This window comes from Leifsonia stereocauli (assembly GCF_038432415.1).
Classification (GTDB): domain Bacteria; phylum Actinomycetota; class Actinomycetes; order Actinomycetales; family Microbacteriaceae; genus Orlajensenia; species Orlajensenia stereocauli.
The window spans coordinates 221,519-336,364 of sequence record NZ_JBCAUN010000002.1 but is presented as its reverse complement, the minus strand read 5'-3'; the positions used below and the strand labels follow the sequence as shown (position 1 = coordinate 336,364).

Annotated in this window: 103 protein-coding genes, 3 tRNA genes and 1 pseudogene (2 of these 107 only partly in view); 55 read left to right on the top strand and 52 right to left on the bottom strand. The window is 67.4% G+C overall.

The features are described 5' to 3' along the window. Positions 1–38: the 3' portion of a hypothetical protein gene (locus AADV74_RS10495; RefSeq protein WP_342113779.1), read on the top strand. 127 nt of this gene lie to the left of the window's left edge; only the last 38 of its 165 coding nucleotides appear in the window; its start codon lies beyond the left edge, outside the window; it ends in the stop codon at positions 36–38. A gap of 42 nt (positions 39–80) precedes the next feature. Here the strand turns inward: AADV74_RS10495 and AADV74_RS10490 are convergent, their stop codons facing one another. Further along, a complete protein-coding gene (locus tag AADV74_RS10490; protein WP_342113777.1) occupies positions 81–1,913 on the bottom strand; it encodes a glycoside hydrolase family 2 protein in 1,833 nt (610 codons plus the stop codon). A 55-nt stretch (positions 1,914–1,968) separates the two neighbouring features. After that, on the bottom strand, positions 1,969–2,982 hold the full coding sequence (locus AADV74_RS10485; protein WP_342113775.1) for a LacI family DNA-binding transcriptional regulator: 1,014 nt from the start codon (positions 2,980–2,982) through the stop codon (positions 1,969–1,971). A gap of 205 nt (positions 2,983–3,187) precedes the next feature. Here AADV74_RS10485 and AADV74_RS10480 point away from each other — a divergent pair, with 205 nt between their 5' ends. The 6 genes from AADV74_RS10480 to AADV74_RS10455 all read left to right on the top strand — a co-directional run bounded on the left by AADV74_RS10480 (position 3,188) and on the right by AADV74_RS10455 (position 9,010). Continuing rightward, positions 3,188–4,495 carry an ABC transporter substrate-binding protein gene (locus AADV74_RS10480; protein WP_342113773.1) on the top strand — a complete coding sequence of 436 codons (1,308 nt, stop codon included), beginning with the start codon at positions 3,188–3,190 and terminating at the stop codon, positions 4,493–4,495. Continuing rightward, the gene (locus tag AADV74_RS10475; protein WP_342113772.1) at positions 4,488–5,465 is read left to right on the top strand and encodes a carbohydrate ABC transporter permease; all 978 of its coding nucleotides are present in this window, start codon (positions 4,488–4,490) and stop codon (positions 5,463–5,465) included. Before AADV74_RS10480 ends, AADV74_RS10475 begins: the two co-directional genes overlap by 8 nt. After that, the gene (locus AADV74_RS10470; RefSeq protein ID WP_342113770.1) at positions 5,462–6,358 is read left to right on the top strand and encodes a carbohydrate ABC transporter permease; all 897 of its coding nucleotides are present in this window, start codon (positions 5,462–5,464) and stop codon (positions 6,356–6,358) included. Before AADV74_RS10475 ends, AADV74_RS10470 begins: the two co-directional genes overlap by 4 nt. Next, positions 6,355–7,383 (top strand): glycoside hydrolase family 43 protein, encoded by a 1,029-nt coding sequence (locus tag AADV74_RS10465; protein ID WP_342113769.1) that lies wholly within the window; start codon positions 6,355–6,357, stop codon positions 7,381–7,383. Before AADV74_RS10470 ends, AADV74_RS10465 begins: the two co-directional genes overlap by 4 nt. A 57-nt stretch (positions 7,384–7,440) precedes the next feature. Next, positions 7,441–8,313: a carbohydrate kinase family protein gene (locus AADV74_RS10460; protein WP_342113767.1), complete on the top strand. Its 873-nt coding sequence runs from the start codon at positions 7,441–7,443 to the stop codon at positions 8,311–8,313. Positions 8,314–8,452: 139 nt separating this feature from the next. Continuing rightward, positions 8,453–9,010: an NADPH-dependent FMN reductase gene (locus AADV74_RS10455; protein WP_342113765.1), complete on the top strand. Its 558-nt coding sequence runs from the start codon at positions 8,453–8,455 to the stop codon at positions 9,008–9,010. 54 nt (positions 9,011–9,064) lie between these two features. Here the strand turns inward: AADV74_RS10455 and AADV74_RS10450 are convergent, their stop codons facing one another. From AADV74_RS10450 to AADV74_RS10430, 5 genes are all read right to left on the bottom strand, one after another. Further along, positions 9,065–10,708, bottom strand: a complete 1,644-nt coding sequence (locus tag AADV74_RS10450; RefSeq protein ID WP_342113763.1) for a molybdopterin-dependent oxidoreductase — start codon at positions 10,706–10,708, stop codon at positions 9,065–9,067. A 236-nt stretch (positions 10,709–10,944) separates the two neighbouring features. Further along, the gene (locus tag AADV74_RS10445) at positions 10,945–11,964 is read right to left on the bottom strand and encodes a PHP domain-containing protein (protein WP_342113761.1); all 1,020 of its coding nucleotides are present in this window, start codon (positions 11,962–11,964) and stop codon (positions 10,945–10,947) included. 206 nt (positions 11,965–12,170) lie between these two features. Next, positions 12,171–12,581, bottom strand: a complete 411-nt coding sequence (locus tag AADV74_RS10440) for an arsenate reductase ArsC (protein ID WP_342113760.1) — start codon at positions 12,579–12,581, stop codon at positions 12,171–12,173. 89 nt (positions 12,582–12,670) lie between these two features. After that, complete coding sequence (locus AADV74_RS10435; RefSeq protein WP_342113759.1) at positions 12,671–13,564, bottom strand: metalloregulator ArsR/SmtB family transcription factor; 894 nt, start codon at positions 13,562–13,564, stop codon at positions 12,671–12,673. A gap of 26 nt (positions 13,565–13,590) precedes the next feature. Further along, positions 13,591–14,904, bottom strand: a complete 1,314-nt coding sequence (locus AADV74_RS10430) for an FAD-dependent oxidoreductase (RefSeq protein WP_342113756.1) — start codon at positions 14,902–14,904, stop codon at positions 13,591–13,593. Between the two features lie 95 nt (positions 14,905–14,999). On the opposite strand from AADV74_RS10430, the gene AADV74_RS10425 reads away from it, so the two are divergent. The 3 genes from AADV74_RS10425 (at position 15,000) to AADV74_RS10415 (ending at position 17,018) form a co-directional block, all read left to right on the top strand. After that, a complete protein-coding gene (locus tag AADV74_RS10425) occupies positions 15,000–15,350 on the top strand; it encodes an ArsR/SmtB family transcription factor (protein WP_342113754.1) in 351 nt (116 codons plus the stop codon). Beyond that, a complete protein-coding gene (locus AADV74_RS10420; RefSeq protein ID WP_342113752.1) occupies positions 15,347–16,072 on the top strand; it encodes an MIP/aquaporin family protein in 726 nt (241 codons plus the stop codon). Before AADV74_RS10425 ends, AADV74_RS10420 begins: the two co-directional genes overlap by 4 nt. Before the next feature lie 79 nt (positions 16,073–16,151). Then, complete coding sequence (locus AADV74_RS10415) at positions 16,152–17,018, top strand: J domain-containing protein (protein ID WP_342113750.1); 867 nt, start codon at positions 16,152–16,154, stop codon at positions 17,016–17,018. On the opposite strand, the gene AADV74_RS10410 is transcribed toward AADV74_RS10415, so the two are convergent. Next, positions 17,015–19,669 (bottom strand): phosphoenolpyruvate carboxylase, encoded by a 2,655-nt coding sequence (locus tag AADV74_RS10410; protein ID WP_425287287.1) that lies wholly within the window; start codon positions 19,667–19,669, stop codon positions 17,015–17,017. The genes AADV74_RS10415 and AADV74_RS10410 overlap by 4 nt on opposite strands. Before the next feature lie 204 nt (positions 19,670–19,873). Here AADV74_RS10410 and AADV74_RS10405 point away from each other — a divergent pair, with 204 nt between their 5' ends. Then, the gene (locus AADV74_RS10405) at positions 19,874–22,453 is read left to right on the top strand and encodes a transglycosylase domain-containing protein (RefSeq protein ID WP_342113748.1); all 2,580 of its coding nucleotides are present in this window, start codon (positions 19,874–19,876) and stop codon (positions 22,451–22,453) included. Between the two features lie 129 nt (positions 22,454–22,582). On the opposite strand, the gene AADV74_RS10400 is transcribed toward AADV74_RS10405, so the two are convergent. From AADV74_RS10400 to AADV74_RS10385, 4 genes are read right to left on the bottom strand one after another with little or no spacing between them, the layout of a single operon-like run. Beyond that, on the bottom strand, positions 22,583–22,906 hold the full coding sequence (locus AADV74_RS10400; protein WP_342113747.1) for an L-rhamnose mutarotase: 324 nt from the start codon (positions 22,904–22,906) through the stop codon (positions 22,583–22,585). Continuing rightward, positions 22,903–23,670, bottom strand: coding sequence for an SDR family NAD(P)-dependent oxidoreductase (locus tag AADV74_RS10395; RefSeq protein ID WP_342113746.1), 768 nt, complete (start codon positions 23,668–23,670; stop codon positions 22,903–22,905). The genes AADV74_RS10400 and AADV74_RS10395 overlap by 4 nt, the downstream gene beginning before the upstream one ends. After that, positions 23,667–24,512 carry a fumarylacetoacetate hydrolase family protein gene (locus AADV74_RS10390; RefSeq protein ID WP_342115141.1) on the bottom strand — a complete coding sequence of 282 codons (846 nt, stop codon included), beginning with the start codon at positions 24,510–24,512 and terminating at the stop codon, positions 23,667–23,669. Before AADV74_RS10390 ends, AADV74_RS10395 begins: the two co-directional genes overlap by 4 nt. Before the next feature lie 14 nt (positions 24,513–24,526). After that, complete coding sequence (locus tag AADV74_RS10385; protein ID WP_342113745.1) at positions 24,527–25,465, bottom strand: amidohydrolase family protein; 939 nt, start codon at positions 25,463–25,465, stop codon at positions 24,527–24,529. Positions 25,466–25,533: 68 nt separating this feature from the next. Between AADV74_RS10385 and AADV74_RS10380 the strand changes: the two genes are divergently transcribed. Next, positions 25,534–26,295, top strand: coding sequence for a FadR/GntR family transcriptional regulator (locus AADV74_RS10380; protein WP_342113744.1), 762 nt, complete (start codon positions 25,534–25,536; stop codon positions 26,293–26,295). Between the two features lie 4 nt (positions 26,296–26,299). On the opposite strand, the gene AADV74_RS10375 is transcribed toward AADV74_RS10380, so the two are convergent. Beyond that, a complete protein-coding gene (locus AADV74_RS10375; RefSeq protein WP_342113743.1) occupies positions 26,300–27,244 on the bottom strand; it encodes an aldo/keto reductase in 945 nt (314 codons plus the stop codon). 221 nt (positions 27,245–27,465) lie between these two features. Between AADV74_RS10375 and AADV74_RS10370 the strand changes: the two genes are divergently transcribed. Genes AADV74_RS10370 through AADV74_RS10355 form a run of 4 tightly spaced genes read left to right on the top strand, consistent with a single transcriptional unit; the run spans position 27,466 to position 30,876 of the window. Then, positions 27,466–28,512, top strand: coding sequence for a zinc-dependent alcohol dehydrogenase (locus tag AADV74_RS10370; RefSeq protein WP_342113742.1), 1,047 nt, complete (start codon positions 27,466–27,468; stop codon positions 28,510–28,512). Continuing rightward, positions 28,509–29,267: an SDR family oxidoreductase gene (locus AADV74_RS10365; protein ID WP_342113741.1), complete on the top strand. Its 759-nt coding sequence runs from the start codon at positions 28,509–28,511 to the stop codon at positions 29,265–29,267. Before AADV74_RS10370 ends, AADV74_RS10365 begins: the two co-directional genes overlap by 4 nt. Next, entirely contained in the window at positions 29,264–29,872 is a 609-nt protein-coding gene (gene eda / locus AADV74_RS10360; RefSeq protein WP_342113739.1) for a bifunctional 4-hydroxy-2-oxoglutarate aldolase/2-dehydro-3-deoxy-phosphogluconate aldolase, read from the top strand. The genes AADV74_RS10365 and eda overlap by 4 nt, the downstream gene beginning before the upstream one ends. Next, on the top strand, positions 29,872–30,876 hold the full coding sequence (locus AADV74_RS10355) for a sugar kinase (protein WP_342113737.1): 1,005 nt from the start codon (positions 29,872–29,874) through the stop codon (positions 30,874–30,876). Before eda ends, AADV74_RS10355 begins: the two co-directional genes overlap by 1 nt. A gap of 22 nt (positions 30,877–30,898) precedes the next feature. Here AADV74_RS10355 and AADV74_RS10350 read toward each other — a convergent pair whose 3' ends face one another. Next, positions 30,899–31,276, bottom strand: coding sequence for a DUF4406 domain-containing protein (locus AADV74_RS10350; protein WP_342113735.1), 378 nt, complete (start codon positions 31,274–31,276; stop codon positions 30,899–30,901). A gap of 48 nt (positions 31,277–31,324) precedes the next feature. On the opposite strand from AADV74_RS10350, the gene AADV74_RS10345 reads away from it, so the two are divergent. Continuing rightward, the gene (locus AADV74_RS10345) at positions 31,325–32,080 is read left to right on the top strand and encodes a DeoR/GlpR family DNA-binding transcription regulator (protein WP_342113733.1); all 756 of its coding nucleotides are present in this window, start codon (positions 31,325–31,327) and stop codon (positions 32,078–32,080) included. A 38-nt stretch (positions 32,081–32,118) separates the two neighbouring features. Here the strand turns inward: AADV74_RS10345 and AADV74_RS10340 are convergent, their stop codons facing one another. The 11 genes from AADV74_RS10340 to AADV74_RS10290 form a co-directional block, all read right to left on the bottom strand. Next, positions 32,119–33,648 (bottom strand): aldehyde dehydrogenase (NADP(+)), encoded by a 1,530-nt coding sequence (locus AADV74_RS10340; RefSeq protein WP_342113730.1) that lies wholly within the window; start codon positions 33,646–33,648, stop codon positions 32,119–32,121. Positions 33,649–33,662: 14 nt separating this feature from the next. Further along, positions 33,663–34,865, bottom strand: a complete 1,203-nt coding sequence (locus AADV74_RS10335) for a fumarylacetoacetate hydrolase family protein (protein ID WP_342113728.1) — start codon at positions 34,863–34,865, stop codon at positions 33,663–33,665. A gap of 66 nt (positions 34,866–34,931) precedes the next feature. Then, on the bottom strand, positions 34,932–35,714 hold the full coding sequence (locus tag AADV74_RS10330; protein WP_342113726.1) for an enoyl-CoA hydratase/isomerase family protein: 783 nt from the start codon (positions 35,712–35,714) through the stop codon (positions 34,932–34,934). Further along, positions 35,711–36,949, bottom strand: coding sequence for a type 2 periplasmic-binding domain-containing protein (locus AADV74_RS10325; protein WP_342113724.1), 1,239 nt, complete (start codon positions 36,947–36,949; stop codon positions 35,711–35,713). The genes AADV74_RS10330 and AADV74_RS10325 overlap by 4 nt, the downstream gene beginning before the upstream one ends. Beyond that, complete coding sequence (locus AADV74_RS10320) at positions 36,949–38,247, bottom strand: CaiB/BaiF CoA transferase family protein (protein WP_342113722.1); 1,299 nt, start codon at positions 38,245–38,247, stop codon at positions 36,949–36,951. Before AADV74_RS10320 ends, AADV74_RS10325 begins: the two co-directional genes overlap by 1 nt. Then, the gene (locus AADV74_RS10315) at positions 38,244–39,317 is read right to left on the bottom strand and encodes a Gfo/Idh/MocA family protein (protein ID WP_342113720.1); all 1,074 of its coding nucleotides are present in this window, start codon (positions 39,315–39,317) and stop codon (positions 38,244–38,246) included. The genes AADV74_RS10320 and AADV74_RS10315 overlap by 4 nt, the downstream gene beginning before the upstream one ends. Then, complete coding sequence (locus AADV74_RS10310) at positions 39,314–40,285, bottom strand: MBL fold metallo-hydrolase (protein ID WP_342113718.1); 972 nt, start codon at positions 40,283–40,285, stop codon at positions 39,314–39,316. The genes AADV74_RS10315 and AADV74_RS10310 overlap by 4 nt, the downstream gene beginning before the upstream one ends. 4 nt (positions 40,286–40,289) lie before the next feature. After that, positions 40,290–41,441 carry a mandelate racemase/muconate lactonizing enzyme family protein gene (locus AADV74_RS10305; RefSeq protein WP_342113716.1) on the bottom strand — a complete coding sequence of 384 codons (1,152 nt, stop codon included), beginning with the start codon at positions 41,439–41,441 and terminating at the stop codon, positions 40,290–40,292. Continuing rightward, positions 41,438–42,340 carry a carbohydrate ABC transporter permease gene (locus AADV74_RS10300; RefSeq protein WP_342113714.1) on the bottom strand — a complete coding sequence of 301 codons (903 nt, stop codon included), beginning with the start codon at positions 42,338–42,340 and terminating at the stop codon, positions 41,438–41,440. Before AADV74_RS10300 ends, AADV74_RS10305 begins: the two co-directional genes overlap by 4 nt. Then, positions 42,333–43,277: a carbohydrate ABC transporter permease gene (locus AADV74_RS10295; RefSeq protein WP_342113712.1), complete on the bottom strand. Its 945-nt coding sequence runs from the start codon at positions 43,275–43,277 to the stop codon at positions 42,333–42,335. The genes AADV74_RS10300 and AADV74_RS10295 overlap by 8 nt, the downstream gene beginning before the upstream one ends. Before the next feature lies 1 nt (position 43,278). Continuing rightward, entirely contained in the window at positions 43,279–44,610 is a 1,332-nt protein-coding gene (locus tag AADV74_RS10290; RefSeq protein ID WP_342113711.1) for an ABC transporter substrate-binding protein, read from the bottom strand. Positions 44,611–44,801: 191 nt separating this feature from the next. Here AADV74_RS10290 and AADV74_RS10285 point away from each other — a divergent pair, with 191 nt between their 5' ends. The 3 genes from AADV74_RS10285 to AADV74_RS10275 all read left to right on the top strand — a co-directional run bounded on the left by AADV74_RS10285 (position 44,802) and on the right by AADV74_RS10275 (position 50,465). Continuing rightward, on the top strand, positions 44,802–45,569 hold the full coding sequence (locus AADV74_RS10285; protein WP_342113709.1) for a FadR/GntR family transcriptional regulator: 768 nt from the start codon (positions 44,802–44,804) through the stop codon (positions 45,567–45,569). Between the two features lie 230 nt (positions 45,570–45,799). Next, positions 45,800–48,559: a beta-glucosidase H gene (locus AADV74_RS10280; protein ID WP_342113706.1), complete on the top strand. Its 2,760-nt coding sequence runs from the start codon at positions 45,800–45,802 to the stop codon at positions 48,557–48,559. A 241-nt stretch (positions 48,560–48,800) separates the two neighbouring features. Then, positions 48,801–50,465, top strand: coding sequence for a thiamine pyrophosphate-binding protein (locus AADV74_RS10275; protein WP_342113704.1), 1,665 nt, complete (start codon positions 48,801–48,803; stop codon positions 50,463–50,465). A 33-nt stretch (positions 50,466–50,498) separates the two neighbouring features. On the opposite strand, the gene AADV74_RS10270 is transcribed toward AADV74_RS10275, so the two are convergent. Together AADV74_RS10270 and AADV74_RS10265 are read right to left on the bottom strand one after the other, a co-directional pair. Then, the gene (locus tag AADV74_RS10270) at positions 50,499–52,394 is read right to left on the bottom strand and encodes an FAD-dependent monooxygenase (RefSeq protein WP_342113702.1); all 1,896 of its coding nucleotides are present in this window, start codon (positions 52,392–52,394) and stop codon (positions 50,499–50,501) included. Between the two features lie 24 nt (positions 52,395–52,418). Continuing rightward, entirely contained in the window at positions 52,419–53,798 is a 1,380-nt protein-coding gene (locus AADV74_RS10265; protein ID WP_342113700.1) for an MFS transporter, read from the bottom strand. Between the two features lie 132 nt (positions 53,799–53,930). On the opposite strand from AADV74_RS10265, the gene AADV74_RS10260 reads away from it, so the two are divergent. From AADV74_RS10260 to AADV74_RS10235, 6 genes are read left to right on the top strand one after another with little or no spacing between them, the layout of a single operon-like run. Then, positions 53,931–55,427, top strand: a complete 1,497-nt coding sequence (locus AADV74_RS10260; RefSeq protein ID WP_342113698.1) for a fumarylacetoacetate hydrolase family protein — start codon at positions 53,931–53,933, stop codon at positions 55,425–55,427. Then, positions 55,424–56,107: a GntR family transcriptional regulator gene (locus tag AADV74_RS10255; RefSeq protein WP_342113696.1), complete on the top strand. Its 684-nt coding sequence runs from the start codon at positions 55,424–55,426 to the stop codon at positions 56,105–56,107. The genes AADV74_RS10260 and AADV74_RS10255 overlap by 4 nt, the downstream gene beginning before the upstream one ends. Before the next feature lie 19 nt (positions 56,108–56,126). Beyond that, a complete protein-coding gene (gene hpaE, locus AADV74_RS10250; RefSeq protein ID WP_342113693.1) occupies positions 56,127–57,644 on the top strand; it encodes a 5-carboxymethyl-2-hydroxymuconate semialdehyde dehydrogenase in 1,518 nt (505 codons plus the stop codon). A gap of 56 nt (positions 57,645–57,700) precedes the next feature. Next, positions 57,701–58,867 (top strand): 3,4-dihydroxyphenylacetate 2,3-dioxygenase, encoded by a 1,167-nt coding sequence (gene hpaD / locus AADV74_RS10245; RefSeq protein WP_342113691.1) that lies wholly within the window; start codon positions 57,701–57,703, stop codon positions 58,865–58,867. Between the two features lie 33 nt (positions 58,868–58,900). Continuing rightward, positions 58,901–59,686: an FAA hydrolase family protein gene (locus tag AADV74_RS10240; RefSeq protein ID WP_342113689.1), complete on the top strand. Its 786-nt coding sequence runs from the start codon at positions 58,901–58,903 to the stop codon at positions 59,684–59,686. Then, positions 59,671–60,474 (top strand): HpcH/HpaI aldolase family protein, encoded by an 804-nt coding sequence (locus tag AADV74_RS10235; protein ID WP_342113688.1) that lies wholly within the window; start codon positions 59,671–59,673, stop codon positions 60,472–60,474. The genes AADV74_RS10240 and AADV74_RS10235 overlap by 16 nt, the downstream gene beginning before the upstream one ends. A 106-nt stretch (positions 60,475–60,580) precedes the next feature. Here AADV74_RS10235 and AADV74_RS10230 read toward each other — a convergent pair. Beyond that, positions 60,581–60,667: transfer RNA gene (locus AADV74_RS10230), tRNA-Leu, on the bottom strand. Positions 60,668–61,007: 340 nt separating this feature from the next. Here AADV74_RS10230 and AADV74_RS10225 point away from each other — a divergent pair. The 9 genes from AADV74_RS10225 to pknB all read left to right on the top strand — a co-directional run bounded on the left by AADV74_RS10225 (position 61,008) and on the right by pknB (position 73,322). Then, positions 61,008–61,820 (top strand): HAD family hydrolase, encoded by an 813-nt coding sequence (locus AADV74_RS10225; protein ID WP_342113687.1) that lies wholly within the window; start codon positions 61,008–61,010, stop codon positions 61,818–61,820. Beyond that, positions 61,817–64,327 (top strand): glycoside hydrolase family 65 protein, encoded by a 2,511-nt coding sequence (locus tag AADV74_RS10220; RefSeq protein WP_342113685.1) that lies wholly within the window; start codon positions 61,817–61,819, stop codon positions 64,325–64,327. Before AADV74_RS10225 ends, AADV74_RS10220 begins: the two co-directional genes overlap by 4 nt. A 77-nt stretch (positions 64,328–64,404) precedes the next feature. Beyond that, the gene (locus AADV74_RS10215) at positions 64,405–65,148 is read left to right on the top strand and encodes an FHA domain-containing protein (protein ID WP_342113683.1); all 744 of its coding nucleotides are present in this window, start codon (positions 64,405–64,407) and stop codon (positions 65,146–65,148) included. After that, complete coding sequence (locus AADV74_RS10210) at positions 65,145–65,723, top strand: FHA domain-containing protein FhaB/FipA (protein ID WP_342113681.1); 579 nt, start codon at positions 65,145–65,147, stop codon at positions 65,721–65,723. The genes AADV74_RS10215 and AADV74_RS10210 overlap by 4 nt, the downstream gene beginning before the upstream one ends. Before the next feature lie 5 nt (positions 65,724–65,728). After that, positions 65,729–66,964, top strand: a complete 1,236-nt coding sequence (locus AADV74_RS10205) for a PP2C family protein-serine/threonine phosphatase (RefSeq protein WP_342113680.1) — start codon at positions 65,729–65,731, stop codon at positions 66,962–66,964. A gap of 82 nt (positions 66,965–67,046) precedes the next feature. Next, positions 67,047–68,363, top strand: coding sequence for an FtsW/RodA/SpoVE family cell cycle protein (locus AADV74_RS10200; protein WP_425287304.1), 1,317 nt, complete (start codon positions 67,047–67,049; stop codon positions 68,361–68,363). Beyond that, positions 68,363–69,829, top strand: a complete 1,467-nt coding sequence (locus AADV74_RS10195; protein WP_342113677.1) for a peptidoglycan D,D-transpeptidase FtsI family protein — start codon at positions 68,363–68,365, stop codon at positions 69,827–69,829. Before AADV74_RS10200 ends, AADV74_RS10195 begins: the two co-directional genes overlap by 1 nt. Next, complete coding sequence (locus AADV74_RS10190) at positions 69,826–71,559, top strand: protein kinase domain-containing protein (RefSeq protein ID WP_342113676.1); 1,734 nt, start codon at positions 69,826–69,828, stop codon at positions 71,557–71,559. Before AADV74_RS10195 ends, AADV74_RS10190 begins: the two co-directional genes overlap by 4 nt. Positions 71,560–71,624: 65 nt before the next feature. Then, complete coding sequence (gene pknB, locus AADV74_RS10185) at positions 71,625–73,322, top strand: Stk1 family PASTA domain-containing Ser/Thr kinase (RefSeq protein ID WP_342113675.1); 1,698 nt, start codon at positions 71,625–71,627, stop codon at positions 73,320–73,322. A 121-nt stretch (positions 73,323–73,443) separates the two neighbouring features. Here pknB and AADV74_RS10180 read toward each other — a convergent pair whose 3' ends face one another. From AADV74_RS10180 to AADV74_RS10170, 3 genes are read right to left on the bottom strand one after another with little or no spacing between them, the layout of a single operon-like run. Next, complete coding sequence (locus AADV74_RS10180; protein ID WP_342113673.1) at positions 73,444–74,079, bottom strand: anthranilate synthase component II; 636 nt, start codon at positions 74,077–74,079, stop codon at positions 73,444–73,446. Further along, positions 74,076–74,234: a hypothetical protein gene (locus tag AADV74_RS10175; RefSeq protein WP_342113671.1), complete on the bottom strand. Its 159-nt coding sequence runs from the start codon at positions 74,232–74,234 to the stop codon at positions 74,076–74,078. Before AADV74_RS10175 ends, AADV74_RS10180 begins: the two co-directional genes overlap by 4 nt. 1 nt (position 74,235) lies before the next feature. Continuing rightward, positions 74,236–75,051: a class E sortase gene (locus AADV74_RS10170; protein ID WP_342113669.1), complete on the bottom strand. Its 816-nt coding sequence runs from the start codon at positions 75,049–75,051 to the stop codon at positions 74,236–74,238. A gap of 45 nt (positions 75,052–75,096) precedes the next feature. Between AADV74_RS10170 and AADV74_RS10165 the strand changes: the two genes are divergently transcribed. After that, positions 75,097–75,336, top strand: a complete 240-nt coding sequence (locus AADV74_RS10165) for a cell division protein CrgA (RefSeq protein ID WP_342113668.1) — start codon at positions 75,097–75,099, stop codon at positions 75,334–75,336. Between the two features lie 203 nt (positions 75,337–75,539). Here the strand turns inward: AADV74_RS10165 and AADV74_RS10160 are convergent, their stop codons facing one another. Together AADV74_RS10160 and AADV74_RS10155 are read right to left on the bottom strand one after the other, a co-directional pair. Next, entirely contained in the window at positions 75,540–76,397 is an 858-nt protein-coding gene (locus AADV74_RS10160) for a rhomboid family intramembrane serine protease (RefSeq protein ID WP_342113666.1), read from the bottom strand. 5 nt (positions 76,398–76,402) lie between these two features. Further along, on the bottom strand, positions 76,403–76,942 hold the full coding sequence (locus AADV74_RS10155; protein WP_342113664.1) for a peptidylprolyl isomerase: 540 nt from the start codon (positions 76,940–76,942) through the stop codon (positions 76,403–76,405). 135 nt (positions 76,943–77,077) lie between these two features. On the opposite strand from AADV74_RS10155, the gene AADV74_RS10150 reads away from it, so the two are divergent. After that, on the top strand, positions 77,078–77,608 hold the full coding sequence (locus tag AADV74_RS10150) for a hypothetical protein (RefSeq protein WP_342113662.1): 531 nt from the start codon (positions 77,078–77,080) through the stop codon (positions 77,606–77,608). 55 nt (positions 77,609–77,663) lie between these two features. Here AADV74_RS10150 and AADV74_RS10145 read toward each other — a convergent pair whose 3' ends face one another. The 11 genes from AADV74_RS10145 to dnaA form a co-directional block, all read right to left on the bottom strand. After that, complete coding sequence (locus tag AADV74_RS10145) at positions 77,664–78,116, bottom strand: NUDIX hydrolase (protein ID WP_342113661.1); 453 nt, start codon at positions 78,114–78,116, stop codon at positions 77,664–77,666. Positions 78,117–78,306: 190 nt separating this feature from the next. Next, positions 78,307–78,379 (bottom strand) — tRNA-Ala (locus AADV74_RS10140). A gap of 32 nt (positions 78,380–78,411) precedes the next feature. Next, a tRNA-Ile gene (locus AADV74_RS10135) sits at positions 78,412–78,485 on the bottom strand. A gap of 153 nt (positions 78,486–78,638) precedes the next feature. Next, positions 78,639–79,043 (bottom strand): DUF3566 domain-containing protein, encoded by a 405-nt coding sequence (locus AADV74_RS10130; protein ID WP_055823915.1) that lies wholly within the window; start codon positions 79,041–79,043, stop codon positions 78,639–78,641. After that, complete coding sequence (gene gyrA, locus AADV74_RS10125) at positions 79,036–81,648, bottom strand: DNA gyrase subunit A (RefSeq protein ID WP_425287286.1); 2,613 nt, start codon at positions 81,646–81,648, stop codon at positions 79,036–79,038. Before gyrA ends, AADV74_RS10130 begins: the two co-directional genes overlap by 8 nt. A gap of 64 nt (positions 81,649–81,712) precedes the next feature. Then, positions 81,713–83,692, bottom strand: coding sequence for a DNA topoisomerase (ATP-hydrolyzing) subunit B (gene gyrB, locus AADV74_RS10120; RefSeq protein WP_342113656.1), 1,980 nt, complete (start codon positions 83,690–83,692; stop codon positions 81,713–81,715). A gap of 122 nt (positions 83,693–83,814) precedes the next feature. Next, on the bottom strand, positions 83,815–84,378 hold the full coding sequence (locus AADV74_RS10115) for a DciA family protein (RefSeq protein ID WP_342113654.1): 564 nt from the start codon (positions 84,376–84,378) through the stop codon (positions 83,815–83,817). Further along, entirely contained in the window at positions 84,371–85,549 is a 1,179-nt protein-coding gene (recF, locus tag AADV74_RS10110; protein ID WP_342113652.1) for a DNA replication/repair protein RecF, read from the bottom strand. The genes AADV74_RS10115 and recF overlap by 8 nt, the downstream gene beginning before the upstream one ends. Positions 85,550–85,825: 276 nt before the next feature. Further along, on the bottom strand, positions 85,826–86,713 hold the full coding sequence (gene gnd / locus AADV74_RS10105; protein ID WP_342113651.1) for a phosphogluconate dehydrogenase (NAD(+)-dependent, decarboxylating): 888 nt from the start codon (positions 86,711–86,713) through the stop codon (positions 85,826–85,828). 28 nt (positions 86,714–86,741) lie between these two features. After that, a complete protein-coding gene (gene dnaN / locus AADV74_RS10100; protein WP_342113649.1) occupies positions 86,742–87,890 on the bottom strand; it encodes a DNA polymerase III subunit beta in 1,149 nt (382 codons plus the stop codon). A gap of 466 nt (positions 87,891–88,356) precedes the next feature. Further along, positions 88,357–89,775, bottom strand: a complete 1,419-nt coding sequence (dnaA, locus tag AADV74_RS10095; protein ID WP_055823898.1) for a chromosomal replication initiator protein DnaA — start codon at positions 89,773–89,775, stop codon at positions 88,357–88,359. Positions 89,776–90,162: 387 nt separating this feature from the next. On the opposite strand from dnaA, the gene rpmH reads away from it, so the two are divergent. The 8 genes from rpmH to AADV74_RS10055 all read left to right on the top strand — a co-directional run bounded on the left by rpmH (position 90,163) and on the right by AADV74_RS10055 (position 95,460). Then, positions 90,163–90,300, top strand: a complete 138-nt coding sequence (gene rpmH, locus AADV74_RS10090; protein ID WP_055823896.1) for a 50S ribosomal protein L34 — start codon at positions 90,163–90,165, stop codon at positions 90,298–90,300. Positions 90,301–90,309: 9 nt separating this feature from the next. Beyond that, positions 90,310–90,645 (top strand): ribonuclease P protein component, encoded by a 336-nt coding sequence (rnpA, locus tag AADV74_RS10085; RefSeq protein WP_342113638.1) that lies wholly within the window; start codon positions 90,310–90,312, stop codon positions 90,643–90,645. After that, a complete protein-coding gene (yidD, locus tag AADV74_RS10080; protein WP_342113636.1) occupies positions 90,642–90,953 on the top strand; it encodes a membrane protein insertion efficiency factor YidD in 312 nt (103 codons plus the stop codon). Before rnpA ends, yidD begins: the two co-directional genes overlap by 4 nt. A gap of 8 nt (positions 90,954–90,961) precedes the next feature. Next, on the top strand, positions 90,962–91,948 hold the full coding sequence (yidC, locus tag AADV74_RS10075) for a membrane protein insertase YidC (RefSeq protein WP_342113634.1): 987 nt from the start codon (positions 90,962–90,964) through the stop codon (positions 91,946–91,948). 28 nt (positions 91,949–91,976) lie between these two features. Then, positions 91,977–92,477, top strand: coding sequence for a Jag family protein (locus AADV74_RS10070; RefSeq protein ID WP_342113632.1), 501 nt, complete (start codon positions 91,977–91,979; stop codon positions 92,475–92,477). Between the two features lie 37 nt (positions 92,478–92,514). Continuing rightward, on the top strand, positions 92,515–93,153 hold the full coding sequence (gene rsmG, locus AADV74_RS10065; RefSeq protein ID WP_342113629.1) for a 16S rRNA (guanine(527)-N(7))-methyltransferase RsmG: 639 nt from the start codon (positions 92,515–92,517) through the stop codon (positions 93,151–93,153). 400 nt (positions 93,154–93,553) lie between these two features. Beyond that, positions 93,554–94,510, top strand: coding sequence for a ParA family protein (locus tag AADV74_RS10060; protein ID WP_425287303.1), 957 nt, complete (start codon positions 93,554–93,556; stop codon positions 94,508–94,510). Next, positions 94,510–95,460, top strand: a complete 951-nt coding sequence (locus AADV74_RS10055; protein WP_342113624.1) for a ParB/RepB/Spo0J family partition protein — start codon at positions 94,510–94,512, stop codon at positions 95,458–95,460. Before AADV74_RS10060 ends, AADV74_RS10055 begins: the two co-directional genes overlap by 1 nt. 746 nt (positions 95,461–96,206) lie before the next feature. On the opposite strand, the gene AADV74_RS10050 is transcribed toward AADV74_RS10055, so the two are convergent. The 6 genes from AADV74_RS10050 to AADV74_RS10025 form a co-directional block, all read right to left on the bottom strand. Further along, positions 96,207–97,178 carry a D-alanine--D-alanine ligase family protein gene (locus AADV74_RS10050; protein ID WP_342113623.1) on the bottom strand — a complete coding sequence of 324 codons (972 nt, stop codon included), beginning with the start codon at positions 97,176–97,178 and terminating at the stop codon, positions 96,207–96,209. Between the two features lie 23 nt (positions 97,179–97,201). Beyond that, entirely contained in the window at positions 97,202–98,515 is a 1,314-nt protein-coding gene (locus AADV74_RS10045; protein ID WP_342113622.1) for an aminotransferase-like domain-containing protein, read from the bottom strand. 147 nt (positions 98,516–98,662) lie between these two features. Further along, positions 98,663–98,986: a thioredoxin gene (trxA, locus tag AADV74_RS10040; protein ID WP_055911062.1), complete on the bottom strand. Its 324-nt coding sequence runs from the start codon at positions 98,984–98,986 to the stop codon at positions 98,663–98,665. Between the two features lie 52 nt (positions 98,987–99,038). After that, positions 99,039–100,019, bottom strand: coding sequence for a thioredoxin-disulfide reductase (gene trxB / locus AADV74_RS10035; protein ID WP_342113619.1), 981 nt, complete (start codon positions 100,017–100,019; stop codon positions 99,039–99,041). 125 nt (positions 100,020–100,144) lie between these two features. Next, the gene (gene murJ / locus AADV74_RS10030) at positions 100,145–101,764 is read right to left on the bottom strand and encodes a murein biosynthesis integral membrane protein MurJ (RefSeq protein WP_342113618.1); all 1,620 of its coding nucleotides are present in this window, start codon (positions 101,762–101,764) and stop codon (positions 100,145–100,147) included. Then, complete coding sequence (locus AADV74_RS10025) at positions 101,757–104,207, bottom strand: DUF6049 family protein (RefSeq protein WP_342113617.1); 2,451 nt, start codon at positions 104,205–104,207, stop codon at positions 101,757–101,759. The genes murJ and AADV74_RS10025 overlap by 8 nt, the downstream gene beginning before the upstream one ends. Positions 104,208–104,290: 83 nt before the next feature. Between AADV74_RS10025 and AADV74_RS10020 the strand changes: the two genes are divergently transcribed. The 7 genes and pseudogenes from AADV74_RS10020 (at position 104,291) to dnaB (ending at position 110,215) form a co-directional block, all read left to right on the top strand. After that, positions 104,291–105,724 carry a CCA tRNA nucleotidyltransferase gene (locus AADV74_RS10020; protein ID WP_342113616.1) on the top strand — a complete coding sequence of 478 codons (1,434 nt, stop codon included), beginning with the start codon at positions 104,291–104,293 and terminating at the stop codon, positions 105,722–105,724. 192 nt (positions 105,725–105,916) lie between these two features. Further along, a complete protein-coding gene (locus tag AADV74_RS10015) occupies positions 105,917–106,279 on the top strand; it encodes a hypothetical protein (RefSeq protein WP_342113615.1) in 363 nt (120 codons plus the stop codon). Between the two features lie 274 nt (positions 106,280–106,553). Continuing rightward, positions 106,554–106,901, top strand: a pseudogene (rpsF, locus tag AADV74_RS10010) (30S ribosomal protein S6); the annotation flags it as partial. 131 nt (positions 106,902–107,032) lie between these two features. Next, a complete protein-coding gene (locus AADV74_RS10005; protein WP_055823859.1) occupies positions 107,033–107,536 on the top strand; it encodes a single-stranded DNA-binding protein in 504 nt (167 codons plus the stop codon). A gap of 67 nt (positions 107,537–107,603) precedes the next feature. After that, positions 107,604–107,864 carry a 30S ribosomal protein S18 gene (gene rpsR / locus AADV74_RS10000; RefSeq protein WP_055823856.1) on the top strand — a complete coding sequence of 87 codons (261 nt, stop codon included), beginning with the start codon at positions 107,604–107,606 and terminating at the stop codon, positions 107,862–107,864. An 11-nt stretch (positions 107,865–107,875) separates the two neighbouring features. Then, entirely contained in the window at positions 107,876–108,328 is a 453-nt protein-coding gene (gene rplI / locus AADV74_RS09995) for a 50S ribosomal protein L9 (protein WP_055823853.1), read from the top strand. A 513-nt stretch (positions 108,329–108,841) separates the two neighbouring features. Continuing rightward, complete coding sequence (dnaB, locus tag AADV74_RS09990; RefSeq protein ID WP_342113613.1) at positions 108,842–110,215, top strand: replicative DNA helicase; 1,374 nt, start codon at positions 108,842–108,844, stop codon at positions 110,213–110,215. A gap of 21 nt (positions 110,216–110,236) precedes the next feature. On the opposite strand, the gene AADV74_RS09985 is transcribed toward dnaB, so the two are convergent. After that, entirely contained in the window at positions 110,237–111,514 is a 1,278-nt protein-coding gene (locus AADV74_RS09985) for an NAD(P)/FAD-dependent oxidoreductase (protein WP_342113612.1), read from the bottom strand. 99 nt (positions 111,515–111,613) lie between these two features. On the opposite strand from AADV74_RS09985, the gene AADV74_RS09980 reads away from it, so the two are divergent. Continuing rightward, entirely contained in the window at positions 111,614–112,228 is a 615-nt protein-coding gene (locus AADV74_RS09980; RefSeq protein ID WP_342113611.1) for an HdeD family acid-resistance protein, read from the top strand. Then, positions 112,225–112,581 (top strand): hypothetical protein, encoded by a 357-nt coding sequence (locus tag AADV74_RS09975; protein ID WP_342113609.1) that lies wholly within the window; start codon positions 112,225–112,227, stop codon positions 112,579–112,581. Before AADV74_RS09980 ends, AADV74_RS09975 begins: the two co-directional genes overlap by 4 nt. Before the next feature lie 45 nt (positions 112,582–112,626). Here AADV74_RS09975 and purB read toward each other — a convergent pair whose 3' ends face one another. Further along, complete coding sequence (purB, locus tag AADV74_RS09970; protein WP_342113608.1) at positions 112,627–114,006, bottom strand: adenylosuccinate lyase; 1,380 nt, start codon at positions 114,004–114,006, stop codon at positions 112,627–112,629. A gap of 144 nt (positions 114,007–114,150) precedes the next feature. On the opposite strand from purB, the gene AADV74_RS09965 reads away from it, so the two are divergent. Then, positions 114,151–114,846, top strand: partial view of an aminoglycoside phosphotransferase family protein gene (locus AADV74_RS09965; protein WP_342113606.1) — the 5' portion only. Its footprint extends 237 nt past the window's final position; only the first 696 of its 933 coding nucleotides appear in the window; the start codon lies at positions 114,151–114,153; its stop codon lies off the right edge, out of view.

The following is a 114,846-nucleotide window of genomic DNA, read 5'->3' as shown; positions in this document are numbered from 1 at the left end:
GCGCGAACATCACCGAGAGCGACGGGCCGGTCCTCTAGGCCGCGCCCCAGCGCGGCTCGTCCGCTCCGCGTCCCAACTCTCTACGCACCCGGCCCCGTGATGATCGCGCGGATCTCCTCGACGGGCAGCTTCGGCACGCGATCCGTGCTCAGCAGTCCGTTGGTCTCCTGCAGGGTGTCGGCCAGTTGCGTGTAGCAGAACCCGGCCAGCACCTCGCTCTCGTGGATCGCTCCGAGCAGCGACCCCAGCCGCTGTCGGAAGTCGTCAGGAGAGGTCGCCGCCGTGTAGCCCCACGCGTCGTCCACGCGTTCGACGTCGAAGGAGATGCCGCCGAACTCGGTGAGCATCACGGGCGCGGCGCTGACGTCGCCGCTCAGCACCAGCACGCGTCCCGCCGGGCCGATGCCGTCGACCATCGCTTCGATCGCTGCGCGATCCCTGTAGCGAGTCCGCATCACCTCGGCTGATCCCTCGTAGTCGTGGATGGCGAGGATGTCGGTGTCGACCTGCTCCCACCCGTCGTTCGAGACGACAGGGCGGGTCGGATCGAAGGCCTTCGTCAGCTCGACGAGCGCACGTGCATAGTGCCGCATCCGCGAGTCATGAGCGATGTGCTGAACGCCCCAGCTCTCGTTGAGCGGCACCCACGTGACGATCGACGGATGCGAGTAGTCGCGCTGCATGACCTCGAGCCACTCGCGCACCAGCCGCGAGGCCGAGGTCGGGGTGTACGTGAAGCTCGCCGGCGACTCACCCCAGACGAGAAGACCCAGCCTGTCGGCCCAGAACAGGAACCGGGGGTCCTCGAACTTCTGGTGCATCCTGGTGGCGTTGAATCCCAGATCCTTGATGATCTGGGCCTCGGCACGCAAGGCGTCGGCCGACGGAGCCGCGAGGTTGGAGTCGGGCCAGTAGCCCTGGTTGAGAACTGAGCGAACGTAGTACGGCCGCTCGTTGAGGAGGAAACTGCCACGGGCGACGGTCGCGGTGCGCAGTCCCAGGTAGGAAGCCACCGCGTCGGTCGACTCCTCGGAGGCCAACGTGATCGTGGCATCGATCAGGCGCGGGTGCTCAGGCGACCATAGCAACTCCTCGTACGACTGGCCGTTGGTCTGCGCGGGCAGTGGCACCACGATCTCGAGCTCCGCCCCGGCCGCGCGGGTGGACGCGCGGCCGATGAGCGCGCCCTCGAAGCTCAGCTCGACACCGATGTCCGTATCGGCGGCCGGGGCGACCGAGAGGCCGATGCGCGCGTGCACCTGGGCGGTGACGGGGTCGCTGGACCAGTGCACCCACGTGATCGACACAGGGGGTACCGACTCAAGCCACACGGGCTGCCAGATCCCGGTGGTGCGGTGGTACCAGATGACATGCGGCTGTTCCCGCCAGTCCTGCTTGCCTCGCGGCTGGGCGACATCGACGGGGTCGTCCTCGACCCGCACGACGATGGTGTGCTCCACGCCCGCAGTTCCGGCGTCGGGTCGCAACGCATCGGTGATGTCGAACGAGAACGGCGTGTGGCCGCCCTCGTGGCTGCCGACCTGAGCACCGTCGACCCAGACCCGCGCCCTGTAGTCGACGGCTCCGAAGTGCAGCAGCATCCGTCGGCCGGCAGTGTGTCCGGCCTCGATGAAGTCGGCCTCCGTCACCGTCGAGCGATACCAGACGACGCGGTGGAAGGACGTGTCGTTGATGCCGGATGCCGCGGACTCCGGCGGGAACGGCACCGTGATGGTGCGCTCGAAGGATGCAGCCAGAAACCAGCGCTCGGCGAGGCCGACGTTGTCATCGTCGAATGCGAAGTCCCACTCGCCGCAGAGATCGCTCCAGCTCCGGCGCACGAGCTGCGGCCGCGGGTAGACGCCGTCCTGCTCGCTCGCCGGCGGGAGGAGGGAATGGTCTGCGTTGATCATGCCGACTAGCATGCCTCAGATTTGCAGCGCTGTAAAACACCAATCCCCAACCGGGTCACGACACGGCAGGAGCGCTCTCCCTGAACACGAGGTCGTAGCCGACGAGCTCGTGACGCCCGACACCCGCGAAACCGCCCATGCGCTCGACGAGCAGGCTCACCGCCCGCTCGGCCAGTGCCTCGAGGTCGGGAGCGACTGTCGTGATGCTCGGGAACGTGACCGCGCTCATCTGGATGTTGTCCCAGCCCGTGATCGCGACGTCCTCGGGAACGCGCAGCTGCCGCTCGCGCAACGCGCGCAGGGCCCCGATCGCCGCGAGGTCATCGCGACAGACCAATCCGTCGACGCGCAGCCCCGCATCCAGCGCCTCGCCGACCCCGGCGACTGCGCCGGCAGCCGAGATCGATTCGCTGGCGACCAGCAGTGCGGGGTCGGCGACGAGGCCCGACGACTCCAGTGCGTGCTGGTATCCCATGATGCGTTGAGCGGACGTGGCCGACAGTCCGGACCGCTCGTGGCCCACGAAGCCGATGCGGCGCCGCCCGAGCTTCACGAGGTGCAATGTCGCGTCCCTCGCGGCAGCGACGTTGTCGATCATGACCCTGTCCATGCTGAGGGGGGCCGCCCCCTCCCCCAACGTGACCATCGGGATATCGGTGCGGTGCCGGGCGATCTCGGTCGACGACATCACGCTCGGCTGGAAGATCACGCCGTCGACCATCCCCGCCTCGGAGCTCGCCACGACGGCCCGTTCGCCCTCCAGGGTTGCGTCGGTCTCCTCGAGCAGCACGCGGTAGCCGTGGCGGGCGGCCACACTGGACACCACCCTCGCGAGCTCGGCGAAGTACGGAATGCTGACCGCTGCGAACGCCAGGGCGATGAGGCCGGTCTTCCCCGTGGCCAGGCGGCGGCCCATCATGTTGGGGCGATAGCCGAGCTCGTCGATGGCCGCCTGCACCTTCTGGCGCGTCTTACTGCTCACGTGCTCGTAGTCGTGCACCACATTGGAGACGGTCTTCATCGAGACACCGGCCAGGTCGGCGACATCCTGCAAGCGGATTCCAGCCATCGATTTCCCTCCGGAGCGACCCGCATCCGGCGATCGCCGCGGTCTGGCACGACTCTATCGCCCGACGCACCCACGTCGATCGAAGAAACGCAAGCGCCTTGACATCAAACTTCTAGCGCTGTAAATTTCCCGATGTCGACAGGCGCTTCCGCGTCGGTGACCCGTTCGGCCACAGCCGGGCAGATACTCAAAGGAGAGCAATCGCATGAACAAGCCATGGGCACGGCGCGCGATCGGAGCGGGCATCGCGCTCGCGATCGGCGTCGCACTGACCGGCTGCGGATCGTCGGGCGGCGGGAGCACCTCCGTCTCGGGCGACGGAGAATACACCGGTCCCAAGGTCGACATCTCGTTCTGGAACGGATGGACCGGCGGCGCGGCCCCGGTCCTGGTTCCCAAGCTGATCGAGAAGTTCAACGCCGAGCACGACAACATCGTGGTCAAGAACGTGCCGCAGGAATGGGCGGACATCACCTCGAAGATGCCGCTGGCCATCAAGGCAGGCAAGGGACCTGATGTCGCCGTACTGCACGGAGACGACCTCGCCACCTACGCAGCCCAGAAGCTGCTCCTGCAGAGCGACGACATCGTCGCGAGCCTCGGCTACACGGCCGAGGACTTCCCCAAGGGAGTCTTCGACAAGGGCAACTACAAGGACGCCCAGTATGCCGTGCCGTGGAGCGTGACGCCGCTGGGTCTCTACGTGAACAAGGACGTGGCGGCCAAGGGTGGCGTCACCGAGATCCCCACCGACAAGGCCTCGTACACGGCAGCACTGGAGGCCCTCAAGGGTGCCGGAGTCCAGGGTGAATGGGTGGACGGATACGTGTTCACGGGAACCTTCGAGTTCCAGTCCCTGGTCTGGCAGTTCGGCGGCGAGCTCTACAACGAGGATGTCACCGAGGCGACCTTCAACTCCGAGGCCGGCGTCGAGGCTCTCACCTGGATGACCGACCTCGTCGCCGACGGGTACAGCCCCGCCAACGTCGCCCAGGACGGCAACATCAAGGGACTGCTCGCCGGGCAGACCGCCTACAACTGGAACGGCGTCTGGCAGACCACGAACTCCGCGTTCGAGGGACTGAACTGGGAGGCCGCCCCCGTTCCGCAGATCGGAACGGAGAAGGCCGTGTGGTCGAGTTCCACCCACTGGGTCTTCCCGGCCAACAAGGGCCAGGACGAGAACAAGACCGCGGCGGCTGCCACGTTCGTGAAGTGGATGAACGACAACTCCGCCGGATGGGCGGAGACGGGCGAGCTCCCCGCAGACAACACCGTGCGGGATGACCCGGCCCTGCTTGAGAAGTACCCGAACCTGAAGCCGTTCATGGACCAGCTCGACTACGCCCACTACGAGACCGTCGCCCCCGGCATCTCCGAGGCGAACGCCGAGATCACGACGGCCTTGAACAACGCCCTCACGGGCAAGAAGACTCCGAAGGAGGCTCTGGACGACGGCGCCGACAAGGTGAACCAGATCTTGAAGCAGAACCAGGCGAAGTACGGTGAGTAACCTCATCACCACTGCGGCGGTCGCCCCTCAGCGCGAAGGCGCTGGGGGGCCGGCCCCCGTGCGGGCGAACGGCCGCCCGGCCGCCCGCCGCCGCAAGACGCTCATCGCCTATCTCTTCCTGGCGCCCTTCCTGATCCTGTTCATCGCCTTCGTCGCGGCTCCCGCAGTGTTCGGTCTCTGGATGAGCCTCACCGACTGGAGCCCGTTCCGCGACGTTCAGCACTTCGTGGGGCTGCAGAACTACATCGACCTGTTCGGAGCCGCAGGGTCGGACTTCTGGCGTTCCATGGGCGCCACCGCCATCTTCGTCGTCGGCAGCGTGCCCCTCCTGATCATCGTTCCGCTGCTGGTGGCGATCCTGCTCAACCAGCGCATCCGCGGGTCCGCGACGTTCCGCACCATCTTCTTCGCGCCCTACGTGCTGGGTGTCGCCGTGATCGGCCTCGTCTGGGGATACATCCTCGACACGCAGTCCGGCATCCTCAACCACCTGCTGGGACTGATCGGACTTCCCGACAACCTCCCCTGGACGGTGGACGTCCCCTGGGCCTGGTACTCCCTCATCGGCGTCACCGTGTGGTGGACGATGGGACTGAACACGATCATCTTCCTCGCGGGCCTCAAGGGCATCAACACCGACCTCTACGAGGCCGCGTCCATCGACGGCGCCGGCGCATATCGGAAGTTCGTCAGCGTGACAATGCCGGGACTGCGCCCGGTGATGCTCTTCATCTTCACCACCACGATCCTCGCGTCGGCCAACATGTTCGGGCAGTCCTACCTGCTCACCAAGGGTGGACCGGGCAACGCCACCCGCACGGCCATCATGTACATCGCCGATCAGGGTCTGTCGCAGAACAACATGGCTCCGGCAGCGGCCATGAGCTACGTGCTCTTCGCCTTCCTCGCCATCATCAGCATCATCAACTTCCGGATTCAGCGCGAGCGGACCGAGGAGGGCGTCTCATGACGACAACCACCATCGACCGCACCGATGCAGCCACCCCTCAGCGGCGCCCGACGCCGAAGCGACCCGGTTCCGGCCGCAGGGCGACGGCCCAGGTCGTCTTGTACATCGTGCTCATCCTCCTGGCGCTGGCCATCGTGCTGCCGCTGGTGTGGATGCTCATCACCTCGTTCAAGACCGACGCGGATGCCGTGCGCAACCCGTACACGCTGCCGAGCCCGATCTCGCTCGACGCGTACACGACGCTGGCCAGCGGACAGCAGCCGATCTTCCTCTGGCTCTGGAACAGCTTCCTGGCGGCCACCATCCAGACGGTCCTGATCCTCGTGACGGCCTCCATGGGCGCCTATGCGCTGGCGCGACTCGACTTCGCCGGCAAGAAGGTCGTCTTCGGCGTGATCATCGCCACGCTCCTGGTTCCACCGGTGGTCTTCCTGATCCCCAACTACCTCATCGTGCAGAACCTGGGCTGGCTCGACACCGTGCTGGCCATCACCGTGCCGGGCGCGGCGGGAGCGTTCGGGATCTTCTTCCTCAGGCAGTTCTTCGTAGGCCTGCCCGTGGAGATCGAAGAGGCAGCTCGCATCGACGGAGCCGGTGACTTCCGCATCTTCTTCCAGGTGGTGCTGCCGTTGGCCCGCCCTGCTCTGGCGACGCTGGCCGTGCTGTCGTTCCTGAACAACTGGAACGACTTCCTGTGGCCGGTCTACGTCCTGCTCTCGCCCGAGAACATGACACTGCAGCCGGGCCTCTCGATGCTGCAGGGGGCCTACTCGACGCACTTCGCCATCGTCATGGCCGGCGCCGTGATCGCCTCGGTTCCCGTGCTCATCCTCTTCGGCATCGCACAGAAGCAGATCGTGGAGTCCGTCGCCGGCGCGGCCGTGAAGGGATGAGACGGCACGGAGCGGGCGGCGGCCTCACCGCCCGCTCGAAGCTCGTCGCCGTCGCCGTCGCGGGCTGTGTCGCGATGGGACTCGGCGGCTGCGCGGCATCCGACTCCCCGACGGCACCGGATGCAGCATCCGACGCCACGACCGACGACGCATCGTCGAGCTCCTTCGTGATCGACCAGGACTTCCCCGACCCCGACGTACTCACGACCGACGACGGCTACATCGCCTTCGCCACGAACTCGCCCGGGCTCAACCTGCAGTGGGCGACGTCCACCGACCTCGCGAGCTGGACCGTGTCGACGGATGACGCCCTCCCCGTGCTGCCGTCATGGGCGAGCGCCGGACGCACGTGGGCGCCCGACGTGTCAGCAGCGCCGGGGGGCGGCTATCTCCTGTACTTCACCGCTGAGCACACGGCGACGGGCAAGCAGTGCATCGGCGTGGCCACGAGCGAGGCTCCGACCGGGCCGTACACGCCTCAGGGCACGGAGCCGATCATCTGCCCCTTCGACGACGGCGGAGCCATCGATGCGAGCACATTCACGGATGTCGACGGCTCGCCCTACCTCGTGTGGAAGAACGACGGCAACTGCTGCGGGCTCGACACCTGGCTCCAGTTGTCGACGCTCTCGGCCGACGGGCTCGCCGTCGAGGGTGATCCGGTGCGCCTGATGAAGCAGACGGAGGCCTGGGAGGGAGACCTCGTCGAGGCCCCGACGCTGGTGCGACACGGTGACGCCTACGTGCTGCTGTACTCGGCGAACGACTACGGCGGCGACGACTATGCCATGGGCGTCGCCACGGCTCCGACCATCGCCGGTCCGTACACCAAGCAGCCCGAACCCCTCCTGACGACGGCGTCGAGCAACGACGCCTTCCGCGGGCCCGGTGGCCAGGACATCATCGTCGATGACGACGGCGACACCCTCGTGTTCCACTCGTGGGACGAGAACTACATCTACCGCGGAATGAACACGGCCCCGATCGAGTGGGACGGCGACGTCCCGCGCATCGTGCTCCCCTGAACCGACCGCCCCGCTACTCTCGATATGGCCGGTCGGCGGCCGACATCGGGAGGCAGCATGGTCGAGCACGTCTTCATCTCAGGACCGGCGTCCTGGAACCGCCTGGTCTACCTCGACCACCTGCCCGAGCCCGTTCCGCACATGCAGTTCGCCATCGAGGAGTACGAGACCCTGGGCGGCACCTCGGCCGGCAAGGCGCTCGGGCTCGTCGGGCTCGGCCGCGACGTGGTGCTGCACACCCTCCTCGGCACCGACCCCGACGGCGAGCGCGTGCGTCGTGTGCTCACCGAGAGCGGCATCCGTCTGCTCGCCCCCGAAGCCGACGCCACCGAGCGCCATGTCAACCTCATGACCCGCGCCGGCGAACGCGTCTCGCTCTACCTGTCGTCGCCCACCTCGCCCGGTGCGTCCACCGACGACGAACTGACGACGGCGATGACGGATGCGGCAGCCCTCGTGCTCGACCTCTCGGTGCGCAGCCGCGACCTGCTTCCGGCGGCCAGCGCCACCGGCGTTCCGATCTGGACCGACCTGCACGACTACGACGGCGAGAGCGAGTTCCACCGCCCGTTCCTCGAGGCCGCCGACGCCGTCTTCCTCAATGCCGATCGCCTCCCGGGCGACCCGTGGGATTTCCTCGAGGCGACGGTCATCGCGGGGGCGAGCCTCGCTGTCTGCACTCTGGGAGCGCGAGGCGCGATCGCGGTGTCCGCATCCGGCCAGGGGATCCAGCGCCACGAGGTCGCCGCCGTTCCCGTGGTCGTGCGCGACACGAACGGAGCGGGCGACGCATTCATGTCGGCCGTGCTCGACGCCAGCCTCACCGGAGCCGACGTCGATGCCGCCCTTCGCGCCGGAGCCGCCCACGCCGCCACGGTGCTCACGACGAAGCACCTGCACCCGTCTCTTGATTCCCTGCTCGGAGCTTGACACCGGTGCCCCAGCCGAATCGCCGTGACCCTTGCCGCCGACGAGTCCGACCTGCGGCGACCCGGCCGCGCGGTGATCACCGTGGGGGATGAACGGTGGGCAGGGGCATAGTGTCGAGGCATCCGTTCGAGGGGGATCCATGACCAGACTGATGATCATCGTCGGCAGCGTGCGACCGGGTCGTGTGGGGCTGCCGATCGCCGAATGGGTGCGCGATCAGGCGATCGAGCACGGCGGCTTCGACGTCGACTTCGTCGACCTGCTCGAGCTCGGCCTGCCCTTCATGGACGAACCGAACCACCCGCGGTTGCGGCAGTACACGAAGCAGCACACGATCGCGTGGAGTGAGCGGGTCGACGCAGCGGATGCCTTCCTCCTCGTCACACCGGAGTACAACTACAGCTCCTCCCCGGCACTCAAAAACGCGATCGACTTCCTCAACCAGGAGTGGTGGAGGAAGCCCGTCGGGTTCGTGAGCTACGGCGGGGTGTCGTCAGGCACCCGTGGTGTAGTCGCCCTGCTTCCGGTGCTGGCGAGCCTCGGCATGATCCGTGTCGGCGCGAACGTCGAGCTGACCTTCGGCGGCAGGCAGGTCGTCGACGGCGTGTTCGTCGCGCAGGAGAAGGAGTCGGCGATCATCCGCAAGGAGCTCGATGAGTTGCAGACGCTGGCCGAGGGCCTGGCGCCGCTGCGCTGAGATCCTTTTCGTCATCACTGTCACCTCTTCGCGGCATCTGTCTCGGAGCTCGACCTAGTTCACCCTGATCAGGGTCTTCTGCAGGCCGCTCGAACCATCGGGGGCGATGGGTGCGCGCTTCTCGGCCTGCTGCTTGCCGTTCTTGTCGGTCGCCCGCACCGTGACGTAGTGCGTGCCGGGGGTGGCCTCCCAGTCGACGTACCACTGCACCCAGGTGTCGACGTTGACCGGCACCGAGAGAGTGGCCTTCTGCCAGTCGTTGTCGTCGATCTTCACGTCGACCTGCTCGATGCCCACGGTCTGCGCCCAGGCGACGCCGGCGACCTTGATCGGACCGGCATCGATGGCCTTGTCGAGACGAGGGGTGTCGATGCGCGACGAGAACTTGATCGGAGCCTTCGCGCTGTACCCACGCGGGGTCCAGTAGGCCTCGTCCTTCGCGAAGGTGGTGACCTTGAGTTCGGTCAGCCACTTGGTCGCCGAGACGTAGCCGTAGAGGCCCGGGACGACCATCCGCACGGGGAAGCCGTGCTCGAGCGGGAGCGGCTCGCCGTTCATGCCCACCGCGAGGATCGCGTCGAGGTTCGGGTCGGTGAGCGAGGCGAGCGGTGTGCTGGCCGTGAATCCGTCGATGCTGCGCGAGAGCACCATGTCGGCGCCCGACTTCGGTGCCGCCTTCTTCAGCACATCGCGCACGGGGATGCCCAGCCACTTCGCCGTGCCGAGCAGGTCGCCGCCGACCTCGTTCGAGACGCAGGTGAGCGTGATCGAGTACTCGTTGAGGCCCATGGCCACGAGGTCGTCGAAGCTCAGCTCGATCTTCTCGCCCACCATGCCGTCGATCGTGAGGCGCCACGCGTCCGGATCGATGCTCGGTACCGTGAGCGCAGTGTCGACGCGGTAGAAGTCCGCGTTGCCGGTGTACAGCGGCGAGATGCCGGGGATGTCGAGGTCGGCGCCATCCGGGATCATCACCTTCTCCTGGGCGGCGGGCAGCTTGAGCGCGTTGCGCACGGCGTCGATGGACCCCGTCGTCACGTTCACCACGCGGGCGCCGACGCCCACGATGGCCGCGCCGGCTGCCGTGATGCCGAGCAGGCGGAAGAAGCTGCGGCGGTCGAGCGGGCCCTTCTGGGCGGCGGTCGTCGGGGTTGCGGACGCTGCTCCGGATGCCGGGGGGCTGGTGTCCGCGGTATCCGTCACCGAAACCGCATCGCGGCGCGACGCCACCACGTCGTCGCGCCACGAGCGGAGCCTGGTGATGAGCAGCCAGAGGATGACGGAGCCCACGATGGTGCCGACGACCGGCGGCAGCCAGGCAAGGGCCGTGGCGCCGGCGCGCGTCACGATGGCCGCCGTCGAGAGCACGCCGGCGAGGCCGAGCGCGATGACGCCGAGCGGCGGACGCAGGAACTGCAGCACACCGGCGACGGCGGCGGCGACGGCCACCCCGAAGGCGAGGCCGAGCAACAGGAAGAGCTTGTCGTTGGCGCCGAAGGTCTCGATGGCGAATTCCTTGGCCCAGCGCGGGACGATGTCGATCACGAACGATCCGACGGCCAGGATGGGGCTGCCCTCACGGGCGAAGATGAGCGCGATCAACTCGGCCGAGGCCAGGAAGGCCGCAGCGCTCACGAGTCCGGCGAGCGCGCTCCAGGCCCAGAAACGCTTCCGGGGGTGGCGCTTGTCGTTCGCCATGTCGCTCTCCGCATCCACTCGTCGCGGGAGATGGATCACCCGCTAGTGAGTGTTCGGAGCGGGAGGGCGAACGGATCCCACCCGCTCACTGAGGGCCGAGCGCAGGAGGCCACCCGCTCGCTGAGGGCCGAGCGCAGCGACCGCTCGAAGCGAACCAGGTACACGCGGACCCCACCCGCTTCGACCGCGGACTCCGTCCGGGCCTCAGCGAACGGCTCTCTCGCCGAGTGCCTCTGTCAGCGATCGGTGGGCCGCGCCCACTCCAGCAGCTTCTCAACCGGCCAGGTGTTCACCACGCGCTCCGCCGGAACCCCGGCCTTCTCCGCCCGCGCTGCCCCCAGGTCGAGCAGCCCGAGTTGTCCTGGAGCATGGGCGTCGCTGTCGATGCTGAACAGGCAGCCGATCTCCAGCGCCAGGGCGATCAGCTCATCGGGCGGATCCTGCCGCTCGGGCCGCGAGTTGATCTCCACCGCGACCGAGTTCTCCGCGCACGCCTCGAACACGCGGCGGGCGTCGAACTCGGACTGCGGCCGGGTTCCGCGCGAGCCCTGCACGAGGCGCCCGGTGCAGTGGCCGAGCACGTTCGTGCGCGGGTTCGTGACGCCGCCCAGCATCCGTCTCGTCATGGTGGCGGCATCCGCCCGCAGCTTCGAATGCACCGAGGCGACGACGACGTCGAGCTGGCCGAGCATCTCGGGGGTCTGGTCGAGGGTTCCGTCGACGAGGATGTCGACCTCGATCCCGGTGAGCAGACGGATGCCGCTGCCGTGCACGTCGAGCGCCTCGATGGTCTCGAGCTGCTCGCCGAGCCGCTCGGCCGTGAGCCCTCTGGCCACCTTGAGATTCGGCGAGTGGTCGCTGATCACGAGGTACTCGTGCCCGAGCGCCTCGGCAGCGCGGGCCATCGTCTCGATGCTCGTCGTACCGTCGGACCACTCGGTGTGGCTGTGCAGGTCGCCGCGCAGCTTGGTTCGGAGCGACCCGGCCGGCGCATCCGTCGCCGCATCGCGCTCGCGCAGGTCGGCGAGGTAGTCGGGCACCCGGCCGTCGGCCGCCTGCTCGATGACGGCGTAGGTCGTCGCGCCGATGCCGGGCGTGCGCTTCAGCCGACCGTCGGCCACCTGCGCCGCGACCTCGGCAGCGCCCAGCGGCTCGATGATGCCGGCGGCCTTGCGGAACGCCTTCGACTTGTAGCGCGAGGCGAGCTCTCGCTCGAGCCTGAACGCGATCTCCTCGAGGGCTTCGACGGGGTCCATCCCGCCATCCTCGCCGTCGCAGGGGTCGGAGCGCTACGGGGTTGCGGCGCGCGGCGCCCCTGTGGGCTGCCCCGCCCGCGCACAACTCAGACTGGATCCACACCGCACCGGCGTTTCATCGCACCAGAGCGGCGCGTCGCCCCATCCAGCCTGAAATGTGCGGCGAAGATCCAGCGACGTGTGCTGGGGTCAGGCACGATGTCGGCCTAGACGGTCGCGGGGAGGATCTCGGCGAGGAGGCCTTGGATGCGTGCCTTGATGTCGTCGCGGATGGGACGCACGGCCTCGATGCCCTGGCCGGCCGGGTCGTCCAGCTTCCAGTCCTCGTAGCGCTTGCCGGGGAAGATCGGGCAGGCGTCGCCGCAGCCCATGGTGATGACGACGTCGGAATCTCGCACGGCTTCGGTGGTGAGGATCTTCGGCACGTTGTTCGCGATGTCGATGCCCTCTTCGGCCATCGCCTCGATGGCGATCGGGTTGATCTGGTCCTTCGGCTCGGAGCCGGCGGAGAGGACTTCGACGCGGCCTTCGGAGAGGGCGGTCATGTAGCCGGCGGCCATCTGGGAGCGGCCGGCATTGTGAACGCAGACGAAGAGGACGGAGGGCTTGTCGGCCATGGTGAACTCGCTTTCAGTCGGTCCCTAAAGCATAGACGCATATCTATGGGATAAGTGCCCGGGAAAGGGGAGTTCACGATCCGTTCAGATCACAGCGTCGTCAGGAGCTCCCGGACGTGTACTTCGATCTCGTCGCGGATGCGGCGGACCTGGGGCAGCGGGAGTCCGGCCGGATCGTCGAGTTCCCAGTCGAGGTAGCGCCTGCCGGGATAGATCGGACAGGCATCGCCGCAGCCCATGGTGATGACGACGTCCGCAGCACGGACGACTTCGTCGGTGAGCGGTTTCGGGTACTCGCCATCGAGCGAGACGCCGATCTCATCCAGCGCTGTCGTGACGACCGAGCGAACCACGGCAGCCGGTTCCGAGCCGGCAGTGCGAACCGAGACCTTGTCGCCGGCGAGGTGCCGCAGGATCGCGGACGCGATCTGCGATCGTCCGGCGTTCTGCACGCACACGAACAGGACCTCAGGGATCTCACCAACCGGTCGAGCCTGCGCTCTGGCCAACGCAGAGAGGCGATCGGCAGTGAACTTCGACGTGAGGGACGTGAGGTAGCGGGTGATGTTCGCCCGCTCGGCGAGCAGAGCGTAGCTCTCATGGACGTAGCGCTCTACCGTCTCAGCGCCGAACGTTCCCGCGAACCGCTGCGCGAGGTCGGCGCTGATGCGTCCGAGTACATCAGCATCCAAGTGAGACTCGGCTGGCGTGCGGAGCGCTTCGGACACCTCGTCGACGCGATCAGGATCCACCGAATACCAGACTTGCCGACCGACCGGATTCCGCTGGAGGATGCCGTCATCCGTCAACGCCTTCGCGTGGTGAGAAAGGGTGGGCTGCGAAAGATCCAGTTGCTCGGCAAGCTTCGTCACAGTGGCTCGCCCATCCTCGCTGTTCAGGATCAGCGTGATGATCTTGGCCCGCGTCGGATCCGCCAACAGCCGAAGCGCTGCGGTGGGTGCCGACGCCTGGACATCACTCATAGACCGAAGTCTATGCGATCGCGCATTCAGGAGCAGCAGGAAGACCCGGAGGCGTCATCGGTCGAGCACACGCCGGTGGCAGGCAGGACCAGCTCGACGTTGCTCGCCGCGGCCAGGTCGTCATCCAACCAGGCCGTGATCGAACGCACCTGTTCGTAGCCCGTCGCGAGCAGGAACGTGGGGGCTCGGCCGTAACTCTTCATCCCGGCGATGAAGAAGTCGGGTTCCGGTTGCCTGAGTTCGGCGAAACCGTGGGGTGCGACGGTGCCGCAGCTGTGCAGGTTCGGGTCGATCAGTGGCGCGAGACGGCGTGGAGCCTCGACGATGTCATCGAGCTCCAGCCGGATCTCTCGAAGCATGTCGAGGTTCGGGCGGAATCCCGTCGCGTTGACGACGACGTCGGCATGGATCGCCTCGATGACGCCGGCTCGACTCCCGACGATGTCCACTGCGGCGCCGGATGCCTCGAGGCGGACGATCTCGAACCGGTCGATGCGCTCGATCGCGCCGGAGGCGACGAGCCGCTCGACACGCTGACCCAGAGAGGCTCGACCTGGCAGCTCATCATCAGCCGAACCGGACACCCTCACTGCAGAGCTGTTGCGGATGAGCCAGGACACGGTGGTCCCCGACTCCTCACGGGCGAGCTTCGCCAGATCGATGAGGGTGTTGGCTGCGGAGTGGCCGGCGCCGACGACGACGGTGTGCTTGCCGGCGAACCGTGCTCGTTCAGTTCCGAGCACGTCGGGCAGGGCGTGGCTGACGTGGTCTGAGACCTCTGCGTAGCCGAGCGGGATGAGACCGTTCGAGCCGAGGCTGTTCGGGTTCTCGTAGGTGCCGGAGGCGTCGATGACGGCCCGCACTGTCACCTCAGACAACTCGGCACCCTCGCGCAGACGAAGGACGAACGGGGTCGTCGCGCGCCCGGTCGATCGAGTGCGGTCCATACCCTCGCGAGACACCGATTCGACCGAGACCGAGGTGCGGGTGCGGGAGGCGATCGGTTCGAGGGCTGCCAGCGGTGCGAGATAGTCGTCGATGATGCCGGCCGCGTATGGCGCGACGCCGACCGGAGGCTCCTGCCAACCGGTGGCTGCGAGCAGTCGCCTGGCAGCAGGATCGATCAGGTGCTCCCACGGCGAGAACAGCCGGATGTGTCGCCAGGACCGCATGCTGGACGCGATCGAATCCCCCCGCTCGTAGATGACGAAATCAACGCCTCGTTCAACGAGGTTGGCCGCTGCCGCCAGGCCGATGGGCCCGGCCCCGATGATCGCCACGGGCAGCCCGTCCAGCCTGGAGGAACGGCGAACTGTCGGGGTGAGATCGATCAGGGTCATGACTTCTCCGAGAGTGAAATGTGTATCGATGAATCTCGATATACCGAGTATGGATCCCTATATCGATGAATGTCAATATCCAGTAGGCTGTGGATGTGTCGACACCCACTCTGTTACCGATCACCGACGCTGCTGCATGTTGTGCGCCCCTGACACGGGAGACATTGACCGCCCGTAAGGCCGACGACCTCGCCCGGTCGCTCAAGGCCCTCGCCGACCCCACGCGGCTGCGCCTGATCTCGATCGTGGCGGCATCCGAGGGCGCAGAGGCCTGCGCCTGCGACCTGACCGAGCCTGTGGGACTCAGCCAGCCGACGGTGTCCCACCACTTGAAGGTCCTCGTCGATGCCGGCTTCCTGAGTCGAACGCAGCGTGGCACGTGGGCGTACTTCAAGCTCGTCCCCGGCTCTCTCGACGCCGTCTCCCGCCTCTTGACCAGCGCGTGACGACGGAGGCCGGGCGGCACGTGCGCCCCGTCTTCGGTGAATTCCTGGGCAGCGCACTCCTCACCGCCCTCGTTGTGGGATCCGGGATCGCAGCGAGCACCCTCTCTCCGGACGACGTCGGGCTGCAGCTCCTCGAGAACGCATTCGCGACGGCGCTGGGACTCTTCGCGTTGATCCTGATCTTCGGGCCGGTGAGCGGAGCGCATTTCAACCCTGCTGTCTCCCTCGCCGACTCACTGCTCGGAGATCGGCCGTGGCGTGACGTCGGGTTCTACGTGCCGGCGCAGATTCTCGGGTGCATCACCGGCGCCGTGCTGGCCAACGCCATGTTCGGTGTGCCGACTGGTCTGAGCACGACCGACCGCCTCACGGGGCCCCATTTCCTCGCCGAGATCGTGGCGACGGCCGGGTTGATCCTCGTCATCTTCAGCCTCGCGCGGACCGGTCGCTCCGAGTGGGCACCGGCCGCCGTCGGCACCTACATCGGTGCCGCCTACTTCTTCACGAGCTCGGCGAGTTTCGCGAACCCCGCCATCACCATCGGTCGCATGTTCAGCGATACGTTCGCCGGTATCGCCCCATCGTCGACGCCGGGATACATCCTCGCGCAACTGATCGGCACAGGGCTCGGACTCGCAGCGGTGGCCTCTCTCCATCCGCATCCGCGCAGAGCGAGGCGAGAGGCACCCGTCACCGCATCGGTCCGACACGTCGAGCACTGACTCGAGGCCATCCACCCTGCCGTTCGAGGTGCCGGATGCCGCAGACTGGAGTCGTTCCGGGCGAAGGGAGCGTGGACGAATGGCGAGCACGCAGTACCACGGCGCCATGACTCCCGAGCGGGCGGCGGCGATCCTGGGCGTCTCCCCCACTGCGACCCCGACCGAGATCCGAGCGGCGTACAACGCGCGAGCCCGCCTCGCTCATCCCGACCGCTTCGCCGGTGGCACACCGAAGCAGCAGACGGATGCCGCGGCCCACTTCATCCGCCTGACCGAGGCCTACGAGGTGCTCAGGCTCTACGGATACGGCGGAGGTGGGCCCGGGCCTGCGGCATCCGGAACCTCGTCGGCCACCCGCCCACCGCACGTCGACGACAACCCAGCGCCCCGCACGTCGGGAACCTCCCACCGTGCGCCGGCCTCAGGCGACTACGCAGCGCCCGGTGCAGGCGACGACGGAATCTGGATGACGCGGCCCGACCACGCCATGCGGGAGGCCACGCGGCGGCAGCGGGCAGTCGTGCGGGGTGTCGTGATCGTCGTCGCGGCGCTGGTGGCACTGCTGTTCTCCAGCAACGCCGTGGGCCTCTCCCCCGGCAGCTTCCGCATTCCTCCGCACTCGGACTGGTACCTGCCCGTGATGCTCGTGGCCGAGCTCGTCTGCCTGCTGGCCGTGGCGTCATGCGCGGGCTATGCCGCAACAGGCGTTCCCTGGCTCGGCAGCGTGGGGGTGGCACTGGCGGGAGCGGTGGTGCTCGCGTTCATAGCCTCGGCGATCATCTCCGCGCCGTTCACGTTCAGCACCCTCGTGTTCACGTCGTTCGCGGCATTCGTCACCGCGAGCCCGTTCCTCGCGCTCGTGCTCATCGGCCGGTCGCGTCAGGAGGCACGGGCGCACCCGGCCCGAACCACCGGAGGCACCGGCCACCCCGCCTCCGGCTCCTAGCCGGTGTTCTGCAGGCCGGCGGCGACGCCATTGACCGTGAAGAGCAGCAGCCGCAGCGGTTCGGCTGCGGCATCCGACCCCTCCGCCGATCGCAGGGCACGCAACGCCCGCAGCTGGAGCAGGGAGAGCGCGTCGACGTATGGGCTGCGCAGGCGCACGGCGCGCTGCAGCACCGGGCGGCGCTCCAGCAGCTCGCCGTTTCCACTCGTGCGCAGCACCCACTCGCGGGTGAGAGCCATCTCGTCGAGCACGAGGTCGCGCAGGTCGTCACGGGAGCCCAGTGCGAGATAGCGCTCGGCGAGGCGCACATCCGTCTTCGCCAATGACATCTCGACGTTGTCGATCATCGCGGCGAACAGCGGCCAGCGTGCATAGGCGGCCCGCAGCTCGTCGATGTCGCCCACGGCCTTCAGCGCTGTGCCGAGACCGAACCAGCCGGTGAGGTTGATACGCGCCTGGGTCCACGAGAACACCCACGGAATGGCCCGCAGGTCTTCGAGCGACTCCACCGAGAGTCCGCGGCGGGCCGGACGCGAGCCGAGGGCCAGCAGCCCGATCTCCTCCATGGGGGTGACCTGCGCGAACCACGGCGCGAAGCCGTCGGCCTTCACCAGCTCGAAGAAGCGTGCGCGCGAGGTCTCGTCGAGGCGGCCGGCGAGCGAGCGGAACTCCGCCGCAGCCACCCTGTTGGCCTCCTCGTTCGCCGGGGCAGATGCCAGGAGCGCGGCAGCGGCCATCTGCTCGATGTGACGCTCGGCGATGGACTGGTCTCCGTACTGCGCGAAGATCACCTCGCCCTGCTCGGTGAGCTTGAAGCGTCCGTCGACCGATCCGGGAGGCTGGGCCATCACGGCCTCGTTGGCCGGTCCGCCTCCACGGCCGAGGGCTCCACCGCGCCCGTGGAACAGGGTGAGGACGATGTCGTTCTCGGCGGCCCAGTTCGAGATGCGGGCCTGCGCCGTGTCGAGCGCCAGGGCTGCCGCCACGGGCCCGACGTCTTTCGATGAGTCGGAGTAGCCGAGCATCACCTCGACCTTGCGACCCGTCGCGGCGAGGCGGGCCTGCACGGCCGGAAGCTCGAGCATTCCGTTCAGGATGTCGACCGAGGCCTCGAGGTCGGCGAAGGTCTCGAACAGCGGCACGGCGTCGAGCACCGGGGCGTCGGCCCCGAGGGCGGCATCCGCCAGCTCGTAGACCGTGGCGAGGTCCTGTGCACTCTGGGTGAACGAGACGATGTAGCGGCGCGAGGCGTTCACGCCGTAGGTGTCCTGCAGCTTCTTGATCGTGCGGAAGACGGCGAGCACCTCCTGGCTCATGTCGCCCAGCTCGCCGCCGGCGCGCACCTCGGCGAGAGTCTCGCGGTGCACCTTGGAGTGCTGGCGCACCTCGAGCTCCGCGAGGTGGAACCCGAAGGTCTGCACCTGCCACACCAGCGCCTGCAGCTCTCCGTAGGCGCTGCGGCGAGCGCCGCCGGCACTCAGCGAGCTCTGGATGACGCGCAGCTCGGCGATCAGTTCCTCGGGTCCGCTGTAGGCGAGAGCCTTGTCGCCCGTGCGCGTCGCGGCGATGCGCGACGCCACGACGAGCAGCACGCGGCGATGCGGCTCGTGCGGCGCTCGCGTTCCGATCTGCGATGCCACGGCACCGGCCAGTTCGCTCTGGCGCTCCCACAACGCCTTCAGATCGGCCGATGCCGGGGTGTCGCTGGAGTCGATCGTCAACGTTCGACCGATGCGGGTCGCCGCCCGTTCCAGCCCGAACAGCACGTGCTCGGATGCGATGCGGGCGGCCTCGAGGGTGGTGTCGGCGGTGACGAACGGGTTGCCGTCACGGTCGCCGCCGATCCAGGTTCCGAGGCGCATGAACGCGGGTGCGGCAGCGGGCGCGACCCCGGCGGCATCGGGCTGAAGAGCGTCGTCGAGCATGCGGTAGACCCGAGGGACGACCTCGAACAGCGTCTGGTCGAAGATGCTCATCGCCGTGCGCACCTCGTCGAGCGGCGTTGGACGCGTCGTGCGGATCGGCGAGGTGCGCCACAGGGTGTCGATCTCCTCGAGCATGCGGCGGTGCACCTCGATGGCCGCCGAGCTGTCGGGGCGCACCACGTCGTGGCGGTCGAGCTGCTCCGAGATGCGTCGAATCGCGGATGCCACGGCCCGGCGCCGCGCCTCGGTCGGGTGGGCGGTCAGCACGGGGTGGAAGCGCAGTCCCTGCAGGCGAGCAGCAGCCTCGTCTGCGCCGACCTCGTCGACGAGGCGGGCGAGGGCTCCGGGGAGGGTGTCACTGGCGGCATCCGTCTTCGACGTGTCACGCGAACGCAGCACGCGCACGCGGTGGTGCTCCTCGGCGAGGTTGACGAGGTGGAAGTAGACGGTGAACGCCCGCGCGACCTGCTCGGCGCGGGTGGGCGTGAACGACTCGACGAGCTCCTCCGCCGCCTCGATGGAGACGCGCCCGTCGCCCTCGTAGGCCTCGATCGCGAGACCGCGCAGGCTCTCCACGTCGTGCAGCAGTTCCGGCCCGCCGGCCTCGGTGAGGATGCGGCCGAGCAGGCTGCCGAGGAGGCTCACGTCGGAGCGCAGAGCGTCGGCAACACCGCCTCGCACCACGTCGCGGCCGGGTTCTTCCAGGGGCGTCGAGATGAAGGTCACCCGCCGAGACTACGGCCTTCCCGTGTACGTCATGTTTCGCGTACGTCTTCCGCTGACACCATCGGTTCGGGATGCCACCTGCTCGCTTCTCCGGCCAGCCCCTGTTCGCCCGGGGGATGGTGGGTGGCGACCGGGATCGCGTGGTCATGGCAGCTCGAAGGCGCATCCGATAGGTTCGACCTCGTCGGCAACGTTGGGGGATGTGTGGCTATCACCTTCGGAAACGTCGTGGTCGAACACCACGCGAACACCGCTCGCGCGTCGTCGCGCTCTGCGCGGTTCGGCACCGGTGTCGCCGCCTTCGTCGGATTCATCGCGGTCAGCGCCATCATGGGGTTGCTCGTCGCCGTCGCTCTGGCGCCGGTCGTCGCCGTGACCGGGCTGGCAGCCACGGCGGGCATCAACACCTTCGAGAAGCTTCCGGGCTATCTCGATATCGGACCGCTGCAGCAGAAGACCAATGTCTACGCCATGCAGAACAACGGCCAGCCCTATCTGCTGGCGTCGTTCTACGACCAGGACCGCGAAGAGGTCGGCTGGACCGACATCTCGCAGTTCGCGAAGGATGCCGCCGTCGCCGCGGAGGATCCCCGCTACTACGAGCACGGCGGAATCGACGTGCAGGGTACTGCGCGCGCCATGGTGACGACCTACCTCCTCAAGCGCCAGACGCAGGGAGGATCGAGCATCACCCAGCAGTACGTGAAGAACGTGCAGGTGCAGAAGGCCGTGGCCGAGGCCAAGAACGAGGAGGAGCTCGAAGCCAGCTACGACAAGGCCGTCGAGCAGACCCCCGACCGCAAGATCAAGGAGATGCGCCTCGCCATCGGTCTCGAGAAGAAGTACTCGAAAGACCAGATCCTGCGCGGCTACCTCAACATCGCCCTGTTCGGCGGACAGATCTACGGAATCGAAGCCGCCTCGAACTACTACTTCAACGTCTCCGCGAAGGATCTCAAGCTCGAGCAGGCGGCGACCCTGATCGCCATGGTCAACAACCCCGTCAAGTACCGCATCGACGAGCCCGACAACCCCGAGAACGGCCAGGAGAACGGCTATGCAGCCGCCAAGGAGCGCCGCGACTACATCCTCGGCAAGATGCTGCTCTACAAGAAGATCACCGCTGAAGAGCACGCCGCCGCCGCGGCGACACCGGTGACCCCGGCCATCCATCCATCGAGCACCGGATGCGTCACGGCCGGTGGATCCGCATACTTCTGCGACTTCGTCTACTGGACCATGGTGAACGACCCGGCCTTCGGCGCCACCGAGGAGGACCGCAAGAAGACGGTGAGCCAGGGCGGACTCGACATCTACACCACCATCGACCTCGATCTGCAAGCTGCAGCCGAGAGCGCGATGAACGAGAACGTGCCACGCACCGACCCGCGCTTCGACGTCGGATCCAGCGCAGTGACTGTGCAGCCCGGGTCGGGCAAGGTGCTGGCGATGACGCAGAACAAGGCATTCTCGAACGACCCCGACGTGATCGCGACGAGCACCGACTACAGCGCCATCAATTTCAACACCGACTTCGACTACGGCGGATCGAGCGGTTTCCAGCCCGGCTCGACGTACAAGGTCTTCACGCTGGGAGACTGGATCAGCGAGGGCCACTCGCTGCGCGAGACCTTCGACGGGCGCAAGCGCGCGTTCACCCGTTTCGTCAACACCTGCGACGGCAACTGGAGCGGTCGTTTCGAGCCCAACAACGACGACGCTCGCATCGCCAACAACGCCGTCGACGCCACGGCGTGGTCGGTCAACTCGAGCTTCATGTCGATGGCCTCTCAACTCGACCTGTGCAGGATCAAGGGGGTGGCCGAGGCGTTCGGCGTGCACCGCGCCGATGGCAACCCCCTGCAGATGAATCCATCTGACGTTCTCGGCACGCAGGAGATCGCCCCCATCACGATGGCATCCGCCTTCGCGGGCGTCGCCGCCGGCGGGCTGGTCTGCAAGCCGATCGTCATCGACAGGATCGTCAAGCCCGACGGAACGGAGCTCACTCCCCCGTCGGCCGACTGCAAGCAGTCCGTCGACCCCAAGGTGACCTCGGCCATGGCGTACGCCATGCAGCGCACCTTCGGCTCCGGAGGAACGGCTACTGCATCCAACCCCGGAACCGGCGTCCCTCACATCGGCAAGACCGGTACCACCGACTTCGCCAAGGACACCTGGATGATCGGTGCGAGCACGAAGGCGGCCACCGCCGTCTGGGTCGGCAACGTCACGCGCGACGCGAACCTGCGCACCCTGGACTTCGGCAGCGGCGCGGCCGCCACGGCGCGCCACCGCATCTGGCCGCGCATCATGTTCGTCGCAGACTCGAAGTGGGGCGGCGACGCCTTCCCGGAGCCCGATGCATCCGCATTCCGTCAGGTCTTCTTCGACATCCCCGACCTGCGGGGCACGACGATCGCGGACGCCGAGGCGAAGCTCACCGCGGCCGGCTTCATCTTCGCCGACGGGGGTCCCCAGGATTCCGAGCTCCCGGCGGGCCAGGTCAGCAGCACGAACCCGAGCGGCCAGGCCGGGCGGGGAACCGTCGTCACCGTCTACACCTCGAACGGTTCGTACGTGCTGATGCCGAACGTCGTCGGGCTCGACGAAGGCGCCGCCCGTGGTGCGCTGAGCCAGTTCAGCGTGAAGGTGCGCACGGCCGAGGTCACCGATGGCGGCCAGAACGGGAAGGTCATCGCCAGCGACCCGCCCGCCGGCGCCGGCACCAAGCCCGGCACCACGGTCACGATCACCATCGGCAAGCTGAAGGGGAAGGGATGAGGCTGCCGGAGTGACTCCACGCAGCCGGATGCCGTCGGCCTGGCGGGGTGCCGATGGCTCGGCGGCGGTTCCTGCCCCCGCCCGAGCACCGATCCCCCGCCAGACGGCACCGAACCGTGCCGCGGGACCTCAGTCGAGGTGGAAGACCTCCGGGATGTCCTTCCACCACTCGCCCTCGGCGCGATCGGCGAACGGTCGCTGCAGCGGCTCGCACACGGCCCACCACTCCTGGGTCGCGGGGTCGGCGGCTATCGCCGCCATGTCGGCCTCGAAGTCGTCGCCGACGTACTCCATGTACGAGAACAGCACGTCGCCATGACGGTAGATCGAGTAGTTCGTGACGTTGCTGCGGGTGAGCCTGTCGAGCACCGCGGGCCAGACCGCGGCGTGCAGGCGCTCGTACTCCTCGACATTCTCCGGCGGCATGCCGATGACGGAGGCGAGCCGCCTCACGAGCGCGCCGCCGCGGCCCGCACACGCAGGTGCGTGACGCCGCCATCGACCTCGAGCGCCGTGCCGGTCGTCGAGCCCGAGAGCGGACTGGCAAGGTAGGCGATCGCGGCCGCCACCTCGACGGGCTCCACCATGCGGCCGGTCGCCTGCCTCGCGTCGAGGGCGGCTCGCTCTGCGGCCGGATCGGCGAAGCCCGCCAGCATCCGATCGACGAAGGGGGTCGCGACGGTGCCGGGGCTGACGCAGTTCACACGGATGCCGTCACCGACGTGATCCGTGGCCATCGCGTACGTCAGGGCGAGCACGGCGCCCTTCGACGCGGCATAGAGCGCGCGCTGCGGAAGGCCGTTGAGCGCGGCGATGGAGCACAGGTTCACGATGGCTGCGGCATCCGAAGCCCGCAGGAAGGGCAGGGCGGCGGCGGTCACGCGCGCCATGCCGACCACGTTGATGTCGAGCACGCGGGCCCACTCGGCGTCGTCGTTCTCCTCGACCGTGCCGACGGCGCTGATACCGGCGTTGTTCACGACGATGTCGATGCCGCCGAGCTGATCGGCGATGGCCGCGACGGCCAGGTCGACCGAGTCGCGGTCCGACACGTCGGCGACGAAGCCGCGCAGCGGCTCGGGCAGCCCGTCGATGGCGCGGTCGAGAACGGCCACGCGGGCACCGCGGGCGGCGAGGGTCTGCGCCGTCGCCAGGCCGATACCCGACGCGCCGCCTGTCACCAGCGCGACGAGGCCGTCGAACTCCCCGGCGCTCATGCCTGCACCAGCGTCTGGCGTGCGCTGCCGAGGCCGTCGATCTCGAGCTCGACCACGTCCCCTGCGCGCAGGTACGGGTTGCCCTCGATGCCGAGGGCGACGCCGGCCGGGGTGCCCGTGTTGATGACGTCTCCCGGATGCAGCACCATGAACTGGCTCACGTACCAGATGACGTGCGCCACGGAGAAGAGCATGTTGGCGGTGGTGCCGTCCTGGTGCACCGTGCCGTTCACGCTCAGCCGCAGCCCGAGTGCCTGCGGGTCGTCGACCTGATCGGCCGGGACGAGCTCGGGGCCGAAGGGGTTGAACGTCTCGCAGCTCTTGCCCTTGTCCCACTGGCCGCCGCGCTCGAGCTGGAACTCGCGCTCCGAGACATCGTGCGAGACCGCGTAGCCGGCGACGTGGGCGAGGGCGTCGTCTGGTGAGTCGAGGTAGCGGGCCGTCGTGCCGATCACGACGCCGAGCTCCACCTCCCAGTCGGTCTTCACCGATCCCCGCGGGATCAGCACGTCGTCGAAGGGGCCGACCAGAGTCGTCGCATCCTTCATGAAGATCACGGGCTCGGCGGGGAGGGCGGCTCCGGTCTCCTCGGCGTGGTCACGGTAGTTCAGGCCGATGCAGACGATCTTGCCCGGGCGCGCGATGGGGGCACCGACGCGCAGCTCGGCCGCGGCCTCGAGTTCAGGCAGGCTGTCGAGCGCTGCGCGCAGCCTGTCGATGCCGTCGGACGCGAAGAACGCTCCGTCGAAATCGGCTGCGACGCCTCGCGCGTCGAGGGTGCGGCCGTCGACCCGCACGACGGGGATCTCGTGGCCGGCCTCCCCGAGTCTGGCGAGGCTGATGGGAGTGGTGGTGGTCACGGGGTCTCCTCCTGGAGTTCGGTGGCGGGTTCGGTGGCGGGGTCGGTGGCGGCGCCGTCGGCAGTGGCGTCGGCGGTACCGGAGTCGGAAATGGAGAGGGAGTAGAGGTCGGCGGCGGTGCCGGCGAGGATTCGCGCTCGTGCGCTCTCGTCGAGGTCGGCGAGCAGTTCGGTGATGCCGGTGAACACCCTGGCGTAGCCGCCGGCGATGAGCGAGACCGGCCAGTCGCCGCCGTATAGCAGGCGATCGGGGCCGAACGCCTCGAGGGCGTGATCGAAGATCGGGCGGATGCCGTCGACGGCCCAGTCGGCCGGATCGCCGACGGCGGAGTAGAGCCCCGAGACCTTGCCGAAGACGAGGGGGTTCTCAGCCGCCTGCGCGAGAAGCGATCGCCACGGCTCGTCCTCGGCAGCGCCGATCGGAGGCTTGTTGAGGTGGTCGAGCACCATGCGGAGCCGCGGATGCCGCTCCGAGATCGCGATCACGGCCTGCAGGTGCTCCGGCAGCACGCCCACGACGTCGAACGGCACTCCCGCCTCCTCGAGCAGGCCGAGGGTCGCGTCGACATCGTCGCGCAGCAGCCAGTGCGGGTCGCTGCGGTCGTGGATGAGGTTGCGCACGCCGCAGAACAGCGGCTGAAGCTGCAGTTCGGCGAGACGCTCGGCGGCCCGGTCGGGTTCGTGCAGCGGAACGTAGCCGACGACCCCGAGCACCTGCGGCGAGCGCCGCGCGACCTCGAGCATGTACTCGGTGTCCTCGTCGTTGTCGGCCGACTGCACGAGAACGCTGCCCGCGATCCCGGCCGCGGCGAACGATGGCAGCACCTCCTCCATCGGGATCGAGCGATGCAGGATGCCGGCATCCGGACCCAACCACGCGTACTCGGCCCGGTTCAGGTCCCAGACGTGCTGGTGCGAATCGATGATGACGCTCACTGGCGCTCCCTCCGCAAAGATCTGATGACTGTCGACGCCACGGAGCGACGCCAGCCTAGGATGTGCCCATGGCCACACGCACCGCAGACGGCGAGACGCCGCGTTCGCAGTCGAACGTGGTGATCGACGGCGTCCGCGAGATGCTCACCAGCGGTCGCCTCGTCGCCGGAGCCAGGCTCCCGGTCGAGAAGGACCTGTGCGCCATGCTCGGTGTCTCGCGCGGATCGCTGCGCGAGGGCGTTCGAGCCCTCGTGGTGCTGGGCGTGCTCGAGACCAGGCAGGGCGACGGCACCTACGTCACCGATCTCGGGCCGAGCCAGCTGTTCGAGCCTCTCGGCTTCCTGGCCGACCTGCAGTCGCCCGAGAACAGCGTGCACCTGCTCGGCGTTCGTCGCGTTCTCGAGCCGGAGGCCGCCGCCCACGCCGCCCTGAACATGACCGATGCCGACCTCGAGGCTGCCGGGCGCATCCTGGACCGCGGCGATGCGCTCCTCGCCGACGAGCCGGGCATCGACCTCGAGGCGACCATCGACGTCGACACCGACTTCCACCGCCTCATCGCGCACGCCAGCGGCAACCCGGCGTTCGCGGCCATCATCGAGGCCCTCGTCGGGCGCACGGCCCGGGCCCGCCTCTGGCGTGCCATCCACGAGCACGGAGCCGTGCGCGAGACCCAGCGCGAGCACCGCGCCATCCTCGACGCCCTGATCGCCCGCGATCCGGATCGTGCGCGCATCCGCATGTCGGTGCACGTGCTCGGAGTCGAGGAGTCCACCGCGATGCACTTCGGCGAGACGGATGCCGCGGCGGGCGCGCCCGCCGCGGACTGAGCGCTCAGCCACGACGCACCAGGCCGCGGTCATCGAGCGCCGCCCAGAACTCCTCCGGGATCTCGCGCTCGTAGCGTTCGGCCGTTCCGCGCACCTGCTCCGCCGTGCGCATTCCGACGACGACCGAGACGACGGCCGGATGCCGCAATGGGTAGGCGATCGCAGCCTCGGGCAGGGTGATGCCGAACTCCTCGCAGACATCGGCGATGTCGTTGGCCTTCGCGATCAGCTCGGCTGGAGCCGGGGCGTAGTCGTACAGGGCGTCAGCCGGCGGACGTGGACGCGAGAGCAGCCCCGAGTTGTAGACGGCGGCGGCCACGATCCCGACACCGCGCTCCTCGGCGAGTGGCATCAGATCGTCGAGGGCACCCTGCTCGAGCAGGGTGTATCGGCCGGCCAGCATGATCACGTCGACGTCGTGGCGGCGCACGAACTCGGCCGGCATCGCCGACTGGTTCATGCCGGTGCCGACGGCGCGCACCACTCCCTCCTCGCGCAGCTCGATGAGCGCGGGGATGGCCTCTGCGTGGGCCTCCGCCCCGTGATCGTCGGGGTCGTGCAGGTAGGCGATGTCGATGCGGTCGAGGCCGAGCCGCTCGAGGCTCTCGTGCACGGACCGACGGACGCCGTCGCGGCTCAGGTCCCACTCGCGGCGCATCGTGGCCGGCACGGCGAAGCCGCCGTCGTCCATGGTGTCCTCCGGGTAGCCGCTCGGCACGAGCAGCCGACCGACCTTCGTCGAGAGCACGTACTCGTCCCGCGGGCGAGCGGCCAGGGCGGCGCCGAGACGATGCTCGGAGAGCCCGAGGCCGTAGTGCGGAGCCGTGTCGAAGTACCGGATGCCGGCGTCCCACGCGGCATCGACGGCTGCGCCGGCCTCGGCATCCGTCGTCTCCCGGTAGAGGTTGCCGAGCTGGGCGGCGCCCATCCCCAGTTCGGTGATCGGCATGGCCGACCTCAACGGGCGACTCAACATCGAGGAACCTCCACAGCGGCGGGCAAGGGTGCGTCTAAAGATTAGATCAATTGGTCCCAAAAGACTATTTCTCTGCGATAATCGAGACGTAGTCGCCCAATTGATTGGGTGAATCTCCCGACATCGAGGATGCCGCCGGGCCGGAAGGCACGCTGGGTCTGCTCGATTCATCAGATCACTGCCCAGGAGGCTCAATGTTGACCGCCGCGTACACAGGCGATTCCACGATCACGATCGCGGAGGCGGAGCCGCAGGCGCCGGGGGCAGGGCGGGTGCAGATCAGGGTCTCCTATGTGGGGCTCTGCGGCACCGACCTGCACATCCTGCACGGCAACATGGACGCCAGGGTGCAGATGCCGCTCGTGTTCGGTCACGAGATGAGCGGCACCATCGCGGCCGTCGGAGCCGGCGTCGGCGGCTGGAGCGTCGGAGATGCCGTGACAGTCATGCCCCTGGACTGGGACGGCACCTGCCCGGCCTGCCTCGCCGGCAACCAGCACATCTGCCAGAACCTCGACTTCATCGGAATCGACTCCCCCGGCGCGCTGCAGGCCCTCTGGAACGTGCCGGCCGCCACCCTCGTGGCGCTCCCCGCCGGCATAGCCCTCGACGCCGCGGCCCTCGTGGAACCCGTGGCCGTCGCCGTGCACGACGTGCGCCGCTCGGAGATCGCGCCCGGCGAGAAGGCCGTGGTCATCGGCGGCGGCCCCATCGGCGTGCTCATCGCCACAGTGGCCCGGGCGTTCGGCGCCGACGTCGCCGTGATCGAACTCGACCCCAACCGTCGCGCCCAGATCGAGGCACTCGGCTTCGCCACGGTCGACCCACGCGAGACCGACCAGGTCGCCTGGGTGGAGGAGTGGACGGCCGGAGCCGGCGCCGACGTGGTCTTCGAGGTCTCGGGCGCTGCCGCCGCGGTCCTCGGCGCGACCGCGCTGGCGAAGGTGCGCGGCACCATCGTCGTGGTCGCCATCCACCCGACTCCGCGGGAGATCGACCTGCAGCGCGTGTTCTGGCGGGAGCTGCGCCTGCTCGGTGCGCGCGTGTATCAGCGCACCGACTTCGAGCGTGCTGTCGAGCTCATCGCAGACGGCACCATTCCGAGCGCCGTGCTGATCTCCAAGATCGTGCCCCTCTCCGAGACGCGTGCGGCCTTCGACGACCTGCAGGGCGGCCGGGCCATGAAGGTGCTGGTCGACGTGCAGGAGGGTCAGCCAGACCTAGACGGAGCGACCGCATGAGCGCCCTCTTCGACCTGACCGGCACCACCGCCGTCGTCACAGGAGCCAAGCGCGGCATCGGCTTCGCCATGGCGTCGGCGCTGGCCGAGGCCGGGGCCGACATCATCGGCGTGAGCGCCACCATCGAGGCGCAGGGCAGCGCCATCGGCGCCGTCGTCGAGTCGCACGGGCGCAGTTTCGAGGCGCGCACTGTCGACTTCGCCGATCGCGACGCAGTTCTCGCCCTGGGTGACGAACTGCGCGGGCGCACGATCGACATCCTGGTGAACAACGCCGGCACCATCGAGCGGGCGCCCGCGGCTGAGCATCCGCTCGCCCTGTGGGATCGGGTTCTCGAGGTGAACCTGTCGAGCCAGTTCGTTCTGACCCAGGCAGTGGCCAACGGCATGCTCGAGCGCGGTCGCGGCAAGATCATCTTCACCGCGAGCCTGCTGAGCTTCCAGGGCGGCATCAACGTTCCGGGCTACGCGGCGGCGAAGTCCGGCGTGGCCGGTCTCGTGAAGGCCCTGGCCAACGAGTGGACGTCCCGCGGCATCACCGTGAACGGCATCGCCCCCGGCTACATCGCGACCGACAACACGCAGGCCCTGCGGGCGGATGCCGATCGCTCCCGCGCCATTCTCGATCGGATTCCCGCCGGCCGCTGGGGTGACGCCGACGACATCGCCGGTGCCACGGTGTTCCTCGCCGCACCGGCGTCCGACTACGTGTCGGGAATCGTGCTCCCCGTCGACGGCGGATGGCTCGGACGATGAGCATCGTCGGCCAGCGATTCGTGCCCGTGATCGTCATCGACGATCCGGGCCTCGCGCCCGACCTCGCCTCGGCCCTGCTTCACGGGGGCATCGGCTGTGCCGAGATCACCCTGCGCACCGAGGCCGGCCTCCGCGCCATCGAGGCCGCCGCCGAAGTGCCCGACTTCACCGCGGGTGCGGGCACCGTGCTCACGGCCGCCGACGTCGATCGGGTGGTGGATGCCGGTGCGCGTTTCGTCGTGAGTCCGGGCCTCGCCGACGACGTGGTCGAGCGGGCCATCGAGCTCGGCGTCGACGTTCTGCCCGGAGTCGCCACGGCCACCGAGGTGCAGCGCGCCCTCCGCTTCGGACTCGATCGCCTGAAGCTCTTCCCGGCCGGGCCCCTCGGCGGACTCGACCTCATCCGCGCCCTCGCCGGCCCGTTCCCCGGCGTGCGCTTCCTTCCGAGCGGCGGCGTCACGCCCGAGAACGCGCGGGACTACCTCGCGTCACCGGCGGTCTTCGCCGTCAGCGGCAGCTGGATGGCCACCCGCGAGCTCATCGCGGCCCGCGACTTCGACGAGATCGCCAGGCTCAGCCGGGCCGCCGTCGAGCTGGTGCCGTGATGGCCGGGGTCGTCGAACCTCCCAGGACCGCGGCACCGGCTGCGGCATCCGCCGTTCTCACCCTCGGTGAAGGCCTGGGGGTTCTGCGCACCCGCGAGATCGGCTCGCTCGCCCATCTCGGCGATCTCGCCGTCGGCACGGGCGGGGCTGAGGGCAACGTCGCCATCGGACTCGCCAGACTCGGAACCCCTGTCACCTGGCTCGGCCGCGTCGGCGACGACGGCCTCGGCCGCCGCATCGTGCGGGAGCTCCGCGCCGAGGGCGTGACCGTCGTGGCTCCGGTCGACACGACGGCCGCCACGGGCCTGCTCATCAAGGAGTCTCCGTCGGCCGGGCGCACAGCCGTCACCTACTACCGCGCGGGCAGTGCCGGCAGCCGCCTGCGCCCCACCGACCTCGACGCCGTCGACATCGCCGACTTCGCGTTGCTGCACATCACGGGCATCACCCCCGCGCTGTCCCCGACAGCACGAGCGACCATCGACGCCGTTCTCGATCGGGCGACGGATGCCGGCATCACCGTCTCCTTCGACGTCAACCACCGCTCGACGCTGTGGGCCGGCGCCGGCGGCGGCGAACACGCCGCCGAGACGTACCGCTCCCTCGCCGGACGCAGCAGCATCGTGTTCGCCGGAGCCGATGAGGCGGCTTTGCTGACAGGCCACGCCCCCGACGACCCCGAGGCTCTGGCACGAGCTCTCGCCGAACTCGGGCCGGAAGAGGTGGTGGTGAAGCTCGGCGAGCGCGGAGCCCTCACTCTCTGCGACGGCGAACTCACCCGGCGAGCCGCCGTGTCGGTACCCGTCGTCGACACTGTCGGAGCCGGGGACGCCTTCGTGGCCGGCTACCTGGCCGAGCTGCTGCGCGGCGGCAGCGTGACGGATCGCCTCGACCTCGCCGTGCGCACGGGAGCTGCGGTCTGCCTGCACCCGGGCGACTGGGAGGGCTTCCCGTCGCGGGCCGAGCTCGAGCGCCCCGACGGAGCCGACCCCGTCAGCCGGTGACAAGGACCCGGAACCGCCGGCGTCAGGCTGCCTTCGACACAGCCGGGATCTCCGCGATGGAGTGGAAGACCGGCAGTCCGCGATCGCGAGCGATCGCCACGTCCTGATCGGCGCCAGCCGAGGCGCCCGGAAGTCGCAGCACAGCATCGCAGTGCTGCAGCAGTCGCTCGGCCGTCGGGTACATGATGCCCGCGGCGACAGGATCGGCCACGCTCTCTCCGCCAGCTCCGCGCAGCACAGGAAGGGCCACCCATTCGCCGATCATCGGGATGTGCCCGGCCTGGAAGATCGGCCACGCAGCCTCCTCGAGGCGGGCCAGGTTGGCGGCGAGGGCCGCAGGGTCGTCGTTGGTGCCCGAACGGTAGGGTCCGGCGATGAGAATGAGCAGTGGATCGGTCATACCGTCACTATAATGAGCACAAACGCGCTTAAACAAGGAGAAACACGGATGCTCGCCGCTGAACGACGGGACTTCCTCGTGGCACGCCTCGAGCGCGACGGCAAGATCGTGGCCAAGGACCTGGCCCGTGAGCTGGGTATCTCCGACGACAGCATGCGCCGCGATCTCCGTGATCTCGCGGCCGCCGGTCTCTCGCAGCGCGTGTACGGCGGAGCCCTCCCCGTCTCGCCGGCGATAGCCGACTACGCCACCCGCGGGAGCATCTCCGTGGATGCGAAGGTGCGCATCGGCAGGGCCGCGGCCGAGCTGATCCGCCCGGGCTCGACTGTGATCCTCGATGGAGGCACCACAGCTCTCGCCGTCGCCCGAGCCCTGCCCGGCGACCTGCGCGCCACCATCGTCACGCACAGTCCGACCGTTGCGAGCGCCCTGATCCACCTGCCCGACATCGAGATCTTCATGATCGGCGGACGGGTGTTCAAGCACTCGGCCGTGACGAGCGGCGCGGCGGCTGCCGAGGCGGCCGCGGGGGTGAATGCCGACCTGTTCCTCCTCGGCGTCACGGGCGTGCATGCCGAGTCCGGTCTCACCACCGACGATGCCGACGAGGCCGCGATGAAGCGACTCCTGTCTCGCCGGTCAGCCGAGACCTGGGTGCTCGCGAGTTCCGAGAAGATCGGGGCGGCATCGCGATTCGCCGTGCTCGCCCTGAACGAGGTGGCCGGCGTGATCACGGATGCCGCGGACGACGACCCGACAGTCACGGACCTTCGCGGTCGCGGCCTCGAGGTGCTGTCGGCCTGAGCGCCGCCGCACAGGTCCGGTCCGGCCGGGCGTTCGGTTCAGTCGGTGACGAGTTTTCCGTCGATACGGCGCGGGATGCCACTGGCCTCGTCGCGCAGGTCCGCCGGCAGCAGGGCGGCTGGGGCATCCTGGAACGCCAGCGGACGCAGGAACCGCCGGATGGCGCTCACGCCCACCGAGGTGTGCTGCGAGTTCGTCGCCGGCCACGGTCCACCGTGGTGCTGCGCCCACGACACCCGCACGCCCGTCGGGTAGCCGTCGAAGACGATGCGCCCGACGCGCGGCGCGAGATCGCGCATCAGCGTGCCGACGGTCTCGAGCTCGTCGCCCTCGCTGTGGATCGTGGCGGTCAGCGAGTCCGGCACGGCATCGAGGGCACTCAGGACCTGCGCAGCATCGTCGTAGCGCGCCACGACCACGAGAGGCCCGAAGGCCTCCTCGGCGACATCGGCCGTCAGCTCGGCGGCGTCGAGGCCCAGCACTGTCGGAACCCCCGTGAAGCCGTCGTCGGCTGTGCCGCCTGTCGCGAGCACGGACACCGGGCCCGAGTCGATGAGGCGCTGACGGATCTCGTCGAACGAGGTCGAGATGCGCTCGTTGAGCAGCACCGGAGCTGCGGCCGCGGCCGCCTTCTCGACCAGGCGAGCCACCAAGGCGTCGCCATCCGTTCCCCGCGGCACGAAGGCGACGCCGGGCTTGGTGCAGAACTGCCCGCCGCCGAGGGTGAACGATCCGAACAGGCCGTCGGCGATCTCGGCGCCGCGGGCCGAGGCCGCACCGGCGGTAATGATGAGCGGGTTGAGGCTCGACAGCTCGCCGTAGAACGGGATGGGCTCCGGGCGGGCGGCGATGATCTCCATCAGAGCCTGCCCTCCACCGAGGGAGCCCGTGAACCCGACGGCAGTGATGAGCGGATGCGCCACCAGCGTGCGGCCGGCTTCGGTGCCGAACACGATACCGATCAGGCCGTCGGGGGCGCCGTACGCCGCGGCAGCTTCCGCGAGCACGGCGTGCGAGAGCACCGAGGTCTCGAGATGGGAGGAGTGGGCCTTGAGCACGACGGCGTTGCCTCCGGCGAGCGCAGAGGCCGTATCGCCGCCGGCGACCGAGAAGGCGAACGGGAAGTTGCTTGAGCCGAACACGGCGACAGGGCCGATCGGCACCAGCATCCGGCGGAGCTCTGGGGCCGGTCCGAGAGCCGTGGCGCCGCCGTGGTCGATCGTCACCTCGAGGTAGCCGCCGTCGCGGACGGCCTCGGCGAACAGGCGGAACTGGAAGGCGCTGCGCGACACCTCGCCGTCGAGGCGTGCCGTGCCGAGTCCGGTCTCTCGGTCGGCGATGGCGACGAGCTCGGCCCGGTGGGCGTCGAGCCCGTCGGCGAGGGCCTCGAGAAGGCCGGCGCGCCAGCCGCGTTCGTTCCAGCGGGCTGACTCGAAGGCGACCTGCGCCGCCTGCACGGCGGCATCCGTCGCCTCGACCGAGGTCGGAGCCGTGCCCGTCGGGTGCGCCTCGCCCGTGCGGGGGTCGGTGCTGATGAGAGTGCTGGTGGGGGTGTTCTGCGATGACATGGGTTCTTCCGGGTTCAGCGCAACAGGCCGCGCGTGGAGAGGGATCTGTAGAGGGCGTCGATGCCGAAGGTCCACGGCGCCGCCTCGGTGCTCGAGCGCACCCGGTTGACGAGGGCCCCGAGGCTGGGCTCCGCTATACGCACCAGGTCACCGTCGTGGTGGGTGAATCCGCGGCCGGCCACGTCGCGATCGTCGACCGGGGCGAACATCGTGCCGAGGTAGAGCACGAAGCCGTCGGGGTACTGGTGGTGCGCTCCCACGACCTGCTCGACGAGGTCGGCCGGGTCACGGCTGATGCGGGCGAGTTCGCTGTGGCCGTCGAGTCTGTAGCCGTCCTCCCCGTCGATCGAGAGGCGCACGACGGAGGCACGCAGGGCGTCGAGGTCGTAGCTCGCGTCGAAGAGGCGCACGAATGGTCCGACCGAGGCCGAGGCGTTGTTGTCCTTGGCCTTGCCGAGCAGCAGGGCGCTGCGACCCTCGATATCGCGCAGGTTCACGTCGTTGCCGAGGCTCGCCCCCACGATGCGCCCGTCGGAACTCACCACGAGCACCACCTCGGGCTCCGGGTTGTTCCACTGCGAGGCCGGGTGCACGCCCACGTCGACGAGAGGGCCGACGGTCGAGAGCACCGGCGCCTTGGTGAACACCTCGGCGTCTGGGCCGATGCCGACCTCGAGGTACTGGCTCCACCAGCCGCGCTCCAGCAGCAGGGCCTTGAGCGCCGAGGCCTCTTCCGACCCGGGGCGGAGCGCATCGAGCGTGCCGCCGATGGTCTCGAGGATCTCGGACCTGATGACGGCCGCCGCGTCCTGGTCGCCGCGCGCACGCTCCTCGATCACCCGCTCGATCATCGACACCGGGAACGTCACGCCGGTCGCCTTCACCACGTGCAGGTCGATGGGCGAGAGCAGCCAGGGCCGCGTCTCGTCGCGGGTCTCGGGCGGGGTGTTGGCCGCGAGCTCGTCGAGGGTTCCGATCACGGTTCCGGATGCCGCGGCCAGCGCAGCAGCAGGGTCGGCCTGCTCGGTCAGGACGTGCATCGTGGCGAACGACGCCGACACGTCGACGACGCCGTCGGCGCGGATCGCCACCACCACCGGGCCGGAGTGGCCGGCGCGCCCCTGGGCGTCGGGAAGCCAGGCGCGGCCCGCGAGGGTGCCGGCGTAGCCGTCGTCGGGCAGCAGCCCGGTCGCATCCGTTGGCCATGTCGTGGTCATGCTGCTCCAGTCGGTCGAGGTCGGTGATTCGTGATCGGCAGGTCGACGGTCGCGGTCGCGCTGCGGTCAGCGCCGGTGGAAGGTGGCGGCGCGTTTCTCGGCGAAGGCGGCGCGGCCCTCGTCGGCGTCGGCCGTCGCGAAGGTGATGGTCTGCAGGTCGCGCTCGTAGCGCAGGGCCTCCTCCTGCGTCATGTTTGCTGCGGCGCGCAGGTTGGCCTTCGCCGTCTCTGCGGCGATCGGAGGGCGCGTCGCGATGACGGCGGCGAGCTCCTGCGCCCGCTGCACGAGGAGGGTCGGCTCGACCAGTTCGCTCACGAGGCCCCACCGTAGCGCCGTCTCGGCATCGATCGGGTCGCCTGTCATCAACATGACGGCGGCGTTCGACGGGCCGACGGAGTGGGAGAGGAACGTGGCCATGCCGCCGCCGCCGATCCATCCGAGCTTGATCTCAGGGGCCGCGAAGCTCGCTGTCGTCGAGGCCAGCCTGATGTCGCAGCCGAGCGCCGTCTCGAGGCCGCCGCCGAAGGCGTAGCCGTTCACCGCGGCGATGACGGGCTTGCGGCCGGCGCGGATGGCGTCGCAGTAGTCGGTGCGATTGCGGAAGTCCCACGGGGTGGCGTACTTGTCGAGGGTGCGGATGTCGGAGCCGGCGCAGAAGGCACGCTCGCCCTCGCCGGTGAGCACGATCGCGCGCACCTCGTCGGCATCGTTCGCCCACTCGATCACCTCGACCAGCGCATCCGACATCTCCTGAGTGACCGAATTGAGCTTCGCCGGCCGGGCCAGCGTGATGGTGGCGACGTGGCCGTCGACGGCCAGGCGGATCTCGTCGCTCGAGGGAGTGATCATGCGCGCGACCTCTCTGGGTTGATGCGGGGGTTGATGCCGGCGGGGTTGATGCCGGCGGGGGTGATGCCGGTGGAAACTGATGCGGCTCTGCCCGGCTCCCCCAGGGAGTCGAAGAGCACGTCGATGCTGTCGAGGGCGGCATCCACCGATGCAGCGCTCGTCACAGCGCCGACTCCCACGATGAGAATTTCGCGGAGCACAGCCGACGCCTGCGATTGGAACGGGATGTATCCGGCCACCCGTGGGCGCACCCACGCGTCGGCCATGGTTCGCCGGGTGCGACGGTAGAAGTCTCCTGATGCCGCATTCACGGCGTCGTCCGCCCACGCACTCGCCAGGCTCGGCTGACCCGCGTTCCGCGGGATGAAGCCCGCCTGCGTGGCCGGCTCGAAGAGCTGGGTGAGGTGTGCGACGAGGGCGACATCCGGAACACTCCGTCTGGTGATGGCGATGCCGGTGCCGCCGATGGTCGATCCGCGGCGGCCGCCCGGGCCGGCGCTCGGTGCCTCGGCGAAACGCAGCGCACCGGGGCCCGATGCATAGTTCACGTAGCCGTAGACCAGCGGGATGTAGGCGATGTCGCCGACCGACCGCATCCGCTCGAGAAGACCGATCGGGTTGAGGGAGGCGGATGCCTCCGGCGACCTGGCTGCGAGCTCGGCGAGCAGCGCGACGGCCTCGCGGCCCGTCGCCCGCGACACGAACCCCGCACCGGGCAGCACGGCCGGCTCCTCTCCGAGCGCGACGCACACCGAGGCGAAGCTGAGCAGGGCGTGCGGGCCCGCCAGGCTGAGCGCCACGGGAGCCTCGGCGGCGAGCGCCACCACCTCGGGCCAGGTGGCCGGGGCGGCCTCGACCAGGTCGGGCCGGAACACGGCGACCTGCGTCGCGGCGTCGAGCGGCAGCGCCCACGGGCGGCCGTCGACGACGTAGGAGCCGAAGCTCGGTCCGACGCAGCCGGCCTCGAGCGCGTCGAGCAGGTCGGCGTCGAACACCTCGTCGACGGGCCTGATCGCGTCGGCCGCGATGGCGTCGCCCAGGTGCGGATGATCGAGCACGATCACGTCGTAGCGCGCGGCCAGCTCGTCGATGGGGGCGGATTCGAAGCCCTCGAGCGGATGCGCGTCCCACTGGATGAGGGCGCCTCCCCGCGCAGACGTGGCATCGACCGCGGCCCGCTCCAAGGCGAGCCGCCCGCGCGGGTGGTCCCAGGTGAGGCCGCGGTACTGCGCCATCACGCGGGAACGACGGATGCCGGCTCGGCGGGCTCGGGCGCAGTAGAGGGTGCCGTCGTCGGAGAGGCTGCCCCGGGAGCGGCAGACGTCACCGCAGCCGGCGTCGCAGCGGCAGCCCCGCTCCCCAGTAGTGCCTCGATGCTCTCGTCGCTGAAGCCGGCCTCGGCCAGCACCTCGCGGGTGTGCTCGCCGACGAGCGGGGCACCGCGATAGAGCCGGGGCGGGGTCTTGGAGAACCTGTACGGGAACCCCGGGGTCTTCACGTGGCCCTCGGTGGGGTGGTCGTACTCGATGAAGGTGCCGTTGTGGGCGATCTGCGGGTCGTCGACGAGCTCCTGGTAGCCGAGCACGGGCCCGATCCAGACGCCGGCGGCGCCGAGGGTCTCGATCCAGTAGCCGGCCGGCTTCTCGCGGAGCTTCGCTGCGGTCTTCGCGTGGATCTCGTCGCGGCGGGTCCAGCCCTCCACCTCGCTGTTCCAGCCCTCGAACGCCGGCTCGTCGATGAGGCGGCCGAGCTCGTGGAGGTCGGCGAAGGCCAGCGCGACGTAGCCGTCACTGGTGGCGAAGACTCCGTACGGCGCCCGGATGTAGACGTGAGCGTGCGGCTCGGCCGAGCGCTCCTGGGTCTTCTTGCCGACGGTGAACACCGAGAGTTCCTGCATCTGCAATGTGGTGAGGGCGTCGAGCATGTTGACCGTCACGAACTGGCCCTCGCCCGTGCGCTCCCGGTGCAGCAGAGCAGCCAGAACGCCCTCGAACGCCGTGGAGGCCGTGATCGCGTCGGCCAGGTACTGCCCGGCGGGCGACGGCTCGTCGCCGTGACGACCCGCCGAGAGCATCGCGCCCGACATCGCCTGCAACAGCAGGTCCTGGCCGGGCCTGTCGCGATACGGGCCGTCCTCGCCGTAGCCCGAGATCGAAACGTAGACGATCGAGGGGTTCACGGCCCGCAGCGACTCGTAGTCGACGCCGAGCCGTGCTGCGACTCCCGGGCGGTAGTTCTGCAGGAAGACATCGGCTCCCCGCACGAGCTCGCGCAGAGCTTCCGACCCGTCGACGCTCTTCAGGTCGAGCGCCACCGAGCGCTTGTTGCGATTGAGTGAGAGGAACGACACGTTGATCTCGTTGCCTGCCGCCCCGCCCGCGGCAGCGTGGCGCTGCCATTCGCCGGTGGTGGGCTCCACCTTGATCACGTCGGCTCCGAGGTCGCCGAGCCGCTGAGCCGCGAAGGGTCCGGCCATGGCGATGGAGCAGTCGATGACGCGGTAGCCCGCCAGCACTGCGGTGGTCTCGGTCACGGGGTCTCCCTGTCGTCGTCGTGCACGAGCACCTCGGCCCCGCCCGCAGCCGAGCTGCGCAGCATGGCGTCGATGAGCTCGACCGAGCGGGCTGCCACCTCGGCATCGGAGTTGTTCTCGGTGCTCGCGCCGGTGATGAGGTCGATGAACCGGTTCGGCGGCACGATGCACTCGTAGGCGCCGGAGCCCGGCGGCACGTCGAGGTCGAAGCGCTGCCCGTCGTAGCGGTGCAGCGACATGCGCTCCCGCTCGGTGTCGAGCAGCAGCACCCCTTCGCTGCCGAAGATGCGGATGTCGACCTGGTACGGATCGCCATCCGGAACCGTCGCAGCCCCCGACAACGATCCGAGCGCACCGTTGTCGAAGGTGATGACCGCAGCGTTGAAGAGGTCGACCGCCGCTCCCCCGGTCGAGACCTTCGCCATGACGGATGCCGACCGCAGTTCGCTCAGCCAGAACAGCAAGGCGCTCGAGTGCGTCACCTGCCCGTGGGCATAGCCGCCGCCGTGGGCCGGAGACTGCCAGGTCGACGGGTCCGGACCGCTGGTCTGCGAATCCCAGAGCGCCCGGATGTGATTGGTGTCGCCGGCGAACAGGCCCCGCGTCGGGGAGGCCATGTGGCAGAGCACGTGTTGGATGGTGCCGAGATGGCCGGCGTCGACGAGCCGCTTGGCCTCGATGGTGAACGGCTTGTAGTTCCAGCCGTAGGGCGCCAGGAAGTGCACGCCGGCCGCCTTCACGCGATCGGCGAGGTCCCAGCCCTGAGCCGCGTTCAGCGTCACGGGCTTCTCGACCAGAACGTGCAGGCCCCGGTCGATGGCCGCGGCTGCCTGGGCGTAGTGCAGGTCGTGAGGGGTCGACACGACGACGGCGTCGAGGCCGGCGTCGAGCAGCTCGGAGTAGTCGGTGGTGGCCATGCCGAAGCCGAACTGGTCGCGCACTGCACCGAGCTCCGGCCCGATGCCGCAGACTCCGACGAGCTCCACGTCGTCGCGGCCCGCGAAGATCGGGAAGTGGTTGCTGGTGGCCCACCAGCCGGCGCCCACCGCCCCGAGGCGCACCCGGCTCATCGGGCGTCACCCTGTGCCGGCGCCCAGCGTCGACGGCCGTCGATGATCTCCGACGAGATGAGGCCGCGGCGCTGCATCCGTTCGAGGTTGCCCGTGACAGGGAAGACCGCGTAGTCGAGGGCCTCGGCGTTCCACGGTCCGAGCCGCTCCCCCGCGGCCCGTACGAGTTCGAGAGTGGTCGCCGGGCCGGCGCTGCGCGCGAGTTCCTCAGCGAGGACGGTGTCGATCAGCTCGGTGTAGGCGACGCTCTCATCGAGGAACGCGGTGGCGGCCGCCCCCTCGTACACCGGGTAGTGCGCGGTGAGCACGAGATCGGCGTCGATGGCGCGGAACGCATCGATCGAGGCGAGGTACGGGTCGACGTCCCGGTAGGTCGGCGGGAAGGCCGGTCCTCCGTCGGCGAAGGGAACCGTCGCGCCGAGGGTGGCGTCGCCGATCACCAGGGCACGGTTCGAGGCATCGTGCACGGCGATGTGGCCCGGGCTGTGACCGGGAACGTGCAGGATCGTGACGACCCTGTCGCCGAGATCGATCTGCTCCCCGCCCGTCACGACTCTGTCGACGGGCACCAGGTCTGAGACCGACCGCAGGTAGGCGGTGGTCTCGGCCGGGTCGTCGAATCCGTCGGTGTCGCGGAACTCCCCGTAGCGCACGTCGATGAGACGCTGCACGTCCTCGGTGAGTTCGCGGTCGAGCTCGTGCACGAGCAGCTCGACGCCCGGGATCGCCGCCTTGAGCGCGCCGTTTCCGCCTGTGTGGTCGAAATCGCAGTGCGTGTTGATCGCCCAGCGAACGGATGCCGGATCGATGCCGTTGGCAGCGAGGTAGGGCAGCAGGGTCTCGCTGATCGAGTCCCGGATGCCGGTGTCGACGAGAAGCGCGCCGGCGGGTCCGACGAGCAGGTGGAGCGCCACGATGCGCTCGCCGAGCGGCGCCTCGATGCGGTGCAGGCCAGGGCGGATCAGCATGGTGTCAGCGCTCCACGCCGTCCAGCACGAGACGGAGGCCGGCGCGCTCCGGACGCACGTGGGGACCTGCCGGATCCGACCAGTCGGCCGTGCTGGCCGCGGCGGTGATGGCATCGACGTCGATCGTGATGCCGGCGCCCGGGGCGTCGCTCAGCACGATGCCGCCGTCGACGAACTCGTGGTCCACGTTGATGCCCGTGGCGAAGCGCACCCCCTGCACCTCGGTGGTGAGGTGGTTCGGGATGGCCGACATGGCGTGAGCCACAGCGGGGTTGGCGTTGTAGCCCACGGGGCTCACCGGCAGGTCGCGGGAGGCGGCGACCGTGGCGAGGCGCAGCAGGTGCGTCACACCCCAGACCGCTCCGGCCTGCACGACGTCGGGGGCTCCGGCGTCGAAGAGCGGGCGGAACTGCTCGACGCCGGTCAGGTTCTCACCCGTCGCCACGGCGGCGCGCACGGCGTTGCTCAGCCTGGCGTGCCCGACGGCGTCCCAGCGTCGCAGCGGCTCCTCGACCCAGAGCAGGTCGACCTGCTCCTCGAGGATGCCGATGTAGCGCACGGCCTGCTTCACCTGCCAGGACTCGTTCGCGTCGAGCATCAGGCCGGGCTTCGAGGTGTTGCGCCGGAAGACCCCGTCGATGATGCGTAGACGCCGCAGGTCGGCATCCGGATCGAACCCCCCCTTCAGCTTGCCTGCGACGTAGCCGCGGTCGGCGAACTCGGAGTAGAAGGCCTCGAGCTGGCCGTCGTCGAGGGCGATGTCGAGTCCGGAGGCGTAGGCCGGGATGAACCTGTCGCGTCCGCCGAGCAGACGCCAGAGCGGTTCGCCGGCGGCCTTGGCCTTGATGTCCCACAGGGCGGCGTCGATGGTGGCGATGCCGCCGTAGGTCGCGCCGGCGTGACCCGACTTGAAGACCTGGGCCAGCATCCGGTCGAACAGCACCGAGACACTGCGCGGATCCTCGCCCTCGATGGCCGGGAACAGCCGATCGATGTCGGCGTGCGAGCCCATGCCGACGCCGGTGATGCCCTCGTCGGTGTCGATGAGCAGGATCGGGACGTCGGTGACTGCATCGGTGATGTGGCCGTTGATGTCGCCGACGGCCCGATGCCACTCGTGCCGGCTGGAGAGGGTGCGGTACCCGGTGATCTTCATTCCTTGGTACCTCCGGCGGTCATGCCCTCCACGAGGAATCGTTGGGCGAAGAGGAAGATGATCAGGATCGGGGCCACCGAGAGCAGGGTGGCCAGCGCCAGGGTCGGCAGCTCGATCACGATGCTCGTCGCTGTCGTCGGATTGAACGCGGGCACGTTGGCCAACAGGTTCGAGAGACCCACCTGCACTGGGATCTTCTGCCCGCCGACCACGAGGAACGGCAGGAAGTAGTTGTTCCAGTTGCCCACGAAGCTGAAGAAGCCCACGAGGGCGATCACCGGCGTCGCCAGGGGCATCGCGACCTGGCCGAACACCCGGAGCTCCCCGGCGCCGTCGATGCGGGCCGCGTTCAGCAGGTCGCGCGAAACGGCAGTCGAGAAGTAGATGTAGGTGAGATACACGCCGAAGGGGAAGAACGAGAACGGCAGGATGACGGCGAGCGGGCTGCCGATGAGTCGCACGGCGCTGAGCTCGAGGAAGATCGGCAGCACGAGAGCCGTGTTCGGGATGAGCATCACGATGAGCGTCGTCACCAGCAGCAGTCGGCGACCCCGGAACTCGATGAGGGCGAGGGCGTAGCCGGCCGGGATGCTCACGATGAGGGTGATCACCAGCGCTGAGAACGAGTAGAAGACCGAGTTGCCGATCCAGGTCGTGAACACTCCGCTGCCGAAGGCGAAGAGCTGGTCCCAGTTCGCGGCCAGCTGCTCGAACGAGCCGAAGCTGAACGGTCCGTCGAGGAGCAGCTGTGAATTGCTCTTGGTGGGAGCGAGCACGAGCCAGACGATCGGCAGGATGAAGAAGGCCGTGAAGACGAGCAGCACGAGGGCGACGAGAGCCCGGCCGATCCACTGACCCGGCGAGATCGCGCGACGGCGGCGCAGGGTGGTGTCACTCACTGTCGAAGAGCCTTCCGCGGAAGATGAAGATGGTGGACAGGCCGAGCGCGACCACGAGCAGCACGATCGAGATCGCGGCGGAGCCGGAGAAGTCGTTCTGCCTGAAGGCGTAGAGGTAGGCCAGCTGGTTGAGGGAGTAGTCCTCCGGCACGACGTTCTTCGTGGCCTGGGCGAGGATCTTCGGCTCCACGAACAGCTGCGTGCCCGCGGCCAGCGACATGATGCCCATGTAGCTGATCCACTTGGTGAGCATCGGCAGCTGGATGTGCCAGGCGGTCTGCACCGGGCCGGCCCCGTCGATGCGGGCGGCCTCCATGATGTCGCCGCTGATGTTGTTCAGCGCCCCGTACATGATGACGATCCAGCCGCCGGCTCCCGCCCAGAAGGCGATGACCGTGAAGACGACGGGGAGGTTGCCCACAGCGACGACGCTCACCAGGGAGTCGTAGCCCATGGCCTTCAGCAGGGCCGAGACGGGACTGACGCTCGGGTCGAGCACGAACAGCCAGAGCAGCACGCTCGAGGCTCCGGCGATGGCGCCGGGAATGTAGAAGAGGAACCGGGCCGTGTTGCCGAGCCAGCGCACCCTGACGGCGTGCACGATGAGCGCGAGGATCACCACGAAGATGATGAGGCTCACGAGCCAGTACACGATGTAGAGCGCGACGTGGGCGACGGCCGGCAGGAACCTGTAGTCGCTGAAGACCCTGGCGAAGTTGTCGAACCCGACGAAGGCGCCGTTGCGGGTGAAGGCGAGGTAGATGGCGTAGAGCGTCGGCAGGAGACCGAAGGCGAGCAGCAGCAGCGTGTAGCCGCTGACGAAGACGTAGCCGTAGCGTGACTGCCCCGCGTTCATCCGGCCGGCGCGCCGGCCCGCCGGGCGGCGCCGTCCCGTGGGGACGACGCCGGCCGGAGCCGGAGGAGCGGTGACGGTCACGTTACTTGACCGTGTATCCGTTGACCGTGGCCTCGTTCTCGAGTTCCTTCTGCCATTCCGGCAGCAGGGACTCGACCGTCTTGCCCGCGGCGATGCCGGGGATCACGATCTTGGCCCACGCGGTCTCGGGGCTCCAGCTCGTGACGTTCCAGCCGTCCCAGATCTGCGTGGCGGCATCCGTCATCACAGTCGTGAAGTCGTCGTTGACGAAGTACTTCGCCTCGGCCTGCTTGTCGAGCCACTTGGAGGCTGCGGCCGTGTAGGCCGGGTAGCCCGACGACGCGTCGACCTGGAACTCGTCGGCACTGGTGACGAACTCGAGGAACGTCTTCACTGCATCGAGGTTCTTCGAGTGGCTCGACGCGTACCACTCGCCACCGCCGACGTTGCCTGCGGCGACCTCGCCGCCGTCCCACTTGAGTGCGGGAGCGACGCCGATCTGGCCGGCCGGGGTCTTGAGTCCGCCCTGGAAGATGGCGCCGGTGTACCAGACCGGTCCGGGGACGCCCACGAGCTTGTCGGCGTACTTCGCCGCGAAGTCGGCGCTGAAGAAGCTGTCCTGAACGAGCGTGCCATTGGCGAGCATGCCGTCGATGATCTTCGAGATGCCCTCGGAGTTCTTGTCAGCCGTGTCGGAGTGGAAGACCCCGGACTCGGGCGACTGGAACACGGGAGACTCGCTGCCGCCGTAGTAGACGTAGGTCATGAAGCTGTCGCCCATGCTGCCCAGGATGTATCCGGGGTGCTCGGCGGCGAGCTTGTCTCCGAGCTCTCCGTACTCCTCCCACGTGGTCGGCACCTCGTAGCCGAACTGGTCGAGCAACGTCTGGTTGTAGTAGAAGACCGTCTGCGCGAGGTCGTTGCGGAGCGCGTAGGTGGTGCCGTCGATCGTGGCGTAGTCGAGCGAGCCCTGGGCGAATCCGTCGAGGAAGTCCTGGTCGAGGAAGCCCTTGTTGAGCGGTGCAGCGAAGCCCTGCTCGCCGTTGGTGGTCTGCTTCGACGCCCAGATCGCGTCGTTCTGCTGGGTGGAGAAGACCACGTCGGGCCAACCCTCCCCGGCCTGGTCCATGAGGGTGATCTTGCTCTGGAACGATCCGCTGCCGCCGGCTGAGCCGTCGTAGGTCTCGTACTTGATCTTGATGTCCGGATACTTCTTCTCGAAGGCGGTGACAGCGGGCTCACGGGAGGCGTCGACCCACACGGTGATCTCGCTGTCCTTCACCTGCTCGGCGGGCGTGAAGCCGTACTCGCTGTTGCTGTCGCCGCCCGAGGCGGCCGGCGAGCAGCCGCTGAGGACGAGGAGTCCGGCTGCCGCTGCGGCGGCCACGGACATCAGCCGAGTGACTCGGCGTCGGGAGGACGATTGCTGTGACATTGAAAGCATCCTGTTCTGGTCGGCTTCTCTGACGACTAAAGCACCCTGGCAGGGCCAAGAGTGATTACATCATACATGTTACCAAAGCATCAAGTAGGCTTGAGAAATGGTCATCATAGGTGTGACGTCGTGGTGGGTAGGCTGTGGCCATGCACGCTGAGACGACAGTCCCCGCTGAACGCGGATCCGCGTTCGTGCCGACCATCGCGGCCCGAACGCGCAGCCCCCGCCTCGGCGTCACCGTCGTCTCCGACCTCGTCGACGCCATCGTGCGCGGCGACATCGAGCCCGGCTCATCACTCCCGCCCGAGGCCGTGCTCTGCGAGCAGTTCGGCGTGAGCCGCACGGTCATCCGCGAGTCGGTGAAGCGCCTCGAGGAGAAGGGACTCGTTGCCGTAGCCCAGGGCCGCGGCACCCGCGTGCTGCCCATCGAGTCGTGGAACATGATCGACGCCACGGTGCTCTCGGCGCTCGTCGCCAATGACGAGACACTCGGAGTGCTCGATGACCTGAGCATGGTGCGGGCCACCCTCGAGGCCCTCATCGCCCGCGATGCCGCCCAGGTGCGCACCGAGACCCAGCTCTCAGCTCTCCGCGATGCCCTGCAGCTCATGCGTGACACCATCGGCGACGAGCCCGCGTTCAACCAGGCCGACGTCGTGTTCCACGCCGTCGTCGGCGAGATGACCGACAACCGCCTCGCCGACAACATCGTCAAGACGCTCTTCCACCAGGCACGCTCGAGTGCCCGCTTCAGCCTGCACAGTGAGCTCGAGCTCACCCTCGACGAGCACGTCAACGTCTTCGCGGCCATCGAGGCCGGCGACCCGGCCGCCGCCGAGGCGGCCATGCGCACCCACATCACCGACGCCTGGGAGCGCCGTCGCCCGCCGAGCCCGCGGCACCGCCCGAGCTGACGGCGGCACTGAACCTTCCGCGACACGCGACCGGTGAGACCTCTATGAGAATCCCGGAGAAAGGTTCATCGCCCCCTTGACGTCGCCCCCCGAATGGGGGTGGAATGGCGGTCCAATCAAGCCCGTGTGTGAAGGCATCGCAACGTAGCCGTCCTTCCAGACCCCCACGACGCGAGGCACTCCCGACATTGCATTGCGGACGACAGCGGCAATGAAGTCGGGAGTCTGACATGCATTCATCAACGATCCGTCGGCAAGGGCGCCGGCGGCTGATGCTCATCGCGGCCGCGTCGACAGCGCTGCTGCTGGCGTCTCCAACCGTCGCCGGCGCAGCAAATGACGACCCGGGCGGCGAGGCGGCCACGGCCGACCAACTCCTCGCCGCCGAGGCCTACGCCTTCCCGCCGGGCAACTGGTGGGACAGCTCCACCTCCGACAAGCGCCGTGCTGCGGCGCTGCTGCGGCAGATGACCCTCGAGGAGAAGGTCGACATGCTGCACGGGGAGATCAACAACTTTTTCGGGTTCTACAACGCCCCCATCGATCGACTCGGAATCCCGGCCCTGACCATGGCCGACGGGCCGGCCGGCACGCGCATCGCGAACCCGGACGTGAATGGCCAGCGCTCCACCCAACTCCCGTCCCCCTTGGCTCTCGCGGCCACCTGGAACGCCCAGCTGGGCGAGCAGTACGGCGACCTCGCCGGATCCGAGGCGTTCGACACCGGGCACAACGTGCTTCTCTCCCCGGCGGTGGACATCGCCCGGGTGGCGCAAGCGGGTCGCGCCTTCGAGGCGTACGGCGAGGACCCCCTGCTGAGCGGGACCATGGGGGCAGCAAACCTCCGCGGAATCCAGTCCAATCCCGTCGTCGGCGACATCAAGCACTACAACGTGTACACCCAGGAGACCAATCGCCTGGCCGGCGGCAACGCCGTGATCGACGAGAGAGCGCTGCAGGAGATCTACACCCGCCCGTACGCGATCGGCATCCGAGACGGCCACCCCGGATCGGCGATGTGCGCCTTCAACGCCGTGAACGGCGTGCAGGCGTGCGAGAACGGGGAACTCCTCAACAAGATCCTGAAGGAGCAGTTGAAGTTCCAGGGCTGGGTGATGAGCGACTACGGCGCCACCCACAGCACCGTCCCCGCGGTCCTCAACGGCCTCGACCAGGAGATGCCCGGCAACTTCAGGCCGGACCAGCAACCCGGGACCTGCTTCTTCTGCGGGCCTCTGATCGATGCCGTGAACGCCGGTCAGGTTCCGATGTCGCGCATCGACGATGCTGTCACGCGCATCCTCAGGCCCATGTTCGCCCTCGGGTTGTTCGACAACCCGCCGGTGATCCAGCCGCTTCCAGAAGCCGAGCACGGCGCTGAAGCGCGCTCGATCGCCGAACAGGCCATGGTGCTGTTGAAGAACGACGATGGTGCCCTGCCCCTCACGGGGCGGGTCGGGTCGATCGCTGTCATCGGAGCGGATGCCGACACCGTCGTGCAGGGCGGGGGCAGCTCCCAGGTCAAGCCGACCTACACCGTCAGCCCGCTCGAGGGCATCCAGGCCAGAGCCGGCAGCGGCGTCACCGTGAACCACGTCGCCGGATCCGATCCGGTGACCTCGGCCGCCTTGGTTCCGGGTCCGGATCCGATCCCGTCGGACTTCCTCACCCCTGCGACAGGGACGGGGAACGGTCTGCGCGCGGAGTACTTCCTGAACCTGGACTTCTCGGGGACCCCGGAGCTGGACCGCACGGATCCCTACGCCGGCATCTACGGAGGCTTCTTCCTGTTCAGCGGTTTCAACGCCGCCTCGCCGCACTTCCCGGCGCAGCCGCAGTCGGTGAACGGGAACTCCTCCATCCGCTGGACCGGATCCCTGACGGCCCCGGTGGATGGCAGCTACGAGCTGTCCATCGTCGCGACGGGGTCGTCCACGCTCTACCTCGACGGGGCACCGATCATCCAGACGGCACCGTCGACCACACCGCAGGAGACGTCGGTCGACGTCGACCTGACGGCCGGAAGCGTGCACGAACTGCGCGCCGAGAACGTGAACGACGCGCCCAGCGCGACGGACAACGGACCGGTGTTCAAGCTCGGGTGGGTTCCGCCCGATGGTGTTGTGGCACCGCAGGCGCTGGCCGCGGCCGACCTGGCCCGGAACGCGCAGGCGGCGGTCGTCGTCGTCCGTGACTACTCCTCCGAGGGCGGTGACCGGCCGAACCTGAACCTTCCCAACGGCCAGGAGGAGGTCATCCGCCAGGTCGCCGCAGCGAACCCCAACACCGTCGTGGTGGTCACCTCGGGCGCTGGCGTCGAGACCAGCAGCTGGGAGGCCGGTGTTCCGGCCATCCTGCAGGCCTGGTACGGCGGCCAGGAGCAGGGCAACGCCATCGCGAACATCCTGTTCGGAGACGTGAACCCGTCCGGGAAGCTGCCCATCACGGTGCCGACCGACGAGGCCAGCACTCCGGTGAGCTCTCCGGAGCAGTTCCCCGGCGTCGGGCTCGACCAGCAGTTCTCCGAGGGGATCTTCGTGGGCTATCGCGGCTACGAAGAGTACGGCATCACCCCGCAGTACGCCTTCGGCCATGGCCTGTCGTACACGAGCTTCGACTACTCGAAGCTGAAGACCTCGACGGTCAAGGGGAAGAACGGAGTCGGCAAGCAGCTGAAGGTCGACGTCACCGTGCGCAACAGCGGCTCGGTCGCCGGTCGCGAGACCGTTCAGGTCTACGTCGGTCCCCTCCCGACCAGGGAGGTGCCGACGGCCGCCAAGGCGCTCGCGGGCTGGGCGCAGGTGGACCTGCAGCCGGGCGAGCGCAAGAAGGTGACTGTCACGCTCAGTGCCGAGTCGCTGTCGTTCTGGGACGTGGACCGCGACAGGTGGCGCACGCCGTCGGGTGACGTGCCCCTGTTCGTCGGCTCGTCGTCTGATGACATCCGGCTCACCGGAGACCTGCGCATCGGCCGCACCGTGCAGCAGTAGCCGCTCGAGCAGCCGGTGCACCCGCACCGGCACCGGCACCGGCACCGGAGGGATGCTCCGCCCCGCGTCAGCAGGGCGGAGCATCCTGCGTGACGGGTGATGCGTATACTCGGAGCGTCCGGCAGGCCCCTCGAGCAGCCGGTGCCCGAAAAAAGGGCACGCAGCCTCCCAGCGCAGTCGCTGGGAACCGGCGAGACACATACGGCATCCACACGTCCGTTCGTCTGCCGGGAGGTCTCCCATGTCCACTGTGTCCGCTCACGTAGCCCAAGCACTCGCTGCCCACATCGATCACGTCTTCGGCGTGATGGGCAACGGCAACGCGTACTTCCTCGACGCACTCGAGCGCTCGACGGACGTGTCGTTCACGGCCGTGCGGCATGAGGCCGGCGGAGTGGTGGCGGCCGACGCGTACCACCGCGCAGGCGGCGGGCTCGCCGCCGCGACAGCGACCTACGGTGCCGGGTTCACCAACACCCTCACCGCGTTGGCCGAGGCCGTTCAGGCGCACGTCCCCCTCGTCCTCGTCGTCGGAGACGAGCCGACCTCGGGTCCACGGCCATGGGATGTGGACCAGATCGCGTTGGCATCCGCTGTCGGTGCGCGCACGTACACGGTGGGCCGAACGGATGCAGCGGCGACCACCGTCATCGCGATCGAGCACGCACTGTCGTACCGTGTGCCCACGGTGTTGGCGATCCCGTACGACGTCGCTCGACTCGACGCCGGGCCGGTTCCTGCCGCGCAGGCGCCCCACCTGCCCGTCCCCGCCGCCCCGTCAGCTTTCGCCCGCGCCGCCATCGACCAGCTCGCCGGCACACTCGGGATGGCACGGCGGCCGTTTCTCCTCGCCGGACGCGGCGCCTGGATCGCCGGCGCCGGCGACGCCCTGGGACGCCTCGCGGATGCGACCGGCGCGATCACGGCATCCACAGCACTCGGACGGGGTGTCTTCCCCAGCACGGAGTTCGACCTCGGCGTCGTCGGGGGCTTCGGTGCTGCTGGGGCGATGGAGCTGATCCGGACGGCTGACGTCGCCGTCGTCTTCGGTGCGGGCCTCAATCAGTTCACGATGCGGTTCGGCGAGCTCTTCGACCCCGGTACCCGCGTGTACCAGGTCGACACGGCACCGGCAGCGACCCACCCGCACGTCGGGGGGTTCATCCGTGGCGATGCCGCCGTCGTGGCGGCCGGTCTCGCGGATCGTGTCGCGGCGGCGGATGCGTCCCCGTCCGGTTGGCGGGAGTCGATCGACCTCGTCCCACTGCGAGCGCAGGAACCCGGTGACCCCAGCGCTGTCGATGGTCGTCTCGACCCGCGCGCTGTCGCTGTGGGGATCGGCGAGATCCTCGAGGGCAGCGATTCGACACGGGACCGCGTCGTGGTCTCCGACGGAGGCCACTTCATCGGCTGGGCGAACATGTACTGGCCCGTGGCCTCCCCCGATCGCATGCTGATGATCGGAACCGCCTACCAGTCGATCGGCCTGGGATTCCCCTCGGTGCCTGGGGCGGCGCTGGCGAAACCGGACTCCACCATCGTCCTCACGACCGGCGACGGCGGCGGATTGATGGCATTGGCCGACCTGGAGTCGGCGGTGCGCGTGGCCGGTGGGCGCGGCCTCGCCGTGGTCTGGAACGACGCCGCCTACGGAGCCGAGATCAATCTCTACGGCCTGAAGGGCCTCGCCCGGGGACCGATGCTGATTCCCGAGGTCGATTTCGCGGGCCTGGCGCGGTCGGTGGGTGCCGACGGGGTCGTGGTGCGCACTCTCGACGACCTCGACGCTCTGCGGCAGTGGGCGGTCACGCCGTCATCCGATCGACGTTTCCTCCTCCTGGACTGCCGGATCTCGGGCGAGGTCATCGCGCCCTATCAACAGGAGATCATCCGCGTGAACTCCTGAGTGCGGGCGTCGCCCCGCGCGGTGCGGTGCGGCTCAGCGCGCCGGAACCATCGACTGCACGAAGAAGTCGGCCAACGCGTCGGTCGCCGAGAGGGGGAGGACCGCGGCGACGTACTGATCAGGACGCACGACCACGACGACGCCGTCCCGCGACAGTCCGCGCTCCTCGTAGATGTCGGTGCTCGTCCACGCGCTCGGCGCCGCAGCGAAGACCTTCTCCCAGTCGGTGAGTCCGAGCGGTCCCGTCTGCGGCCTGAATGCCGCCGGCACGCGAGAGATGTCGACATCCTCGAACCGCTGCTGGTAGATCACCTTCACATCGAAGACGGCATCGATGTCCTGATTCGGGGACGTGTACCTGACCACCGGCGACTCAGCCGAGGACGAGATCCATTCCGCCCAGGACTCGAGCGCCGAGGGTTCTCCCGCGCTGGGTGCATCCGCGAACGCGTACAGGCGCCACCGCCCGTCCGCCTTCGCGTGGTGGCCGAGGTGCACGGCGTTACCGTCAGCCACGAGCGCGACCTCGGACGACTTGAAGCGTTTTCCGATGGGGAACCCGTCGGCGAGCGATTGATGCGCGGCCTCCCCGACGATCACGGACTGCCCGTATCGCGTCATGAACCCGGACGGGAACTCCGCCGTCGCGAGGTAGTAGGTCGCCAGATCCTGCGGGTCGGAGATCTCTTCGGGCTTGCGTGCCATGAGAGACGACCACTCGCGGTCGAAATCGATGAGCTGCTGTGCCACCGGCAGCCGTTCTGCCGAGTAGGTGGCCAGCAGGGTGTCTGGGCTCCGGCCGGTGAGCACGGCGCCGAGCTTCCAGCCGAGGTTGAAGCCGTCCTGCATCGACACGTTCATGCCCTGTCCGGCCTTCGCGCTGTGGGTGTGGCAGGCGTCTCCGGTGAGGAAGACGCGGGGGGCGCGCTCCGAGCCATCCGGAACGTCGTCGAACTTATCGGTGACCCGGTGGCCGACCTCGTAGACGCTGTGCCAGGCGACCTCCTTCACGTCGAGCGTGTAGGGGTGCAGGATGTCGTTCGCCCTGCGGATGATCTCATCGATGGAGGTGAGCCGAACGCGGTGATCATCATCCTCGGCCACGGCGCCGAGATCGACGTAGACGCGGGACAGGTAACCGCCCTCGCGTGGGATGTGCAGGATGTTGCCCGCCACCGCGTTGATGGCGCATTTGGTGCGCCAATCGGGGAAGTCGGTGTTGACCATCACGTCCATGACGCCCCACGCGTGCAATGAGGCGCCACCGATGTGTTTCCGTCCGATCGCCTCGCGGACGCCGCTGCGCGCCCCGTCGCACCCGGCGACATACCTGGTCCGGATGGTGCGCTCCTCGCCTGTGCGCTCGCCTGCGACGTATCGGAGGCGTACCTCCACGGGGTACTCGCCCTCCTCGTGCACGGTGAGCGCAAGGAACTCGATGCCGTAGTCGGGCTCGATACGCCCGGGACCATTCGCTGCTGCTTCGGCGAAGTAGTCGAGTACGCGCGCCTGATTGACGATGAGGTGCGGGAACTCGCTGATCTTGTACCCGTAGTCCTCGGTCCGGCTGGTGCGGACGATGTTCTGCGGGTTCTCCGGATCGGGGTTCCAGAAGTTCATGTAGCCGATGTTGTAGGCCTCGGCCACGATCCGCTCCGCGAACCCGAAAGCCTGGAAGGTCTCGACGCTCCGTGGCTGGATTCCGTCAGCCTGTCCGAGGGGGAGCCTCCCCGCGCGCCGCTCGATGATGCGCGTTGCGACCCCCGGGAAGGACGACATCTGGGCCGCCAGAAGCATCCCCGCGGGTCCCGACCCGACGATCAGCACGTCGATCTCGTCGGGGATCTCGCTCGGACGATCGATACCCGCGCCCTCGGGCGCCGCGATGCGCGGATCGCCCGAAACGTAGCCGTGATGGTGGAACTGCATGCTGATTCCTTAGCTCCTCGAGGACTACGCGCGGACGAGGCCACGGATCGGACTGACCGACTGCTCGGCCTCGTGGTCCGGACCGAGGGGGATTCCACTCCGGTCGCGAAGGAGGAGCGTCGCGATCAGTCCGATCACGGTCATCCCTGCGAGGTACCAGGTGACGGACAGGGTGCTGCCGGTCGCCTGCACGAGCGCCGTTGCGATGGTCGGGGCGAAGGCGCCACCCACGATCGCGCCGATGGCGTACGAGATGGAGACGCCTGAGAAGCGAATCGAGGCGGGGAAGAGCTCCGTGTACAGCGCCGCCTGCGGACCGTACGTGAAGCCGAGCCCGATCGTCAGGATCGCGAGGCCGGCGAAGAGGAGTCCGATGTTGCCGCTGTTGACCAGGGGGAACAGAGTGAACACACCGATCAATTGCAGGATCCAGCCGATGACATACGTCGTGCGGCGCCCGATCCGGTCGGACACCCACCCGGCGAAGAGTGTGGACAGCAGCCACGTCACGGCGGATCCCGTCACGGCCCAGAGAACCGGCCCGCGCTCGAACGCGAGCGGCCCGTCGGGGTTGGTGGCGTACCCCTGGATGTAACCGCCCGTGGTCATGTACCCGACGGCGTTGTTGCCGGCGAACACGAGTGCGGCGATGACGACGAGGAGGGCGTGCTTCTTGAACAGCTGCACGATCGGCATCTGCGCCTTCTCCTTTCGCTCGGCGAGCTCGGTGAACACCGGGCTCTCCTCCACCTTCCGACGCACGTAGTAGCCCACCAGGATCAGCACGACGCTCAACAGGAACGGAACGCGCCAGCCCCACTGGAGGAACGCGTCGCCGGGAGCGATGATCGTCATCAAGGCCATGACGCCCGATGCGAGCAGCAGTCCGAGCGGAACTCCGATCTGCGGAGACGCACCGAAGACTCCGCGCCGCTTGCGGGGCGCGTGCTCGACCGCCATCAGAACGGCGCCGCCCCACTCGCCTCCAGCGGAGATGCCCTGCAGGATGCGCAGGAGGACGAGCAGGATCGGCGCAGCGATTCCGATCGTCTCGTAGGTGGGGAGCAGGCCGATCAGGGCGGTCGACGCGCCCATCAGGATCAGCGTCCACATCAGCACCACCTTGCGTCCGTACTTGTCCCCGAAGTGACCTGCCAGGAAGGCACCGAGCGGGCGGAACAGGAAGCTCACACCGACTGTCGCGAAGGCGAGGATGGTGCTGTCGGTTCCCAGCGGCGCGAAGAAGAGCTGGCCGAAGACGAGGCCGACCGCTGTGGCATAGATGAAGAAGTCGTACCACTCGACGGTCGTGCCGACGATCGTCGCGAAGACGACGCGGCGCCGGTCCGCCTGGACCGCGATCGTTCCGGTTGCGGTGAATCCTTCTGGCTGTGGTGCGCTCATCCGGGGTGACTCCTGTGTCAGTTCGACGGCTCTGTCTACGCTCGAACCGGCCGCAATCGGTGTGACGCGGTGCTTGCTCGAACACCCATGATCATATACGATTTCGAATACGACGCAAGGGCGAGGGAGCTCATGACCATCGAGAACGAGACCGGGGCGGAGCCCACCGATCCCCGATTCGCCGCGCTCCCCTGCCGTCCCGGCAAGATCATCGCGGTGCACCTCAGTTACGTCTCGCGTGCCGAACAGCGCGGCCGTCGCCCGTCCGCGCCCTCCTACTTCTTCAAGCCCTCGAGCTCGCTCGCTGGTTCGGGCGGCACGGTCGAACGCCCCGTCGGCACCGAGCTGCTCGCTTTCGAGGGGGAGATCGCACTCGTCATCGGGACGGAAGCCCGGCGCGTGGACCAGGAGGCTGCGTGGAGCCATGTGGGCTGGGTGACCGCCTCGAACGATCTCGGCCTCTACGACCTGCGCGCGAACGACAAGGGCTCCAATGTCCGGTCGAAGGGCGGCGACGGGTTCACCCCGATCGGCCCGAGGATGATCGACGCCCGCACCGTGGATCCGTCCTCCCTGCGGCTCCGCACGTGGGTCAACGGTGAACTCGTCCAGGAGGACTCGACAGCAGGTCTCCTGTTCCCGCTCGCCCAGTTCGTCGCCGACCTGTCGCAGCACTTCACCCTGGAGCGGGGCGACGTCATTCTCACCGGAACGCCGGCGGGCTCGTCGGTCATCGTCCCTGGCGACACCGTGGAGGTCGAAGTCGACTCTCCGGGTTCGGGCGCGTCCTCCGGACGGCTGACGACGACGGTCACTCAGGCTGAACAGCCGGCATTCGACAGCTCTCTCGGCTCACTCCCGGCCGTTGACGACACCCAGCGCGAGGAGGCGTGGGGGTCGCGAGAACGCGCCGGGCTTCCGGATGCATCCGTCAGACTCGCTCCGACCTTGCGGGCGAAGCTCGAGAGGGTACCGGTTGCCGGGCTCTCCCAGCAGTTGCGCAAACGCGGCCTGAACAACGTGACGATCGACGGCGTGCGCCCTCTGCACCCCGGTGTGAAACTCATCGGGACGGCGAAGACCCTCCGGTTCGTTCCCAATCGTGAGGACCTCTTCGTCTCGCACGGCGGTGGATACAACGCCCAGAAGCGCGCCTTCGATGCTGTCGCGGAGGGTGAGGTGATCGTCATCGAGGCTCGCGGCGAGTCGTGCTCCGGAACCCTCGGCGACATCCTCGCCCTGCGCGCCCATGCGCGCGCAGCGGCGGGAATCGTCACCGATGGAGGAGTACGGGACGCCGACGCCGTCAGCGCGGTCGGCATACCCGTCTACTCCGCGGGAGCCCATCCCGCCGTGCTGGGGCGAAAGCACGTCCCGTGGGACGTCGACGTCACGATCGCCTGCGGCGGAACCACCGTCCAGCCCGGCGACATCATCGTCGGCGATGGCGACGGCGTGATCGTCATCCCGCCGGGCATCGCCGAGGAGGTCGCCGACGCGGCCCTGGCGCAGGAGGACGAGGACGCCTGGATCGCCGCCCGTGTCGCCGAGGGCAATCCAGTCGACGGCCTGTTCCCGCTCAACGCCGAATGGCGTGCCCGCTATGAATCCGAGACGGGTGCGAGATGACCGACACCACCACGCTCAGCAAGTCGCAACTCGCCTACCGGTGGGTCCGCGAACGCATCACCAACCACGAGTTCACTCCCGGATACCGCTTGGTCCTCGGAACGATCGCGGGCGAGCTGAACATGAGCGTCGTCCCGGTCCGGGAGGCGATCCGTCAGCTCGAGGCGGAAGGCCTCGTGACCTTCGAGCGCAACGTCGGCGCACACGTATCGATGGTCGACGACACGCAGTATCGATTCAGCATGCAGGCTCTCAGCATCCTCGAAGGGACTGCGACAGCGCTGGCCGCGCGCCGGTTGACCGCTGACGACGTCCGTCGGGCTCGACAGATCAACGAGCTCATGATCGGACGTCTCGACGAGTTCGAGCCGCGTGCGTTCACCTCGCTCAACCAGCAGTTCCATTCCGTTCTGTTCGCCAAGTGCGCCAATCCGCGCATGCTCGAACTCGTGGAGTCGGAGTGGGCTCGCCTCGGTCACCTCCGTGACTCGACCTTCAGCTTCGTGCCCGGCCGAGCTCAGGAGTCGGTGCGCGAACACGAGAACATCCTCGTGCTGATCGAGACGGGCGCTCCGCTCGGTGAGATCGAGAAGATGGCCCGCAGGCACCGTTCCGCCACGCTGGACGCCTACATGATCCACGAGCACCCTGACGAGGCCCTCGGCCTGCCGGCATTCTGAATCACCCATTGGAGAAACCATGACCGAGACAAGCCCGGCGCTGGACCAGCGCCATGTGCCGGCCGATCTGCCAACACGCATCCAGCACTACATCGACGGGGAGTTCGTCGATTCTGTCGATGGCGACACCTTCGACGTGCTCGAGCCCGTCTCGAACGAGGTGTACGTCCAAGCCGCTGCCGGCAAGAAGGCAGACATCGACCTCGCTGTCGCCGCAGCCACCCGGGCCTTCACGGAGGGCCCGTGGCCTCGGATGCTGCCGCGCGAACGATCTCGGATCCTGCACCGCATCGCCGACCTCGTCGAGCTGCGCGATGCCAGGCTGGCCGAGCTCGAATCCTTCGACTCGGGGCTGCCGATCACGCAGGCTCTCGGCCAGGCACGCCGGGCAGCGGAGAACTTCCGGTTCTTCGCCGACCTGATCGTCGCGCAGGCCGACGACACCTTCAAGGTTCCCGGCCGACAGATCAACTACGTCAACCGCAAACCGATCGGCGTCGCGGGGCTCATCACCCCGTGGAACACGCCCTTCATGCTCGAATCGTGGAAGCTGGGTCCCGCCCTGGCCAGCGGAAACACGGCCGTACTGAAGCCCGCTGAGTTCACCCCGCTGTCCGCATCGCTGTGGGCGGGCATCTTCGAGGAGGCCGGCCTGCCGAAGGGGGTCTTCAATCTCGTCAACGGCCTCGGCGAGGACGCCGGCGACGCGCTCGTGAAGCACCCCGACGTGCCGCTCATCTCGTTCACGGGCGAGAGCCGAACCGGCCAGATCATCTTCGGCAACGCCGCGCCGTTCCTCAAGGGGCTCTCGATGGAGCTCGGAGGGAAGAGCCCCGCGGTCGTCTTCGCGGACGCCGACCTGGAAGCTGCGGTGGACGCGACGATCTTCGGCGTCTTCTCCCTGAACGGCGAGCGCTGCACGGCTGGATCCCGAATCCTGGTCCAGCGTGACGTCTACGACGAGTTCGTCGAGCGCTACGCAGCGCAGGCGAAGCGTGTGAAGGTCGGCTATCCCCACGACCCGGCCACGGAGGTCGGGGCGCTCGTGCATCCCGAGCACTTCGACAAGGTCATGGGCTATGTCGAGATCGGCAAGAGCGAGGGGCGCCTCGTCGCCGGGGGCGGACAGCCGGAGGGCTTCGAGTTCGGGAACTTCGTCGCCCCGACGGTGTTCGCCGACGTGCCCGCCGACGCTCGCATCTTCCAGGAGGAGATCTTCGGACCCGTCGTCGCGATCACGCCGTTCGACACCGACGAGGAGGCACTCGCGCTTGCGAACGACACGAAGTACGGGCTGGCGGCCTATATCTGGACGAACGACCTCAAGCGTGCCCACAACTTCTCTCAAGCCGTGCAGGCCGGCATGGTCTGGCTCAACTCGAACAACGTCCGTGACCTTCGCACCCCCTTCGGCGGCGTCAAGGCCTCGGGCCTCGGGCACGAGGGCGGCTATCGCTCGATCGACTTCTACACCGACCAGCAGGCCGTGCACATCACCCTCGGCGACGTCCACAACCCGACCTTCGGCAAGCACTAGCCGCCGAACGCAGCCGCATCCCCACTTCATCCCACATCACCGGCAAGGACGCTGACATGACTGACAAGACCGCCAAGACGCTCACCTCCTCGGGCTTCTTCGTGTCACAGGAAGCCCCCATCGAGACGGACAATCCCGTCGCGACCCCCCAGTCGTCCCCGCCGGACATCCTGCGCTGCGCCTACATGGAACTCGTCGTGACCGACCTCGCCGCATCACGCCAGTTCTACGTCGACGTGCTCGGGCTGCACGTGACGGAGGAGGACTCCGATGCCGTCTACCTGCGTTCGACTGAGGAGTTCATCCACCACAACCTGGTGCTCCGGCAGGGCACCGTCGCCGCCGTCGCCGCGTTCTCCTATCGCGTGCGCGCAGCCGAGGACCTCGACAAGGCCGTCGCCTATTACTCGGAACTCGGATGCCGGATCGAGCGCCGTGCCGAGGGCTTCGTCAAGGGGATCGGCGATTCCGTCCGAGTCGAGGATCCGCTCGGCTTCCCGTACGAGTTCTTCTTCCAGACGGAGCACGTCGAGCGTCTGTCATGGCGTTACGACCTGCACACCCCCGGCGAACTGGTGCGCCTCGACCACTTCAACCAGGTGACCCCCGATGTTCCCCGAGCAGTCAAGTTCATGCAGGACCTCGGTTTCCGCGTGACCGAGGACATCCAGGACGATGAAGGCACCGTCTACGCCGCGTGGATGCGCCGGAAGCCCACAGTGCACGACACCGCCATGACCGGCGGCGACGGACCACGGATGCATCACGTCGCGTTCGCGACGCACGAGAAGCACAACATCCTCGCGATCTGCGACAAGCTCGGAGCCCTGCGTCGCTCGGATGCGATCGAACGCGGGCCGGGACGCCACGGCGTCTCCAACGCCTTCTACCTCTACCTCCGCGACCCCGACGGCCACAGGGTCGAGATCTACACGCAGGACTACTACACGGGCGATCCCGACAACCCGGTGATCACCTGGGACGTGCACGACAACCAGAGGCGCGACTGGTGGGGAAACCCCGTGGTGCCGTCCTGGTACACGGAGGCCTCCCTCGTGCTCGATCTCGATGGCAACCCGCAGCCCGTGGTGGCCCGCACTGACACATCCGAGATGGCCGTCACCATCGGAGCCGACGGCTTCTCGTACACGCGCCCCGACGAAGCCGAGGCATCCCTGCCCGAGTGGAAACAGGGCGAGTACAAGCTCGGCCATCAGCTCTGACCGCCCGATAGCGTGCCCACGGAGGAGAATCGGATGCTGCAGCCAGAGACCATCGCGGAGATCGCGGACGAACTCGCCGAGGCCGACCGCACGCACAGCGTGATCCCGCGCATCACCGCGCGGCATCCCGAGGCCACCGTCGAGGACTCGTATGCGATCCAAGGGGTCTGGCGCGACAAGAACATCGGGGCCGGGCGGATGCTCATCGGCCGGAAGATCGGACTGACCTCGAAGGCGATGCAGGAAGCCACGGGCATCACCGAACCGGACTACGGCGTCATGTTCGACGACACCGTCTACGCCAGCGGAGCGGAGATCCCCGTCGACCAGTTCTCCAACGTGCGCGTCGAGGTCGAACTCGCGTTCGTGTTGAAGGCGGCTCTCGAAGGGCCCGACTGCACTCTCGACGACGCCCTGGCGGCGATCGACTACGCCGTCCCCGCGCTGGAGATCCTCAACTCGCACATCGAGCTCGAGGGTCGAACCATCGTCGACACGATCTCCGACAACGCCGCCTACGGGGGCATGGTCCTCGGCGAGGTGCGCAAGCGGCCCGACGAGATCGACCTGCGCTGGGTTCCTGCGCTCCTGTACCGCAACGGCGAGATCACCGAGACGGGGGTCGCCGCCGGCGTGCTCGACCACCCGGCCACCGGTGTGGCGTGGCTCGCGAACAAGTTCCACCAGCACGGCAGCAGACTCGAGGCCGGGGAGATCATCCTGGCGGGATCCTTCACGCGTCCCATGTGGGTGTCGCGCGGAGATGTCGTGCTGTGCGACTACGGACCGATGGGATCGATCACATGTCACTTCGTCTGAAGCCCACCCTGCGCCACGATCTCGCCGGCGCATCTCGTCCGCTGGCGGGAATCTGGGCTTGTTCGGGATCAGCCCTCGTGGCTGAGATCTGCGCGGGTTCTGGGCTGGACTGGATGCTCATCGACATGGAGCACTCGCCGAACGGCCTCGATTCGGTCCTCGCGCAGCTGCAGGCCGTCGCCTCCTACCCGATCACTCCGGTCGTGCGCGTGCCCGTCGGCGACGTCGTCACGATCAAGCAGGTGCTCGACCTCGGTGCGCAGACGCTCCTCGTGCCGATGGTCTCCACGGCTGCCGAGGCGCAGGCACTCGTCGAGGCCGTGCACTACCCGCCGCGGGGCAGGCGCGGCGTGGGGTCAGCGCTCGCACGCTCTGGTCGATGGAATCGTGTCGACGGCTACCTCCAGAACGCCGAAGACCACGTCTCGCTCCTCGTGCAGATCGAGACGGCGGAGGGCGTGGACAACGCCGCCGACATCGCCGGAGTCGACGGGATCGACGGGGTGTTCGTCGGACCCTCGGATCTCGCCGCCTCGATGGGCCTGCTCGGTCAGCAGGCGCATCCCGACGTGACAACATCCGTGCGCCGCACGTTCGACGCCGTGCGAGCCGCGGGAAAGCCCGTCGGCGTCAACGCCTTCGATCCGGCGGTCGCCGACGCCTATGCCGAAGCCGGTGCCTCCTTCATCCTGGTCGGCGCGGACGTCGCGCTCCTCGCCCGAGGATCCGAAGCCCTCGCGACCCGGTGGATCCCCGGAACGGATGCTTTCGGCGGCCCCTCGTACTGAGCACCCGTCGAGCAGCGCACGACGCTGCGGCGCGCACGAAGACGGCCCTTCGGTGCCCGGCACGAGAAAAGGCCGGATCCCTGAGGATCCGGCCTTTCAGCACATCTGGTGCGCGAGGGGGGACTTGAACCCCCACACCCTTGCGAGTACTGGCACCTGAAGCCAGCGCGTCTGCCAATTCCGCCACTCGCGCACGCTTGGTCACACCCGAGGGCGAACCAACCCAGTGACATTATCATTTTCTCCCGCCAGAAGCCATTTGAGGCCGATCGGCCGGCCGGCCGTAGCGCACTGGCGCCGATGTGACGCGAATCGACCTTCGAATGCGCCGTGAAGGTCGATTCGCGTCATCTCGATGAGAGCCGCATCCGTGCGCGCCCTGATCAGGTCATCCGCTCGAATGCGCACGAATGGAAACGCCGCCCGTGCTCGCATCCCCCGGCGAATGCGCAATAGGCTCGTTCCCGTACAGCAGGGGTCGACGGGGACCCTTTCTCGCTCACTACTTCACTGAAGCCGAGATGGGGGCCCGCATGACGGACACCACTGAAGAAACTCCACCCGACCTGCTGCACGGACGAGACATCCGTGCCTTCCTGTTCGACCTCGACGGCGTGCTCACGCCGACCGCCGAGGTGCACATGCACGCCTGGGCGCGGCTGTTCACCCCTTACCTCGAGAGCCACGGCGCCGAGCCCTACGTCGAGCAGGACTACTTCGACCACATCGACGGCAAGCCGCGCTTCGACGGCGTGCGCGACCTGCTCGCCTCCCGCGGCATCGAGCTCGAACCCGGGACTCCGGATGCCGACCCCGCAGACGACACGGTCTGGGGTCTGGGCAACCGCAAGAACACCGTCTTCAACGACACCATCACCGAGGAGGGCGTTGCCGCCTATCCCGCCTCGCTCACGTTCCTCGAGGCCGTCATCGCCGACGGCTACGAGGTCGCCGTGGTCTCGAGCTCCAAGAACGCGCCGGCGGTCCTCGCGGCGGCCGGCATCGCCGACCGCTTCGAGATCGTCGTCGACGGCAACGTCGCCGCCGGCCTCGGCCTGCCCGGCAAGCCGGCGCCCGATACCTATATACATGCGGCGAACGCGCTCGGTCTCACCGTGCTCGAGTGCGCGGTCGTAGAAGACGCCGTCTCAGGAGTGCAGTCCGGTGCCCGCGGAGCCTTCGGGCTCGTCATCGGCGTCGATCGCGGCGTCGGACGCAAGGTGCTGCAGGATGCCGGAGCCGACGTCGTCGTGGAGGAACTCGACGAGCTGATCGACGCCGTCGCCAAGCGCACCGAGCAGAACGACGAGATCACGGACGCCGTGAACCACAAGGAGAGCAAGTGAAGATCCTCGACGCCGACCCGATCGACCGCATCCGTCACCCCCTCGACGAGTGGGCGCTGGTCGAGACGGCATTCGACTCCGCCGACATGGGGCGCACCGAGACGATCTTCTCGGTGGGCAACGGCTACCTCGGCCTGCGCGGCAACGTCGAGGAGGGCCGCGACGGCCACGTGCACGGCACCTTCGTGAACGGCTTCCACGAGACCTGGCCCATCCGTCACGCCGAAGAGGCCTACGGCTTCGCGCGCGTCGGCCAGACCATCGTGAACGCGCCCGACGCGAAGATCATCCGCCTCTACGTCGACGACGAGCCACTCGTGCTCACCGAGGCCGACGTGCTGTCCTACGAGCGCCGCCTCGACTTCGCCAGCGGCGTGCTCGAGCGCGAACTCGTCTGGCGCACGCCGGCGGGCAAGCGCGTGCTCATCACCTCGCGCCGCATGGTGAGCTTCACCGACCGCCACCTCGCCGTGGTGACGTACGAGGTCACCCTCCTCGACTCGGACGCCTCCATCACCCTGTCGAGCCAGATCCTGAACCGCCAGGACGGCCGCGACGAGTACAGATCCAACGTGCACGGCACCGCTGAGGGCTTCGACCCGCGCAAGGCCGACCTCTTCACCGACAGGGTGCTGCAGCCGCGCATCAAGCGCGAGGAGGCCGACCGCCTGCTGCTCGCCTACCGCTGCACCAACTCGGGCATGACGATCTCCGTCGCCGCCGATCACCAGATCACCACCGTCGACGAGTACACCTCGACCACCACCCTCGAAGACGACCTCGCCAAGCGCATCTACCGGATCCACGCCAAGCAGGGCCACAGGGTGCGCCTCACCAAGCTCGTCAGCTACCACACGGCCAGCACCGTGCCCGTGCGCGAGCTCGCCGATCGCTGCGACCGCACGCTCGACAGTGCTCTCGAGGTCGGCGGTCCCGAGCTGTTCCGCCAGCAGCGCCTCTGGCTCGACGCGTACTGGAAGCGCACCGACGTCGTCATCGGCGGCCAGCCCGAGCTGCAGCAGGCCGTGCGCTGGAACCTGTTCCAGCTCGCCCAGGCCAGCGCGCGCACCGACGGCGGCGGCATCGCGGCCAAGGGAGTCAGCGGAACCGGCTACGGCGGCCACTACTTCTGGGACAGCGAGATCTACGTGCTGCCCGCCCTCACGTACACGTCCCCAGTCGTCGCGCGCAATGCCCTGCGATTCCGGCAACGGATGCTGGACGCCGCCCGAGCGCGAGCCCTCGAGCTCAACGTGCGCGGGGCGCTGTTCCCGTGGCGCACCATCAACGGCCTCGAATCGAGCGCCTACTACGCCGCCAGCACCGCGCAGTACCACATCGACGCCGACATCTCCCATGCGCTCTGCCAGTACGTCTCCGCCACGGGCGATCAGGACTTCCTCAACCGGGGAGCCATCGACATCCTCGTCGAGACCGCCCGCATGTGGGCCGACCTCGGCTTCTGGCGCGGCAACGGCGACGATGTCTTCCACATCCACGGCGTCACGGGCCCCGACGAGTACACGACCGTCGTGAACGACAACCTCTACACGAACGTCATGGCGCGGGCCAACCTCGACGCGGCCGCGACCTCACTGCGCGTTCTCGCCAAGGAGGACCCCAGCGCCTACGCCCAGGTGGTCAAGCGCCTCGAGGTGCAGGACGGCGAGGCGGAAGAATGGGCCAGGGCCGCTCAGCGGATGCACATCCCGTTCGACGAGAACCTCGGCATCCACCCGCAGGACGAGGCCTTCCTGCAGAAGGAGATCTGGGATCTCGACCTCACGCCGCCCAGCCACCGCCCGTTGCTGCTGCACTACCACCCGCTCGTCATCTACCGGTTCCAGGTGCTGAAGCAGGCCGACGTGGTGCTCGCCCTGCTCCTTCAGGGCAACGAGTTCACGCTCGAGCAGAAGCGCGCCAACTTCATGTACTACGACCCGCTGACCACCGGCGACTCCACCCTCTCGGCCGTCGTGCAGTCGATCATCGCGGCCGAGGTCGGTTACGGAAAGCTCGCGACGGACTACTTCAACTCCGCCCTGTTCGTCGACCTGCTCGACCTGCACTCCAACACCGCCGACGGCATCCACGTGGCGTCGACGGGCGGCATCTGGAACGCGCTGGTCTACGGCTTCGGAGGCTTCCGCGACCACCGGGGCGAGTTCACCTTCGACCCGCGCCTGCCAGACAACTGGGAATCCCTGCAGTTCAGACTGACGCTGCGCGAGAACCGCATCCGTGTCGATCTCGAACGCGAATCCGTCACATTCACGATCGAGGAGGGCGACTCGTTCCGCCTCACCGTGCGTGGTCAGAAGGTCTTCGTGAGCGCCCAGAGCCCAGTGACCGTGCCGCTTTCGCACCAGGGCGCGAGGCTCGTCGGAACCCCGACGATGGACGACGTCCGAGGCCAGCGTCGCGCTGACGGCTCCCTGCTCACGGCGTCGATCCCGGCCATCGCCCTCGACTTCGATGAGGGCGAGGCACTGGGCCCGATCGATTGACTGGCGGCGCCGGTGAACTGCTTTCCGCAAGTCTCCGACTAACATTCAAGAGTCGCGAGAACCGGATCGGGAGACCTGTGGGGATACTGGACAACTTCGAGAAGGGTCTCGAACGCGCCGTCAACGGCGCTTTCGCGAAGACCTTTCGCTCGGGGCTGCAGCCGGTCGAGATCACGTCAGCACTACGACGTGAGCTCGATACCAAGGCTGCAGTCGTCTCACGCGACCGTGTTCTCGTGCCGAACAACTTCACCGTTCGCATGGGAACAGCCGACTACGCGCGCATGACCGCGATGGGTCCCACCCTCATCGACGAGCTCACCGACCTGGTGCAGAAGCACGCGGCGAGCCAGCGTTTCCAGTTCGCCGGCGGCATCATCATCCGCCTGCGTGAGGACTCGGCACTCACCGTGGGCATGGTCGCCGTCGACTCCACCAATGTGAAGGGCGAGATCGCCTGGACGCCGCTGCTCGACATCGGCACCAAGCGCTACCCGCTCATCAAGGCCCGCACGGTGATCGGCCGCGGCAGCGACGCCGACATCACCATCGACGACACGGGCACCAGCCGCAAGCACATCGAGGTGCTGTGGGACGGCAAGCGCGCCCAGGTGCGCGACCTCGGGTCCACGAACGGATCGCAGCTGAACGGCCAGCCCGTCAAGCAGGCCGTGCTCGAGCCCGACTCCGTCATCACCATCGGCCGCACCCGCATCATCTTCCGCGTGCTCGCACAGGCATCGGCTCCCGATGCCGCGGCTCCCATCGACGACGCGACGCAGCGTCACGACATGGGCGGGTTCTGGGGGCCCGCCTCGTGAGCGAACTGACCCTTCTCGTCCTTCGACTGAGCTTCCTCGTTCTCTTGTGGGCATTCGTGTTCGCGATCGTCTACGCGCTGCGCTCCGACCTGTTCGGGCAGCGCGTTCGCAAGGTCAAGGAGGCGGATGCGGCTTCCCCGAGCCCGGCTCCGGTCCCCGTCTCGGCGTCAGCCGCCGCAGCAGCGGCTGCCGCCCCGACCGGCCCCATCGGATCGATGCCCGCTGCGGCATCCTCCGCCCCGACGCTCTCGCCGTCGCTCGGCCGGGAGATCGCCGGAACCGGCAACGCCCGCGCCATCGTCGTGACGAGCGGCACCAAGGCCGGGGCCGAGTTCCCCCTCGGCACCGACGAGATCACCATCGGCCGCTCCTCCGATTCGGCCATCGTCATCCGTGACGACTACACCTCGACGCACCACGCCAGGCTCATGCTCTGGAACGACCAGTGGATGCTGCAGGACCTCGACTCCACCAACGGAACCTTCCTCGACGGCGCCAGGGTCACGGTGCCCACGCCGGTTCCGCTCAACGTGACCGTCAAGGTCGGCGCGACCACGTTCGAGCTGCGACGGTAGACCCCATGGCGACGCTCATCGACAGCGCGGCCGTCTCCAACGTCGGACGCGTGCGCGCGAACAACCAGGACTCCGGCTTCGCGGGGCACGGCCTGTTCCTCGTCGCCGACGGCATGGGAGGCCACGCCGGCGGTGACGTCGCGTCAGCCATCGCCACGAAGCGCATCGCCGAGGCCGACCAGCCCTACATCACCCCCGAAGACGCCGAGTTCGCCATGCAGTCGGCACTCATCGCCGCCAACCAGCAGCTCGCCGAGACGGTCTTCGAGCACGCGGAGCTCACGGGCATGGGCACGACGGTCAGCGCGCTCTACGTGCTCGGCGACAAGGTGGCCATCGCCCACATCGGCGACTCCCGCATCTACCTGCTGCGCAGCGGCACCCTCACGCAGATCACCACCGACCACACCTTCGTGCAGCGGCTCGTCGACAGCGGGCGCATCACCGAGGAGGAGGCTGCCGTTCACCCGCGGCGTTCCGTGCTGATGCGTGTGCTCGGCGACGTGGAGTCCTCCCCCGAGATCGACACCAGCATCGTGCGCACCATCGCCGGCGACCGCTGGCTGATCTGCTCCGACGGACTCTCGGGCGTCGTCTCCTTCGACGACATCCGCGAGGCACTCGAGCAGTCGACATCGGCCGCCGAGGCTGCAGAGCGGCTCGTCAAGGAGAGCCTCGACGGCGGCGCTCCGGACAACGTGACAGTGGTCATCGTCGACATCGGCGCCGACGGTGTCGCGGCATCCGCGAAGCCCGTCGCCATCGTCGGATCCGCGGCGGAACCCCTGGCGTTCGACATCGAGGAGCCACCGCGTCGGGCGCTCCGGATGTCGCCATTCAGGCTGCACTCCGTACCCGAGGCCCACTTCGAGCCCGACTCCGAGGAGTACCTCGACGAGCTCATCGAAGAGGACAAGCGCCGCGTGCGCCGCCGGCGCATCACGTGGATCACCGTGATCGTCCTGTTCGTCGCCGCGGCGGCGGTGATCGTCGGCGTCACCTACCAGTGGACGCAGTCGCGCTACTTCGTCGGCAGCGACGGTGACAGCGTGGCCATCTTCCGCGGCATCCAGCAGGACATCGGCCCGATCTCGCTGCACAGCGTCTACCGCGACACCGACATCCCGATCGACAGCCTCACCTTCTACGACCGTCAGGCGGTGGAGGCGACGATCAGCGCCGCCGACCTCGACGACGCCATCGCCATAGCGAAACGCCTGGAGGTGACAGGTGCCGACTGACCAGGCCGGCGTCGCCCAGGCGCCAACGCCGAACGGATCCCCGCAGACCGGGCCGATCCGTCGCATCCGTCTGCCTCAGAAGATGCGCAATCTCGAGCTCGCCCTGCTCATCGTGGCCTGCGCGATCAACGCCATCGCCGTGGTGCTGGTGCAGTTCGGCGCCCTCGGCCACGTCGACCTCACACTCGTGTTCCTCGGCGCCGTGCTCTCAGGTCTCGTCGTCGCGCTGCACATCGTGATGCGCTTCGTCGCGCGCGAGGCCGACCCGTTCCTTCTGCCGATCGCCACGCTCCTCAATGGACTCGGCATCGCGATGATCTACCGCATCGACATCGCCGACGGCCACGACGGCTGGGACAGTGCCGCCGTGCGCCAGATCGTGTGGAGCGCCATCGCCATCCTGAGCGCCATTGCCGTGATGCTCGTCATCCGCAACCACCGGGTTCTGTTCCGCTACACCTACATCGCCGGGTTCGTCGCCGTCGTGCTTCTTCTCCTGCCGCTCGTTCCCGGTCTCGGCAAGCAGATCAACGGAGCCCGCGTCTGGATCGGCATCGGCGACGTGCTCACCTTCCAACCCGGAGAGATCGCCAAGATCGCCCTGGCCGTGTTCTTCGCCGGCTACCTGGTGCGCAACCGTGACTCGCTGTCGATGGTCGGCCACCGCTTCCTCGGCATGAGATTCCCGCGCGCCCGCGACCTCGGCCCCCTGCTCGTCGTCTGGGCGCTGTCGATGTCGGTCATCGTCTTCCAGCGCGACCTCGGAACGGCGCTGCTGTACTTCGGCATGTTCCTCGTGATGCTCTACGTGGCCACGGGCCGCCTCAGCTGGGTGGTGCTCGGACTCAGCATGTTCCTCGGCGGCGCCTTCGTGGCGAGCCGCACCCTCGACTATGTCAACGGGCGGTTCAACAACTGGCTCGACGCCTTCAATCCGGCCGTATACGGCGCTGACGGCGGCAGCTACCAGCTCGTGCAGGGCCTGTTCGGGCTGGCCCACGGCGGGCTCATCGGAACCGGACTCGGCCAAGGCCGCCCCGACCTCACGCCTGTTCCGCAGAGCGATTACATCATCGCGAGCCTCGGCGAGGAGCTCGGACTGGCCGGCCTGTTCGCCATCTTCGCCCTCTACCTCCTCTACGTCTCGCGCGGCTTCCGCGTCGGATTCGCCGGCCAGGACGACTTCGGCAAGCTTCTGGGCGTCGGCCTGTCGTTCGTCATCGCCCTGCAGTGCTTCATCGTCATCGGCGGCGTCACCCGCGTGATCCCGCTCACGGGACTCACCACCCCGTTCCTCGCGGCCGGCGGATCGTCGCTCATCGCGAACTGGATCATCACCGCCATCCTGTTGCGCATCTCCGACACCGTGCGCAATCAGCCCAGACTGGTGGTGGACTGATGAATCGCGAACTCAAGCGAGTGAGCATGTTCGTCCTGCTCCTGTTCCTGGCCCTGTTCGTGTCGACGACGGTCATCCAGGCCGTGCAGGCCGACACGTTGAACGCCGACCCGCGCAACACGCGCACGCTGTACGAGAGCTACAAGGTCGAGCGCGGCCCCATCCTCGTGGCCGGAACGCCGATCGCGTCGTCGGCGCCGTCCGATGACGAGTACAAGTGGCAGCGCAGCTATTCGAACGGGCCTCTCTACGCCCCTGTCACAGGATTCTTCCCCGTGAACGGCGAGCCGACGGGCATCGAGGGATCGTTCAACGACTACCTCAGCGGAACGGCCAACTCGCAGTTCCTCAGCAGCCTCGAGCGCATCTTCACCGGACAGAAGCCGAAGGGCGCTGCCGTCGAGGTCTCCATCGACCCCGTCGCGCAGCAGGCGGCCTGGGACGCCCTCGGCGACTTCACCGGATCCGTCGTGCTGACCGAGCCCGCGACCGGCCGCATCCTCGCCCTGGTCTCCAAGCCCAGCTTCGACCCGAACAGCCTCGCCGGCCACGACACCGATGCCGTCGACGTCACGTACGACGCGCTCGTGGCCGACCCGGCCGATCCGCTCATCGACCGCAACCGCGGCGGCGACCTCAACCCTCCGGGCTCGACATTCAAGCTCGTCGTGGCTGCAGCTGCCTTCGAATCCGGCAAGTACACGCCCGAGAGCACCTTCCCGAACCCGTCCGAGTACCAGCTGCCCGGCAGCACCTCGGTCGTCATCAACTCGGGCGGCGGCACCTGCGGTGGAGGGGCGACCGTCAGCATCGCGGATGCCGTTCGCCTGTCGTGCAACATCCCCATGGCCGAACTGGGCGTGGAACTCGGCGACAAGGCCATCCGCGACCAGGCGGAGAAGTTCGGATTCAACGTCGAGCACCACATCCCGATGACGGTCGAGAAGAGCATCTACCCGGCGCTCCTCGACGACGCGCAGACCGCGCTGAGCGCCTTCGGCCAGTACGAGGTGCGCGCGACGCCCATCCAGATCGCCATGGTCTCCGCCGCGATCGCGAACGACGGGATCGTCATGGAGCCATCGCTCGCGGACCAGGTGACCGGCACGGACCTGGCTGTCGTCAAGAGCTTCGAACCCGTGGAGTTCGGGCGTGCGATCAGCAGCGAAACCGCTGATGCCCTCAAGAAGATGATGGTCGCCGACGTCGATGACGGTGCGGCCAGTAATGCAAGAATAGACGGGGTCAGCGTGGGCGGTAAGACCGGCACAGCGGAGAACATCGGGGCGGACGGGGAAGAGGATCCCTACACGCTCTGGTTCACGGGGTTCGCCCCCGCGGAAGACACGAAGTATGCAATCACGGTCCTCATCGAAGACGGTGGCGGAATGGGAACGGACGGGTATGGCAATCTCTTGGCCGCTCCCGTGGCACAGAAGGTACTAGAGGCGGTGCTGAACAAATGAGACCCACAGCAGGGCTCACCTTCGGGGGGCGTTACGAGCTGTCGACCCGCATCGCCATCGGCGGTATGGGCGAGGTGTGGCAGGCCACTGACCTCGTGATCGGACGCCAGGTCGCGATCAAGATCCTCAAGGACGAGTACCTCGGCGACCCCGGCTTCCTCGAGCGCTTCCGCGCCGAGGCCAGGCACGCAGCGCTCGTGAACCACGAGGGCATCGCCAACGTCTTCGACTACGGCGAGGAGGACGGCAGCGCCTACCTCGTGATGGAGCTCGTGCCCGGCGAGGCACTCTCGACCATCCTCGAGCGGGAGCACGTCCTCTCGACCGACAAGGTTCTCGACATCGTCGCGCAGACCGCGGCCGCCCTGCACGCGGCGCACGCCGCCGGCCTCGTGCACCGTGACATCAAGCCGGGCAACCTGCTCATCACGCCCGACGGCCGCGTCAAGATCACCGACTTCGGCATCGCCCGTATCGCCGACCAGGTTCCTCTCACCGCGACCGGCCAGGTCATGGGCACCGTGCAGTACCTCTCGCCCGAGCAGGCGTCAGGCCACCCGGCGTCGCCGACCACGGACATCTACTCTCTCGGAATCGTGGCCTACGAGGCCCTCGCCGGCCGTCGCCCGTTCACCGGCGAGTCGCAGGTCGCCATCGCCATGGCCCAGATCAACGAGGCTCCGCCCGAGCTGCCCGTGACGGTCTCCGAGCCCGTGGGCAACCTCGTGTTCGCGTGCATCGCCAAGAACCCGGCAGATCGGCCGCAGTCGGCTGCCCACCTCGCCCGCGCCGCGACGGCTCTCCGTCGCGGCGACGTCCAGGCCGCCGCCGCCTCGGTTCCCGCGGTCCTCGGCGGCGCCACGGCTGCGACGACCATGCTCATGCCGCAGGCCAACTCCACGAGTGCGGCCACGACGGTGCTGCCCACGGCGACTCGTGCCTCGGCCATCGAGGCGGAGCAGGAGGACGCCGAGAAGAAGAAGCGCAGTCCCTGGACGTGGCCGCTCATCACCCTCATCGCCCTGCTGGCCATCGTGCTGATCGGCACCATCATCGCCTTCGCGGTCAACGGCGGAGGTGGCGGGGACACCCCGAAGACCACGACACCGGCGGCCACGGCATCCAAGACGCCGACGCCGACCCCGACGCCGACGAATACCAAGATCCCGATCAACGAGGCCGACTTCGTGGGCCTGTCGAGCGCGGATGCGCGTGCCAAGGCGAACGGTCTCGGCCTCAACGCGAACGTGACAACGGGCAACGCGGCGACGGACCCGGCCCAGGTCGACACCGTGTACGCGGTGAACCCCACCGGAAACCTCGACCCCGGAGCCGAGCTCACGCTCACCGTCTACGGCGACGTCGTCGCTCCCGGACAGGCCACGGCGCCCACTCTCGACGGCAGTGACCCGGTTCCCGCGAACAGTGACGTCACGGTGAAGTGGGACATTCAGTCCTGCCCCGCCGGCCAGACGCTGAGCGGCTACAACGTCGCCGTCTCCGGTGCCACGCTCAAGGTCCAGGACCAGACGCCCGGCGGAACTCGCACGGCAGTCGTCACGTCCGGCAACCCGGGATCGAGCTTCCAGGTCACGCTGCAGTACTTCTGCGGCCAGATCGACTCGCCCATCTCCGATCCGCTCACTGTCAACGTCGAGGCGGCACCCGCGCCGGACCCCACCGAGACTCCCGCCGCCGAAGCCCCTGAGGGCCCGGCGACAGGCGAGTAGGGCATCCACTCGACCACCGACCGCTACACTGACGAATCCACCACCGACCATCGAAGGAGTTCGCATTGACTGACGACGGCCGCCTGCTTGCAGGCCGTTACCGCGTCGGCGAACTCATCGGTCGCGGCGGCATGTCCGAGGTGCACATCGGAACGGATTCGCGACTCGGCCGCACCGTCGCGATCAAGCTGCTCAAGGCCACCCTCGCCCTCGACCCGGCCTTCCGCACGCGCTTCCGTCAGGAGGCCCAGGCCGCGGCCCGCATGGCGCACCCGACCATCGTGCGCGTCTTCGATGCCGGCGAGGAGACCGTGCAGGATGCCGCGGGCCACGAGACGCAGCAGCCGTACATCATCATGGAGTTCGTCGACGGCCGCCTGCTCAAGGATGTCATCAAGGGCGGTGCCCTCGAGTCGAAGGAGGCCGTGCGCATCCTCGACGGCGTGCTGACGGCCCTCGAGTACTCGCACCGAGCAGGCGTCGTCCATCGCGACATCAAGCCGGGCAACATCATGATCACGAAGTCCGGCCAGGTGAAGGTCATGGACTTCGGCATCGCCAGGGCCATCTCCGACTCATCGACGACGGTGGCGCAGACCACGGCCATCCTCGGCACCGCCTCGTACTTCTCGCCGGAACAGGCAAAGGGCGAGCTCGTCGATGCCCGCACCGATCTGTACTCGGCCGGAGTCGTGCTGTTCGAGTTGCTCACTGGGCGACCGCCCTTCCGCGGCGACACCCCTGTCGCGGTCGCTTACCAGCATGTCAGCGAGACGGCGGCCAAGCCCAGTCACATCAACCCGAAGGTATCGCCGGCGCTGGACATGGTCGTGGCCAAGGCCCTCGCGAAGGACCGCTTCGACAGGTACCAGACGGCCGCGGAGTTCAAGGCCGACCTCGAGATCGCGTCATCCGGCAAGCTGCCCATCCACAAGGTCTCCGATGACGCCGGCGCCACGCTGTTCGGCACCCCGCCGCCCATGCAGACGGGAACCGAGCTCGCCTTCAAGCAGCTCGCAGACGACGATCGCATGGTGCGCACCCAGCGCCGCCCTCCGGCCGTGTGGGTGTGGGCAGGCATCCTGAGCATCATCGTCATCGTCGCCGCCGTGGTGTTCTGGGTCTTCAACCTGGCGCCGTCGAACGAACTCCCGTCATCGTCCCGTGAGGTTCCGACCCTCACCGGGCTCACCCTCGACGAGGCGACGGCCCAGTTGGCCGATCTCGACCTCGCTGTCACGCCCATAGAGCAACCCAGTGGCTCGGTCGAGAAGGGGCTGGTCATCGAGACCGACCCTGCGGCCGGGGAGACCGTCGCGCCGGGAACCTTCATCAAGGTCTCGGTCTCGACAGGCAAGGAACAGGTGGACGTTCCGGATGCCACCAACAAGTCGATCGCCGATGCCCAGGCTGCGATCACCCAGGCCGGTCTCGTACCCGGCGCGGTGACGAAGGAGAACTCTCCGACCATCCCCGCCGACGTCGTGCTCAGCACGAAGCCCGTGGCAGGGACCTCGGTCGACGACGGCTCGAGCGTGGACTTCGTCGTGTCGAGCGGCCTCGTGACGCTGCCCGACCTCACCACGCAATCACTCCAGGCGGCGACCGAGATCCTGCAGGGCTCGATGCTGCAGCTCACGCCGAACCCGAAGCCCGACGATTCGTGCCCGCAGGAGTCGAACCTGCCGGTCACGAGCCAGTCGCTCGCGCCGGGTTCCGTGCCCCAGGGCTCCACGGTCGACCTGGTCTACTGCGCCGGCTGATCACCCACGATCAGGACCACCCGCTCCGCTCGCCGAGGCCCGGGCGCAGCCCGCGGCCGAAGCGCCGTCGTCTGCGCGCTTCGGCCGGCCGCTTCGCTCTGCCCTCAGCGACCGGGAGTCCCTACAACCGCACCAACGGAGTGCGCCCAGCTGCGGCAGCGCGCGCACCGATGAGCCCGGCATCCTCGAGCCAGTTGCCCAGCATCGTGTAGCCGCCCTCGGTGAGCACGGACTCGGGGTGGAACTGCACGCCGTAGAGCGGCGCGTCAGCGTGCCGTAGACCCATGATCACGCCGCCGGGCGTACGTGCGGTCACGATGAGTTCCTCGGGGACGGTGCCGTCGACGACAGCGAGCGAGTGATACCGCGTGGCCGTGAACGGCTGCGGAACGTCGTCGAAGAGCACGCTGTCGTCGTGCTCCACCACGCTGGTCTTGCCGTGCATCAGTTCCTCGGCGTTGGTGACGACGGCCCCGAAGGCCTCGGCGATCGCCTGGTGGCCGAGGCAGACGCCGAGCAGCGGCGTTGCACTCTCGTAGGCCGCGCGCACGACGGCGATCGAGACGCCGGCGTCGGCGGGTTTGCCCGGACCGGGTGAGACGAGCACAGCGTCGTACTCTGCGATGCGGGCTGCGGCATCCGTCGCCTCGAAGTCGTCGTTGCGCACGACCTCCGTCTCGGCCCCGAGTTCGCGCAGGTAGCCGTTCAGCGTGTAGACGAAGCTGTCGTAGTTGTCGATGACGAGCACTCTGGTCATTGGTCCACCGTCACATCCTGCGGGTTGACGATCTGGTCGATCCACGGGAAGACCCACGTGGACAGGGTGAAGAGCACGGCGGCGATCAGCACGATCACGATCAGGATGCGCACCCAGACCGGACCGGGGAGGACGCGCCAGAGGGCGGCGTACATGTCAGGCCCCGTTCGCTTGGGCGGCGACCTGCGCCGCGATCTCGGCCGGGGGTCCGGCCGACAGCGGCTGCCAGCTGTCGTAGACACCGTAGGCGATGATGCGCTCGGCGGTGGACAGCAGCGGGTTGCAGCTGGTCAGCGTGATGATGCGATCCGTCGCAGGCACCTCGGGAGAGCCGGGCACGGGGGCGAGCACCTCCACCTGGTTGGCCAGTACGTACTGCAGCGAACGGAACTTGTACGTGTACCAGCCGTCCTGGGTCTGCACGATGATCGAGTCGCCCAGCTGCAGTTCGTTGATCAGGTGCATGCCGCCGCCGTAGGCGCTGCGGTGTGCGGCCACCACGAAGTTGCCGACCTCGCCGGGCAACTGGGTGTCGGGGTAGTGGCCGACGCCGAGCTCGGTGCTGTTGAGAACGTCCATGCCGGTTCCCTCGGCGACTGTGCGGTGGTACTCGGGGCCGTAGCGCGGGATGTAGAGGACGGCGAAGGGCTGGCCCGCCGTCACGGCCGAGAGCACCACGGGGTCGCCGGGATCGGCGGGGGCCGCTGTCTGATCCGGCGTCGGGGTCGGAGTGGCGCGCGACTGCTCGATCCACTCCTGGCTGAGGGAGGATGCAGCGGCCGTCTGCTGGGTGGCCGTGATCCAGTCGTTCCACCACAGCTGCCAGCCGATGAACAGCAGCACGACCACCCCGGCGGTGATGAGAAGTTCTCCCAGGACGCTCAGCACCGTGGCGCGGCTGCGGCGGCGCTGCGGGCGAGCGGATGCCGCAGGCATCTGCGGGCTCTCACCTGCGTCGGGCCGGTCATCCATGTGTCGATTCTAAGGTGACCGGCTGATCACGATAGAATCGCGGGCATGGCACGCACCAAGTCAACGAAGCCCGCGCGCGCGGAGTCCACCACCAACGCGGACATCCCCAATCCTGTCTGGTTCAAGCCGGTCATGTTCGGGTTCATGCTGCTCGGACTGGTGTGGATCATCGTCTTCTACGTGAGCAACGCCTCACTCCCGATCCCGTCGATCGGATCGTGGAACATCCTCGTCGGATTCGGCATCGCCTTCATCGGCTTCCTCATGACGACGCGCTGGCGCTGACGCCACCCACGAACACCGACCGCCGGCATCCGTCATGGATGTCGGCGGTTTCTCGTGTGACCCGCACGGGGTCAATTACACCGGTGTAATTATCCCCAATGTTAATAAACCTGTGGATAACTTCTGTGGACAAAGCTGTGGAAAAGGGGAAAGTCACCGGTTCACCCGGTTACACGCGAGAGGTGGCGGGCTCGGAGGGTGGCTCAGGCCACCGGGAAGACGAAGTAGCGCAGGCTGAGGATCAGCAGCAGCAGGGCGAGGCCGGCGATCAGCACTGTCTGCAGTGTGCGCTGACGTACGTTCCGCGTCTCCACGAAGATGAGACCCATGACGGCACCGGCCACGAGGCCGCCGACGTGGGCCTGCCAGGCGATGTTGGTCCCGGGAATGAAGCCGATCACCAGGTTGATGCCCACGAGCACGAGCAACTGCGTCATGTTGCCGCCGAGGCGCCGTTGGATCACGAGGAATGCGCCCATGAGGCCGAAGATGGCTCCGGATGCTCCCACCACGGGCATGTAGGGACTGGACAGCCAGATCACCGCGACGGATCCGGCGAGCCCGCTGATCAGGTACAGCGCGAGGAATCGACCGCGGCCGAGCAGCCCTTCGAGCAGTTGGCCGAAGATCCACAGCGTGTACATGTTCAGAGCGACATGGAAGATGAAGCCCGTCGAGTGCACGAAGACCGAGGTGAGCATCCGCCACGGCTCGATGCCGTACTGATCGAGCTGCGGGCTCATGTAGATGCCGGCGAATTGCAGGGCCGCGGTCACGTTCAACCCGGGGATGAGCTGCAGGAGGAAGACGACGAACGTCACCCCGATGATCGAGTAGGTGACGACCGGCTGGCCGCGCCCACTGAGGCGGGTCAGGATCGCGGGTTTGGTGCGCGGCGTGTTGGCGCGTTGCTCCTTCATGCACTCCGGGCAGAACACGCCCACGGCACCAGGGGTCTGGCACTCGGGGCAGATGGTGCGCCCGCAACGCTGGCAGAGGATATAGCTCTGCCGATCCGGATGCCGGTAGCAGTAGTCACCGGCATCCGGTCGATTCGTCACGTGGGTCAGACCTCTTCGACGGTGACGCTCTCGATCACGACGTCCTGGAGGGGACGGTCGCGGCCATCGGTGGCGACTGCGCCGAGCTGGTCGACGATCTTGCGTGACTCCGGGTCCTCGACGGAGCCGAAGATGGTGTGCTTGCCCTGCAGCCAGGTTGTGGGGGCCGTGGTGATGAAGAACTGCGAACCGTTGGTTCCGCGGCCGCCCTGGATGCCGGCGTTGGCCATGGCGAGGACGTAGGGCTCTGTGAAGTCGAGCTCGGGGTTGATCTCGTCGTCGAACTGGTAGCCGGGGCCGCCGACGCCCTGGCCGAGCGGGTCGCCGCCCTGGATCATGAAGTTGGGGATGATGCGGTGGAACACGACGCCGTTGTAGAGCGGGTCGGTGCTCTTCTTTCCGGTGCCGGGGTGGGTCCATTCGATCTCACCGGTGGCGAGGCCGACGAAGTTGCGAACTGTCTTCGGGGCGTGATTCCCGTAGAGGTTGACCTTGATCGGTCCGAGGGTGGTGTTGAGGGTGGCGACTGCCGTGTGCTTGGACATGCAGACAATCCTACAGAGCGGTATAGGCGGGGCCCGCGGCTGTTCGCCGGGGACGAACTGTGAACTCGCCGCTAGGAATCACGCGGATCGGTGGCAAGATGGGAGAAGTTCGCCCCCGATCAATGGAGGTCTTTCATGGGCTTGACTCGCAAGCGCCGCAAGGAATTGAATCGTCTGCGCGCCAGTGCCGAAGAGCTCTGGAGCCGTCAGCAGGAAGTGCTCGACCGCGCAAACAACGTTGCACGTGAAGCTGGGCGCCAGGTCGGCTACCTGACGCGCGAAGAGGTCGCACCGCGCGTGCAGTCCTCGTACTCGCAGTACGTGCAGCCCGGAGTCGACGGAGCGCGCAGCTTTGCGCACGACACCGGCAAGAACATCGAGCAGACAGTGCTCCCCGCGGTCGGCACCGCCCTCGGCGCCGTGCTCACCATCGGTGACATCGCCAAGGACCGGCGTGTGAAGGCCGCGATCGACCGCCTCAACCGCGGCAAGATCACGGTTCCGGTCAACACCGGCCCCGGCGTGGGAACCTACCTGGCCGTGGCCGCCGGCGTCATCGCAGCCGCCGGAATCGCGTATGCCGTGTGGCAGACCTTCCGCGCCGACGACGAGCTGTGGATCGCCGACGAGCCGCTCCCCGGAGCAGATTCGGCAGCCAACGACTGACGACGCTCGCTCGAGTGCTGCAGAGCCGTCATCCCCCAGGGGATGACGGCTCTGCTCATTCCCGCAGGTATGTGCCGGTCGGTGGCTCTGTCTCGTTCAGGGTGAGACCGACGCGCACGAGTTCGACGGTGTGCAGCCCGGCGAGCTCGTCGAGCGGGATCCAGCGGGCCTCGTCGGTGCTGCCGCCGATCTCATCGGTGAGATCGCCCGACACGACGTGGGCGCGGTAGACGATGCGCAACGCCTGCAAGGGCCTGTTCATGGGGCCGGGTCTGTTGCGACCGGGGATGATGTGCGTGTCGATGCCGAGCAGGCGGTCGAGGTCGGCGATGTATCCGGTCTCCTCGAGGATCTCGCGCACGGCGGCGACCGCCGGGTGTTCCCCGTTCTCGATTCCACCGCCGGGAAGGGTCCAACCGCTTCGCCCGTGCTCGTTCCAGTGCGAGAGCAGGATGGCGCCATCACGGATGATGACGCCGTACGCCCCGACGCGAATGTCCATCCCCATGCTGGCAACCCTACAAGTCGGGTCTGTCGGATGCCGCTCTGATGGCGAATGCCGCGGGCGAGCTCGGTGCGTCGAGCAGTGCCAGCGCCTCAGTCATGCCCGTCTCGCCGTGTCGCTGGCCGCACAGGTGATCCGGCGGGAATCCGCATGGCTCCTGGGCAGGGACGGCATCCGCCTGATGAAGGAAGTGTGGAGCCTGGGAGAATCGAACTCCCGACATCCTGCTTGCAAAGCAGGCGCTCTACCAACTGAGCTAAGGCCCCGTGAAACGGGTGGTACGTGTGAAGTTGTGCTGTGGGGATACGAGGACTTGAACCTCGGACCTCTTCGTTATCAGCGAAGCGCTCTAACCGCCTGAGCTATATCCCCGAAATGGCCAGATAGAAGACTACCTGACGCAATCCGATTGGAGAAATCGAGTCGATCTCACCGTGGAGTGGTCGCCTGAGATCTCAATTCGCGTCTCGCTTCGCGCGCGCTACTCGACCTGAGTCGAGCGCGTCGCTGCGCGACGGCTCTGACTCAGTTGTTCGTGAAACCGACGAGAACGCCGCCGGTGACCTTCACGCTGAGGTTGTAGAGCAACGCCGTGATGGCGCCGAGTGCCGTGGTCACGACCAGGTTGAGGAGGGACACGACGACCGCGAAGCCCATGACCTGGCCGAGCGACAGGATGGCCTTCAGGTCGTTCGATCCGCCGGCGACATCCTTGAACAGCTTGTTCGCCGCATCGAAGATGCCGGTCTGGCTCACGACGGTGTAGACGAGGAACGTTCCCACGATCGTGACGATCGCGAGGCAGATCGCGACGAGGAACGACAGCTTGACGGCCGACCAGAAGTCGACGTACACCAGCCGCAGCCGCACCTGCTTCGACGGCGAGCGCCGGGGTGATTTCTTGGCGAGCTTCTCGGCAACGCTACTCATCTACGGTTTCTTCCTTTCCCGATCCGCCGTCGGCCTCCGGCTGCTCTTCAGCGCCCGTCAGCCCGCGTTCGGTGTTCTTCGCGATTGCGATGATCCGGTCGGAGTCCGCGAATTTCGCGAAGATCACGCCCATGGAGTCGCGTCCGGTGCGATTCACCTCGGCGACGTCAGAGCGTATCACCTTGCCACTGGCGAGAACCACGAGCACCTCGTCCTCGTCGGCCACGATGAGGGAACCCACCAGGTCTCCACGGTCTTCACTCAGCTTCGCGACCTTGATTCCGAGGCCACCGCGGTTCTGCACCCTGTACTGGTCGACCGAGGTGCGCTTCGCGTAGCCACCCTCGGTGACGACGAAGACCGAAGCCGGGCCCGAAGTCGTCGCGTCGGCTGCGGCATCCGTCTCCTCGACGCTCCCGGGAACCGGTGCGGCCCGAACGACGGATGCGCTCAGGAGCTGGTCGCCGGCACGGAAGTCCATGCCCTTCACGCCCGAGGTGCTGCGGCCCATGGGACGCAGGGCCGAGTCGGTCGCGGCGAACTTGAGCGACATGCCCTTGCGGGACACCAGGAGGATCTCGTCGCCCTGGTCGACCAGCATGGCGGAGACGAGCTCGTCGCCCTCGCGCAGTTTCACGGCGATGACTCCGCGCGAGCGGTTGGTGTCGTACTCCTCGAGGGCCGTCTTCTTGACGAGGCCGTCGCGCGTGGCGAGCGCCAGGTACTGGGCAACCGAGTAGTCGCGGATGTCGAGGACCTGGGCGATCTGCTCGTCGGGCTGGAGCTCGAGCAGGTTGGCGACGTGCTGGCCCTTGGCGTCCCGGCCGCCCTCCTGGATCTCGTAGGTCTTCGCCCTGTAGACCCGGCCCATGTTCGTGAAGAACAGCAGCCAGTGGTGAGTGGTCGTGACGAAGAAGTGCTCGACGACGTCCTCTCCACGCAGAGCCGCTCCCTTGACGCCCTTGCCGCCGCGGTGCTGGTTGCGGTAGTTGTCGCTGCGGGTGCGCTTGACGTAGCCGCCGCGGGTGATGGTGACGACCATCTCCTCTTCTGGGATCAGGTCTTCGACGGTCATGTCTCCGCCGTAGCCGTACATGATCTCGGTGCGGCGGTCGTCACCGAACTTGTCGGTGATCTCCGTGAGCTCCTCGCGCACGATCGAGCGCTGGCGCTCGGGAGTGGCCAGGATCTCCTTGAGGTCGGCAATGGCCAGCTCGATCTTCGCGAGATCGTCGAGGATCTTCTGGCGCTCGAGCGCGGCGAGACGACGCAGCTGCATCGCGAGGATGGCGTCGGCCTGCAGCTTGTCGATCTCGAGCAGCTCCATGAGGCCGGTGCGAGCCTCGTCTGCGTTGGGAGACCGGCGGATGAGGGCGATGACCTCGTCGAGGGCGTCGAGTGCCTTGGCGAGGCCACGCAGGATGTGGGCATCCGCCTCGGCCTTGTCGAGACGGAACTGGGTGCGTCGAACGATCACTTCGATCTGGTGGTCGACCCACGCGCTGATGAAGCCGTCGATCGCGAGGGTGCGTGGAATTCCATCCACGATCGCGAGCATGTTCGCGCCGAAGTTCTCCTGCAGCTGCGTGTGCTTGTAGAGGTTGTTCAGCACCACCTTGGCCACGGCGTCGCGCTTGAGCACGATCACCAGGCGCTGTCCGGTGCGGCCCGAGGTCTCGTCGCGGATGTCGGCGATGCCCGAGAGCTTGCCGTCCTTCACGAGGTCGGCGATCTTGATCGCCAGGTTGTCGGGGTTGACCTGGTACGGCAGCTCGGTGACGACGAGGCAGGTGCGGCCCTGGAGCTCCTCGACACTGACGACGGCGCGCATCGTGATCGATCCGCGGCCCGTGCGGTAGGCGTCCTGGATTCCCTTGACGCCGAGGATCTGGGCGCCGGTCGGGAAGTCGGGTCCCTTGATGCGCTGCAGCAGCGCTTCGTGCAGTTCCTCGCGCGTCGCCTCGGGGTTGTCGAGGAACCACTGGGCTCCGGATGCCACTTCACGGAGGTTGTGCGGCGGGATGTTCGTCGCCATGCCGACCGCGATGCCGACGGATCCGTTGACGAGCAGGTTCGGGAACCGCGCCGGGAGTACGGCGGGCTCCTGAGTGCGACCGTCGTAGTTGTCCTGGAAGTCGACGGTGTTCTCGTCGATGTCGCGCACCATCTCGAGAGCGAGGGGCGCCATCTTGGTCTCGGTGTATCGAGGGGCGGCGGCACCGTCGTTGCCGGGCGACCCGAAGTTGCCCTGGCCGAGCGCCAGCGGGTACCGCAGGCTCCACGGCTGGACCAGTCGCACGAGGGCGTCGTAGATGGAGGAGTCACCGTGCGGGTGGAACTGTCCCATCACGTCACCGACCACGCGCGAGCACTTGGAGAAGGCCCGGTCAGGACGGTATCCACCGTCGTACATCGCGTAGATCACGCGACGGTGCACGGGCTTGAGGCCGTCACGCACGTCGGGGAGCGCTCGCCCGACGATGACGCTCATCGCATAGTCGAGGTACGACCGCTGCATCTCGAGGCGCAGGTCGACCTGGTCGATCCTGCCGTGCACGCCGGGACCGTCGTCGGTCGGTTCGGTCGGTGTCGCGTCTGCCATCATTCTTCTTTCTCAAGTCCGCTGGTCGAAGGGCGCGACGCAGGGGCCGTCGCGGGAATCGACCGGATCAGATGTCCAGGAACCTGACGTCCTTGGCGTTCGTCTGGATGAAGTTGCGTCGGCTCTCCACGTCTTCGCCCATGAGGGTGGAGAAGATCTCGTCGGCCGCGGCCGCATCGTCGAGGGTCACCTGCAGCAGGGTCCGGGTCTCGGGGTTCATCGTGGTCTCCCACAGCTCCGAGTAGTCCATCTCACCCAGACCCTTGTAGCGCTGGATGCCGTTCTCCTTGGGGATGCGCTTGCCTGCGGCAGCGCCGTCGACCAGCAGTGCATCGCGTTCCCGGTCGGAGTACACGTACTCGTGCGGCGAGTTCGTCCACTTGAGTCTGTACAGCGGCGGCTGCGCGAGGTAGACGTAGCCCAGGTCGATGAGCGGACGCATGTAGCGGAACAGCAGAGTCAGCAGCAGAGTCGAGATGTGCTGGCCATCGACATCGGCATCCGCCATCAGGACGATCTTGTGGTACCGCGCCTTCTCGGGAACGAACTCCTCGCCGATGCCGGCGCCGAACGCCGTGATCATCGCCTGGATCTCGGCGTTGCCGAGAGCACGGTCGAGGCGGGCCTTCTCCACGTTCAGGATCTTCCCGCGGAGCGGGAGGATGGCCTGGGTCATCGGGTTGCGGCCCTGGACGGCCGAGCCGCCTGCGGAGTCACCCTCGACGATGAAGATCTCGGAGAGCGACGGATCCTTTGACTGGCAGTCCTTGAGCTTTCCCGGCATGCCGCTCGACTCGAGCAGGCCCTTGCGGCGGGTCGCCTCGCGGGCCTTGCGAGCTGCGAGTCGAGCCGTGGCGGCCTGGAGCGCCTTGCGGATGATGTCGCGCGCCTGCGTGGGGTTGCGGTCGAACCAGTCGCCGAGCTGATCGCCGGCGACACGCTGCACGAACGACTTCGCCTCGGTGTTCCCGAGCTTGGTCTTGGTCTGGCCCTCGAACTGCGGCTCGGAGAGCTTCACCGAGATGACCGCAGTGAGGCCCTCGCGCACGTCGTCACCGGAGAGATTGTCGTCCTTCTCCTTGAGGATGCCCTTCTCCCGGGCGTACTTGTTGATCAACGTCGTGAGCGCGGCGCGGAAGCCCTCTTCGTGGGTACCGCCCTCGTGCGTGTTGATCGTGTTCGCGTAGGTGTGCACCGACTCGTTGTACGCGGTGGTCCACTGCATCGCGACCTCGAGCGCGATGTGACGCTCGGTGTCCTCCTGCTCGAAGGAGATGATCTCCTCGTGCACCAGGTCGGCGCGCTTCGAGTGGTTGAGGTACTCGACGTAGTCCTTGAGACCGTTCTCGTAGAAGAAGGTGTCGTTGCGCTGGACGCCCTCGGGGTCGCGGGACACCTCGCGCTCGTCGGTGAGCTTGATGGTGAGGCCCTTGTTCAGGAACGCCATCTGCTGGAAGCGGGCACGCAGAGTCTCGTAGTCGAACTCGACGGTCTCGAAGATCTCCTCGCTCGGCCAGAACGTGATGGTCGTGCCGGTCGCCTCGGATTCCTCGTCCATCGAGAGGGGAGCATCCGGAACACCGATCGAATAGCTCTGGCGCCAGACGTGACCCTGCCGGCTCACCGCGACGTCGAGCCTGGACGACAGGGCGTTCACGACGGACGAACCCACGCCGTGCAGTCCACCGGACACCGCGTATCCGCCGCCGCCGAACTTTCCACCGGCGTGCAGCACCGTGAGGACGACCTCGACGGTCGAGCGGCCCTGGGCCTTGTTGAGGTCGACCGGGATGCCGCGACCGTTGTCGATCACACGCACGCCGCCATCGGGGAGAATCGTGACGTCGATGAGATCGGCATGCCCGGCGAGGGCCTCGTCGACCGAGTTGTCCACGATCTCGTAGACGAGGTGGTGAAGACCCCGGGGACCGGTGGAACCGATGTACATTCCCGGTCGTTTGCGAACGGCTTCAAGTCCTTCGAGGACTTGGATCTCATCCGCACCGTATGCGTGCTCGGGAGAAGTATCCTTCGGTTCCGCTGTCATATGAAATTGGGCTCCTGACCGTCGTTCAAGCGACCCTTCATCCTACCAAACGGGGGTCACACCTGCGGTCACGACAGCCGATCTGAGGCACTTTTCGAGCGAGTCCGACCGAATTTGTCGCCCTAGCCGTAGGTATCGCGTGGACCACGCCCTGGAATTGATCTGGGGCCCTTTTTCCACGACGGGGCGTCCGGCCCCAGAAAGCGCACCGACGTGATGCCGGCGTCGGGGTACCGCTGCGCGATCGAGGTCATGATGGCCACCCGCATGAGCCGCAACTGCGTCGCCCATGCCGTCGACTCGCACTGCACGGTGAGTCTGCCGTCCTCGATTCCGGCCGGTGTGGAGTGCTTCGCCGTCTCGGCGCCCGCGATCTCGGCCCACGATTCCATCAGTGAGGACTGCGCCAACGGTGACTGCCACCCCAACTGCGCGGTGAGAGCGTCGAGCGCAGAGCCGAGGCCCTTCGGGTCGCGTCCGGGGCCGAACGGCTGACTGCCGCCGTCCTCTTTGGCCTTGTACCGCTTGCGGGTCAGGCGAGGCCGTGAGCCCGAGTCGGTGAACACACCCTTGAGTCGCAGGTAGAAGCGGCTCGACTCAGTGTCGGCGAGGTCTGTGGTCTCAGCGGGCTCGGTGGTCTCATCGACATCCGTTCCACGTGAAACTTCGCCCGGAATCTCAGGCATCGACGACCTCCCCTGCACGGATGCGCACCACGGTGCCGGCCAGGGCCTCGGGCACGTCGTCGAGGACCGCAGCCGTGATGAGCACCTGCTCGTAGCCTGTCACCGCGTCGGCGAGACGACGACGACGTGCCTGGTCGAGTTCGGCGAAGACATCATCGAGGATCAACACCGGATCGCCGCTGGCGAAGTCATGCCGCAACAGCTCGGCCGATGCCAGCTTGAGCGCGAGCGCATACGACCACGATTCGCCGTGGCTCGCGTACCCCTTGGCCGGCAGGGCGTTCAGCATCAGAACGATGTCGTCGCGGTGAGGCCCGACGAGCGTGATGGCCCGGTCGAGCTCACGACTGCGCAGGCGCGCCAGCATGTCGCGGAATCGAGTGGCGATCTCGGTGACGGATGCCGCACGCGGCGCTGACCCGGTCTCGGAGGGAACGGCATCGGGCGCCTCGCCCTCCTCCCCTGCTCCCGAGCCGTCGATCGAGAGCGCGGGCACGAGTCGGGGCACCTGGTCGTCACCGGCGACGGACTGGTAGGCCGCACGCAGCGGATGCTGTAACCGGTCGATGAGGTTCAGGCGCTCGGCGATGATCTCGGATCCGAGCACGACGAGTCGCTCGTCCCAGATGTCGAGGGTGCTGAGTTTGGCGTCGCGCAACCCGCTGGCCCGGGCAGACTTCAGCAGCGTGTTGCGCTGACGCACCACGCGCTCGTAGTCGGACAGCACACCGGCCATGCGCGGAATCCGCTGCACGAGCAGTTCGTCGAGGAACCGGCGACGGCCCGACGGCTCTCCGCGCACGAGCGCGATGTCCTCGGGAGCGAAGAGCACGCTGTGGCAGTACCGCACCAACTCCCGCGGCTTGACCACTCCGCGATTCAGTTGGGCACGGTTCGCCCCGACCCGATTGATCTGCAGTTCGGCCAGCAGTTCTCGATCAGAGCTCTGCAGGCGTGCCCGGATGATCGCGGCATCCCGCCCCGCCCGGATCAGCGGTTGGTCGTTCGACACTCGATGCGACGACAGAGTCGCCAGGTACCCGATGGCCTCGACCAGGTTCGTCTTGCCCTGGCCGTTCCGCCCGACGATCAACGTGGGTCCGGCGTCGAACGAGACCTCGGCGCGCTCGTAGTTGCGGTAGTCCGTCAACGAGAGGTGGGCGATCCGCATGGGCTCGATCCTCTCGTCTTGCTCCGGCACTGCTGCGCTGCTGATTTTACGGCCGCTGGATCTCCCCGACTCGACTCGACCGAGCGAGCCCATCGATCCCCTGACCTCACAAAGCGAGCCGGGGAGGGCATTCGGTAGGTCTGGGGTTCGGCGGGCATCCTTGGGCGAGACCTACCGGATGCCCTCCCCGGCGACACCGACCTTCAACCGCAGATGAAAGCAGGGTCTGATCTTCGCGAATCGAGAAGACCGGACCCCGCTCATGAGGGTTGATCTCTAGCCGGCATCCTTCACGCCATGCCCACCGAACTGCTGGCGGAGGGCGGCGACGGCCTTCATCGCCGGCGACTGGTCCTGGCGCGAGACGAATCGGGCGAAGATCGAGGCGCTGATCGTCGGAACCGGAACCGCACTCGCGAGAGCCTCCTCGATGGTCCACCGACCCTCGCCCGAGTCCTCGACGTAGCCGGCGATCTTCTCGAACTCGGGGTCCTGCTCGAGGGCACGGACGAGGAGCTCGAGCAGCCAGGACCGCACGACGGTTCCGCGCTGCCAGGCCTTGAACGTTCCGGGTACGTCCTTGATGATGTCCTCGCGCTTGTCGAGGAGCTCATAGCCTTCGGCGTAGGCCTGCATCAGTGCGTACTCGATGCCGTTGTGCACCATCTTGGCGTAGTGCCCGGCACCGACCTCGCCGGCGTGCACGAAGCCCTCCTCGCGGGGACCCTCGGGACGAAGCGCGTCGAAGATCGGCATGGCGCGCTCGACCTGGTCGGTCTTGCCGCCGACCATGAGGCCGTACCCGTTCTCGTGGCCCCAGATTCCACCCGAGACACCGGCATCGATGTACTCGATGCCGTGGGCGGAGAGCTGCTCGGCGTGACGGAGGTCTTCGGTGAAACGGGAGTTGCCGCCCTCGATGATGAGGTCGCCCGCCTCCAGGTGCTCGCCGAGCTCCGTGATGACGGAGTCGGTGATGGCGCCGGCGGGGACCATGACCCAGACGATGCGCGGAGTGGGGATGGTGGCGACGAGTTCGGCGACGGATGCCGCATCCGTCACTGCCGGATTCTGGTCGAAGCCGGTCACTTCGATGTCGTGTTCGCGAAGGCGGGCGCGCATGTTGCCGCCCATTCTGCCGAGGCCGATGAGCCCGATGTGCATGAAGGTGCTTTCTGTTGTGTGCGAGATGTCAGCGCAGAAGCAGGTTGGGCTGCAGCAGGTAGCGGTAGCTGTCAGCGCCGGCCTGGTCACGGGACGTCTGGCTCGTGATGAGCACGGGCCCCGGCTTGTTGGGGTTCTCGGTCTTGGTGAAGGAGATGCGCACGAACTCCGAGTGCACCGCTCCCAGTCCATCGAGGAGGAACTGCGGCTTCAACGATACGACTGTCTCGACGCCGGTGAGGACTGCGTCGATGGTCTCGGAGGCCTGCGCCTGCTCGGACCCGATCGCCTCGAGAGTCACGCCCTCGGTTGTGAAGGAGTAGCGGAGAGCGGCTTCACGCTCGAGCACGAGCGAGACTCGGCGGGTGGCCTCGATGAGGTCGGCGGTGTTCATGACCGCGTAGTTCTCGACTGTCTCGGGGAAGAGACGGCGCACGGGCGGGAAGTTGCCCTTGATGAGCAGGCTCGTGACGGTCTTCTTGTCCGCGGTGAAGGCGATGAGCTCGCGCTCGTCCTTGGAGGTGATGGACACCGAGATGTTTCCGCTGTGGCCGAAGGTCTTGCCGACCTCCTGGAGCGTGCGCGCGGGCACGAGAGCCGTGATGGTTTCGGCCGTTGCCGTCGATCCGCCATCCCAGTCGATCTCGCGCACAGCGACGCGATAGCGGTCGGTGGCGACGAGGCCGAGGCTGTTCTCGGACACCTCGAGCTGCACGCCGGTGATCACTGGCGTGACGTCGTCTCGGGATGCGGCGACGGCTACCTGGGCGACCGCGGCCGCGAACTCCTCTGCAGGAACGACCCCGGTCTCCGAGCTGATCTGCGGAATGCTCGGGTATTCCTCGACGGGCATCGAGAGAAGTGTGAAGGATGCCGAGCCGCAACTCACGAGGATGCGCGAATCCTCGGTGCTGAACCGAACCGGCGCGTTGGGCAGGCGGCTGGCGATCTCCGCGAGGAGTCGACCTGAGACCAGGATCGTTCCGGTCTCCTCGACATCGGCGCTGATCTCGGTCTGGGCAGAAACCTCGTAGTCGAACGACGACAGGATGAGACCTGTTGCCGTGGCCTCGATGAGGACTCCACTGAGGATGGGCAGGGTGGTCCGCTGCGGGAGGAGCTTGACGGCGAAGGACACTGCTTCGCTGAAGACATCCCGATTGGCTTGGAACTTCACTGAGCCACTCCTGTCGTACGTACGTGTAGTGCTGCCCATGCTAGCCCGTGGGTGTCAGCGACGGAGTGCGTCTCGGCGCCCCGGGTTTGTCATTCGGCCGCTGGTCGTAAAAGTTGTCGAGTCGAAGTGTTTAAAGAAATGTGGTTAACGGTGTTAACAAGTGTGGAAACTGTGGATAACTTCGGCGATGCCACGTTCCGTCTGGGAACTACAACCGTGTGACTTGTGCGCGGCCTGTTGAAGTTAACGCGATCCCGCTGGGCTCGATCCCAGTGATGACGGGCGAGTTGCACAGTCATCGGGCAGTAGTCAACATTAATCGGGCACTTACTCGTTAAGTTTCCACAGGTTATGCACAATGTGTGAGTAGCGGCATATTTCAGCGGACGTATTCCACAGGTGGGCGTGTCGGAATGGGTGCGAGGGCAGGCTGAAGCAGCCCCGAGGGGCGTCGTGCGCAGCACGGCTACTTGTAGCGGTGGGTCTGCTTGATGCGATTGGTGAGCTCAGTCACCTGGTTGTAGATCGAGCGCCGCTCCTTCATGAGCTCGCTGATCTTCTTGTTCGCATACATGACGGTCGTGTGGTCGCGGTTGCCGAACAGTTGCCCGATCTTGGGCAGGGAGAGGTTCGTCAACTCTCGGCAGAGGTACATCGCGATCTGGCGTGCTGTGGCCACGGCTTGTGATCGGCTCGAGCCGTAGAGGTCGTCGACGGTGAGCTTGAAGTAGTCCGCAGTGTGGGTGATGATGTCGACGGGCGCGATGACGTTGTCCTCGTCCAGGGTGATGAGGTCCTTCAGCACGGTCTGTACGAGAGCCATGTCGACCGGGGTCCGGTTGAGACTGGCGAAGGCCGTGACCCGGATCAGCGTTCCCTCGAGCTCGCGGATGTTCGAGGACACCTTGGTGGCGATGAACTCGAGGATGTCGTCCGGAACCTGCAGCTTGTCGTTCTGCGCCTTCTTGCGGAGGATCGCGATGCGCGTCTCGAGGTCCGGCGCCTGCACGTCGGTGATGAGGCCCCACTCGAACCGGCTCCGCATCCGATCCTCGAAGCCGGTGAGGTGCTTCGGTGGCAGGTCTGAGGTGATGACGACCTGCTTGTTGTGGTCGTGCAGGGTGTTGAAGGTGTGGAAGAAGGCTTCCTGCGTCTCGGCCTTCCCCTGCAGGAACTGGATGTCGTCGATCAGCAGGATGTCGATGTTGCGGTACCGAGCCTGGAAGACGGATCCGCGGTTGTTGGCGATCGAGTTGATGAAGTCGTTCGTGAACTCCTCGGAACTCACGTAGCGAACGCGGATGCCGGGATACAGGCTCATCGCGTAGTGACCGATGGCGTGAAGCAGGTGGGTCTTGCCCAGCCCGGACTCGCCATAGACGAAGAGCGGGTTGTACGCCTTCGCCGGCGCCTCGGCGACTGCGACCGCTGCTGCATGGGCGAAGCGGTTCGACTGCCCGATGACGAAGTTGTCGAAGCTGTACTTCTGGTTCAGCCTGGTGTCGCTGGAGCGCTCGGGCTGCGTGGTCTCGAACACGGACTGCGGAGTCGCCGGCGTCTCGACCTCATTGGGCTGCTCCATCGGGGCGGCGATGTCGGGACGCAGGTTCTCCTGTTCGAGCTCCGGGTTCACCACGACATAGAAGTTCGTGACCTCCGTCGGCAATGTTGCGAGGGCGGCCAGGAGGGCAACGCGCATCCGTTGGTTCAACATGCTCGCGGTGAAGTCGTTCGGAACCTCCAGATAGAAGGTTCCGGCAGCGATGCCCTTCGGCTCCACGAGCCCCAGGAATCCGTAGAGCATGGGAGTGACGCTCTTGTCTCCGCCGAGCTGGGTAAGGACGTCCTGCCAGACCTCGTCGATCGGTCGTTCGCCCTCAGCCATACCCACTCGCATCCATTCGATATGCCGCCGGAAGGAAATGCCTCGACGCTGAGCTTGCCCGGTCGGCAAAGTATTCACAAAGTTATCCACCTCCTGTGTGGAATACAGGCGTTTTCTCAGGTTTGATGCACCCAAAGCTGGGGATAACTTGGTTCCACACGCTACTGGGGGCATCCGAGGGGATCAAATCCCCCTCAGGTTCCGGCGTGTCGATGCCACGAGAAACCTTCGAGTGTGTGGAGAATTTCAGGTTTGGCCCCATCCCGGTTTGACCATAGCTCGGGCAGGGCCTAGTTTTAATCAGTTGACGACGAGCCTTCTGGCTCCCCCCTGCCTTCCCGCCGCTGAACACGGTGCGTGGAGAACCAAGACTGTGGAGATCACCCCATGAGCAAGAGAACGTTCCAGCCGAACAACCGCCGCCGCGCGAAGGTTCACGGCTTCCGTCTGCGTATGCGTACCCGTGCCGGTCGCTCGATCCTCGCTGCGCGTCGTCGCAAGGGCCGCACCGAACTCTCCGCCTAAGCGACTGAGGTGCTCGCTCGAGCGAACCGGGTCACGAGTGCCGGCGACTACAAGGTCACCGTGCGTCGTGGTCGTCGGTTCGTGGGAGCGAACACGGTCGCCTACGTGCGACCCAATCCGGAGAGCACCCAGGTGCGCTTCGGATTCATCGTCGCAAAGAACGTGGGCACCGCGGTACGGCGCAACACGGTGCGACGTCGGTTGAAGGCTGCGAGTTTCGAGATGGTCGGTTCGATGACCCCGGGAACGGATGTCGTCATCCGTGCGCTCCCCGGGGCTTTCGATGCTTCGTGGGTTACTCTGCGGGCTGAGGTCGTTCGGGCCGTGACCAAGGGCGTGATGTGAATACCGCTGTGACTGCAGCCGTTCTGGCGCCGCGCAATGCGGCCGTCGTTCTGCTTCGCGGCTATCGCGCGGCCATCTCACCTCTTTATGGCGACGTGTGCCGGTACTACCCGTCATGTTCCGCGTATACGTTGCAGGCGATCCAGGAGCATGGCGTGGCGATCGGATCCGCTCTCGGCGTGAAGCGCATCGCCCGATGCCACCCGTGGGCTGAAGGCGGGATCGATGACGTTCCCCTGAAGAAGGTCCGCCGCTACCGCGTGACCCCGTTCGGTTTTGTAGTTGCTGAGAGCCAAGGAAAGGGCTGACCCTCACGATGGACCTTATTGGAACGATCCTCTGGCCGCTCAAATGGGTGGTCGAGCTTCTCCTCGTCGGCTGGCACCAGCTCTTCGAGGCCATCGGCATGGACCCCGCCGCCGGCATCACCTGGGTGCTGTCGATCGTGGGCCTCGTGGTCGTCGTTCGCGCAGCGCTCATCCCGATCTTCGTCCGCCAGATCAAGAACCAGCGGCGGATGCTCGAGGTCGCTCCGCAGCTGAAGAAGATCCAGGAGAAGTACAAGGGCAAGAAGGACCAGTTCTCGCGTGAGGCCATGTCCCGCGAGACGATGGAGCTCTACAAGAAGACGGGTACGAACCCGCTCAGCTCCTGTCTTCCGCTGCTGATCCAGATGCCGATCTTCTTCGCGCTGTTCTCGGTGCTCAATGACGCGCAGCACTCGAAGGCCGGCGTCGGCCCGCTCAACGACACGCTGGCCGAGCAGTTCGGCTCCGCCAAGCTCTTCGGCATCGCTCCCCTTCACGATTCCTTCGCTTCGCAGTGGACCCTGATGACATCGGGCGAGCCGTACGTCGCCGCCGTCATGTGGATCGCAGGCATCATGGTCGTCCTCATGACCGCCTCGCAGTTCTTCACCCAGCTGCAGATCGTGTCGAAGAACATGTCGCCGGAGACCAAGGCGAGCCCCATGTTCCGCCAGCAGCGCGTTCTCCTCTACCTCCTCCCCCTGGTCTTCGCCTTCTCGGGCGTGGCCTTCCCGCTCGGCGTGATGTTCTACTGGCTCACCTCGAACATCTGGACCATGGTTCAGCAGTTCATCGTGATCCGGAACATGCCGACTCCCGGCAGTGAGGCCGCGAAGGCTCGCGAGGCTCGCCTTGCGCGAAAGGGCAAGCTCGAGGCCAAGGACGGCGACATCATCGTGGTCGAGGAGCCGAAGAGGACGACGACCCAGCGCCAGCAGCCCATGAGCAAGGACCGCGCGAAGAAGCAGGCCAAGCCCGGCGATGCCGGCAGCTGATTTCGATAGACACCCAGAGAGCAGAGCCATGACGGACGTTCAGAACGCCACCACCCACTCCCCCACGCGTGAGCAGCTGGAGCAGGAGGGGGATGTCGCAGCCGACTACATCGAGGAGTTCCTCGACATCTGCGACATCGACGGCGACATCGACATCGATGCCCGTAACGGTCGCGCCTACGTCTCGGTCAACGCCGAGGATGGCGCCAACCTGCGCGTGCTCGCCAAGGCCGACGTCGTCAATGCGCTTCAGGAGCTCACTCGTCTCGCTGTCCAGGCGAAGACCGGAGTCTTCTCTCGCCTGATCCTCGATATCGGTGGGTCGCGCGATGCCCGCCAGGCTGAGCTGTCTTCGTTGGTCAGCCGCGCCATCGAGCGCATCGAGGCTGGAGCGGCAGAGGCCGCCCTGCCTCCCATGTCGTCGTACGAGCGCAAGCTCGTTCACGATGTCGTCGCCGAGCGCGGCTACGTGTCGGAGTCACGCGGTGAGGGTTCCGACCGTCACACCGTCATCACCTCTGCCTCCTGAATCACTGCGGTGATGTTTCACGTGAAACGATGCGCCCATGGCTGACGAAGCCGTGAGTGTCGAGGTCGAGCCGGTGGTTGCCGAGCAGATCTTCGGCGACAGGATCGCCGTGGCACGTGCATTCACCGCGAACCTCGCCCGTCTCGGCGAGGAGTTGGGCCTCATCGGCCCGCTGGAGTTGCCGCGCCTGTGGAGCCGGCATGTCCTGAACAGCGCGATCATGGCACCGTTGCTTCGCCCCGGCCGCGTCGGCGACATCGGCAGCGGCGCGGGCCTTCCCGGTCTGGTGTTGGCGATCGCGCGTCCGGATGTGGACTTCGTGCTGATCGAGCCCATGGAGCGGCGCGTCGCCTGGTTGCAGAGCCAGGTCGATGAACTCGGTCTCGACAACGTTGAAGTGCTTCGTGCCCGAGCGGAGGAGGCCAGACTGTCTCCCCTGCTCGACCAGGTCACCGCACGTGCGGTCAGTGCGCTTCGAACCCTCATTCCTCTGACCGCTCCTCTGGTGAAGACCGGCGGCGAGCTCGTCTTGATGAAGGGCGCGAACGCCGAGCGCGAGATCGAGGCTGCTGCCAAGGCCATTCGCAAGTACCACCTGCTCGACGTGGAGGTTCTCGTGCTCGGCGAAGGTGTGCTGAGCGAGGTCACGCGGGTCGTTCGGGCTACAGTGGACTAGTCCTCTCCCCTGCTGTTCGAGGGCGGAGTTCCTCCACAGATTCGACGTTACTGAACGTCGTTTTCCGCGGATTCGGCACGATCGCCGGATGAGACGCGTATTCATCGAGTTGCGAAGTAGGAGTTTTCTGCAGATGCCGAACGAGACCCGTCGCGGTTGGTTCCACCGCAAGGACGACGACGATCGATCGGCAGTGACTGCAGTCGATGGCGTGCAGTCAGATTCCGTGACAGAGTCGGATTCGACACCGAATTCGTCCCCGAATGATGCTGTGGGAGCCATCCTAAGCGCGAGCACGGATGTCCCGATCGAGAATTCTGTCGTCGAAATCGACCCAGACACTCCTGTGGAAGCCGAATCAGTGCCTGACACAGCCCTTCCCGCTGCGTCGGGCGAGCGAATGGAGGTGGATCCGGTCGCACCCGAGACTGCTCCCATTCCCGTGCCTGCCGCGGCGGTCTCGACCGAGGCCGAGACCCCGCTCGCTCGCGAAGTGGCTGACCACGCTCGCCGGCGTCAGGCGCTTGCATCCGCTCCCCTCCCCCTGCCTGAGCGCACTCGGATCTTCACGATCTCGAACCAGAAGGGCGGCGTCGGCAAGACCACCACGACAGTGAACCTCGCTGCGGCGCTCGCGCTCTCCGGCGCCAAGGTGTTGGTCATCGATCTCGACCCGCAGGGAAACGCGTCGACGGCGCTCGGCGTCGAGCACCGTTCCGACACTGCGAGCGTCTACGACGTCATCATCGGCGATGCGCCTCTGGGCGATGTCATCCAGGCGAGTCCGGAGGCCGGCGACCTGTCCTGCGTTCCCGCCACCATCCACTTGGCCGGAGCCGAGATCGAACTCGTCTCCCTCGTGGCGCGCGAGCAGCGTCTTCGTCGTGCGCTCGATCTGCACCTCAAGCAGATGGAGGAACCATACGACTACGTCTTCATCGACTGCCCTCCGTCTCTGGGACTGCTCACCATCAACGCCTTCGTGGCCGCGAACGAGGTCCTGATTCCCATCCAGTGCGAGTACTACGCACTGGAGGGCCTCAGCCAACTGCTCAAGAACATCGAGTTGATCGAGAAGCACCTGAATCCAGAGCTCAACGTCTCGACGATCCTGCTCACCATGTACGACTCGCGTACGAACCTCGCGAATCAGGTGGCCCAGGATGTTCGCGATCACTTCCCTCAGCAAGTACTTGGAACAATAATTCCCCGGTCGGTGCGTGTTTCCGAGGCTCCCAGCTACGGCCAGAGTGTCATCGGATATGACCCCGGCTCGTCTGGATCGCTGTCCTATCTCGAGGCAGCGGCTGAGATCGCCCGCCGCGGGGCCCCCATCATCGAAGGAGCACGCACGTAATGGCGAAGCGCACAGGACTCGGCCGAGGCATCGGCGCCCTCATTCCCACAGGTGACGACGAGCGAACCAGCCGACCGGTCGACGTCTTCTTTCCCGGAGCACCGAGTGTCGACGTCAAGGAGCCGGATGCCGGCCTCCTGGCGGTGCCTGGCGCGCGTCTGGCCCAGCTCAACCCGGCCGACATCGTGCCCAACGCTCACCAGCCACGCTCGGTCTTCGTCGCAGAGGATCTTGCAGAGCTCGTACACAGCGTGCGCGAGTTCGGGGTTCTGCAGCCGATCGTCGTGCGTCCGCACAATGATCTGCCCGGGAAGTACGAGCTCGTCATGGGCGAGCGGCGTCTGCGGGCGACCAAGGAAGTCGGTCTCGAGACGATTCCAGCGGTCATCAAGGACACCGCCAACGAGGACATGCTGCGTGATGCCCTCCTCGAGAACCTCCACCGCTCCAACCTCAACCCGTTGGAGGAGGCGTCCGCCTACCAGCAGTTGTTGGCCGACTTCGGAATCACCCAGGAGGAGTTGGCGGGACGTATTGGTCGTTCACGACCGCAGATCTCGAATACGCTGCGGCTCCTGAGGCTTCCGGAGTCCGTGCAATTGCGGGTCGCGGCGGGAGTCCTGACCGCTGGGCATGCTCGCGCCATCCTCTCGGTGGGCGACGGTGAGGCCATGCAGGTTCTCGCCGACAAGATCGTGAACGAGGACCTGTCCGTGCGGGCAGCCGAGGCGGCCGCCGGCGCCGCACCGAAGGTCGTGAAGACCCGACCGAACGCGGGCAAGCACCACGGCCACCTCGACGAGATCGCGTCCACGCTCGGTGACAGACTGAACACTCGTGTGAAGATCTCCCTGAGTGCTCGCAAGGGGCAGATCACGATCGACTTCGCGACCATTCAGGACCTCAACCGCATCCTCGCGGAGTTGGGCGAGGACGATTTCCCCGGCTGACGTCGGCGCGTTGACGAAGCACCCCGTTTCACGTGAAACGGGGTGCTTCGTCATTGGGGTCACCGTCAGGGGCTGACAACCCAGGTGGCACGGCTGGCTCGCCAGACGCGCGCAGGACCTGTGACGTGTGCCCGTGGGTGTCGGAGGAGCCATGGCTGCTGTCGCGTGGATGGATTCAGGCATCCGCCAGCTGATTCAGTGCGCGTTGCTGCCACTCCCCCGGTGATTCGTGTGACAGTTCGGCGCGTGTGGGTGTTTCACGTGAAACATCGGGGCATTTTCCATCTACAGGTTCGGCGCTACTCTCACACTCGTCGGTCGTATCCGTTAGGCCACTGTGGCGGCGGGTAGGCGATGTATCACGTGAAACGCCTAGTGGCGTGCTCTCAATCCGCCCGTGCAGATTCATCGGCTGCTGGGCCTGACTCATGTCTACAGGCCAGGAGACCCCAGCGGAGTGTGGGGCTCCGGCTCCTCGCCGAGCCGCAGTTCGGCCCCTGCGCACTCGCCATTCCCGTGACCGTTTCACGTGAAACGCGTGGTCCATGGCCAAGGAAGACGGCCGCGGCTGCCGACGTGTCCTCGCCCGACTCCGTCGAGAGTGGATCCACTACGGCCGCGGGATGGGTCGACATGCGCAGGCGCGCGGGTGTGGTCGCGACGTCAGGTGGGCTCAGCCCGTAGAGACGCCCAGCCTGCGCTCGCTGGAATGGACGCTCATTCGTGGTGCCGTTTCACGTGAAACGTCAGCGGGACGCCTCGACGGCCAGTGCCGAGTAGAGTCCCGGCAAGGTGAGCCCAGCGGCCTCGATCGCCTGGGGGACGAGCGACGTCTCGGTCATGCCCGGAAGAACGTTGGCCTCGAGGAACCAAGGTGTTCCCTCCGCGTCGACGATCAGGTCGATGCGCGACAACTGACGCAGGTGGAGCAATTCATGGATGGCCACAGCCGTGTCCGCCACCCGCCTGGCGACATCGTCGGACAGGCGCGCGGGCGTATAGAACAACGTCTCCCCCGCGTTGTAGCGGTCATCGAAGCTGTAGACGCCACTGAGTGGCTCGATCTCGACGGCCGGAAGCGCGTGGGCACCCCGTCCGTCGTCGACGACTGCAACGGCCACCTCGGTTCCCACGACGTGGCGTTCCACGAAAGCCGTGTCGGAGTAGCTGTACGCCTCGACCATGGCACGGGGCAGCTCTGACGCTTCCCGGACGATCGAGACGCCCTGCGCAGATCCGCCCTGGGATGGCTTGACCACCACAGGGAACGGCAGCGCGGCCGACACACGCTCGAGTACATCTGCAGCACCGAGGTCACGGAATGTCTCGCGCCCCAGGGTGATCGAGTCCGGTGTGGCGAAGCCTGCGCGGCGGATGAGTGCCTTCGCCACCGGCTTCAGCCAGGCGAGGGACGCGTCGTCGCCGTGCGCTCCGATGAAGGGGATCCCTGTGGTCTCGAGCAGCGACAGCAGGGCGCCGTCCTCCCCCGTTGTGCCGTGGAGGGCCGGCCAGATGACATCGGGACGGTGCTCGGCGAGGCGGGAGAACAATGAGGCGTCAGGGTCGACGACCCTGACGGTGTGTCCGGCGGATGTGAGCGCGTCGGCGATACGGCGGCCACTGCGCAACGAGACGTCGCGCTCGTGCGAGATGCCCCCTGCGAGCACGATGATGTCGAGACGGGGAGGGGAACTCTCTGACGGGGCGTTGGTGGTCATGATGTCCGTTTCGTCAGTCGAGGTCAGTTGAGATCAGTGGGTGGGAGGCTGAATCGGGTGGAATTCCGCACCGAAGTGAGGCTGCCCGTGCCGGCGAAGGTGTCGAGGAGTTCAAGCTCGCCCCGCAGCACGTTCGACAGTCGGCGGATACCGAGGCGGATCTGTTCCGGAGTGGGATAGCAGAACGACAGGCGGATGTTCTGGTGCCCGCCCCCGTCGCCGTAGAACGCCGTTCCAGGGGTGTAGGCGACGAGTTCCTTGACCGCACGGGGCAGCATCGCCTTGGAGTCGAGAGGTTCAGGCAGGGTGAGCCACACGTAGAAGCCGCCGTTGGGGTTGGTCCAGGTGAGCTCGGGCAGGTACTCCCCCAGTGCGGAGAGCATGGCCTCCTTGCGCTCCCGGTAGACGCCGCGGAAGGTGTCGATCTGTCCCTTCCAGTCGGCAGTCTCGAGGTACTTCGAGATGACCAACTGACTGAAGGAACTCGGCGACAGCACGGCCGCCTCGTTGGCGAGAACGAGCTTCTCCCGGATGGCGTGCGGAGCGAGGGCCCATCCGGTGCGGAATCCGGGGGCCAGGGTCTTGGAGAAGGTGCCGAGGTAGATCACGCCATCCTCCTCGACCGAACGCATGGCATCCGGGGCCGGCTGGTCGAAGTAGAGCAGGCCGTAGGGATTGTCCTCCAGGACGAGGATGTCGTTGTCTCGAGCGATCTGCAGGATCTCGACGCGGCGTTCCCAGCTGAGCGTGACGCCGGCGGGATTGTGGAACGAGGGGATGGTGTACAGGAACTTGATCGTGCGCCCCGCCGCCTTCAGGCGGGCGATGTGCTCGCGCAGGGCCTCGGGGATGAGGCCGTGCTCGTCCATCGGCACGTGGTCGATGTCGGCCTGGTAGGAGCGGAAGATGACCATGGCGGTCACGTAGCTGGGGCCTTCGGAGACGACGACGTCACCGGGGTCGAGGAAGAGCTTGCTGACGAGCTCCAGCGCATGCTGGGATCCCGTGGTCACGACCACATCGTCGGCGTTGGCGCGAATGCCCTCGAGCGCCATGACCTCGAGGATCTGCTCACGCAGCTTCGGCACGCCCTGGCCGGACCCGTATTGCAGCGCGACCGGGCCTTCCGTTCGCATCACGTCGTCCATCGCGCCCTGAATCAGGTCGCTGGGGAGGGCGGAGACGAAGGGCATGCCCCCGGCGAGGGAGACCACCTCGGGACGTGAGGCCACGGCGAACAGGGCGCGCACCTCGCTGGCGCGCAGACCGGCGGCTCGCTCGGCGTAGTGGTGGAACCACGGGTCGAGGTTGTTGCCGGACTGCGCTCTGTCGTTCACTGGGTGATCCGTTCTGTGAGGGTTCCATGCTATTCGTCGGCGTCGATCTGCCGTGACGTGTGTCGCGCACCGAGCTCGGGTGCTCCCGGGAAACGAAAGACCCGCCCGGCGTGAGCCGGGCGGGTCTCGAGTCGTTCGAGCGGCCGGCTACGAGATGTAGGCGGCGAGGTCGGCCTCGAGGGCGGGCTTCGGCTTGGCGCCGATGACGGTCTTGACGACCTCGCCTGCCTGGTAGACCTTGAAAGCGGGGATCGACGTGATCTGGTACTTCATCGCGAGCTGGGGGTTCTCGTCGACGTTCACCTTGACGATGTCGATCTTGTCGGAGTGCTCGGACGCGATCTGGTCGAGGATCGGGGAGACGGCACGGCAGGGGCCGCACCACTCTGCCCAGAAGTCGACGAGGACGGTCTTCTCGCTCTTCAGGACCTCGGCGTCGAATGTCGCTTCGGTGACGGCACGTGCAGTCATTCTCATTCTCCTTCTGTGGATGTCGGATGCGCGGGTCGGCTGACCCGCGAGATCAGTGCGCTGAGACGAGGGCGTCAGCGTCGGCCGGGACGGGGCCGTCGGGCAGGATCTCGGGGATCGACGCGAGGAAGTGCTCGGCGTCGAGTGCGGCGACGGTACCCGAACCGGCAGCAGTGATGGCCTGTCGGTACGTGGGGTCGATTACGTCTCCAGCAGCGAAAACGCCGGTCAGAGATGTTTTCGACGACCTACCGTCGACCGCGATGGTTCCCTCGGGGGTCAACTGCAGCTTGCCGTGCACGAGGTGCGTGCGCGGGTCGTTGCCGATCGCGATGAACAGGCCACCGATCTCGATCTCGCTCTGCTCGCCCGTGACGGTGTCGCGCAGGACCAGGCCGCTGGCGGCATCCGTTCCCGTGATGCCCACGACCTCGCTGTTCCAGATGAACTCGATCTTCGGGTCGTTGAATGCGCGTTCCTGCATGATCCTGGAGGCGCGCAGTTCACCCTTGCGGTGGATGACGATGACCTTGGAGCCGAAGCGGGTGAGGAAGGTGGCCTCCTCCATGGCGGAGTCGCCGCCGCCCACGACCGCGATGACCTTCTCCTTGAAGAAGAAGCCGTCGCACGTGGCGCACCAGGAGACGCCGCGACCCGAGAGACGCTCCTCGTCTTCGAGGCCGAGTTTGCGGTAGGCGGAGCCCGTCGCGAAGATCACAGCCTGAGCCTCGAGGGTCTCGCCCGAGCCGAGGGTGACCTTCTTGACGTCACCGTCGAGCTCGAGGTTCACGACGTCGTCGTAGACGACCTCGGTGCCGAACTTCTCGGCCTGCTCCTGCATCTGCATCATGAGCTCGGGGCCCTGGATCCCTGCGGGGAATCCGGGGAAGTTCTCGACCTCGGTCGTGTTCATGAGCTCGCCTCCGACCTGCACCGAGCTGGCGATGAGCAGCGGCTCGAGCTGGGCACGCGCCGCGTAGATCGCAGCGGTGAAACCGGCGGGACCAGAGCCGATGATGATGAGCTGACGCACGTGAAACTCCTTGGATCACAAGACCGTGGCGCCCGTCCGGACGCCTGGCTGTTGGGTACAACACAGTGTACGGGGGTGCTATTCCAACGCTGTGAGGAGGGTGGGAGCGGCGCGGGGAGGAGTTCTCAGCGCCTGCGGAATCGGTCGAGGATCGGTTCACCGAAGACCCGGAGTTCTGGCGCCCTGACGATCCACAGAAGGCCGAAGTAGACGGCAGCCATGGCGGTGCCGATGGCTGCCATCGAGAGGATGGCCGGCGCGATCCCCGACACGGCGAATCCGCCATCGCGGGTGCCGCCGAGCGCGGTCAGGAGAAGCACCCCGATCACCATCGAGATCAGTGCCGGCCAGGCGTACACGAGAAGGCTGCGCACGATCCGGCCGGATTCGATTCCGTTCAGGCGGCGGCGCAGGAGGTTCGCAGCGATGAGGAGTTGCACGATTCCGGCGATCGAGACGGACAGGGCGATGCCCGCCGCTATCCACTGTGACGGCAGAAGAGAGCAGCCGATCACGAGCACCACGACGATGATCGTCTGGGCGAGAGTGAAGAAGAAGGGCGTTCTGGTGTCGCCCAAGGCGTAGAAGGCGCGCTGGACGACGAAGAGCACGCAGAAGGGAAGCAACCCGATGAGGTACGCCATGATGACGTTTCCGAACGCGATGGTCTGGGAGAAGCTCTCATTGGTGAAGATGGCCGCGAACGGATAGGCCGTCACGAGCAGCACCGCGGCCGCCAGCACGATGATCAGCGAGATCCCCCTGATCGCGGACGAGACATCAGTGCGGAGTTCGGTGATGCGACCGTGGCTCGCGTGCTCCGCCATGCGGGTGAAATAGGCGGTGGCGATCGACACCGTGATGATCGAGTGCGGAAGCATGAAGACGAGCCAGGCGTTCCCGAGCGCGGCGACGGAGGCGTCCTCTCCCGAGGCGATGCCGACGACGACGGTCTCGACCAGACCGGCCGCTGTAGTGAGCAGGATCATGCCGAAGGTCCAGCCGGCCATTCGTCCGGCTGTGCCTAGTCCCACTCCCCGCCAGTGGAAATCGGGTCGATACCGGATGCCGGCGCGTCGCCAGAACCAGAACAGGATCACCGCCTGCGCCGCCACCCCGAGTGTTGCCGTGCCCGCGAGGACGGCGATCATGGCTGGATCCCAGGACGCAGCCGACCGCATGCCGGTCGGGTCGGAACCGTAGACGGCGATGAAGACACCGATTCCGACGAGCGCGACGACGTTGTTGACTACCGGCGCCCACGTATAGGGACCGAAGGATCGGCGGGCATTGAGCACTTCACCCAGCACCGTGTACAGCCCGTAGAAGAAGATCTGCGGAAGGCACCAGAATGCGAACGCCGTCGCCAGAGCGCGCTGGTCCGGAGAGAGGGCGGCGCCGTAGAGGAACGTGAGTAGAGGGGCGAGCGCGGTGGCGATGACGGCGCTGACGGCGAGCACGACGAGTGTCACCGTCATGAGCTTGTTGATGTAGGCCGCTCCCCCGTCTGCCGAGAGTCCGGCCCGCACGATCTGCGGAACGAGGACGGCCGTGAGCACGCCGCCGGCAATGATCGCGTAGATGGTGTTCGGGAGTTGATTCGCCACGGCGAAGGCGTCAGCGCTCGACGATTCCACCAAGCCGATGGCGCTCGCGAGAGCGATCGCCTTCGCGAACCCGAGGATGCGGGAGACGATCGTGCCGGAGGCGAGGAAGGCGCTCGCGCGGCCGATGCCGTCAGCCACGCGGCTCCTCGGTTCCGGTCTCGCGGGCCTGCGCCGGGTCGTCGACGGTAACCGGATCATGTGGTTCGACCGCGTGGTCCACGCCAGGCACATGCGTAACCACATCAGAGGGTTCGGCTGACTCGGTGCCGCCATCCGTCACGGACTCAGGCGCGCCAGCGGCCCGTTCCCTCCGGCGAAGGAGGATCGTGCGCACGATCCCGAAGCCGAAGAGCAACACCACGAGCGAACCCAGGATCGCGGCACCGATGCCCTCCCAGTCGGCATGCACGTTGGCGACGACGGTGTACGGCTGCCCGATAGGCACTCCGGTGGCGCTCGTCAGGGCGATGGTGAGTCCGACGGTGCCGCTCCCCACCTGGGCTGTGACGGGAATCTTCACCGATGAGCTGGAGTTGGCCTCGACGGTGACATCCACTCCGTCATCGACGACGAGACGGCCGTTCGATGGAGTCGCAGCAACGTGCACGGTCACAGCCGAACTGAAGTCGTTCTTGATCGAGACCGGGATCGCCGTCGGGCTGCCGACGACCAGCACGGAACTCGACGGCGACACGGAGACCGAGTTCAGGGTCGCGACGCTCGCCGTGCGGTGATCGGCGAGGGACTCGGCCCAGGTCTCAGGCTGCGGGATCCACCCGATCGAGAGCAGACCGAGCAGCTCCGATCGTTCGCGTCCCGTCAGGACGGTCGGATCGGTGAGCGCAGTCGAGAAGGCCGTGAGTGCTGCCTCGTCCTCGAGCAGGGGAGGCACGACCGCGACCCGGGCCGCCGGCTCCCCAATATCGGAGATGGCAACGGATGCGGCGGGCGAACCGAGCGACGAGAGCAGCGGTACCGGGGCCGCCCACGACAGCTGCGCAATGGCATCCAGCGTGGCCAGGAGGCGCGTCGACGTCGGGGGCCAGCCGCGTTCGAGTGCCGCCAGCACTGCGGACGGGCTCTCGCCCTCGGAGGAGGCGACCGCGAGGATGGCGGCCACCTGGTCCATCGCGGTGCGCCACTCGAGGTCGGTGACCGAGCCGACGGCGGCGCTCAGCGCCGTGGACAGGCGATCGTCGGCCAGGGCGACGATCGCGTCGCCATCGTCCGCGACGGCAGAGGCACGCGGGGTCGCCGTGCCGGGATCGGCGAGATCGGAACTCGAGACGATCGTGGTGGTGAGACCGTTGGCGGCGAAGACCGCCGGGTCGGGCGCCGCGACGGTGCCGGCATCGGGCCAGGCGACGTTGGTGGCGGTGTACGGCCACGACACCAGGTCGGCGAGGGTGGGCCGCATCGTCGGCATCGCTGCACTCGGGGAGACCGTCGGCGCCTCGGTGGACGGCGGCGCGTCGGTGGATCCCGGGGTCGGGGTGGCTGCATCCGTGCTGCGAACCCCGGAATCGGAGGAGCTCGGCTCGGCTGCGGGCGAGTCGCTGGCCGTCGGGGTCGGGGTCGGCGTCGGCGTCTCACTGGAGAAGTTCGCGGAGTCGATGGCGTAATCGAGCGAGGTGGGGCCGAGCAACTGGGTCAGGCCGGCTTGAGCCTGTACGGCCAGGTCGGCATCGGCCCACGCCAGAGGGAAGGTCTCGTTGTCGAGGGCGGCGAGCTGCTCCAGCCACGCGACCGCGGTCTCGGGGGCACTCGTTCCGAGAAGGCGGATCGAGGCGATGATCATCGGATCGATGCCGACGGTGACCTCTCGACCGACCACGCCATCGAGTTGTCTGGTGAGGAGTCCGCCCGGCCGGGTGAGTTGGGCGAGTTCGTCACCGGTCAGGATCCCGGTCGCACCGACAGGGGCGGTGATGCTCATGGCCACAGCGACAGGCGTGACCGGCGTGGGCTCGCCGGCGTACCAGGTGACTGTCCCCCGGCCCTCTGCCACCTCGGCGTCGGCCGACGTGTATGTCGCGGCGAGTCCGCGTGCTCCCCACTCCGATCCGGAGAGGTTGACGGATGCGGCCGGGATCGACGCGGTGAGAGTGGTGTTGTCTGCGGGACCGAGGCGCGGAGCGTTGACGGTGACGGTGGGTCCGGCATCCGTCACCGAGGACTCGCTCTCCTCGGTCGGAGCGTCGAGCCAGGCGTCGAGCTCACCGCGGGTCGCGATGCGGTCGGGGTCGAGCAGGACCTCGACGGTTCCGGGATCGATCGCGGTCGTTCCGGCGTTAGTGATGGTGATGGTGACGGTGAGGTCCTGGCCGGGGCCGAGCCTGGGGTCCGTGGCGAGCGAGACTGTGACGTCGCCGGGTTCCGCGACCGCCGCGACAGCCGATGCGGTTCCGGATGAAGCGCCCGATGCCGACGGAGTCGCCGCGCCCGCCGCCGGCGCGATGAGACCGCAGGCGGCCAGTGCGAGACCGCCGAGAGCGGCCGCCGCGGCGACGCGCATGGGCGCGCGGCGGCCGGAGGAGAGGGGAGGTGCCCACCGACGCGCAGCATCGGTGTCGGCCATCATGCGTGCGATTCTACGGCGTGGGGGCTGCTCGGCTCCTGTGCGCCGAGCCGAGGGGTCATTCTTCGACGCCCTACCATGGAGGCATGCAGAGCGTCGCGGCAGCCCTCGAGCGGTTGGGTGAAGTCGCCGCCTCCCCCACCGTCTCCCGTCTGGCGACCGCTTTCGCCGCCGCCGGGCACGAACTGGCCCTCGTCGGAGGCCCCGTTCGCGACGCCTTCCTCGGGCGGGTGGCACACGATCTCGATTTCACGACGGATGCCACTCCCGATCAGATCCTCGCGATCATCGCGCCCATCAGTGAGGCGCACTGGGACATCGGTCGACAGTTCGGCACGATCGGGGCGAAGATCGCCGGCGAGACCGTCGAGGTCACCACCTATCGGGCGGACAGCTACGACGGCGAGAGCCGCAAGCCCGACGTCGTCTTCGGCTCGTCCCTCGAGGACGACCTCCTCAGGCGTGACTTCACGGTCAACGCCCTGGCGTTGCGCCTGCCCGAGATGAAGCTGGTCGACCCGTCGGGCGGTATCGACGACATGCTCGAGGGGCGCCTGCGCACGCCGTCATCGCCCGCCGTCTCCTTCGGCGACGACCCGCTCCGAATGATGAGGGCCTGCAGGTTCACGGCCCAGCTCGGATTCCTCGTCGACGACGAGACCGAGGCGGCGCTCATCGAGTTGGCCCCCAGCATCGATCGCATCTCGGCCGAACGGGTGAACGAGGAGCTCTCCAAACTCCTGAAGACCGACGAGCCGCGGCGCGGTCTCGAACTGCTCGTGGACTCCGGGCTGGCAGCGCGTGTTCTGCCCGAACTGCCGGCACTGCGCCTCGAGGTCGACGAGCACCATCACCACAAGGACGTCTACCAGCACAGCCTCACCGTGCTCGAGCAGGCCATCGGCTACGAGAAGGCGCGCGGCAATCTCGTCAGCCCCGACCTCACCCTGCGCCTCGCCGCTCTCCTGCACGACATCGGCAAGCCGGCCACCCGCAAGCTCGAGGGCGGCGGAATCGTGAGCTTCCACCACCACGACGTCGTCGGCTCCAAGCTCGCTCGCAAGCGCCTGCGGGAACTGCGCTTCGACAACGACACCATCGCGGCGGTCTCGCGCCTCATCGAGCTGCACCTGCGCTTCTTCGGCTACACGGAGGGCGCGTGGACCGACTCGGCCGTCCGACGCTATGTGCGCGACGCCGGCGACCAGCTCGAGCGTCTGCATATCCTCACCCGTGCCGACGTCACGACCCGCAACAAGCGCAAGGCCGACCGCCTCGCGTTCGCCTATGACGACATCGAGCGACGGATGACCGAGCTGGCCGAGCAGGAAGAGCTCGCGGCCGTTCGGCCCGACCTCGACGGCGAGCAGATCATGGCGATCCTCGGCATCCGTCCCGGGAGAGAGGTGGGCGAGGCCTACAGGTTCCTCCTCGAACTGCGGCTCGACGATGGACCACTCGGCGAGGAGGTCGCCACCGAGCGCCTGCGCGCCTGGTGGGCGGAGCGCTCCCCCGCCTGAGGCCCTCTCCCCCGCCCGTGACGCCGAGAGGGTCGGTTCCGGCCGATTCCGGCGTTGAATCGCGTCGAGATGGCCGGATGCGACCCTCTCGCTCGAGGATGACGGCTCCCCCACCGGCAGGCGTGCCGCGGCGCAGTCCACAAGGTGGGCGATCGACTGGTCGAGCGCGCTGCGCCGCGGCAGCATCGCCGGATGGACGAACGGTTCTCGATCGGCGCACCACCGGTGTCGATCGGTGGCGCCCCGCCACCGGACTCAGCATCGGCCCGCACCCTCCGACGCCACGCGAGCGCGGGGTCGAGGGTGCGGCTGCGGCCGGGAGCCTTCGCGCCGGCCGACTGGTGGGCCGAGGCGACATCGGCCCAGAGGCTCGCCGCCCGCATAGCCGCAGTCAGCCGGACGCGGATGCACGAACCGGTGTTCTCCCATGAATCGGCAGCTCTCCTCCGGGTGCGGATGCATCGCCCGCGCGGCGCACGATGGGGCTGGGCGATCGCTGTCGACCCGGCGCTCCTGCGACAGCAGCTCCTGACGGCGGGCCTGCGTCTCCGGTGATCCCGGTGATCCCGTCGAGGCGAGGGGGGACGCATCCGGCCACTTGTCGGCCGACACGAGTGGAATCTGGCCGGATCTGACCCTCTCAACGCCGGGAGCCTGACTGGGAGTTCGGGGCGGATGGCCGTCCCGAGGTGCGCTGAAGCGCCGCATCCGTTACTCTGGGAAGGTTGCCCGTGTGCCGCGATTGTGCGGCCTCCACGAATCAACACATGCACAACCCTCCTGTTGCAGAAATACTGCAGCCGTTCAGTCCGAAGGAGGTGGGTTAGTCATGCATCAGTACGAATTGATGGTCATCCTCGATCCCGAGATCGATGAGCGCACCGTCGCTCCGAGCCTCGACAAGTTCCTCAATGTGGTGCGTAACGATGGTGGATCCATCGACAACGTCGACATCTGGGGCCGTCGTCGTCTCGCCTACGAGATCAACAAGAAGAACGAGGGCATCTACGCCGTCGTCAACTTCACCGCAGAGCCGGCCACCACGTCGGAGCTCGACCGCCAGCTGGGTCTCAGCGAAGCAGTCATGCGCACCAAGGTGCTCCGCGCCGAAGAGGGCATCGCCCAGGTCGCAGCCGCCAAGAAGCTCGCCGACGAGAAGGCCGCCCGCAAGGCTGCCAACCCGAAGGCCGTCGTCGACGCGAAGCCCGAGGCAGCGGCTCCCAAGGCTGAGGCTCCCAAGGCCGAGGCTCCCAAGGCCGAGGCTCCCAAGGCTGACGCCGCCAAGGTCGAGAAGGACGCCTAGTCCCCATGGCCGGCGAGACCGTAATCACCGTGGTGGGCAACCTCACTGCAGACCCCGAACTGCGTTACACGCAGGGCGGACTGGCGGTTGCCAACTTCACCATCGCATCCACTCCTCGCAGCTTCGACCGTGCGTCGAACGAGTGGAAGGATGGCGAGGCTCTGTTCCTGCGCGCGAGCGTCTGGCGTGAATTCGCCGAGCACGTCGCAGGGTCCCTCACCAAGGGTTCCCGTGTCATCGCTTCCGGGCGTCTCAAGCAGCGTTCCTACGAGACGAAGGAAGGCGAGAAGCGCACCAGCTTCGAGCTCGAGATCGACGAGATCGGTCCTTCCCTCCGGTACGCCACCGCGTCGCTGACGCGCGCGCAGTCGTCTGGACCTCGTGGTGGAGGCGCCCCCGCTGGCGGCTCCGACGAGCCGTGGGCACCGAGTGCACCCGCAGCCGCCGCTTCCGGTGGTTCGGATGTCTGGGCCACCCCGGGCAGCTACAGCGACGAGACCCCCTTCTAGGCCGACAGGCCTGACACGGATGCCGCTTTCGGCATCCGCGCAGAATTACTTCAACTAAGGACTAACAATGGCTGGAAAGAGCAGCGGCGACCGCCGCAAGCCGCTCCGCGGAGGCAAGGGCAAGAACGCCGCGCCCGCAAAGAGCATCCGCGTCGGCGTCATCGACTACAAGGATGTCGCGACGCTTCGCAAGTTCATCTCCGAGCGTGGAAAGATCCGCGCCCGCCGTATCACCGGCGTCTCCGTGCAGGAGCAGCGCCTCATCGCCCGTGCCGTCAAGAACGCCCGCGAGATGGCCCTGCTGCCGTACGCCGGCAGCGGCCGCTAAGGAGCACCGACATGTCAAAACTCATTCTGACGCACGAGGTCACTGGCCTCGGAACCGCCGGTGACGTCGTCGAGGTCAAGAACGGCTACGCCCGCAACTACCTCATCCCCCAGGGCTTCGCAGTTTCGTGGAGCCGCGGTGGCGAGAAGCAGATCGAGCAGATCAAGGCGGCTCGCGCCGCTCGCGAGCTCGCGACGCACGACGAGGCAGTCGCCCTCAAGAACGCCCTCGAGGGCACCAAGGTCAAGCTCGTCGTGAAGGCGGGTGCCGAGGGACGCCTCTTCGGCTCCGTCAAGACCGCCGATGTCGCCGACGCTGTGGCCGCTGCCGGCCTCGGTGCCATCGACAAGCGCAAGGTGGAGTTCTCGAACCCTATCAAGTCGGTCGGCGAGCACCAGGCGACCGTTCGTCTCTTCGACGAGCTGTCGGCCACGATCACCCTTCAGGTGGTCGCCGCCAAGTAAGGCTGCGAACACCTCGGTGTAGCGACGGGCTCAGGCCCGTCGCTACACCTGTTTAAGGGGATTGCACAAGCTCGATGAGGCCCCAATGAGCCGGAGTTACCCCCAATTCTGTGCACAGGGCTGTGCGGAGCCGGGCGACCTTCATGCAGTGATTCAAGCAACTTTCCACACACAGGTGTGCACTACTTGAAATCCTGATCAAACTGGAAATAGCTGCGAAAATTAGTTTGCCATCCACAGCTGTTTCCACAGGCTTTGCACATGCAGCGCGGCGTTTCGCCCACGTTTCCCACAGCGTTGTCCACAGGGCGAGTTGAGGCATTCGGATGGCGACCGTAGTGTTGGCCATCGCCGTCGATTCCGGCGGTCTCGACCGGCTACGAACAGCGGTGGTCCGCACTGTCGGCGGGTGCTGTTCTGATGGTCTGAGAACGCCTCTCCGGGCGCTCCCACCGGCCCGAGAAGTGAACGCCGCTGCACCGGCACACCGAAGCATCATCCTGGAGGTACCGCGTGTCGATCGCCCACCTTGGACTCGCCGAACCGTGGGACGGCGAAGACGCTCGGAAGGCCGAACGCACTCCCCCGCACGACCTGCTCGCGGAGCAGAGCGCCCTGGGTGGCATGCTGCTCTCGAAGGACGCCGTCGCCGACGTCGTGGAGTCGGTTCGGGGCAATGACTTCTACGTTCCGAAGCACGAGCTCATCTACGACGCCATCCTGTCGCTGTACTCGCACGGCGAGCCCACAGACGTCATCGCGGTCACCGACGAGCTCTCCAAGACCGGTGAGCTCTCCCGCGCCGGAGGCGCCGAGTACCTCCACACGCTCACGGCGCTCGTGCCCACCGCGGCGAACGCCGGCTACTACGCCGAGATCGTCGCCGAGCGTGCCCTGCTCCGCCGCCTCGTCGAGGCAGGCACCCGCATCGTGCAGATGGGCTACGCGGCCGAAGGCGAGCCGCTCGACCTGGTCAACAACGCCCAGGCCGAGATCTACGCCGTCAACGGCAACACCGAGACCGAGGACTACGTTCCGCTGACGGATGCCGTCACGGTGGCCATCGACGAGATCGAGGCCGCCAAGCACACCGATGGCAAGATGACCGGCGTTCCCACCGGCTTCGCCGACCTCGACGACCTCACCAACGGTTTCCACCCCGGCCAGATGATCATCGTCGCCGCTCGTCCGGCTCTCGGAAAGTCGACGCTCGCCCTCGACTTCGCCCGTGCCGCCGCCATCGGCCACGACATGCCCACCATCTTCTTCTCGCTCGAGATGGGGCGCTCCGAGATCGCCATGCGTCTGCTCGCGGCCGAGGCATCCGTTCCGCTGCAGAGCATGCGCAAGGGCACCGTCGACTCGCGCGACTGGACCACGATCGCCTCGACCCGCGGCCGCATCAACGACGCCCCGCTCTACATCGATGACTCGGCCAATCTCACCCTCGTCGAGATCCGCGCGAAGTGCCGGCGCCTGAAGCAGCGCATCGGCCTCAAGATGGTCGTCATCGACTACCTCCAGCTCATGACGAGCGGCAAGCGCGTCGAGAGCCGCCAGCAGGAGGTCTCGGAGTTCTCGCGTGCGCTCAAGCTGCTCGCGAAGGAGCTCCAGGTGCCCGTCATCGCCCTCTCGCAGCTCAACCGTGGGCCCGAGCAGCGCGCCGACAAGCTGCCCGCCATCTCCGACCTCCGAGAGTCCGGCTCCATCGAGCAGGACGCCGACATGGTCATCCTGCTGCACCGCGAGAGCGCCTACGAGAAGGACAACCCGCGTGCCGGCGAGGCGGACCTCATCGTCGCCAAGCACCGTAACGGCCCGACCCGCACTGTGACCGTGGCCTTCCACGGTCACTTCTCGCGCTTCGCGGACCTGGCGCAGGCGTAGCTCAGGCGCTGCCGGGCCGCGCTACGGCGCCGTCAGTCCGAATTCTGCGAGAACGGCCAGCGCCGCGCGCTCGCCCGACACCAGGGCACCCTGGATCGAGGCGGTGTCGCGGTGGTCGCCCGCGACGAAGACTCCAGCCCTCACGCGTGACGGCTGCCGCGTCCGCAGCGGCGACGGCTGGGCGGGCAGGGCGTTCGAGATGTCGTCGCGCCGCAGGAGTTGCCAGGCGGCGGCATCAGTGCCCCAGATCTCGCCGAGCTGGCGGCGGACGTCCGCTTCGCGCGGCGCGGCATCCGAGCGTGAGCTCGCTTCATCCGGCAGCAGGCAGGTGGCCTCGATGAGATGGCGGCCCGGAGGGGCGTAGCTGGGTGCCGCGTTGGAGATCACGACGGTGTTGACCACGGGGCCGTTGCGGCGTCCGTCGACGGCGAGCATCGCGGATGCCGTGGGCGGGGTGTCGGCGGCGAACCACCACGTCTGCAGGCCCTTCGTGGCCGGGCGCGGCAGGTCGAGCAGCCCCGCGACGGCGTCGGGACCGACGGCGACCACGACGGCACGGGCGCGCACTGTGTCGCGGTGCTCCACCTCGACCTCGACGATGCCGTTCCGAGGGGTGATCTCCCGCACCCGCGCCTCGAGATGCAGGTCAGCGCCTGAGTCCGTCGCGGAGCGCGCGAGCTGGGCTGGCACAGCCCCGATGCCCGCTTCGGGCAGGCCGGGGGCGCCGACGATGAACATGCGCACGAGGAGACGGGCGAACGAGTCGGATGTCTCACCCCGGTCGTCTGCGAGAACACCCGCCAAGAAGGGCTCGAGGACCTCGGTGCGCAGCGGGCCGCGGAGGCCGACGCGGTTCCATCCCTCGCGCAGCGTGCGATCCGCTCCGGCGATGACGGCGCGGGGCCGGAGCAGCACCGGGGTGACCCAGCGAACGAGGGCGGCGGTGTCTCGCGGGGTGAGCAGCCCACTGCGTAGGGAAGCGGGCAGGGAGAGCGGATGCCGCACCGGATGCCTGAGCTCGACGCTCCCTGACTCTCGCCGCACCCGCACCCCGACCGGGAATGGCCGCATCCGCAATGCGTCGACATCCATCCAGCGCTTGACGGCGGGATAGGCGGGGTTCAGCACGTGGAACCCGCGGTCGAGCTGGAACCCGTCGATCACGTCGGTGCGCTCACGCCCACCGACCCCGTCCTGCGCCTCGAGGACGACGACGTCGAGTCCGGACTCTGCGAGACGCACAGCGCATCGCAGGCCGGCCAGGCCTGCACCGATGATGACGACGTCGTGTGCGTCCACGGTCCCACGATAGGTGCGCAGGCGCGGAAGGACGGCCGCCGCGGCGCGATTAGACTGGAACCTGAATCCCCCTCTGATCGACAGACGAAAGGTCGCTGCGTGGCCCACACGGATGCCGTCGCCTATTCAGCGCGGTATTGGATCGTCCCCGTGGTGCGAGCCGTCCTCGCGTTCCTTCCCGCGATCGCGATCACCTTCATCCCGGACCACTCGGCCGACTTCGGTCTCCTGGTCTTCGGGTGCTGGGCGCTGGTGTCAGGCGTCGTCCTGGGAGCCCTCGCGCTGCGCACCCTGTCAGGTCTTGCGCGCACGCTGTTCCTCGTGAACGGGATCGTCTCGGCCGTCGCCGGCCTCCTGGCGCTCAGCTTCCAGGGTGCCGGCCTCCCGCTCTACCTTTACCTCGTCAGCGTGTGGGCTGCCATCACGGGCTTCGTCGAGCTGTACGCCGGCATCCGTGAGCGCGCTCGGTCGGAGCGTGCGGCCGGCGTTCGCCGGTCGGATGCCCGTCCGAGCGTCGCCCGCGACTGGATCACCGGTGGCGCCCTCACCGCGATCTTCGCCATCGCCTACCTGCTGTTGCCGCCCAACGCCGTCGTATCCGTCGGCCTGCTCGGCGCCTACCTCGTGATCCTCGGCGTCTACCTCGCCATCGCGGGGTTCTCCCTCAAATGGGACGGCGCCCGCGTCACCCCCGAAACCGAAGAAGTCGTATGAGCCAGCCCCCCGTTCCCCAGCCGAGCCGCCGCGACGTGCTCCGTCCGCTCGAGATGGTCGGAGGCGCGGCCATCGCCGCCGTGTTCCTCGGACTGGTCGTGCTCATGGTCACGCGGGAACCCGTCCTCGCGGCGATCGGTGCCGGATCGGTGTTCATCATCGTGCTCGTGGCTCTCGCGATGTTCGCGATCACGCTGAAGCCCGACGAGGCCGAGACCGCCGACATCGCCGAGCAGAACAGCGGAGCGGCTCTCGCGAGCGACTCGACACCCGGACCCCTCAACGATGCGGGCACGGGCACGGGCACGGGCAACGGCACCGACGACGAGACCCCCAGCACCCGCGGGCACTGAGGGTCTCGACCTGCATGTCGGCCGGGGCTGATCCCGGCCCAGCACTCAGTTCAGGTAGTCGACCAACTCCGAGGCCAGCCCCACGTATCCTGCCGGCGTGAGCTTAAGCAGGCGGGCCTTTGCGTCGTCACCGATGTCGAGCCCCGAGACGAACTCCGCCAGGTCGGCTGCGCCGATGCGGTGACCGCGGGTCAGGTCCTTGAGCTTGGCGTATGGGTCCTCGATCGATGAACGACCGGCGGCGACCTCCGCGCGGATGACGGTCTGCACCGCCTCGCCGAGCACCTCCCAGTTGCCGTCGAGATCGGTGGCCAGGACCTCTTCGGCCAAGGCGATCTCGCGCAGGCCTCTCTGGATGTTGTCGAGCGCGAGCAGCGAGTGTCCGAAGCCGACGCCGATGTTGCGCTGGGCGCTGGAGTCGGTGAGGTCGCGCTGCAGGCGGCTGGTCACCAGCGTGGCCGCGAGTGAGTCGAGCACCGCCGACGAGAGCTCGAGGTTGGCCTCGGCGTTCTCGAAGCGGATCGGGTTGATCTTGTGCGGCATCGTCGACGAGCCCGTGGCACCGGCGACGGGGATCTGCCTGAAGTAGCCCATCGAGATGTAGGTCCAGATGTCCGTGGCCAGGTTGTGCAGGATGCGGTTGGCGTGCGCGATGCGGCCGTAGAGCTCAGCCTGCCAGTCGTGCGACTCGATCTGCGTCGTGAGCGGGTTCCAGTCCAGACCGAGGCCCTCGACGAACTCGCGGGAGATGGCACGCCAGTCGGCATCCGGGTCTGCAGCGAGGTGGGCGGCGAACGTGCCCGTGGCCCCGGAGAACTTGCCCAGGTAGTCGGATGCCTGCACCTGCGCCGAGACGCGGGAGAGGCGGTGGGCGAACACGGCGAGCTCCTTGCCCATGGTGGTCGGCGTGGCGGGCTGACCGTGGGTGCGCGCGAGCATGGGCACCGCACGGTGCTCGACGGCCAGGGCAGTGATGGAGTCGATGACGGCGGCGAGCTTCGGCTGCCACACCGTCGTGACGGCGTCGCGCACGATCAGCGCGTAGGAGAGGTTGTTGATGTCCTCGCTCGTGCACGCGAAGTGCGTGAGCTCGGCGATGGCGTCGAGGCCGAGCTCGTGCAGGGCGTCGCGCACGAAGTACTCGACGGCCTTCACGTCGTGGCGGGTGCGAGCCTCGTGGGCGCCGATCGCGTCGATGGAGGACTGGTCGAACTCGCTCGCGAGGGCACGGAGCGCCGACTTGTGCGCATCCGTCAGCGGGGAGGATCCGAAGAAGCCGCGGTCGGTCAGGTAGATGAGCCACTCCACCTCGACGTGCACTCGGGCCCGGTTGAGGCCCGCCTCCGAGAGGAACTCGCCCAGTTCGGAGACGGCGCTCTGGTAGCGGCCGTCGAGCGGGCTGAGGGGCTGGGCGGGCAGGCTCATGGGGATCCCTGTCTGAGTTCGGGAGGGGAAGATGGTGTCGAGAGCCGGCGGTGCCGGGCAGCGACCCCACCATCATCCCAAGAAAGCGTGGGCATCCCAAAGGCGCTGCTGCCATGCTGGCCGTAGCGCGGTCACGCCGAGACCGTGGAGAGGGGAATCGCTGTGCCGGATGCTCCGGATGCCGACATCGCCGTCGATCCGCACCTCGTCGAGCGTCTCGTGCGCGGCCAGCGCCCCGACCTGGTCGGCCCGCTCCAGCTCGTGGCGAACGGCTGGGACAACGCCGTGTTCCGATTGGGGGATGATCTGGCGGTGCGGATGCCGCGACGCACCACGGCGGCCCACCTCATCGAGCACGAACAGGAGTGGCTGCCGTCGATCGCCGCGCGCGTGCCCGTCGCGGTTCCGCTGCCGGTGCACGCCGGGGAGCCGACCGCTGAGTTCCCCTGGCCGTGGTCGATCGTGCCGTGGTTCGAGGGGCGGTCTGCGGCATCCGTCGCCCCGGCGTCACGAGAGGGCATCGCGCGGACGCTCGCGGACTTCGTGCACGCCCTTGCCGTACCGGCGCCGGGCAACGCTCCGCACAACCCCTATCGCGGCGTTCCGCTCGCCGATCGCGAGGAGGTCGTGTGGGACAGACTCGCGGGGCGCCGCGTGGAGCGGGCCGCTGAGCTCGCGGTGCTGTGGGACCACCTCGTGCAGGTGGAGCCGTGGGCCGGGCCTCCGCTCTGGGTGCATGGCGACCTGCATCCAGCGAACATCGTGGTGACGGACGCCGCTCCCGAGGCAGCGGGTGTCGATCCCGCGGCGCTCGTCGCCGTCGTCGACTTCGGCGACCTC

Excerpts from the sequence above, each read along its gene's own strand:
- AADV74_RS10490 (WP_342113777.1), bottom strand. The coding sequence starts at position 1,913 with ATGATCAACGCAGACCATTCCCTCCTCCCGCCGGCGAGCGAGCAGGAC.
- AADV74_RS10485 (WP_342113775.1), bottom strand. The coding sequence starts at position 2,982 with ATGGCTGGAATCCGCTTGCAGGATGTCGCCGACCTGGCCGGTGTCTCG.
- AADV74_RS10480 (WP_342113773.1), top strand. The coding sequence starts at position 3,188 with ATGAACAAGCCATGGGCACGGCGCGCGATCGGAGCGGGCATCGCGCTC.
- AADV74_RS10470 (WP_342113770.1), top strand. The coding sequence starts at position 5,462 with ATGACGACAACCACCATCGACCGCACCGATGCAGCCACCCCTCAGCGG.
- AADV74_RS10465 (WP_342113769.1), top strand. The coding sequence starts at position 6,355 with ATGAGACGGCACGGAGCGGGCGGCGGCCTCACCGCCCGCTCGAAGCTC.
- AADV74_RS10460 (WP_342113767.1), top strand. The coding sequence starts at position 7,441 with ATGGTCGAGCACGTCTTCATCTCAGGACCGGCGTCCTGGAACCGCCTG.
- AADV74_RS10455 (WP_342113765.1), top strand. The coding sequence starts at position 8,453 with ATGACCAGACTGATGATCATCGTCGGCAGCGTGCGACCGGGTCGTGTG.
- AADV74_RS10450 (WP_342113763.1), bottom strand. The coding sequence starts at position 10,708 with ATGGCGAACGACAAGCGCCACCCCCGGAAGCGTTTCTGGGCCTGGAGC.
- AADV74_RS10445 (WP_342113761.1), bottom strand. The coding sequence starts at position 11,964 with ATGGACCCCGTCGAAGCCCTCGAGGAGATCGCGTTCAGGCTCGAGCGA.
- AADV74_RS10440 (WP_342113760.1), bottom strand. The coding sequence starts at position 12,581 with ATGGCCGACAAGCCCTCCGTCCTCTTCGTCTGCGTTCACAATGCCGGC.
- AADV74_RS10435 (WP_342113759.1), bottom strand. The coding sequence starts at position 13,564 with ATGAGTGATGTCCAGGCGTCGGCACCCACCGCAGCGCTTCGGCTGTTG.
- AADV74_RS10430 (WP_342113756.1), bottom strand. The coding sequence starts at position 14,904 with ATGACCCTGATCGATCTCACCCCGACAGTTCGCCGTTCCTCCAGGCTG.
- AADV74_RS10415 (WP_342113750.1), top strand. The coding sequence starts at position 16,152 with ATGGCGAGCACGCAGTACCACGGCGCCATGACTCCCGAGCGGGCGGCG.
- AADV74_RS10395 (WP_342113746.1), bottom strand. The coding sequence starts at position 23,670 with ATGAGCGCCGGGGAGTTCGACGGCCTCGTCGCGCTGGTGACAGGCGGC.
- AADV74_RS10380 (WP_342113744.1), top strand. The coding sequence starts at position 25,534 with ATGGCCACACGCACCGCAGACGGCGAGACGCCGCGTTCGCAGTCGAAC.
- AADV74_RS10375 (WP_342113743.1), bottom strand. The coding sequence starts at position 27,244 with ATGCCGATCACCGAACTGGGGATGGGCGCCGCCCAGCTCGGCAACCTC.
- AADV74_RS10370 (WP_342113742.1), top strand. The coding sequence starts at position 27,466 with ATGTTGACCGCCGCGTACACAGGCGATTCCACGATCACGATCGCGGAG.
- AADV74_RS10365 (WP_342113741.1), top strand. The coding sequence starts at position 28,509 with ATGAGCGCCCTCTTCGACCTGACCGGCACCACCGCCGTCGTCACAGGA.
- eda (WP_342113739.1), top strand. The coding sequence starts at position 29,264 with ATGAGCATCGTCGGCCAGCGATTCGTGCCCGTGATCGTCATCGACGAT.
- AADV74_RS10355 (WP_342113737.1), top strand. The coding sequence starts at position 29,872 with ATGGCCGGGGTCGTCGAACCTCCCAGGACCGCGGCACCGGCTGCGGCA.
- AADV74_RS10350 (WP_342113735.1), bottom strand. The coding sequence starts at position 31,276 with ATGACCGATCCACTGCTCATTCTCATCGCCGGACCCTACCGTTCGGGC.
- AADV74_RS10345 (WP_342113733.1), top strand. The coding sequence starts at position 31,325 with ATGCTCGCCGCTGAACGACGGGACTTCCTCGTGGCACGCCTCGAGCGC.
- AADV74_RS10340 (WP_342113730.1), bottom strand. The coding sequence starts at position 33,648 with ATGTCATCGCAGAACACCCCCACCAGCACTCTCATCAGCACCGACCCC.
- AADV74_RS10335 (WP_342113728.1), bottom strand. The coding sequence starts at position 34,865 with ATGACCACGACATGGCCAACGGATGCGACCGGGCTGCTGCCCGACGAC.
- AADV74_RS10330 (WP_342113726.1), bottom strand. The coding sequence starts at position 35,714 with ATGATCACTCCCTCGAGCGACGAGATCCGCCTGGCCGTCGACGGCCAC.
- AADV74_RS10325 (WP_342113724.1), bottom strand. The coding sequence starts at position 36,949 with ATGGCGCAGTACCGCGGCCTCACCTGGGACCACCCGCGCGGGCGGCTC.
- AADV74_RS10315 (WP_342113720.1), bottom strand. The coding sequence starts at position 39,317 with ATGAGCCGGGTGCGCCTCGGGGCGGTGGGCGCCGGCTGGTGGGCCACC.
- AADV74_RS10310 (WP_342113718.1), bottom strand. The coding sequence starts at position 40,285 with ATGCTGATCCGCCCTGGCCTGCACCGCATCGAGGCGCCGCTCGGCGAG.
- AADV74_RS10305 (WP_342113716.1), bottom strand. The coding sequence starts at position 41,441 with ATGAAGATCACCGGGTACCGCACCCTCTCCAGCCGGCACGAGTGGCAT.
- AADV74_RS10290 (WP_342113711.1), bottom strand. The coding sequence starts at position 44,610 with ATGTCCGTGGCCGCCGCAGCGGCAGCCGGACTCCTCGTCCTCAGCGGC.
- AADV74_RS10285 (WP_342113709.1), top strand. The coding sequence starts at position 44,802 with ATGCACGCTGAGACGACAGTCCCCGCTGAACGCGGATCCGCGTTCGTG.
- AADV74_RS10280 (WP_342113706.1), top strand. The coding sequence starts at position 45,800 with ATGCATTCATCAACGATCCGTCGGCAAGGGCGCCGGCGGCTGATGCTC.
- AADV74_RS10275 (WP_342113704.1), top strand. The coding sequence starts at position 48,801 with ATGTCCACTGTGTCCGCTCACGTAGCCCAAGCACTCGCTGCCCACATC.
- AADV74_RS10270 (WP_342113702.1), bottom strand. The coding sequence starts at position 52,394 with ATGCAGTTCCACCATCACGGCTACGTTTCGGGCGATCCGCGCATCGCG.
- AADV74_RS10265 (WP_342113700.1), bottom strand. The coding sequence starts at position 53,798 with ATGAGCGCACCACAGCCAGAAGGATTCACCGCAACCGGAACGATCGCG.
- AADV74_RS10260 (WP_342113698.1), top strand. The coding sequence starts at position 53,931 with ATGACCATCGAGAACGAGACCGGGGCGGAGCCCACCGATCCCCGATTC.
- AADV74_RS10255 (WP_342113696.1), top strand. The coding sequence starts at position 55,424 with ATGACCGACACCACCACGCTCAGCAAGTCGCAACTCGCCTACCGGTGG.
- hpaE (WP_342113693.1), top strand. The coding sequence starts at position 56,127 with ATGACCGAGACAAGCCCGGCGCTGGACCAGCGCCATGTGCCGGCCGAT.
- hpaD (WP_342113691.1), top strand. The coding sequence starts at position 57,701 with ATGACTGACAAGACCGCCAAGACGCTCACCTCCTCGGGCTTCTTCGTG.
- AADV74_RS10240 (WP_342113689.1), top strand. The coding sequence starts at position 58,901 with ATGCTGCAGCCAGAGACCATCGCGGAGATCGCGGACGAACTCGCCGAG.
- AADV74_RS10235 (WP_342113688.1), top strand. The coding sequence starts at position 59,671 with ATGTCACTTCGTCTGAAGCCCACCCTGCGCCACGATCTCGCCGGCGCA.
- AADV74_RS10225 (WP_342113687.1), top strand. The coding sequence starts at position 61,008 with ATGACGGACACCACTGAAGAAACTCCACCCGACCTGCTGCACGGACGA.
- AADV74_RS10205 (WP_342113680.1), top strand. The coding sequence starts at position 65,729 with ATGGCGACGCTCATCGACAGCGCGGCCGTCTCCAACGTCGGACGCGTG.
- AADV74_RS10200 (WP_425287304.1), top strand. The coding sequence starts at position 67,047 with ATGCGCAATCTCGAGCTCGCCCTGCTCATCGTGGCCTGCGCGATCAAC.
- AADV74_RS10195 (WP_342113677.1), top strand. The coding sequence starts at position 68,363 with ATGAATCGCGAACTCAAGCGAGTGAGCATGTTCGTCCTGCTCCTGTTC.
- AADV74_RS10190 (WP_342113676.1), top strand. The coding sequence starts at position 69,826 with ATGAGACCCACAGCAGGGCTCACCTTCGGGGGGCGTTACGAGCTGTCG.
- AADV74_RS10180 (WP_342113673.1), bottom strand. The coding sequence starts at position 74,079 with ATGACCAGAGTGCTCGTCATCGACAACTACGACAGCTTCGTCTACACG.
- AADV74_RS10175 (WP_342113671.1), bottom strand. The coding sequence starts at position 74,234 with ATGTACGCCGCCCTCTGGCGCGTCCTCCCCGGTCCGGTCTGGGTGCGC.
- AADV74_RS10170 (WP_342113669.1), bottom strand. The coding sequence starts at position 75,051 with ATGGATGACCGGCCCGACGCAGGTGAGAGCCCGCAGATGCCTGCGGCA.
- AADV74_RS10165 (WP_342113668.1), top strand. The coding sequence starts at position 75,097 with ATGGCACGCACCAAGTCAACGAAGCCCGCGCGCGCGGAGTCCACCACC.
- AADV74_RS10155 (WP_342113664.1), bottom strand. The coding sequence starts at position 76,942 with ATGTCCAAGCACACGGCAGTCGCCACCCTCAACACCACCCTCGGACCG.
- AADV74_RS10150 (WP_342113662.1), top strand. The coding sequence starts at position 77,078 with ATGGGCTTGACTCGCAAGCGCCGCAAGGAATTGAATCGTCTGCGCGCC.
- AADV74_RS10145 (WP_342113661.1), bottom strand. The coding sequence starts at position 78,116 with ATGGGGATGGACATTCGCGTCGGGGCGTACGGCGTCATCATCCGTGAT.
- AADV74_RS10130 (WP_055823915.1), bottom strand. The coding sequence starts at position 79,043 with ATGAGTAGCGTTGCCGAGAAGCTCGCCAAGAAATCACCCCGGCGCTCG.
- gyrA (WP_425287286.1), bottom strand. The coding sequence starts at position 81,648 with ATGATGGCAGACGCGACACCGACCGAACCGACCGACGACGGTCCCGGC.
- gyrB (WP_342113656.1), bottom strand. The coding sequence starts at position 83,692 with ATGACAGCGGAACCGAAGGATACTTCTCCCGAGCACGCATACGGTGCG.
- AADV74_RS10115 (WP_342113654.1), bottom strand. The coding sequence starts at position 84,378 with ATGCCTGAGATTCCGGGCGAAGTTTCACGTGGAACGGATGTCGATGAG.
- recF (WP_342113652.1), bottom strand. The coding sequence starts at position 85,549 with ATGCGGATCGCCCACCTCTCGTTGACGGACTACCGCAACTACGAGCGC.
- gnd (WP_342113651.1), bottom strand. The coding sequence starts at position 86,713 with ATGCACATCGGGCTCATCGGCCTCGGCAGAATGGGCGGCAACATGCGC.
- dnaA (WP_055823898.1), bottom strand. The coding sequence starts at position 89,775 with ATGGCTGAGGGCGAACGACCGATCGACGAGGTCTGGCAGGACGTCCTT.
- rpmH (WP_055823896.1), top strand. The coding sequence starts at position 90,163 with ATGAGCAAGAGAACGTTCCAGCCGAACAACCGCCGCCGCGCGAAGGTT.
- yidC (WP_342113634.1), top strand. The coding sequence starts at position 90,962 with ATGGACCTTATTGGAACGATCCTCTGGCCGCTCAAATGGGTGGTCGAG.
- AADV74_RS10070 (WP_342113632.1), top strand. The coding sequence starts at position 91,977 with ATGACGGACGTTCAGAACGCCACCACCCACTCCCCCACGCGTGAGCAG.
- rsmG (WP_342113629.1), top strand. The coding sequence starts at position 92,515 with ATGGCTGACGAAGCCGTGAGTGTCGAGGTCGAGCCGGTGGTTGCCGAG.
- AADV74_RS10060 (WP_425287303.1), top strand. The coding sequence starts at position 93,554 with ATGGAGGTGGATCCGGTCGCACCCGAGACTGCTCCCATTCCCGTGCCT.
- AADV74_RS10055 (WP_342113624.1), top strand. The coding sequence starts at position 94,510 with ATGGCGAAGCGCACAGGACTCGGCCGAGGCATCGGCGCCCTCATTCCC.
- AADV74_RS10050 (WP_342113623.1), bottom strand. The coding sequence starts at position 97,178 with ATGACCACCAACGCCCCGTCAGAGAGTTCCCCTCCCCGTCTCGACATC.
- trxA (WP_055911062.1), bottom strand. The coding sequence starts at position 98,986 with ATGACTGCACGTGCCGTCACCGAAGCGACATTCGACGCCGAGGTCCTG.
- AADV74_RS10025 (WP_342113617.1), bottom strand. The coding sequence starts at position 104,207 with ATGATGGCCGACACCGATGCTGCGCGTCGGTGGGCACCTCCCCTCTCC.
- AADV74_RS10020 (WP_342113616.1), top strand. The coding sequence starts at position 104,291 with ATGCAGAGCGTCGCGGCAGCCCTCGAGCGGTTGGGTGAAGTCGCCGCC.
- AADV74_RS10015 (WP_342113615.1), top strand. The coding sequence starts at position 105,917 with ATGGACGAACGGTTCTCGATCGGCGCACCACCGGTGTCGATCGGTGGC.
- AADV74_RS10005 (WP_055823859.1), top strand. The coding sequence starts at position 107,033 with ATGGCCGGCGAGACCGTAATCACCGTGGTGGGCAACCTCACTGCAGAC.
- rpsR (WP_055823856.1), top strand. The coding sequence starts at position 107,604 with ATGGCTGGAAAGAGCAGCGGCGACCGCCGCAAGCCGCTCCGCGGAGGC.
- rplI (WP_055823853.1), top strand. The coding sequence starts at position 107,876 with ATGTCAAAACTCATTCTGACGCACGAGGTCACTGGCCTCGGAACCGCC.
- AADV74_RS09975 (WP_342113609.1), top strand. The coding sequence starts at position 112,225 with ATGAGCCAGCCCCCCGTTCCCCAGCCGAGCCGCCGCGACGTGCTCCGT.
- purB (WP_342113608.1), bottom strand. The coding sequence starts at position 114,006 with ATGAGCCTGCCCGCCCAGCCCCTCAGCCCGCTCGACGGCCGCTACCAG.